This window comes from Mycobacterium simiae (assembly GCF_010727605.1).
GTDB lineage: Bacteria > Actinomycetota > Actinomycetes > Mycobacteriales > Mycobacteriaceae > Mycobacterium > Mycobacterium simiae.
In genome coordinates this window covers 5,628,821-5,741,166 of record NZ_AP022568.1, presented here as the reverse complement: position 1 = coordinate 5,741,166, position 112,346 = coordinate 5,628,821, and the positions used below count along the sequence as shown (strand labels likewise).

General features: G+C 64.0%; 114 protein-coding genes and 4 pseudogenes (2 of these 118 running past the window's edge). 57 read left to right on the top strand and 61 right to left on the bottom strand.

All coding sequences use genetic code 11. The features are described from left to right. From G6N33_RS26775 to G6N33_RS26740, 9 genes are all read right to left on the bottom strand, one after another. A protein-coding gene (locus tag G6N33_RS26775; protein ID WP_044505651.1) for a hypothetical protein crosses the window boundary here: on the bottom strand, nt 1–511 show its 5' portion. It extends 71 nt beyond the left edge of the window; 511 of the gene's 582 nt are visible here — the first part of the coding sequence; its start codon is at nt 509–511; its stop codon lies beyond the left edge, outside the window. Then, a complete protein-coding gene (locus tag G6N33_RS26770; RefSeq protein ID WP_044505652.1) occupies nt 508–810 on the bottom strand; it encodes a hypothetical protein in 303 nt (100 codons plus the stop codon). The genes G6N33_RS26775 and G6N33_RS26770 overlap by 4 nt, the downstream gene beginning before the upstream one ends. Nucleotides 811–816: 6 nt before the next feature. Continuing rightward, nucleotides 817–1,155 (bottom strand): WXG100 family type VII secretion target, encoded by a 339-nt coding sequence (locus G6N33_RS26765; RefSeq protein WP_081661931.1) that lies wholly within the window; start codon nt 1,153–1,155, stop codon nt 817–819. Between the two features lie 589 nt (nt 1,156–1,744). Further along, a complete protein-coding gene (locus tag G6N33_RS26760) occupies nt 1,745–2,224 on the bottom strand; it encodes a helix-turn-helix transcriptional regulator (protein ID WP_044505654.1) in 480 nt (159 codons plus the stop codon). A gap of 218 nt (nt 2,225–2,442) precedes the next feature. After that, nucleotides 2,443–2,655, bottom strand: coding sequence for a helix-turn-helix domain-containing protein (locus G6N33_RS26755; protein ID WP_044511703.1), 213 nt, complete (start codon nt 2,653–2,655; stop codon nt 2,443–2,445). Further along, complete coding sequence (locus tag G6N33_RS27665) at nt 2,652–2,867, bottom strand: helix-turn-helix domain-containing protein (protein ID WP_231382382.1); 216 nt, start codon at nt 2,865–2,867, stop codon at nt 2,652–2,654. The genes G6N33_RS26755 and G6N33_RS27665 overlap by 4 nt, the downstream gene beginning before the upstream one ends. A 39-nt stretch (nt 2,868–2,906) precedes the next feature. After that, complete coding sequence (locus G6N33_RS27660; RefSeq protein ID WP_231382383.1) at nt 2,907–3,044, bottom strand: helix-turn-helix domain-containing protein; 138 nt, start codon at nt 3,042–3,044, stop codon at nt 2,907–2,909. Nucleotides 3,045–3,561: 517 nt separating this feature from the next. Further along, a complete protein-coding gene (locus tag G6N33_RS26745) occupies nt 3,562–4,791 on the bottom strand; it encodes a HEPN domain-containing protein (RefSeq protein WP_044505655.1) in 1,230 nt (409 codons plus the stop codon). A 364-nt stretch (nt 4,792–5,155) separates the two neighbouring features. Next, complete coding sequence (locus tag G6N33_RS26740) at nt 5,156–6,493, bottom strand: hypothetical protein (RefSeq protein ID WP_155945843.1); 1,338 nt, start codon at nt 6,491–6,493, stop codon at nt 5,156–5,158. A gap of 402 nt (nt 6,494–6,895) precedes the next feature. On the opposite strand from G6N33_RS26740, the gene G6N33_RS26735 reads away from it, so the two are divergent. The 3 genes from G6N33_RS26735 (at nt 6,896) to G6N33_RS26725 (ending at nt 9,425) form a co-directional block, all read left to right on the top strand. Next, nucleotides 6,896–7,186 (top strand): hypothetical protein, encoded by a 291-nt coding sequence (locus G6N33_RS26735; RefSeq protein WP_044505657.1) that lies wholly within the window; start codon nt 6,896–6,898, stop codon nt 7,184–7,186. A 206-nt stretch (nt 7,187–7,392) separates the two neighbouring features. Continuing rightward, complete coding sequence (locus G6N33_RS26730; RefSeq protein WP_081661933.1) at nt 7,393–7,989, top strand: recombinase family protein; 597 nt, start codon at nt 7,393–7,395, stop codon at nt 7,987–7,989. A gap of 569 nt (nt 7,990–8,558) precedes the next feature. Next, a complete protein-coding gene (locus G6N33_RS26725; RefSeq protein WP_155945844.1) occupies nt 8,559–9,425 on the top strand; it encodes a DUF6602 domain-containing protein in 867 nt (288 codons plus the stop codon). On the opposite strand, the gene G6N33_RS26720 is transcribed toward G6N33_RS26725, so the two are convergent. After that, nucleotides 9,422–9,931, bottom strand: a complete 510-nt coding sequence (locus G6N33_RS26720; RefSeq protein ID WP_155945845.1) for a hypothetical protein — start codon at nt 9,929–9,931, stop codon at nt 9,422–9,424. The two genes, G6N33_RS26725 and G6N33_RS26720, sit on opposite strands and share 4 nt — an antisense overlap. After that, entirely contained in the window at nt 9,928–11,082 is a 1,155-nt protein-coding gene (locus G6N33_RS26715) for an ImmA/IrrE family metallo-endopeptidase (RefSeq protein ID WP_044505660.1), read from the bottom strand. Before G6N33_RS26715 ends, G6N33_RS26720 begins: the two co-directional genes overlap by 4 nt. A 312-nt stretch (nt 11,083–11,394) precedes the next feature. Here G6N33_RS26715 and G6N33_RS26710 point away from each other — a divergent pair, with 312 nt between their 5' ends. Then, on the top strand, nt 11,395–12,216 hold the full coding sequence (locus G6N33_RS26710; protein ID WP_163771741.1) for a hypothetical protein: 822 nt from the start codon (nt 11,395–11,397) through the stop codon (nt 12,214–12,216). A 22-nt stretch (nt 12,217–12,238) separates the two neighbouring features. On the opposite strand, the gene G6N33_RS26705 is transcribed toward G6N33_RS26710, so the two are convergent. Further along, nucleotides 12,239–13,516 carry a hypothetical protein gene (locus G6N33_RS26705; protein WP_044505663.1) on the bottom strand — a complete coding sequence of 426 codons (1,278 nt, stop codon included), beginning with the start codon at nt 13,514–13,516 and terminating at the stop codon, nt 12,239–12,241. Between the two features lie 391 nt (nt 13,517–13,907). Between G6N33_RS26705 and G6N33_RS26700 the strand changes: the two genes are divergently transcribed. Then, entirely contained in the window at nt 13,908–14,198 is a 291-nt protein-coding gene (locus tag G6N33_RS26700) for a hypothetical protein (protein ID WP_044505664.1), read from the top strand. A 276-nt stretch (nt 14,199–14,474) separates the two neighbouring features. Further along, nucleotides 14,475–14,600: a hypothetical protein gene (locus G6N33_RS27805; protein WP_269210855.1), complete on the top strand. Its 126-nt coding sequence runs from the start codon at nt 14,475–14,477 to the stop codon at nt 14,598–14,600. A gap of 3 nt (nt 14,601–14,603) precedes the next feature. Here G6N33_RS27805 and G6N33_RS26695 read toward each other — a convergent pair whose 3' ends face one another. Beyond that, a complete protein-coding gene (locus tag G6N33_RS26695) occupies nt 14,604–15,722 on the bottom strand; it encodes a DUF4238 domain-containing protein (protein WP_155945846.1) in 1,119 nt (372 codons plus the stop codon). 104 nt (nt 15,723–15,826) lie between these two features. On the opposite strand from G6N33_RS26695, the gene G6N33_RS26690 reads away from it, so the two are divergent. Further along, nucleotides 15,827–16,654 carry a DUF2971 domain-containing protein gene (locus tag G6N33_RS26690; protein WP_163771739.1) on the top strand — a complete coding sequence of 276 codons (828 nt, stop codon included), beginning with the start codon at nt 15,827–15,829 and terminating at the stop codon, nt 16,652–16,654. Between the two features lie 211 nt (nt 16,655–16,865). On the opposite strand, the gene G6N33_RS27655 is transcribed toward G6N33_RS26690, so the two are convergent. Beyond that, on the bottom strand, nt 16,866–17,693 hold the full coding sequence (locus G6N33_RS27655) for a hypothetical protein (RefSeq protein WP_231382384.1): 828 nt from the start codon (nt 17,691–17,693) through the stop codon (nt 16,866–16,868). A gap of 520 nt (nt 17,694–18,213) precedes the next feature. Continuing rightward, nucleotides 18,214–18,471: a hypothetical protein gene (locus G6N33_RS26675; protein WP_155945847.1), complete on the bottom strand. Its 258-nt coding sequence runs from the start codon at nt 18,469–18,471 to the stop codon at nt 18,214–18,216. 326 nt (nt 18,472–18,797) lie between these two features. Between G6N33_RS26675 and G6N33_RS26670 the strand changes: the two are divergent. Continuing rightward, nucleotides 18,798–19,939 (top strand): annotated as a pseudogene (locus G6N33_RS26670) (IS3 family transposase). 195 nt (nt 19,940–20,134) lie between these two features. Here the strand turns inward: G6N33_RS26670 and G6N33_RS26665 are convergent. Further along, nucleotides 20,135–20,533, bottom strand: coding sequence for a DUF3291 domain-containing protein (locus G6N33_RS26665; RefSeq protein ID WP_044505669.1), 399 nt, complete (start codon nt 20,531–20,533; stop codon nt 20,135–20,137). Nucleotides 20,534–20,673: 140 nt separating this feature from the next. Next, a complete protein-coding gene (locus G6N33_RS26660) occupies nt 20,674–22,221 on the bottom strand; it encodes an MFS transporter (protein ID WP_101528599.1) in 1,548 nt (515 codons plus the stop codon). 118 nt (nt 22,222–22,339) lie between these two features. Here G6N33_RS26660 and G6N33_RS26655 point away from each other — a divergent pair, with 118 nt between their 5' ends. Beyond that, nucleotides 22,340–22,945 (top strand): TetR/AcrR family transcriptional regulator, encoded by a 606-nt coding sequence (locus G6N33_RS26655; protein ID WP_044505672.1) that lies wholly within the window; start codon nt 22,340–22,342, stop codon nt 22,943–22,945. 382 nt (nt 22,946–23,327) lie between these two features. Beyond that, nucleotides 23,328–23,507, top strand: a complete 180-nt coding sequence (locus G6N33_RS26650; RefSeq protein ID WP_044505674.1) for a hypothetical protein — start codon at nt 23,328–23,330, stop codon at nt 23,505–23,507. A 169-nt stretch (nt 23,508–23,676) separates the two neighbouring features. Here the strand turns inward: G6N33_RS26650 and G6N33_RS26645 are convergent, their stop codons facing one another. Both G6N33_RS26645 and G6N33_RS26640 read right to left on the bottom strand, forming a co-directional pair. Further along, the gene (locus G6N33_RS26645; RefSeq protein WP_163771738.1) at nt 23,677–23,913 is read right to left on the bottom strand and encodes a hypothetical protein; all 237 of its coding nucleotides are present in this window, start codon (nt 23,911–23,913) and stop codon (nt 23,677–23,679) included. Nucleotides 23,914–24,007: 94 nt separating this feature from the next. After that, a complete protein-coding gene (locus tag G6N33_RS26640) occupies nt 24,008–24,319 on the bottom strand; it encodes a DUF732 domain-containing protein (protein ID WP_163771735.1) in 312 nt (103 codons plus the stop codon). 155 nt (nt 24,320–24,474) lie between these two features. Between G6N33_RS26640 and G6N33_RS26635 the strand changes: the two genes are divergently transcribed. Next, nucleotides 24,475–24,771, top strand: a complete 297-nt coding sequence (locus G6N33_RS26635) for a hypothetical protein (RefSeq protein WP_044505678.1) — start codon at nt 24,475–24,477, stop codon at nt 24,769–24,771. A gap of 187 nt (nt 24,772–24,958) precedes the next feature. Here the strand turns inward: G6N33_RS26635 and G6N33_RS28060 are convergent, their stop codons facing one another. Then, complete coding sequence (locus G6N33_RS28060) at nt 24,959–25,312, bottom strand: hypothetical protein (RefSeq protein ID WP_044505680.1); 354 nt, start codon at nt 25,310–25,312, stop codon at nt 24,959–24,961. Between the two features lie 555 nt (nt 25,313–25,867). Here G6N33_RS28060 and G6N33_RS26625 point away from each other — a divergent pair. Beyond that, the gene (locus tag G6N33_RS26625) at nt 25,868–26,059 is read left to right on the top strand and encodes a hypothetical protein (protein ID WP_044505681.1); all 192 of its coding nucleotides are present in this window, start codon (nt 25,868–25,870) and stop codon (nt 26,057–26,059) included. Nucleotides 26,060–26,333: 274 nt separating this feature from the next. Here G6N33_RS26625 and G6N33_RS26620 read toward each other — a convergent pair whose 3' ends face one another. From G6N33_RS26620 to G6N33_RS27135, 3 genes are all read right to left on the bottom strand, one after another. Next, entirely contained in the window at nt 26,334–27,167 is an 834-nt protein-coding gene (locus G6N33_RS26620; RefSeq protein WP_155945848.1) for a cytochrome P450 family protein, read from the bottom strand. A 494-nt stretch (nt 27,168–27,661) separates the two neighbouring features. Beyond that, a complete protein-coding gene (locus G6N33_RS26615; protein ID WP_044505684.1) occupies nt 27,662–28,003 on the bottom strand; it encodes an RNA polymerase-binding protein RbpA in 342 nt (113 codons plus the stop codon). Further along, entirely contained in the window at nt 27,996–28,172 is a 177-nt protein-coding gene (locus tag G6N33_RS27135; RefSeq protein ID WP_170310414.1) for a hypothetical protein, read from the bottom strand. The genes G6N33_RS26615 and G6N33_RS27135 overlap by 8 nt, the downstream gene beginning before the upstream one ends. A 452-nt stretch (nt 28,173–28,624) precedes the next feature. Between G6N33_RS27135 and G6N33_RS27645 the strand changes: the two are divergent. The 3 genes and pseudogenes from G6N33_RS27645 to G6N33_RS26605 all read left to right on the top strand — a co-directional run. Then, a pseudogene (locus tag G6N33_RS27645) lies at nt 28,625–28,901 on the top strand (acyl-CoA desaturase); the annotation flags it as partial. A gap of 535 nt (nt 28,902–29,436) precedes the next feature. After that, on the top strand, nt 29,437–30,144 hold the full coding sequence (locus tag G6N33_RS26610) for a GAF and ANTAR domain-containing protein (RefSeq protein ID WP_044505686.1): 708 nt from the start codon (nt 29,437–29,439) through the stop codon (nt 30,142–30,144). A 42-nt stretch (nt 30,145–30,186) separates the two neighbouring features. Then, nucleotides 30,187–30,945 (top strand): GAF and ANTAR domain-containing protein, encoded by a 759-nt coding sequence (locus G6N33_RS26605; RefSeq protein WP_044505687.1) that lies wholly within the window; start codon nt 30,187–30,189, stop codon nt 30,943–30,945. Between the two features lie 4 nt (nt 30,946–30,949). On the opposite strand, the gene G6N33_RS26600 is transcribed toward G6N33_RS26605, so the two are convergent. From G6N33_RS26600 to G6N33_RS26585, 4 genes are all read right to left on the bottom strand, one after another. Then, nucleotides 30,950–31,753: a GAF and ANTAR domain-containing protein gene (locus G6N33_RS26600; protein WP_101528600.1), complete on the bottom strand. Its 804-nt coding sequence runs from the start codon at nt 31,751–31,753 to the stop codon at nt 30,950–30,952. Between the two features lie 53 nt (nt 31,754–31,806). After that, on the bottom strand, nt 31,807–33,441 hold the full coding sequence (locus G6N33_RS26595) for a fatty acyl-AMP ligase (protein ID WP_044511712.1): 1,635 nt from the start codon (nt 33,439–33,441) through the stop codon (nt 31,807–31,809). Nucleotides 33,442–34,200: 759 nt separating this feature from the next. Next, entirely contained in the window at nt 34,201–34,404 is a 204-nt protein-coding gene (locus G6N33_RS26590; protein ID WP_044511713.1) for a cold-shock protein, read from the bottom strand. A gap of 191 nt (nt 34,405–34,595) precedes the next feature. Then, on the bottom strand, nt 34,596–34,796 hold the full coding sequence (locus G6N33_RS26585; RefSeq protein WP_044505688.1) for a hypothetical protein: 201 nt from the start codon (nt 34,794–34,796) through the stop codon (nt 34,596–34,598). 375 nt (nt 34,797–35,171) lie between these two features. Here G6N33_RS26585 and G6N33_RS26575 point away from each other — a divergent pair, with 375 nt between their 5' ends. Further along, entirely contained in the window at nt 35,172–36,188 is a 1,017-nt protein-coding gene (locus tag G6N33_RS26575) for an acyl-ACP desaturase (protein WP_044505689.1), read from the top strand. A 163-nt stretch (nt 36,189–36,351) separates the two neighbouring features. Here the strand turns inward: G6N33_RS26575 and hypB are convergent, their stop codons facing one another. Continuing rightward, nucleotides 36,352–37,140: a hydrogenase nickel incorporation protein HypB gene (gene hypB / locus G6N33_RS26570; RefSeq protein ID WP_044505691.1), complete on the bottom strand. Its 789-nt coding sequence runs from the start codon at nt 37,138–37,140 to the stop codon at nt 36,352–36,354. Nucleotides 37,141–37,975: 835 nt separating this feature from the next. On the opposite strand from hypB, the gene G6N33_RS26565 reads away from it, so the two are divergent. Beyond that, entirely contained in the window at nt 37,976–39,052 is a 1,077-nt protein-coding gene (locus G6N33_RS26565; RefSeq protein ID WP_044505694.1) for a cytochrome P450, read from the top strand. A 32-nt stretch (nt 39,053–39,084) separates the two neighbouring features. Here G6N33_RS26565 and G6N33_RS26560 read toward each other — a convergent pair whose 3' ends face one another. From G6N33_RS26560 to G6N33_RS28055, 3 genes are all read right to left on the bottom strand, one after another. Further along, the gene (locus G6N33_RS26560; RefSeq protein WP_155945849.1) at nt 39,085–39,411 is read right to left on the bottom strand and encodes a DUF732 domain-containing protein; all 327 of its coding nucleotides are present in this window, start codon (nt 39,409–39,411) and stop codon (nt 39,085–39,087) included. A 710-nt stretch (nt 39,412–40,121) separates the two neighbouring features. After that, nucleotides 40,122–40,667, bottom strand: a complete 546-nt coding sequence (locus tag G6N33_RS26555) for a GNAT family N-acetyltransferase (protein WP_044505696.1) — start codon at nt 40,665–40,667, stop codon at nt 40,122–40,124. Between the two features lie 98 nt (nt 40,668–40,765). Continuing rightward, the gene (locus G6N33_RS28055; RefSeq protein ID WP_044505698.1) at nt 40,766–41,035 is read right to left on the bottom strand and encodes a hypothetical protein; all 270 of its coding nucleotides are present in this window, start codon (nt 41,033–41,035) and stop codon (nt 40,766–40,768) included. 129 nt (nt 41,036–41,164) lie between these two features. Between G6N33_RS28055 and G6N33_RS26545 the strand changes: the two genes are divergently transcribed. After that, nucleotides 41,165–41,854, top strand: coding sequence for a GAF and ANTAR domain-containing protein (locus tag G6N33_RS26545; protein ID WP_044505699.1), 690 nt, complete (start codon nt 41,165–41,167; stop codon nt 41,852–41,854). Between the two features lie 22 nt (nt 41,855–41,876). On the opposite strand, the gene G6N33_RS26540 is transcribed toward G6N33_RS26545, so the two are convergent. Together G6N33_RS26540 and G6N33_RS26535 are read right to left on the bottom strand one after the other, a co-directional pair. After that, nucleotides 41,877–42,446, bottom strand: a complete 570-nt coding sequence (locus G6N33_RS26540; RefSeq protein ID WP_163771733.1) for a CGNR zinc finger domain-containing protein — start codon at nt 42,444–42,446, stop codon at nt 41,877–41,879. 28 nt (nt 42,447–42,474) lie between these two features. After that, nucleotides 42,475–44,028 carry a GMC family oxidoreductase gene (locus G6N33_RS26535; RefSeq protein ID WP_044505700.1) on the bottom strand — a complete coding sequence of 518 codons (1,554 nt, stop codon included), beginning with the start codon at nt 44,026–44,028 and terminating at the stop codon, nt 42,475–42,477. A 122-nt stretch (nt 44,029–44,150) separates the two neighbouring features. On the opposite strand from G6N33_RS26535, the gene G6N33_RS26530 reads away from it, so the two are divergent. The 6 genes from G6N33_RS26530 to G6N33_RS26505 all read left to right on the top strand — a co-directional run bounded on the left by G6N33_RS26530 (nt 44,151) and on the right by G6N33_RS26505 (nt 50,535). Continuing rightward, entirely contained in the window at nt 44,151–44,744 is a 594-nt protein-coding gene (locus G6N33_RS26530; protein ID WP_044505702.1) for a TetR/AcrR family transcriptional regulator, read from the top strand. 354 nt (nt 44,745–45,098) lie between these two features. After that, on the top strand, nt 45,099–46,409 hold the full coding sequence (locus G6N33_RS26525; RefSeq protein WP_044505703.1) for a PPE family protein, SVP subgroup: 1,311 nt from the start codon (nt 45,099–45,101) through the stop codon (nt 46,407–46,409). Nucleotides 46,410–46,565: 156 nt separating this feature from the next. Further along, nucleotides 46,566–49,043 (top strand): SpoIIE family protein phosphatase, encoded by a 2,478-nt coding sequence (locus G6N33_RS26520; RefSeq protein WP_232069488.1) that lies wholly within the window; start codon nt 46,566–46,568, stop codon nt 49,041–49,043. Continuing rightward, nucleotides 49,043–49,369, top strand: coding sequence for an STAS domain-containing protein (locus G6N33_RS26515; RefSeq protein WP_044505706.1), 327 nt, complete (start codon nt 49,043–49,045; stop codon nt 49,367–49,369). Before G6N33_RS26520 ends, G6N33_RS26515 begins: the two co-directional genes overlap by 1 nt. A 123-nt stretch (nt 49,370–49,492) precedes the next feature. Then, nucleotides 49,493–49,774 carry a hypothetical protein gene (locus G6N33_RS26510; protein ID WP_044511718.1) on the top strand — a complete coding sequence of 94 codons (282 nt, stop codon included), beginning with the start codon at nt 49,493–49,495 and terminating at the stop codon, nt 49,772–49,774. A 20-nt stretch (nt 49,775–49,794) separates the two neighbouring features. After that, on the top strand, nt 49,795–50,535 hold the full coding sequence (locus G6N33_RS26505) for an SDR family NAD(P)-dependent oxidoreductase (protein WP_044505708.1): 741 nt from the start codon (nt 49,795–49,797) through the stop codon (nt 50,533–50,535). A 37-nt stretch (nt 50,536–50,572) separates the two neighbouring features. On the opposite strand, the gene G6N33_RS26500 is transcribed toward G6N33_RS26505, so the two are convergent. Continuing rightward, nucleotides 50,573–50,962 carry a nucleotidyl cyclase domain-containing protein gene (locus G6N33_RS26500; RefSeq protein ID WP_049918905.1) on the bottom strand — a complete coding sequence of 130 codons (390 nt, stop codon included), beginning with the start codon at nt 50,960–50,962 and terminating at the stop codon, nt 50,573–50,575. Between the two features lie 141 nt (nt 50,963–51,103). On the opposite strand from G6N33_RS26500, the gene G6N33_RS26495 reads away from it, so the two are divergent. From G6N33_RS26495 to G6N33_RS26485, 3 genes are read left to right on the top strand one after another with little or no spacing between them, the layout of a single operon-like run. After that, the gene (locus G6N33_RS26495) at nt 51,104–52,567 is read left to right on the top strand and encodes an MFS transporter (RefSeq protein ID WP_044505710.1); all 1,464 of its coding nucleotides are present in this window, start codon (nt 51,104–51,106) and stop codon (nt 52,565–52,567) included. A 24-nt stretch (nt 52,568–52,591) separates the two neighbouring features. Further along, complete coding sequence (locus tag G6N33_RS26490) at nt 52,592–54,265, top strand: tetratricopeptide repeat protein (protein ID WP_044505711.1); 1,674 nt, start codon at nt 52,592–52,594, stop codon at nt 54,263–54,265. A 21-nt stretch (nt 54,266–54,286) separates the two neighbouring features. Beyond that, entirely contained in the window at nt 54,287–55,330 is a 1,044-nt protein-coding gene (locus G6N33_RS26485; protein ID WP_044505712.1) for an epoxyqueuosine reductase, read from the top strand. Here the strand turns inward: G6N33_RS26485 and G6N33_RS26480 are convergent. Further along, a complete protein-coding gene (locus G6N33_RS26480; RefSeq protein WP_044505713.1) occupies nt 55,309–56,004 on the bottom strand; it encodes a DUF899 domain-containing protein in 696 nt (231 codons plus the stop codon). The two genes, G6N33_RS26485 and G6N33_RS26480, sit on opposite strands and share 22 nt — an antisense overlap. 184 nt (nt 56,005–56,188) lie before the next feature. Here G6N33_RS26480 and G6N33_RS26475 point away from each other — a divergent pair, with 184 nt between their 5' ends. Then, nucleotides 56,189–56,947 (top strand): class I SAM-dependent methyltransferase, encoded by a 759-nt coding sequence (locus G6N33_RS26475; RefSeq protein WP_044505714.1) that lies wholly within the window; start codon nt 56,189–56,191, stop codon nt 56,945–56,947. 374 nt (nt 56,948–57,321) lie between these two features. Here the strand turns inward: G6N33_RS26475 and G6N33_RS26470 are convergent, their stop codons facing one another. After that, the gene (locus tag G6N33_RS26470) at nt 57,322–57,987 is read right to left on the bottom strand and encodes a cysteine peptidase family C39 domain-containing protein (protein WP_049918906.1); all 666 of its coding nucleotides are present in this window, start codon (nt 57,985–57,987) and stop codon (nt 57,322–57,324) included. A gap of 295 nt (nt 57,988–58,282) precedes the next feature. On the opposite strand from G6N33_RS26470, the gene G6N33_RS26465 reads away from it, so the two are divergent. From G6N33_RS26465 to G6N33_RS26455, 3 genes are all read left to right on the top strand, one after another. After that, entirely contained in the window at nt 58,283–58,978 is a 696-nt protein-coding gene (locus G6N33_RS26465; protein WP_044511721.1) for a rhomboid-like protein, read from the top strand. Between the two features lie 154 nt (nt 58,979–59,132). Beyond that, on the top strand, nt 59,133–61,310 hold the full coding sequence (locus tag G6N33_RS26460) for a glutamine synthetase III family protein (RefSeq protein ID WP_044505715.1): 2,178 nt from the start codon (nt 59,133–59,135) through the stop codon (nt 61,308–61,310). 96 nt (nt 61,311–61,406) lie between these two features. Then, nucleotides 61,407–62,555 (top strand): hypothetical protein, encoded by a 1,149-nt coding sequence (locus G6N33_RS26455; protein ID WP_044505717.1) that lies wholly within the window; start codon nt 61,407–61,409, stop codon nt 62,553–62,555. A gap of 10 nt (nt 62,556–62,565) precedes the next feature. Here the strand turns inward: G6N33_RS26455 and G6N33_RS26450 are convergent, their stop codons facing one another. The 4 genes from G6N33_RS26450 to G6N33_RS26435 form a co-directional block, all read right to left on the bottom strand. Continuing rightward, complete coding sequence (locus G6N33_RS26450; protein WP_044505718.1) at nt 62,566–64,371, bottom strand: serine/threonine protein kinase PknE; 1,806 nt, start codon at nt 64,369–64,371, stop codon at nt 62,566–62,568. A 137-nt stretch (nt 64,372–64,508) separates the two neighbouring features. Beyond that, nucleotides 64,509–64,850, bottom strand: a complete 342-nt coding sequence (locus G6N33_RS26445; protein WP_044505720.1) for a hypothetical protein — start codon at nt 64,848–64,850, stop codon at nt 64,509–64,511. A gap of 282 nt (nt 64,851–65,132) precedes the next feature. Continuing rightward, nucleotides 65,133–65,879, bottom strand: coding sequence for a pyrimidine reductase family protein (locus G6N33_RS26440; RefSeq protein ID WP_044505722.1), 747 nt, complete (start codon nt 65,877–65,879; stop codon nt 65,133–65,135). A gap of 3 nt (nt 65,880–65,882) precedes the next feature. After that, on the bottom strand, nt 65,883–66,323 hold the full coding sequence (locus G6N33_RS26435) for a flavin reductase family protein (protein ID WP_408632811.1): 441 nt from the start codon (nt 66,321–66,323) through the stop codon (nt 65,883–65,885). Between the two features lie 202 nt (nt 66,324–66,525). Here G6N33_RS26435 and G6N33_RS26430 point away from each other — a divergent pair, with 202 nt between their 5' ends. Continuing rightward, nucleotides 66,526–67,224: a GAF and ANTAR domain-containing protein gene (locus G6N33_RS26430; protein ID WP_044511723.1), complete on the top strand. Its 699-nt coding sequence runs from the start codon at nt 66,526–66,528 to the stop codon at nt 67,222–67,224. A 53-nt stretch (nt 67,225–67,277) separates the two neighbouring features. Here the strand turns inward: G6N33_RS26430 and G6N33_RS26425 are convergent, their stop codons facing one another. Next, on the bottom strand, nt 67,278–68,405 hold the full coding sequence (locus G6N33_RS26425) for an FAD-dependent oxidoreductase (RefSeq protein WP_044505724.1): 1,128 nt from the start codon (nt 68,403–68,405) through the stop codon (nt 67,278–67,280). A gap of 226 nt (nt 68,406–68,631) precedes the next feature. Here G6N33_RS26425 and G6N33_RS26420 point away from each other — a divergent pair, with 226 nt between their 5' ends. Both G6N33_RS26420 and G6N33_RS26415 read left to right on the top strand, forming a co-directional pair. Beyond that, the gene (locus G6N33_RS26420) at nt 68,632–69,090 is read left to right on the top strand and encodes a DUF1003 domain-containing protein (protein WP_081661935.1); all 459 of its coding nucleotides are present in this window, start codon (nt 68,632–68,634) and stop codon (nt 69,088–69,090) included. Between the two features lie 20 nt (nt 69,091–69,110). Next, nucleotides 69,111–69,953: a hypothetical protein gene (locus G6N33_RS26415; protein WP_408632749.1), complete on the top strand. Its 843-nt coding sequence runs from the start codon at nt 69,111–69,113 to the stop codon at nt 69,951–69,953. A 3-nt stretch (nt 69,954–69,956) separates the two neighbouring features. On the opposite strand, the gene G6N33_RS26410 is transcribed toward G6N33_RS26415, so the two are convergent. From G6N33_RS26410 to G6N33_RS26400, 3 genes are all read right to left on the bottom strand, one after another. Beyond that, nucleotides 69,957–70,877: a TIGR03564 family F420-dependent LLM class oxidoreductase gene (locus tag G6N33_RS26410; protein WP_044505725.1), complete on the bottom strand. Its 921-nt coding sequence runs from the start codon at nt 70,875–70,877 to the stop codon at nt 69,957–69,959. 26 nt (nt 70,878–70,903) lie between these two features. Continuing rightward, the gene (gene car / locus G6N33_RS26405) at nt 70,904–74,419 is read right to left on the bottom strand and encodes a carboxylic acid reductase (RefSeq protein ID WP_456299203.1); all 3,516 of its coding nucleotides are present in this window, start codon (nt 74,417–74,419) and stop codon (nt 70,904–70,906) included. 121 nt (nt 74,420–74,540) lie between these two features. After that, a complete protein-coding gene (locus tag G6N33_RS26400) occupies nt 74,541–75,647 on the bottom strand; it encodes an alkene reductase (RefSeq protein WP_101528362.1) in 1,107 nt (368 codons plus the stop codon). Nucleotides 75,648–75,918: 271 nt separating this feature from the next. On the opposite strand from G6N33_RS26400, the gene G6N33_RS26395 reads away from it, so the two are divergent. Together G6N33_RS26395 and G6N33_RS26390 are read left to right on the top strand one after the other, a co-directional pair. After that, a complete protein-coding gene (locus G6N33_RS26395) occupies nt 75,919–77,031 on the top strand; it encodes a Rieske 2Fe-2S domain-containing protein (protein WP_044505727.1) in 1,113 nt (370 codons plus the stop codon). Next, nucleotides 77,028–77,297, top strand: a complete 270-nt coding sequence (locus G6N33_RS26390) for a hypothetical protein (protein WP_044505728.1) — start codon at nt 77,028–77,030, stop codon at nt 77,295–77,297. Before G6N33_RS26395 ends, G6N33_RS26390 begins: the two co-directional genes overlap by 4 nt. 23 nt (nt 77,298–77,320) lie before the next feature. On the opposite strand, the gene G6N33_RS26385 is transcribed toward G6N33_RS26390, so the two are convergent. The 6 genes from G6N33_RS26385 to G6N33_RS26360 form a co-directional block, all read right to left on the bottom strand. Continuing rightward, nucleotides 77,321–78,799 carry an FAD-dependent oxidoreductase gene (locus G6N33_RS26385; protein WP_044505730.1) on the bottom strand — a complete coding sequence of 493 codons (1,479 nt, stop codon included), beginning with the start codon at nt 78,797–78,799 and terminating at the stop codon, nt 77,321–77,323. Beyond that, a complete protein-coding gene (bphC, locus tag G6N33_RS26380) occupies nt 78,796–79,704 on the bottom strand; it encodes a biphenyl-2,3-diol 1,2-dioxygenase (RefSeq protein WP_044505731.1) in 909 nt (302 codons plus the stop codon). Before bphC ends, G6N33_RS26385 begins: the two co-directional genes overlap by 4 nt. A 9-nt stretch (nt 79,705–79,713) precedes the next feature. Continuing rightward, entirely contained in the window at nt 79,714–80,898 is a 1,185-nt protein-coding gene (locus G6N33_RS26375; protein WP_044505732.1) for an acyl-CoA dehydrogenase family protein, read from the bottom strand. Between the two features lie 172 nt (nt 80,899–81,070). Beyond that, complete coding sequence (locus G6N33_RS26370) at nt 81,071–81,952, bottom strand: alpha/beta fold hydrolase (RefSeq protein ID WP_408632748.1); 882 nt, start codon at nt 81,950–81,952, stop codon at nt 81,071–81,073. A 73-nt stretch (nt 81,953–82,025) separates the two neighbouring features. Then, entirely contained in the window at nt 82,026–82,148 is a 123-nt protein-coding gene (locus G6N33_RS27800; protein WP_269473926.1) for a hypothetical protein, read from the bottom strand. A 138-nt stretch (nt 82,149–82,286) separates the two neighbouring features. After that, entirely contained in the window at nt 82,287–82,469 is a 183-nt protein-coding gene (locus G6N33_RS26360; RefSeq protein WP_044505734.1) for a hypothetical protein, read from the bottom strand. Between the two features lie 171 nt (nt 82,470–82,640). On the opposite strand from G6N33_RS26360, the gene G6N33_RS26355 reads away from it, so the two are divergent. Together G6N33_RS26355 and G6N33_RS26350 are read left to right on the top strand one after the other, a co-directional pair. Next, complete coding sequence (locus G6N33_RS26355) at nt 82,641–83,063, top strand: TIGR03618 family F420-dependent PPOX class oxidoreductase (RefSeq protein ID WP_044505735.1); 423 nt, start codon at nt 82,641–82,643, stop codon at nt 83,061–83,063. A 106-nt stretch (nt 83,064–83,169) separates the two neighbouring features. Beyond that, the gene (locus G6N33_RS26350; RefSeq protein WP_456299202.1) at nt 83,170–85,383 is read left to right on the top strand and encodes a molybdopterin-dependent oxidoreductase; all 2,214 of its coding nucleotides are present in this window, start codon (nt 83,170–83,172) and stop codon (nt 85,381–85,383) included. A gap of 31 nt (nt 85,384–85,414) precedes the next feature. Here the strand turns inward: G6N33_RS26350 and G6N33_RS26345 are convergent, their stop codons facing one another. Next, complete coding sequence (locus tag G6N33_RS26345) at nt 85,415–86,260, bottom strand: SDR family NAD(P)-dependent oxidoreductase (protein WP_044505737.1); 846 nt, start codon at nt 86,258–86,260, stop codon at nt 85,415–85,417. Nucleotides 86,261–86,446: 186 nt separating this feature from the next. Between G6N33_RS26345 and G6N33_RS26340 the strand changes: the two genes are divergently transcribed. Further along, nucleotides 86,447–87,448 (top strand): alpha/beta hydrolase, encoded by a 1,002-nt coding sequence (locus tag G6N33_RS26340; protein WP_044511734.1) that lies wholly within the window; start codon nt 86,447–86,449, stop codon nt 87,446–87,448. A gap of 59 nt (nt 87,449–87,507) precedes the next feature. Here the strand turns inward: G6N33_RS26340 and G6N33_RS26335 are convergent, their stop codons facing one another. Further along, nucleotides 87,508–87,723, bottom strand: coding sequence for a hypothetical protein (locus tag G6N33_RS26335; protein WP_044511735.1), 216 nt, complete (start codon nt 87,721–87,723; stop codon nt 87,508–87,510). Between the two features lie 102 nt (nt 87,724–87,825). Between G6N33_RS26335 and G6N33_RS26330 the strand changes: the two genes are divergently transcribed. Continuing rightward, nucleotides 87,826–90,507 (top strand): FHA domain-containing protein, encoded by a 2,682-nt coding sequence (locus tag G6N33_RS26330; RefSeq protein WP_163771730.1) that lies wholly within the window; start codon nt 87,826–87,828, stop codon nt 90,505–90,507. Nucleotides 90,508–90,536: 29 nt separating this feature from the next. Here G6N33_RS26330 and G6N33_RS27120 read toward each other — a convergent pair whose 3' ends face one another. From G6N33_RS27120 to G6N33_RS26310, 5 genes are all read right to left on the bottom strand, one after another. Beyond that, the gene (locus G6N33_RS27120) at nt 90,537–90,701 is read right to left on the bottom strand and encodes a hypothetical protein (protein ID WP_170310413.1); all 165 of its coding nucleotides are present in this window, start codon (nt 90,699–90,701) and stop codon (nt 90,537–90,539) included. 130 nt (nt 90,702–90,831) lie between these two features. Next, nucleotides 90,832–91,656 (bottom strand): hypothetical protein, encoded by an 825-nt coding sequence (locus G6N33_RS26325; protein ID WP_044505740.1) that lies wholly within the window; start codon nt 91,654–91,656, stop codon nt 90,832–90,834. Next, complete coding sequence (locus G6N33_RS26320) at nt 91,653–92,249, bottom strand: TetR/AcrR family transcriptional regulator (protein ID WP_101528363.1); 597 nt, start codon at nt 92,247–92,249, stop codon at nt 91,653–91,655. Before G6N33_RS26320 ends, G6N33_RS26325 begins: the two co-directional genes overlap by 4 nt. A 277-nt stretch (nt 92,250–92,526) precedes the next feature. Beyond that, nucleotides 92,527–93,390, bottom strand: coding sequence for a DMT family transporter (locus G6N33_RS26315; RefSeq protein ID WP_081661937.1), 864 nt, complete (start codon nt 93,388–93,390; stop codon nt 92,527–92,529). A 37-nt stretch (nt 93,391–93,427) separates the two neighbouring features. After that, nucleotides 93,428–94,309 carry an alpha/beta fold hydrolase gene (locus G6N33_RS26310; RefSeq protein ID WP_044511736.1) on the bottom strand — a complete coding sequence of 294 codons (882 nt, stop codon included), beginning with the start codon at nt 94,307–94,309 and terminating at the stop codon, nt 93,428–93,430. Between the two features lie 201 nt (nt 94,310–94,510). Here G6N33_RS26310 and G6N33_RS26305 point away from each other — a divergent pair, with 201 nt between their 5' ends. From G6N33_RS26305 to G6N33_RS26275, 7 genes are all read left to right on the top strand, one after another. Continuing rightward, nucleotides 94,511–94,813, top strand: coding sequence for a hypothetical protein (locus tag G6N33_RS26305; protein ID WP_155945851.1), 303 nt, complete (start codon nt 94,511–94,513; stop codon nt 94,811–94,813). Between the two features lie 49 nt (nt 94,814–94,862). Beyond that, complete coding sequence (locus G6N33_RS26300; RefSeq protein ID WP_155945852.1) at nt 94,863–95,186, top strand: hypothetical protein; 324 nt, start codon at nt 94,863–94,865, stop codon at nt 95,184–95,186. A gap of 41 nt (nt 95,187–95,227) precedes the next feature. Next, on the top strand, nt 95,228–95,554 hold the full coding sequence (locus G6N33_RS26295; protein ID WP_163771728.1) for a hypothetical protein: 327 nt from the start codon (nt 95,228–95,230) through the stop codon (nt 95,552–95,554). Between the two features lie 133 nt (nt 95,555–95,687). Next, entirely contained in the window at nt 95,688–95,999 is a 312-nt protein-coding gene (locus tag G6N33_RS26290) for a hypothetical protein (RefSeq protein ID WP_155945853.1), read from the top strand. Between the two features lie 62 nt (nt 96,000–96,061). Then, nucleotides 96,062–97,684 carry a class I adenylate-forming enzyme family protein gene (locus tag G6N33_RS26285; RefSeq protein ID WP_044505747.1) on the top strand — a complete coding sequence of 541 codons (1,623 nt, stop codon included), beginning with the start codon at nt 96,062–96,064 and terminating at the stop codon, nt 97,682–97,684. After that, nucleotides 97,671–98,444: a class II aldolase/adducin family protein gene (locus tag G6N33_RS26280; protein ID WP_044505749.1), complete on the top strand. Its 774-nt coding sequence runs from the start codon at nt 97,671–97,673 to the stop codon at nt 98,442–98,444. Before G6N33_RS26285 ends, G6N33_RS26280 begins: the two co-directional genes overlap by 14 nt. Before the next feature lie 50 nt (nt 98,445–98,494). After that, nucleotides 98,495–99,763 (top strand): amidohydrolase family protein, encoded by a 1,269-nt coding sequence (locus tag G6N33_RS26275; protein ID WP_044505751.1) that lies wholly within the window; start codon nt 98,495–98,497, stop codon nt 99,761–99,763. Between the two features lie 26 nt (nt 99,764–99,789). On the opposite strand, the gene G6N33_RS26270 is transcribed toward G6N33_RS26275, so the two are convergent. After that, nucleotides 99,790–100,155 carry a hypothetical protein gene (locus G6N33_RS26270; RefSeq protein ID WP_044505752.1) on the bottom strand — a complete coding sequence of 122 codons (366 nt, stop codon included), beginning with the start codon at nt 100,153–100,155 and terminating at the stop codon, nt 99,790–99,792. A gap of 211 nt (nt 100,156–100,366) precedes the next feature. On the opposite strand from G6N33_RS26270, the gene G6N33_RS26265 reads away from it, so the two are divergent. Next, on the top strand, nt 100,367–101,182 hold the full coding sequence (locus G6N33_RS26265) for a class I SAM-dependent methyltransferase (RefSeq protein WP_044505754.1): 816 nt from the start codon (nt 100,367–100,369) through the stop codon (nt 101,180–101,182). A 16-nt stretch (nt 101,183–101,198) separates the two neighbouring features. On the opposite strand, the gene G6N33_RS26260 is transcribed toward G6N33_RS26265, so the two are convergent. Then, entirely contained in the window at nt 101,199–102,218 is a 1,020-nt protein-coding gene (locus tag G6N33_RS26260; RefSeq protein ID WP_081661938.1) for a nitronate monooxygenase, read from the bottom strand. A gap of 90 nt (nt 102,219–102,308) precedes the next feature. Here G6N33_RS26260 and G6N33_RS26255 point away from each other — a divergent pair, with 90 nt between their 5' ends. The 3 genes from G6N33_RS26255 to G6N33_RS26245 are packed head-to-tail and all read left to right on the top strand — an operon-like array spanning nt 102,309 to nt 106,164. Then, on the top strand, nt 102,309–103,952 hold the full coding sequence (locus G6N33_RS26255) for an arylsulfatase (RefSeq protein WP_101528365.1): 1,644 nt from the start codon (nt 102,309–102,311) through the stop codon (nt 103,950–103,952). 2 nt (nt 103,953–103,954) lie between these two features. Next, nucleotides 103,955–105,166, top strand: a complete 1,212-nt coding sequence (locus tag G6N33_RS26250; RefSeq protein WP_101528366.1) for an FAD-dependent oxidoreductase — start codon at nt 103,955–103,957, stop codon at nt 105,164–105,166. Then, nucleotides 105,163–106,164 carry a Gfo/Idh/MocA family protein gene (locus G6N33_RS26245; RefSeq protein WP_044505766.1) on the top strand — a complete coding sequence of 334 codons (1,002 nt, stop codon included), beginning with the start codon at nt 105,163–105,165 and terminating at the stop codon, nt 106,162–106,164. The genes G6N33_RS26250 and G6N33_RS26245 overlap by 4 nt, the downstream gene beginning before the upstream one ends. Before the next feature lie 19 nt (nt 106,165–106,183). Here G6N33_RS26245 and G6N33_RS26240 read toward each other — a convergent pair whose 3' ends face one another. Next, nucleotides 106,184–107,002, bottom strand: coding sequence for a sugar phosphate isomerase/epimerase family protein (locus G6N33_RS26240; protein ID WP_101528367.1), 819 nt, complete (start codon nt 107,000–107,002; stop codon nt 106,184–106,186). After that, the gene (locus tag G6N33_RS26235; RefSeq protein WP_044511738.1) at nt 106,999–107,571 is read right to left on the bottom strand and encodes a SecDF P1 head subdomain-containing protein; all 573 of its coding nucleotides are present in this window, start codon (nt 107,569–107,571) and stop codon (nt 106,999–107,001) included. Before G6N33_RS26235 ends, G6N33_RS26240 begins: the two co-directional genes overlap by 4 nt. Nucleotides 107,572–107,725: 154 nt before the next feature. Between G6N33_RS26235 and G6N33_RS26230 the strand changes: the two genes are divergently transcribed. From G6N33_RS26230 to G6N33_RS27920, 6 genes and pseudogenes are all read left to right on the top strand, one after another. Then, nucleotides 107,726–108,433 carry a TetR/AcrR family transcriptional regulator gene (locus tag G6N33_RS26230; protein ID WP_044505768.1) on the top strand — a complete coding sequence of 236 codons (708 nt, stop codon included), beginning with the start codon at nt 107,726–107,728 and terminating at the stop codon, nt 108,431–108,433. A 280-nt stretch (nt 108,434–108,713) separates the two neighbouring features. Beyond that, nucleotides 108,714–109,916, top strand: a complete 1,203-nt coding sequence (locus G6N33_RS26225; RefSeq protein ID WP_044505770.1) for a cytochrome P450 — start codon at nt 108,714–108,716, stop codon at nt 109,914–109,916. Beyond that, on the top strand, nt 109,916–110,752 hold the full coding sequence (locus G6N33_RS26220) for a mycofactocin-coupled SDR family oxidoreductase (protein WP_044511739.1): 837 nt from the start codon (nt 109,916–109,918) through the stop codon (nt 110,750–110,752). The genes G6N33_RS26225 and G6N33_RS26220 overlap by 1 nt, the downstream gene beginning before the upstream one ends. 40 nt (nt 110,753–110,792) lie before the next feature. Then, entirely contained in the window at nt 110,793–111,761 is a 969-nt protein-coding gene (locus tag G6N33_RS26215) for an enoyl-CoA hydratase/isomerase family protein (protein ID WP_044505772.1), read from the top strand. An 18-nt stretch (nt 111,762–111,779) separates the two neighbouring features. Continuing rightward, nucleotides 111,780–112,324: pseudogene (locus G6N33_RS26210) on the top strand (CoA transferase); the annotation flags it as partial. Next, nucleotides 112,325–112,346 (top strand): annotated as a pseudogene (locus G6N33_RS27920) (oxidoreductase); its annotated part runs 62 nt beyond the window's last position; the annotation flags it as partial. It lies immediately after the preceding pseudogene.

Here is a 112,346-nt window from a genome sequence, read left to right as displayed (position 1 = left end):
ACCACTTCCCGTCGGCGCCCTGGACCATCTTGGTGATCCCCGTGGCCTGACCGCCAGTGAGTCGGAGCTTGTAACCCTGCTGGACGTCAAAACCGTTGGCGGTGTTGCTAAGTCCGGTCTTATCTGTTGTGAGCAGGCCGGTGGATGGGCCGGTCGCAAGTTTCTCTGGAATGGTGGTCGGCTGCCACGGGACGTATGGCCCTTGAGGTTGCGAGAAGGGATCGTCGTAGGAGCGCGAGGTGTCGAGCTGCCACTGGCCGGTCGTGGTGTTCTGGCCCGCAGGTGGGGTATCCAGCTGCCCTCCCGGTATACGCACGCCGCCGGGGCCGGGTGAAATCGGGATGTCGCCGTCGGCCATGTTGATCGCGGTCGCCAGCTCCTGGTCGACTGCGTTGGCTTCGATCAGAATCGCGTCCAGGCGGGGCTGTAGTTGTTCTTCGGCGATGAAGGCTTGCATGGGCAGAGCGGTCGACGTCGGGACGACCTTGTTGGTCAGCGGATCGATCGTCATGTGCATTTCGGCTGCATCGTGACGCAGCGTGCGCAGCCATGCTCGATGTCTTCAGCAGCTTTTCCGGCCGCCGCGCCGACCGCCAGGGATTCGTTGCCATGAGCATCAAGGTCTTGGCGGATTGAGGCGTTGGTGTGTTTCCGAGCTTCGGCTGTCACACCTTCCCAGCTATCGAACACCGCCAACGAACTCAGTTGCTGCGATGCCTCCAAAGTGGATTGTCCACGGGCGTTGGCCGCGTGAAAGACCGCGCGCACCGCATCGGCGCTCCATCGATCAATATCGGCCACGGTCAACATCGCGGATCACACCCCGGCCGAACCAACTATCCCGTCAACGCCCGGCACCACCGCGCGGACCTTCCCGACGTTCTCCTGCTCCATGGTGGCGAAGGTGACCCCGTCGGTGTTCAGATCGACCGCATGGCCGCCAACCCGGCCCACGAGCCTGCGCGACGTCTCCAACCAGGTCTCTGTCTTCATGCTGAGAGCCGCCGCAGAGCTGCCCACCCAGCCCGCCTGAGCGGACACAATCTGGTTGTCCGAAGACAAATGGGCGGTCGCCAGATCTTCAGCCTGTCCGCCAACGTGGGCCGCCGACGACGCCAACGTGTCCAGATTGACTTGAAGCCTGCCCTCAGCCATTGTCACCACCCCTGAGCATTCCTGACCATTGTTTCATAGCAAGGCGCTGTAACCAGGCGCAATTCACTGCTATTAGAGCCCCGGTGCCTTGCTGCCCGACCCGTTCAGTTGACATCGAAGAACCGTCCGATTAACTGGAACTCAGGAGCCGTGAGACAACTCGACTCATGCACGGAGGCAGTCCCATGCAGATCCTTGCCATCGCAGGCATTGTCGCGGCGTTTGCAATCGTGTGCCTTGGGATCTACCTGTTCGGCCGATCCCTACAACACAGAGGTCACGACCTCGCCTACGTTGACCCGCGCTATCCCGACTCCATGCAAGCAGTCCAGCCGAACGCGGATTTCCTCCCGCCAGGACGGCCGTACCCGCATGACGACACAAGCCTCACCAGGGACGAGGACGATCAAAGCCCACCAACACAAGCGCGATAAGGAACGGTCGACTGCCCTGACGCGCTCCGACGGCCAGTCGCCAGACCGGGGCCGCGTCCCCTGAACGCGGCCACACCTAACCCCAAGTTTCACCGGCACCCCGACGGGAGTTTGTATCGTCGCCGGTGCTCCGCCTAGCCTCACTATTCACTGACTCACGCTTCCTTCAGCCAGGTCTCTACGTCAGCGCGGCGGTAAAGGACTCTCCGGCCGAGCTTGACCGATGGCGGACCACCTGAGCCGATGTGCCGCCAGTACCGCAGTGTGCCGACGGAAAGCCTGGTCATGGCTGCAACTTCAGCCATGGTGAGCAACTCGTGGTCCTTCTCGACGACGTGGCTCCGGATTGGTGGGCGCGTCGCTTCGCCGGGATGGGGCAAGAGTGCCTCAGCGATGGCGAGCAGCGCGTAGGTGGTGGCCAGCTTCCACGGTGCGGTGTGAACGGGATCGATCCGCTCTGCTGCCTCGACAGCCTTCGTAAACCAGCTCGCCGCACCCTCGCGAGACGGGAGAGCACGTCCATCGATGGCGGCTAGCCACTGTTCCACGTCTGCGCGGCGGTATAGCGTGCGGTTGCCAGCCTTGACCGTCCTTGGCCCCTGACCGCTCTGCCTCCAGTAGTTCAATGTGTGCACCGACAATCCAGTGAGCTGTGAGACCTCAGCGGTGGTCAGGTTGCCGATTCCTAATGGCACTCGGGCCTCGGAGGGTTCGAGAAACTTTGCGCACTCGCAATCTGTTGTCGCACAGGATGATCCGCCGGGGCGGCCCCCACCGCCGCCGTGGTGCACACTAGCGAAGTGCCCGCAAGCGCCGCAGCGGGCCATTGCCTCGATTGAGCCGGGGTTTCCGGTCATGACGATCGCCGCTTCCTGAATTGCGGCGGGGCGCTAAGGGGCCGCATCAGCTGGTCGTCGATCTCATTAAGGTCCACCCGGATCGTGCGGCGGGAGCTTCCCATCCGGTAGCCGGTCAATTCGCCGTCAGCGATCAAGCGCCGCACCGTATTTGGGCTGACCTGCAGGTACGCGGCGGTCTCGGCGATGGTGATGTAGCGCCGCGTCACGGTGCCCTCCACAGACGGATGCGGCCTAACTGCCTCAGTGACTCCCGGTCGATGCGGATGGTCCTGCCAGAGCCAATGCGTCGGGCATCGAGTTGCTCCTGCGCGATCAGCTGGCGGACTAGATGAGGACTGACCTGGTAGTACGCGGCGGCCTGCTTGAGTGTCACCCAGCGCGGCAGTGCTTCTGGTGGAACGGCCGGTTCTCCACACATCTGAAGTACCGATCCACGTTCGACGCGGATCAGTCGACCTCACGGCGCAGCGCCGCCCGGTACTCCGATACGGCGGATTTCCATCTTCTGCAGTAGCTGGTAGTACATCTCGGACCGGTCAACACCGCAGTACTCCGCCACCTGTGCGGTCGTCAGCCAAGGGGGAGGAGTACTCACCGTTCACGAATCTCGTTGGCACACTTGGAGCACAGAGTCGCTGCAGGATCTTTAGGTTGACCGGACGATTGGCAGATGTGCTTGCGCCGCCGCGCTGCCACCGACTTCAACGCCAACCGCTGCATATATAGGCCCTGCGTGCCCACTCAGCCCGTTTGGCGCGTTCCTGAGGCCTAAGCAGGCCGTCGGGATCAACCTCACGCTCGAACCGGTCCAAAGCGGCTTTCCTGGCAGGCCAAGTCCGCGCTGCACGATCAGGTGTCCTGGCCCAGGATTCATATGCGCCGATCCGCCCACGCATGCTGCGCAGCTTCGCGGTCTCTTCGGCTGCCCCCATTCGCGAGAGATTCAGGGCTGCAGGAAAATTGCACTTGAACATAGTGCTTACAGGTGAGGGAGATCGTCGCCCTGCAGATCGTGGGGCAGGTTTCGTGGTCCGTTGCCGGAACGGTCAGGTCATCAGCAATACACACTTGTTGGTTGTTGCCGAACACGCTCCTCTGCGCGTCAGGGCGCGTTAGACTTGGGGCTCGCCGGACAGGTCGTTTACTTGAGAGGACCGGTCAGCTATCGCGCTCAGGCGAGGATGGTTGAGGAGAGCCTCACGCACCTTGGCCACAGGCACTCCGAGTTCCTGTAGCGCAGCCAGGCAGATAACCAAGTGAACTGATTCCGCGATGATGTGGAGTTGCAGGCTATCGCGAAGTGGACGCCAACTTTTGGTTCCGCCGTGTGCAACGTGGTTTCGTGCCCATACCGCCCAGCTGGCCCACTGCTCGGTGTCGAGTCCGAGTGCATCCTGTACTTCCGGCGCGAGCCTGTCGTGCAGTGCTTTGAGTCGAGTGTTCAAGTGCACACCGTCTCCACCCTTTAGACACCAGCAATGGAAGCCTTCGGCCGCAGCCAAGGCCTGACTGACGTATTCCTGGACGATTCGTGACGAGTAGCCGCACAGGCCCACAGCTACGCTCCACGCGTAACTTGCTTGATTTCCGTCGGTCAGGCGCTGCCGCATATTGAGATATGCCTCCAATGGAACGTCGGCGAGGGTGAAAACCACGGAAGCGGGCTTGTGAACGTCATCGGGACGAGCCACTTTGCCGACATGCATGAGCAGCGAGATATCTGTGTCGTCGCCTGCCTCCAAGGTGATCTGCTCGATGCCGCAGTCCTCAAATGTGGCCAATTGGACGAGGTCGTCAAGGGCAGCTATCCGCTCAACGAAATCGGCAGCTGACCCGGAGGCGTTGTCTACTAGTCGAATTGAGGCGTGAGCACCGACTCTTAACGTCACAACCCGGCCACGGCGGAGATTGGACGTCATCAACTGAAGCTTTAGGTCGGGCATGGCTTCGGTCGCCGGGCTAACCCATGGGTGAGTGGCCGTGGTGTCTATTGAATAGTGGGTGTCCCCGGTGGTACCGCGTGCGTAGTCGGCTCGGTACCCGCCAATTACAGGAAAGATATAGGGCATTAGGCGCGTCCCGTCTGCCTGTCTCACGCCTGGATTCTCTACATCCTCGACACCTTCGATTTTGATCGTTGCCCACTGCGGCGGACAGAGGCGTTGATCGTCGGTGAGGTAATAAAGCTCATCGAAAATGACTGTGGCCCGGGTCAAGACTGGCTCCTGCGAGCTAGGGATGTGCGCTCCGAAGCATATCCACGACGAATGCCAGAATTCCTCGTGTAGTTGGCCGACGAGTCCAGCGGTGTAGCCGCCGCGCTGCGCATCCCAAATGCTCACTGCCTGACCAGAATCGGATTCCCCGTAGATCGTCCCGGGGCGCACATCTCCGATCAGCTCGGTTGCGTATGTCCCGCCCGTTGGAGTCTGTTGGAATTCGGGCCCTGGGGAGAGGCCGCCTATCAGTTCGAGCGTTGCGCCATCCTCGGCTGCCAGGTCAATATGCCTGGGACGCGTTGCTCGGGAGATTCTGGTAGGTAGAACCACCCCTTGATTCGGTGAGAGTCTGACTGTCTCACGACGGAACCGAGTCGAGTCTATTGAAGTCGGCTGTCGGTGTCGGTGTCGGTGTGTCCACGCTGGTGACGGTACTCGACGGCCTATCGCGGTGGCCTCGGTCAAGCGGGTCCGGGGTGATTGAAACCTACGGACGCCAGCGCGAGACCTTCGTGAAGAGACTCTGGACGAACCCCGTACACGTTGTCTGAGTAGACCTAGATTGTTCGGGCTCGCTAGACGTAGGTTGTTCGGGCTCTGCGTCGGAGGCGGTGGCCGGATGGCCGATCAAGCTGGTCCTGGGCGATTGAAGGTAGCTGAGGATCGCCGATTCCGCGAACCACGATGCAAACATCCGCCGCTGACCGGCCAAGCCCGAAAATGCGAAACCCTCGTACGCCATCGCAAGACCTTCGTGAACAGGCTCCGACCGAAACCCGTACAAGCTGTCAAGTAGCATGCCCCGCAGCCGTCTTGGCGACTTGGATCCTCGCGCTATGTCGAAAGCCTGCTCGAAGTTGCCATGCTGGACCATCGAATCGAGGTGATCCGGCATTAACCCGTCAAAGAATTTGATGAATCTCGTCGTCAGGCGTTCTGTTTTCCACGGTTGAAATGGGTTGGTCAGACACTCGGCGGCGACGACGTAGATAATCAGGGCGACCTGCTCACGTTGCTGCCGGATGGCGGCGTCGTAGCTCAACAGCGCACCCCGGAGCCGCCGCCAGCTGTCTTCGTCGCCCAGCGCAAGCAGGCCGAATAGCAAGTCGAGCCCAATGCCTTTCCGCGCCAACGTCAGAATGGTCGTATCAGCGCGACGGGTCTCTAGTTCCGCGAGTATCTCGTCTTGGACAGGCCCAACGTGGGGTGGCAAGTTGACCGGGCGACCGAGCGCGAAGGTGCAGATCGCTGCTACCACCTCCATATAGCCGTAGGCGATGGGGCGGGTGAAAGGTCCGTCGATCGGCCCCGGAACAGCGACGTAGACGTCGACCAAGGGCCTCGGCGGAAACAGCAAGTTGTTCGCCTGGACCCCGCCTTGGGGTATTTCTTCGCGGAAGTGGAGCAATATATATTCGCCGAGACGAAGCCACTGCATGATCCGGACTTGCGTGTTGAGCATCTCTTGCATGCGCGAGAAGAACATCGGGTCTGCCGGGTTCGGTTGTTCGCCTGCGAGCGTGCAGGTGTACCAGACGACGCCGCCGAAATCATCGTTGGATATCAAATCCCCGGAGGCCAACTCGCCACTACGCTCAACCAGTTTGTCGATCTCTTCTTGGCGTGTCTGGTCACTCGCGACCGCAGTGATCCACGGAGTGGAGTCTTGCGGTGCCACCGTGATATTGAAGTCGTCCGGTGGACCGATAATGAATGGTGCCGTCGACAGGCTGGTTTGAGGAACGGCATATCCCGCTTCGCGGACAAGGCGTAGCAGCCACGAGGCGGTCAACGATTGGCGCTGGCTAAGGCGAAGTTCTGTCACCGATCTCCACATCAGCCACGTTAAGGCACAGTGGAGCGCCGCACCTCGGCATCGGACATACCAATGCCTCAATACTTGGTATCGCGAAGTTGCTTAGGCCCGTCGCGCCTGGATAGACGCAGTCACACTTAATCGGCACCCACGTGATCTTTGCTCGACAAGATCTACGCACGTGTCTCGCGTCCGTCTTAGACTTGTCGGTGTGGCCGATGGTCTTCGGGTCAGTAATGAGGGACTGCAGGTACTCGCGGCGCACTGCGAGGCGTATGCGACAACTGCGCGTAGCCACGCCCTTGTCGCGCAACCACATTCGTACCCGGGGATAAAGCCCGCCCCGGGTGGAGATCAAAAAAGTTGGAAGACTAAGAATTAAGTAACCGGTGCCTGCGAGGTGATGATCAAGTGACGGATGCTGAGAGTTTCGAGGCCGATCTGTGGGACGGGATTGCAGAATCCAAGCGGCTTGGCTACAACCCAACCCGCTTCATTCAGATGGTGAAGCAATTCGGCGCCGTGGAGGCCACCAGAATGGTGGTCGACACCCGCTACCCTGCCGAGGGGTTCGTCAAGCTGGCGTGGGATATGGTGCCTCGCCGCCCGGACCTGACCAGCGAGCAGCTTGTGCTGAACCACGCAAACCTGTTTAGCGACGATCTAGTGAGGAAGGCGCGAGAAAGGCTCGGACACACGTGACGCGGGACGTGTAGTGCCGCCACGAGGAGGCGTAGCTGGAATCAGGAAACCGCTTGGGCGGCACACGCGCTACGCAGCTCGTCTCGTAATAGACCGGATATGAGACGCCGTTTGAACGGATTCCTGGCGTCTGCGTTTGTCGATGTCAGACCGTCTCAAATGTTCGTCTCAGAAATAGATGTCGCATATTTAGCGTTGAACTAGTTGTGAGGCAAGAAGATTCGAAGCAAGCCAATTTTTCAGGCGTCGGGTCGCGCGTCGGGTACACCCGCGTCAGCACTGTGGCCCAGACTCTCGAACAGCAGAATGCCGCACTCGGAGCGGCAGGCGTAGCCAAGACATTCTCCGATGTGATGTCAGGTGCCCGCGATGACAGGCCAGGGCTCGCTGCGCTCATGGACTACATTCGTGCGGGCGACACCGTGGTCGTGTGGAAGCTAGACCGGCTCGGGCGCAACACAATACATATCTTGGAGACGGTCAAAGCGCTGACCGACCGTGGCGTGACGTTGGTATCGACCACAGAGGGCATCGACTCGTCCACGCCCGCTGGCCGGATGATGATCGGGGTTTTGGGGTCCCTCGCTGAGTATGAGCGAGAGCTAATACAAGAACGAACCGCGTTGAAGCGGGCGACCTCTCGCGCCAACGGCACCAAATTCGGGCGTCCCCGAAAAGTTGATGACGCCGAGCACATCGCGACCGCCACGCGAATGAAGGCCGACGGTCATACGGCGAGGGCCGTTGCCAAGTATCTGGGTGTGAGCCGCGCAACGCTTTACCGCTACCTCGCAGCCGCCTGACCCGCCGACTTAAGCCAGCGCGGTATCGACCTAGCTTCCTGCCCTCCGCAGGCGAACTTCATCCCCAAGCGTGCACGGCGACGCAACATCGAGGGGAATTGTTTTAAAATTCCTCCGCCGGTCCGGAACTCGGGGAGAAGGCCCAGGTGCCTGGGCCCGGTGTTGGAGACATTTACCTAGGCGGTGATGACCCCGCAGGTATCAACCACCCGGGTAATTAGGTTCGCGTCACGAGACATCAGGCCAAGCTGCCAACGTTTGGTCAGCCGCTACTGGTATGGCCGTTGCCCACCCAATTGAGCCGGAGTGACTCCTAACCTCCTCCTCGTTGGGGTGCGCCGTGGTGTCAGCGGCCGGGTCGAGCGGAGCCAACGAGGCCGCAATCTTCACGGAGGCATGCCTGTTACCTGTTTTGGGTCGACCTTCGCCTCTGCTAGGAGAGCAGCTTGCTCTTTCGCCGAGAATGTCCGCCGAGTCGAAGCCCCCGGCGAGGGGTGACGGCCTTCCACGCTGTAGGTTGCCTTCCGGGTGCCCGTGGGCAGTTTGAGTGCAAGCGCTTGGAGCGGTTCGTGCAACTGATTTCACAGTATTGGAATGGTGTCCTCCGTCGCCTTCAGGCAGAGGTAGAGGGCTTTAACAGTTTGATCAGTCACCAGGGGGAGAAGGGTCGCGAGAACGAACTCTCGCTTGCGCGGGTACTTTCGAATCTCATCCCTGGAAGATATGGCGTTGGCTCAGGGTTGATCTTCGACACCGAAGGCAACGAATCGTCACAGACCGATATCGTCCTGTTCGACGCAATCGATGAGCCTGCAATCCTCGCGCAGACAAATCAGATTCTGTTCCCGATCGAGAACGTGCGGGGTGCGATCGAAGTGAAGACTTCTGTGGGTAAGGACGAGATCGAAGATATCGGAGAAAAGGTAGCGAGTGTTCGGGCGCTTGTAAGTCGCGTAGGACCGGCACCTTTGTATACGGCCGTTGGTTACCGTGTTACTCAGTCAATCGCCACTATCGTCAAGCACCTGAAGAGTCTCAAGACCGATGACGGCGATAATCGACCAGATATATTCCTGGTTCTCGATCCGGGAATCATTGGTATTCGTGCATCCATCGCTTCTAAGCTCGGTTGGGAGGTGGCCGAGTCGGACTATTTGATAGGTGTAGCGCCACTACAACGCCGGGATGGAGGTGTACCGCTGGTTGGAGAGTACGAACCCGCACCTGCAGGTGACGCGCCGACCGTAGTGCATGGCGGGAACCTCTTCAGCATTCATTCGGCGTCGGATATCGAATTTCTGGCTGATTCTGCCCGTGCGCTGTTGCTATTCTCTGAGGCGCTTGTCACGACTCTCGCCACTACAGATGGGCATCGACCGCCGGGATTCCACTACTACATCACGCCCGAGATGCGAGACCTGCTGATTGTCTCCTAGGTGAGCAGCGCCCCAAGGTCCAAATGGTCGAGCGCAGCCCTTGCATCCAAGAGAGCCCAACCTGCGAGAGTAGCAATCTGCTCCATGGTCGGCCTTAATGGAAGCTCGCCGGTATCTTCAGTAGCCAGAACGAATTCGGTCGTTTCGCTCGCCAGCGTTAGGCATAGTCGGCCCACCGTCGCCAAGCAGCCTTCAGGTCCTTCTAGGCTCTCGATTCCGTATTCGAAACCCAAGTTGCGCACGTAGGTCATGAACGGGCGCGCGAATGCGTAGTTAGGCGCGTACGCGCTGAGTCTGCTTGTCATCCCCGTCGCCCAGGCCCAGATCGGCTCTTCGCGAGCGATGACTTGTAGCTCGTCGCACACCTCTCGCGGAAAACCCAAAAGTCCGTTGTCGACGCACTTGGTAAGTCCTGCAAGCAGATTGGGATGGTTTGTGGCCCCTACTGCGCGGGACATCTCGCGCAATGCGCTTGCATCTGCGATGCAGAGGCACTTGGCCGTCACCCCTCGCCCTCACTGAAGGCGAGACTGCGAGCGGTGTCGAATTCTTTGTCAGACAAACGAAGTAGGTCTAGGACTTGCGGGCGCTTGAGATAACCCGCCTGCTCCGCGTCTGCCAGAGAGTTCACAAATCCCGAGCCGTACTGGTCGACGCGAACTCTTGGCCTGGTTCGTTCGTTACCGGGCACGTAAGTGCCCCCTTGACTCTTGCTCTCAACCTCCTCGGCGATGATGTCGTACAGATACCTCGGCGCAAGGCCTAATGTCCCGGCACGGATGGCCGCCGCTTGAAGACTCACTTTGAAGTAGTTACGAATGCTGACGACGTTTTCGCGAGTTTCCACGCGACCACCCGTCCGGCGGTCGACAAAATCTCGGAACGATTGCCGTGGCATGAGCAGCGCTGCTGCCACGCGATTACAGAATTGCTCCGTCTCGCTGCTGTCGTTCCGAGTCAGACAAACAGAATCGTCACGCAGAGCTAAGTGTGCTAATTCGTGTGCATAAGAGAAGAATCGCGCACGGACATGGTCTCGCGTATTGATGGCGACAAGCGAGGTGACACCCTCGTGCAGGCTGAAGCCTCGCGTTACCCCCTCGTCCATCGTGAGATGAAGCACGAAGATTCGACGTCGTTGTATAGCGGCGCGCATTGCCTTGGCCGCACTGGTGTCGGTCGCCTTGGGTCCCGTCTGCTTGGCTTCGGACCAATCGAGCCACGTGCGAAGACGATCAGCAACGACGTCGGGAGCTTCACCTCGGCTAGCTCGCGGAACCAACGCGTCGTCGAGTTCGTGCGGCTGATCTCGTTCAGAGAGCCACTTTGCAATGCGGAGCACCGTTTGTGCTGTCCGCATTGCTTTCTCGGTTTCCGACGGGATGCGCTCGGGAGCGTCGGCGTGCCTTCGGAAATTAACTCGGGCTTCTCGATTGGATTCGGGCGGTTGTGGAAGGAAGAGAAATGATGGTGTGCAACCGAGCAGCTTTACCAATGAATCGAACTGACTTTTGTTTGGATTGACGTCTTCGTCGAGCCAGCTTTGAATCAGCTCTTCGTCGACACTCAATTTGTCGGCCACGGCCGAACGCGTTAATTCGCGGTCCCGAAATGCCCAGGCAAGTACGCGGCCGTTGATCGGCATGAGCTTCGCCATTGCACCTATCCAATCAAATCGAGCATCCCCGACGCGTGAGGAGGCTCGGCGTTTCGCTATCTAGTCCTGCAAGTCAGACACTATGAGTACCCAGGGACGGGAATCTAGCCTCATCCGTCGATGTTGGCCGTTGGCACCGAGGTACGGGTTCGGCACCGAACCATCAACCGTGATCGTCTGCGAATCTTGTTGGCCGTTCAGGTTGGTGACGAGCATATCTATCGTCTACGGAACAACCTCGCTGAGACATACGAGGGCGAGCATGTGAAAACCGATGAATCCCGAAGGCCGTTGCTGGTAACTCTATTCGCTGTGAACCAGGAGTATGACCGTGACATCCACCGGGAGTTGGAGCAGGTACTTCAGATCGGCTCGCTTGTGCACAAGAAGCCCGACCATCACGCAGACAACAACAGTGACCTTGCCAATGACGAAGCACGGTTCCCCGACATATGGGCTGCGACCGTCGCGCGCCGAGGGTTGGTGTACGCGGTCGAGAACGTCGAAGCCGCGTGCACGCTGGTGCTCAACGCTCCGTGGACGACTCCGCAGTTCGCACTCCTTCGGGCCGCCTACGAGTCGGCCGGTGCCGCAGTCTGGCTGCTCGATTCCGACGACGTCGATACCCGGCTCGCCCGGCTAATCTGGCACCACCGCGACTCGTGGCGGTACTCGGCGAAGGCGTACAGCGGAACACCTATCGACGACGGCGGTGAGCATCAGGAACGGCAGCAGTGGGCCACGGACGCAGCACAGAGGCTGGGCATCGACATCGCGAACGGCAAGTCCGGCGGGTTCGAGAAGCTGATTGAGTCGATCGACGATCTTCCTGGGCATCCGGAGTCTCTGCTTACTGCGTGGCGGATCTGCTCCGGCGTCAGCCACGCGAAGACATGGGCATTGACCACTGTGACCACCGAGGTCGCGAGCAAGGCGCTGTATGAGCATGGGCGCATGAGCGCGCGGGCGCCGGACACCGGCCTGTTCCTCCACACTCTCTGCGTGGCGCGGCGGGTGGTGCAGCAGGCGTGGTGGCTATACAGAATCCGGACGACGGCGCGGCCGCATGGGCTGACACAGAAACTGGTGCTGCTCGACCGCGACGGGAACGAGGTGCCGGAGACGCCACGCTAGCTTGCAGCCGGAGGTCGACCGGCTACAGCAGGGTACGTTCCTCCAGCCACTCGTCGCGCCAGCGATGAAACTCAACGGCGAATGTTGAGCATCGTTCTAGTTCAGCAAGAACGTTCGCCCGCTGCTTCTTCGAGGCGTGCGTCTCGACCGACGACCGCCCGCACAACACTGCCAGGGTCTTCGGGTAAGTCTTCCACTTCAGCACCAGGCGTTTGCTCACGAAGGTGAGCAACTCGGACGCCGCCGCTGCCGACTTCTCCGACTCCGGCTCCGACGGGGTCCGCCCGGAATGGATGACGCTATTGCGGATATCGACGATGTGCTCCCGCCAATGCCCCACCGGGCCAACGCCATCGATGTGCCAACTCCCGCCGAGACGGCCGGAGTACATCGATTTGACCCGCTGCGTAATCGAGCTAGCGTCGGCCCACACCTGCGCGGCCTGGGCGGGCGTCTCACCTTCCTCCCAAAGCATCGCGGCAAGGGTGCTGTCGAGCATCAGTTCGCACGTGATAGCGAGACTCAGGACCGACGCTCGACGGTCACCAGCGGAGTGCTCGGAGTGTGCGCGAGCAAAGTGATCGCGGATCAGCACGCTGATGCTGCCGCGAGTGAGCTGCCCGAAGATATTGCCGATTACGGCCGGGTCGACCGGTGACACGGATGCCATTCGTGCAGGCAGGTGATCCAGCACGATGACGGTCTGTCCTGTAGCGAAGCTGACCTGGCCGCCTTCACACACCGTTCCGAATGCAGCCGGGACGATCGGGTTTAGCGACCGGTAATGCAACTCCGGAATCGGGGCCTTGGAAGCTATCCGCGAAGATCGCACAGTGTCCGCGATAAGCCAGTGCGCGAGCGTCAACGGATCCACCTTGCCGTCGTGCGGCGGCGTGAGGGCGGCGGTGCGGCTCTTGACTGGGATCACGACGACTACAGCCGAGCGTTTGCGGCTGTAGTCGTCGCTCGGCGGTGGAGCGGGCCGTGGCTCCCCACCGGTGATATGGGCCAGCGCAGCGGATGCCACCGTCGTGTCCTTAATGACAGGGTCAGTTCCGTCGGCTGCCACCGACCACATCGTTAAACAGCTGAGCGGCATCTGCATCCAGGCGTCATCGAACTCTGCCGGTGCCACTCCGCGAATTCGCAGGTAATCATCATCGACACGGATCGGCACCGACTGTGGTTCTAGCGGAAGCAGGAACGGCAACACGAAAGAGAACGCGACCACCCCTTCGAACCGGACCGAATCGTCCCAATTCGGGTTGGCCGGTCGTTCTGGCGGCCGCGATTCGGTCACAGCCCTAAGCCTGCCTGCTACGGGCGGTTGACGGGGGATTACTCATTTATCCGCCAGACGAGTTGCCGGGGCAGAACGCAGCTATCGGTGCTCTGCGGCCTGAGGCAGGGCGACAGTGAGGGGGGCGAGTGAGCCGTCCCGGAGCTACGAATACCTTTGAGCACCTTGCTCGTTGATGATTCCCATCGGCATCGGCGGGTATGGCACTGGATCGCAACGCGGCTCAATCCGGCGGTGTCCGCGACTTTCCGCACATGACCCCTATCAGCGATGACGTAGGAGAAACGGGACACTGGCGGACGCCAACGAACCGCTTCGACGACACTGGGTCAGTGGTCGCAGGTTCGAATCGAATCCTGTCCACTAGCCCGCGAGTCAGATTGGGAGCGGCATGACAGCAATTGAAGCGTGGTGGCCCCTCCTGCACGAGCAGATCCGGCGGGTGTTGGTGAACGGTATCTGGATGCCGGTGTCGGAGTTCGCGCGCAGCGAGATCGAGCGCCTCGGGGGTCCTGGTGCTAACGATGGTTTCTGGGATGTGCGCGATGGCGACCGCTACCTGCCACAGTCGGCAGTTCAATGGATCATCCGAACTGCCGACTTTGAAGGATTCCTCAAGCCACAGAAGCCTGACCCGCGCGCCGCGTACTTTCAGCGTGGGTGGCCGCACCGTCAACCGTGACTGTCTGCGAATCTTGTTGGCGTGCAGGTTGGCGACGAGCAGATCTAGCGCCCACGCCCGACAGCCCGTCTGAGCGGCGGCTTGGCAGCGACGGTCTCGACGATGTAGAACAGAACGCCGTCCTGATGGTTCTGATCGCGCTCATCCCCGTAGAGGTTGCCATCTATGACTATTTCCCGGCGCGGCACGGATTTACGGTGACCGATGTGGCGGCGTTGGAGCTGCTTATGCGTAGGCCGATGGACGCGGTTCTCGAAGAGGTTGAGTGGTTCGAGGATGACGGTGCACTCGAATTGTCCGCCGCTGGCACGTCTCAACAACCTGGCGATCGACGGGCGGGATCTACTGGAATTCGAACTCCCGGACGACTTCGCCGCCACGCCAGCCGGGATGTCCGGCTGAACGTCACGGCCACCACCTCTGAACCGGCCTGCGAGGCGCTTGGGGTTGCCCGCGCCATCGTCGCCGTCCGGGGGTCAGCTTGTGAACTTCTTCGCCATTTGGTCTACGCGCCACCACGATTCGTTCGCCGGGCTGTGCAAGCGGAGGGACGTAGAGTTGCGTGGTCAAGTGTCGGGAGGGCAACTCGAAACCGTGCAGATACGTATTACCCAAGATTGACTGATTCAGTGCCAGCAATTCGCTGTGGGTAAGAGGCTCATAATGGCTCAGCACTATCGGGAAGTCGCGGCGGAAGAGAGCAAGCACAACATCCGGTGCAAGTGGATAGACGATGATCGGCGCATTGCCGATCCCGAACTCACCGTCCCTCGATCCCATATCCTCGTCGATTGCGATCACCGGTTCGTCGCAGGTGACCAATTGCCTAGGAGTGTGGTAGATGACGGGGAGTCGGCTAGCCAGGTGGGGATAAACGTTCGCTGCAGAATCTGCGGAGTGCTTCACCTTCAGCGCGGTGAGCATCGGCAACCGAGTCGGATTCGTGCGCATCTCCGCGAGCTGCTGCCGCATGCGGGTGACATTCTCCTCGGTCGTCTCGTACCCGCCCTCCGAGAGAACCCTCTTCAGTGAGTCATCACCGCTCGACTCGTAGTGCACAACGTGCTGCTGAACGAGCATCCACAACAGACTTCTGCGGAAGTTCATCCCTCGGGTGAACTGGAGCGCCAGGAACCACATTAGTTCCTGCAATTCCTCCGTCGAGAGATCTCGAAGTCCAGCAGAGCGCGTAACGAGGGCCTCCGTCGTGGTTGACACGCGGCCTTCGATCACGCTGAGAAAGGCCTCCCATGCGACTGGTGAACCCCATTGGTACGTGCCTTCTTCGAGTCGATAGAAATCAGTTCGACGCGCCGCATTCTGAGGCGACGGCGTGAATGTGCGTTTTGAATCGAGCTCTGTCGCGCGAACCTTGTCGTTCTCAGCCCACCTTTGGAGGTAGAACCGTGGCACGAGATGGTGCTTACGAGGCTCCTGCCCGCGAGCCGTCATCTCATTAGCCATTTGCTCGATATGGCGCAGCATCGGGTGGAACTTGCCCTGCCACCGCTTCTTTCGTGGCACGGTGTGAATCTAGCTGTGCGGGCCCCACCCCGCACGGTGTTCTGCGTGGCCGCCACCCGCCGCTTGGTCCCACGGCTGTACACGGTTGTGCGATGCTCCCACGCATGGAAGAACTGCCAAGAGGACTGTGCCACTACACGAGCGGAAAAGGATTTCTAGGCATTGTCGACTCGAAAGCGCTGTGGGCGACGCATGTCTTGTACCTGAATGATCACAGCGAGTATCAGCTGGCTTTCCGATCGGCGAGGTCGCTCCTGGACCAAATGTCAATCCTGCGCGAGTTGTCTGCGCAGGCACCGCGTCTGCGTAAGGCTTTTCTGGATGTAAAACCCATCATTCGGGGAAGGGCACCTGCGATATTCGTAACTTCGTTCAGCGAGGAATGGGACGATCTAAGCCAGTGGCGCGGCTATACACCGCCGGGAGATGGGTACGCGCTGGTCTTCGACCCGGAACCGTTGAAGATCCGTGCGTTGCGGGAAGGGTGGCGATTGGAAAAGTGTCTCTACGGACGTGACGGTCAGCGGGCACTGATTAAGATCTTGCAAACCTTCTTCGAATACTACTTGTCAACGGGCCACGACTCTGAGGAGCGCGCGCAACGAGAGATAGATGATTTAGCAAGAGACTTATTCGCCATCGCGCCAGTTGTCAAAGATGAGTCGTTTCGATCAGAAGCCGAGTGGCGTTTAATCAGCCCGCCCATTAACGATATGGCCGAAGATACCATCAAGTTCCGAGGTGGAAGCAGCTTTCTTGTGCCCTATGTCGACTTTGCTTATCAGATTCCAGATCACCGATCGATCATGCACGTGAACGTTGGGCCCGGGCCCAATGCAGACTTAGCGCTACAAGCCGTGTCTACATTGATTGTCCAGAAAGGCCTCCGGTGTGGTTGCGGCCCTGCGCGATCCCCCTACCGACCGTGGTAGTGGAACCGACCTGCAGGACCGTATCCACAATGGGCCATGCCGTGATACTCGATTTGACGCCAAAGACGGTGCACCGAGGGAACGCCTTGCCAGGATGGCTGCCGCCGTCGCCAGCGGGCGTGGGGCCAGGCTTCCCGAAGGTCGACGACTCCTGTGCCACTAGGGTCCATCGGCGACCGGAGAAGGGCCGTCACGGCCACCAAGTCTGGCGCTATTCCTCATCGTCGTAGAGATCTTCGTATCCATCGTCTCTCTCTGCCGATGCCTGCGCCATCGCTTCGTTGTCCCACGGCACTTCGATCATGCTCGGTTCGGGGCCAGCGGACTGAGACGATAGCGGCTCGGAGAACGCAATCAAGTCCGCAACGAAATCTGTAGCGCTCGCAACAAGTTTGAGATCGTCACAGAGGAACCCCGTCTCCAGATGCATGCTCGAGAGTTCTGTCCAGTTTGCTGACCCCCACCAAACCTTCGATGGTATGAAGCGAAACTCTTCCTGGTCGCCGTACGGCGTTTCGTAAGTGACCCACCCGACCTGGCCCAGAACCAGTACCTTCGCGTGCGGCAGAGGCTTGTATTTTCCCGCTCGCCAGCCCACGACGCGCACCGCTTCGATCTCGTGCCAGGTGGCTTCCCTTGGTGTGTATGGACCTATGACGAGCGGCGCCGCGCCATCGACTGCGGGCATCACGTCCTCTAAGCGGGTGATCGCAGCGTTAGGGAACCCGGACCCGCTCAGTTTTCGTAGGACTGGCGGTGGTGCGTTCTCTGACTTGTCGATGACGACGCAGCAGGATCCCAACGCGGCCAGACGGTCCACAACGGCAGCGCTCGTCAGCCAGGGCACACAACCGATGGCAGCGATAGACATGTCGCGGCCGGGCCGCGTCGCCAGGTGCTCATCGAGCACGTCACACAAGCCATCGACGACACCACCGCCGAACCACGATCGCCAGCCGGAACCATCCGGTCCCCACTCGCGCGGCTGCTTCGGCCACGTCCGGAAGGCGGCGTGATCCGCAAGGGGCTTCCTGCTCATCCCATATTTTCCCAGATACCGCCTACCCGTGCGCCGGTTTGATCCTGCATCCGGCCACTGGTGGGTCGGTTGTCGGTACTGAGTAAGTCAATGCCAACCTGCGGCTCGCACAGACTGCCTGCTCAACTTCCGGCTTACGGCGCCTAATGACTTACGGATCGTAACGAACGGCCTCCCGAAGCCCCAGCAAACACAGGCGCGACGCAGATTTGACCCCAATTCTGACCCCAATTAGATCCGGTCCACAGCAGTCCGCCGATGTGCACACACGACTGTGAGCTCTGAAGATGCGCAGTGGTGTACGCCCAGACACGCCGAAATTATGACTGGGGGTCAAGTGGTCGCAGGTTCAAATCCTGTCAGCCCGACCAGAGTTCTTGCAGGTCAGAGCAGGTTTTTGACCGGACATGGGAAGCGTATGCAATCCGTGTGCGATGCGGCTAGCAAACACTCGTTGCCCGATGCCGACTCGCATCTCCCGGTCGGCGGACAACGTCCGCGCGGCCTCGTTGCCCTTGTTTCACGCGTGGCGCTGGCCACCGTCGCTGCCCTCGCGCAACCGCTGCGCCCAAATAGCTGCTGCGACCAGGTGCGGCGGCAAAGATTGTTTAGATAGACCGTTGTTGCACTCGTCGCACATGACGGCCAGGTTGTGGTCGCTCGTCAGGTCGTGGTCCGACAGGCCGACCAGGCGGGCGTCGTGGACGGAGACCAGGTGACCGATCTCTAGGGCAACGTCACTGCGGTGGCACATGATGCAGACGAAGTTGTCGCGCAACAAGATCCGGCTGCGCTGTCCTGGCCGGATATCCGGCCGCGTGCTCAGTGTTCGGCGTTCGCGGCCCGTTTCGGATCGTGGCGCGTTATAGCAATAGCGTTGGCACTCAGCGCATCTCACCGCGTCTTGACCACCGCGTGTGGTGATTGTGCCGTCTGGGCAGCCACATGCGGGACATGGCTCGCGCATGGGGTGCACGCGCTGGTCCGCATCGGTGGTCATGTCCGAAAAGGTACGTCCGTGGTTGGCCTGACCCCGATCGGCTGATCCACGGCTTATGAGAGTCTTGCGGCCCACGTTGTGGGCAGGAAGGCTCGACAAAGATCATGGCGACGAGGAAACGGCACAGTCCCGATCAGATAGTGCGCAAGCTGATGGCCGCCGACCGGCTGTTGGCCGAGGGCAAGGACACCGCGACGGTCTGCCGCGAGATGGGTGTCTCCGAGGCCACCTATCACCGGTGGCGCAACCAGTTCGGCGGCCTGAAGGCCGAAGACGCTAAGAAGCTCAAGCACCTCGAACGCGAGAACGCCACCCTCAAGCGGCTGCTGGCCGACGCTGAGTTGGAGAAAGACGCGTTGCGGGAGGTCGCGAAGGGAAACTTCTAGGCCCGGAACGCCGGCGGGCAGCCGTTCGCCACCTCCAGCGGGTGCTGGGGGTCAGCGAGCGGTTCGCCTGCCGCGTCACCGGGCAACACCGCGCTACCCAACGCCACGAATCCGCAGCGGCGACACCAGCCGACCCCGACGCCGCGTTGCGCGACTGGCTGCGTACCTACGCCAAGGAGCATCCTCGGCGTGGGTTCCGGCCGGCTTATCATGACGCCCGCGCTGAGGGTTGGACAGTGAATCACAAGAAGATCCAACGGCTTTGGCGTGAGGAGGGCCTTCGGGTACCGCAGCGTCGAAAGCGTAAACGCCACGGCACCTCCACGGCCCCACCGCCCGTGGTATCCGACGCGCCCGACCGGGTATGGGCGGTGGACTTCCAATTCGACGTCACGACCGACGGGCGGCCCATCAAGATTGTGTCAATCATCGACGAGCACACCCGTGAATGCCTCGGCGGCATGGTCGAGCGCAGCATCACCGGCGATCACCTCATTGACGAACTGGACCAGTTGGCCGCCCAACGCGGCACCTAACCAACGGTTCTGCGCTGCGACAACGGGCCCGAATTAGCATGCGGCGCAATGGCCGACTGGGCCAGCGGCCAGGTCGGGTTGTACTTCATCCCGCCGGGCGAGCCCTGGCGCAACGGCTACATCGAATCGTTCAACTCCCGCATCCGCGACGAATGCCTCAATATCAACAGTTTCTGGTCGCTGGCCCAGGCCCGCGTCGTCATCGGCGACTGGAAGCACGAATAAAACCATCACCGGCGACATTCCGCCCTGGGATACCGATCCCCAGTCCGCTACGCCGTCAGCTGCACCCACCGCTCAACGATCCGTCACAGTACCGGGTGAACGCATAGATTCGAGAAATCCCCGCGAGACAAGATATGAGACACGGCGACCTGCGCCGACGCGAGTAAACAGGACACGTGGTGAGTGTCACGTATCTAGATATGAGACGGGTGCCTGTACTTGCCGACGCAGATCCTTCAGGGGCGGCTTGCGTGGGCCGCTCCCTGGCTTGATGATGAGCACGAGCGGCCGACTTCATTCTGTGGAGTCCAGCCGCCTGAGAGCATCCCGCCATTTAATCGGCAGTTCGGAGCGGGGTACCGTCCAAAACACGAACCGGGATCCGGCCATTCCGCTGTGGAAGTGCTCCATCGTGCGGGCATGTGGCTGCCGTGGTACCGCGGCATCGAGTGCTTCCCGGTCTTGCCACGCCGAGAGTGTGAAAAATGACTTGTTTAGGGGCTTGGCGATCAGCGAAAGACCCAGCACGCCAGGTGACTTGAGCATCTGGCGGCGAATTCGCATGGCGGCCAGTAAAAATCGTGGGACGTCGCGGAGCGAGCGCAGCTCGAACCGGGAGGCCATAACGACTACATCGCTGGTGGCGCGTCGATTCGCCGCCAGCTTGGGTGTGGTCCAGGGAATGGTAGGCATTGGTTTACTCCTAACAGTGTGTTGAGGCGCGGGGTTGAGCGGATCGGCTAGCGTCCGCTGGGTGACGCACGCTAGGCGCTATGCATCCCCTCTTCGCTGTCGGGGCGTGTCAATCAGTAGTGCCCCTATGGCATTGAGCATCAGAGCTTTTGGACAGCCTCAAAGGCTTGGGCATGTTCTCTCCCTGGCAAGAAGGCGAGGGCGCCGACCGCGGTCACGGCGGTGACGGCGGCGGCAGCGAAGGATCCAGCGTGCATGCCTCCCATGAAAGCGTCACTGGCGATGTGCTGGGCGGCGGAGGCGTTCGGAAGTGTCGTCGCGATCGAAAGGCCTGCCATGACAGACTGCTTGGCCTCGGTGATGACTGGCGCTGGAAGGCCGAGATGCGACCAGTCGCTGCCGAGGTGAGCGCGATAGACCGAGTTCATGATCGAGCCGATCACCGCGACGCCCAAGGCGCCGCCGACTTCGCGGGTGGTGTCGTTGACTGCCGAGCCGGCGCCCGCTTTGTCGGTTGACAATGCACCCATGATGGCATCGGTGGCAGGACTGGTAGTGAGGGCCAAACCGGCTGCGATCGCGACCATCGAACCGACGATCGGTCCCCAATATGCGGCAGCCGCGGTCGTCAGCGCGGCCACGATAAACCCGACGCCCATCAGCAGCAAGCCCACCACCACAACGATTTTGGTGCCCAACGATTTCATGAGGCCGATCGCAACCGGCGACATCGACGCGACGACGAGGGCAAACGGCAAGGTAGCGATACCGGCGCGGAGGGTGTCGTAGCCGCGGACCGTTTGGAAGAACTGAGTGATAAGGAAAATGAAACCAAACAGACCAAAGAATGCCATGGCGATGGCAGCACTTGCTGCCGAGAACCGCCGGTTGCCGAACAAGGCGATGTCCAGCAGCGGGTTGGGTTGCTGCGCTTCCCACCAGATGAATGCGCCCAGCAACACGGTGGTTCCAAGGAAGCCGAGCACCGTCACCGCCGTACCCCAGCCGCGAGTTGGTGCTTCGATAATCGTCCAGACGAGTAGCCCTATTGCCGCTACTGACATGACCGCCCCGCTAGCGTCGAAACGACCGGGAGAGGGATCCCGAGTCTCGGGCACCAGGCGTAGGCCGGCAATAAGCGCTAGAGCGGCGACAGGAATGTTGACCAAAAAGATGGAACTCCACGAATAGTGCCGCAGCAAGACGCCGCCGGCGACCGGCCCTAACGCGACAGCGAGCCCGGAGACGCCCGACCAGATTCCGACGGCGGTGGCTTTTTCGTGACGATCGGTAAACACAGCCGTCAAGAGCGCGAGCGTCGCCGGATAGATCAGCGCCGCAGCGAGCCCCATTGCAGCCCGCGTCGCAATCAACTGGTCGGTCGTGGCTGAGGCTGCAGCACCAAGACACGCCAAGATGAATAGCACCAGTCCCCACTGCAACACCTTCTTGCGCCCCAGGCGGTCGCCGAGCCCCCCGCCCGCCAGCAGCAAACCGGAAAACAACAAGGTGTAAGCGTCGACCACCCATTGCAGCCCGGTTGTCGACGTTCCTAGGGCACGACTCAACGTCGGCAGGGCGACATTGACGATCGTGTTATCGATCGTGACCAATAACGCGCTCAGGCACAGTACGGCCAGGATCCACCACCGTTGCGGTCCGTGCCGAATCTGAAGATCTGCGGCCATGTTTCCCCGTATGTAACGCTGTTCTATAACTGTAGATCAATGTGTCGTACCCTGGTTTGGATGTCAATAAACCGACGATTCAGGAACCTCCGAAGCGCAGCGAAAGGATGGTGTAGCGGTGACCGCTCACCCAGCACGCACCCGCACACCGAGCGTGAAGGTGGAAAAAGTGCTGCTCGACGCCGCCGAGGAAGTCTTGAGACGAGACGGTCCAAAGGCCGTGACCATCCGGGCCGTGGCTGCCGAGGCCAAGGTGGCGCCAATGGGCGTCTACAGCAGGTTCGGCGGCAAAGAAGGACTGGCCCAAGCGCTGCGGACCCGGGGGTTTGAGCGGCTCAGGCAGGCAGTTGCCGATGTGGACGGAAATGATGCAGTTGCACGATTGGGCGCGGCGGGTATCGGCTATCGGGAGTTCACGCTTACCAACCCCCACCTCTATCTAGCGATGTTTGAAGACTCGATGGGGATCGGACCGAATGCTTTGCGGTCCAACGAATCCGGTGACGCGGCATTTGGTGAGCTGGTTGGGCACGTACGTAATGTATTGCTGCAGAGCTCGGGGCCAGCGAAGGATCCCGTAGAGATTGCACAGCAAATCTGGGCAGCAGTACATGGCGCGGTCCTGTTGGAGATTAAAGGCTTGGTCGTCACGCCCGACCCCAACGCCACCTACCTCAGCCTGCTCCAACTGCTCATCGGAGGGCTCATCACGCCTACGCCCTAGAGCTCAATTTCGGCGGTACTGACCCGCGGTTGGCCGCGCAGATGGAGCACTCGATGCGTTGGGACAGGATCTGACCGCTATCTTTTCTGTAGAAATGAGACGCCCCAAGTTCCCGCGGGAACGGATCGGGACCGGTTGTCTGGCCGGCTCTTAGACTAGCGCCGTACTCATTTCAAGGACTCTCATCCGCCGTGGACCAATTCGCGGGGTCCGGTCACATCGCTTGGTGATACTCAAGCCACTCAGAGTCATTTTTGCGTAGGAAGTCACTCACGGTATCTGCGAAACTGTCGCCTCGGGCATCTGGCGTGCCCGTGTCGATGCCTCTTGCAACCCATAAACCACGCACTTCTGCCCAGGTACCGGCGTAAACGATAAATTGATGATCGTCACCCGTGTAGTCGATGCCGTCCACAGCGTGGCTGGTGTATCCGTTATCGGGATGGATGTATATCGCTTTGACCGGCCGCTCGCGCTGGTGCGCCGCGACGGCATGACCCGCCTCATGGAAGTACGTAAGGTATCACCGCAAGGGCTCATCCTCGTTGACAATTGCGTTTGAATGCATGTACGTCACCTAGGCTCCTTTCACTCGCGCCCGTGTCATGCTCACATCTTCTGACTTTCACGACAGCAAGCACCTCATTGTTGCGAGTGTTGGTGGATCACAGCACGGGGACCCTCTAAGCGCATACGCTCAGCAAAGACGAATTGGCAGCTTTATCAATACGTCAGAAAGGAAAACGCGGAAGCATGTTGTTGCGTCCAGGTCTCATCGCGGCATCCACCGTCGTAACGACCACCATCGGTTTGGCATCGCCGATGGCGCAGGCCGAGGTCTCGATACCGGGCAACTCGCCGCTACGCGGAGCGCTGTCGCTGTTCAGCGACGACGAGTGCTCCGCGATCAAGTACTGCTTGAAGACTGACGACCCCGCATGCCAACAGGCCGGAAGGCAGCCCAGCACGCCGCCGCCGCTTAGCGGCGGTTATTCCCCCAGTGGCACGCTGCTAACTAGGGTTTTCCGGTGCGCATGCGGCCACATCAGTTGGGGTGGCGTCTTATGGCAACAGATACTCCCACTGGGGGCAGAGGAAATGGACCGAGCCGAAGTCCCAGACCGCAGCCTCTTGGACGCTGTGCTTTTGAAGCAACGTCTGGCTTACCTGAGTATGGGTTGCACCGGCGTTGTACATCCCGCAGATGGCATTACCGAGGTCGATTGAGGCGTATCGGATATCAGGGGTGCTCACATCCATTCCCTTCCGATTTAGGTAGTCGATAAACGATGCGCTGTCGGCGGACGCCACTGCAGGCGGATTAAGCAGCCCAAGGCCGACGACGGCGATGATGATCACCACTAGATGCTTCATCGTGCTCCTCATCGAAAGATGGAAATTCGTGACCGAGTTTTCAAAGCTATTTAGCACACGACTGGGAGGGTGCGAGGCGGTTTCGCTTGCCGGGTTAGGGCCTGTGGTGGTTGGGGTGACTACCGCCCTCGGCGCAGTCGCCCTAACATCGGCGCATGGGGACGAACGAACTGAAAGTGCCCTCCGACCTGCTCCTACAGGCCGCTAGTCAATGGCAGGGCTTGAGCGCCGGGCTCGCCAACACGGCACCTTCACCGAGGCAACCGTTTCAACCGACCACGGCCACGATCAGCGCCATCGACGCGGCAATCGGGGTGGGTACGGCCGCGTGCATGGCCCGCATTCAAGACACAGCAGCCAAAGTCACCTCGGCTGCCACTGGTTACGCCACCCAAGACACCACTGGACAGGGACGACTTGCCAGCGTCGCACCGCCGGTAGTGATGGCGTAACCCGATGGTGCCAACACTTTCGCAGCTGCGGTCATGGGATACCGACCATTTGATCAACGCGGCTACCTACTGGACGAACACTGCCAACCGGTGGGAAGACGCCTTCACTACGGTACGCAACCAGGCCAACACGATGGGCTGGGAAGGTCAGGGCGGCGACGCCCTACGCGCGCGAACGGGCGACGACCTAGCTGCGGTAAGCGCTAAGGCCGATCTCCTGCGGAACGCGGCCAAGGTTGCACGCACTGGGGCAAGCAACATCAGCGCGGCGCAGCGACGAGCCTTGTACGCCGTCGAAGACGCCGAGAACGAAGGCTTTCAGGTTAGTGAGGACTTGTCCGTCATTGACACTCACACCAGTCGAACCGTCGCAGAGCAGGCCGCTCGTCAAGCGCAGGCGCAAGCATTCGCCGGTGACATCAACCAACGCGCCGCGCAGCTGCTGGCCGTGGAAACTGACACGTCGGGACAACTCACCGCTGCCGCTGGTGATGTCGGCGGCATGAACTTCCCGAGAGCACCCGGCGGCGCGGCTGGTCAAGCCGCATCGGGGTCACCGGATGACCAGATCGTCAACGGCCCCAACCCGAATGGCCCTCACATCCGATTAGTGGATGAGGCAACGGGGCCGGGTGACCCACCAAACCCCACGCCGGGTGACACCCAGCACCACAAATCGGCCCATTTCCGGTACCACCTCAGGTCGCTGCGTCCGCGCCCCCGGAACCGCCACGTCCCGTTGATCCGACCGGCGGGCTACTCACACCGCAGAACCTGCCACCGGCTTCGCCGCCACCTAACATTCCGGCGTGAAGCCAGCGGTGCCGCCAACCGCCGTGGCCGCTGGTCCGGGAAGCGCTACCCGGGCCGTGAAACCCCCATGCAGTCCATACGACCTGACAAAAGCAATTCTGGAGCCGCCGGGTGGCATGATTGCAATCCTGACCGCAGCCCCAGAAAGTGCGACCGGCGTCGGGGTCCCCGCCGCAATCGGTCAAATCGCACTGGGTGCGGCGGCGGTCGCTGACGGCTTGGACAACGCCGAGAAATGCTTCGGCAACTGACGCCGATTACAAGACAGGATGGGGACCCACGCGTGAAGACCAGCTCGCTGTACGGCCGATGGTTCTACACGGGGATGGCCGCGCTGTTCCTGGCCTTGTTCGTCCTGAACGCTTGCACTCACGGCTCAATGCTCGGTCTGGTCAGTACCGGAGGCCTGGCCGTGTTGATGAGCTACCTCGCCTACAGAGCCTGGTCCCAAAAGCGCCGAATAAACGAGCAATAGATCCGGGGTCGTACCACCAAACAATTAGGAATCAGCCTCCAGATCGAAAGCTGTTATCCGCGAGACCCATTCGGACACCAGGACAGCGATTTCTAGTCGCGCAAGGTGCTGGCCGATACACGGATGGATGCCACCGCCAAAAACCAACCCGGCCGCGCCGATGCGTAGATCGATCTCCTCGCCAACGTCCAACGAGACGCCGTTCGGTAGGACGACATGTCGAGTGGCAACGCGGTAGATCGTCCCGGCGGCGTGACTGGCGCGAAGTGCCTCGTCAACAAACGGCTGGATGCGGCTCGGTGTTTCGCGCAGAACTGCGGCATGTCTGTGGGCTGTGAGCGAGCGCGTGCAGTACATAGCGGATTGAGCGGGCTGTTGGTTTGACACCCACTAGCAACATTCCGGACAGGCCGACCACTTCCGCTTCGGTGAGCGGGGCGTCGCCTGCCAGCAACTCGGCCGTCATCCCTTGCCGTGCAGCGCGATTGAGTTTGACCGCCTCGCGCAGGTACGAGAAAAACGACTCCGACTCGTCTGAATAGATGAGCTGGTCGGCCAGCGGCAATCCGAGCACAAGCAGCAACCCGCCGCACGCGTAACACATAGCCTCGGATTCACCTTGCGCGACAACGGAATTGATAAGTGTCGCTGCCTGCGTCCGAAGCCCCGGTTCGAATCGGGCCACCGCTCGGGGGTTGAAGTACGACTGCAAACTTTCGGCGGACCCGATATTTTCACTTTCGTCCCCTTCGTCAACCCGCCCATTCCGCAGGAAGCCCGCGAAGGTTTGATGGTCCCGCAGAGCGGCGAGAACCGTGCTGTGATCGGCGAGGTAACGCACTACGACCCCACCCCTCTCGGCAAGCTTGGAACTGAGACACACCTGGACCGATACCAAGTAAGGGAAGTCCCGGCCCCGGTGTGCGACCCTCGCGCGTCGCAAACTACGTGTCTCGGCAGCGCCAACCAACTCTCTACGGCGGTTCTCGGCGCGCATCTCTTTTAGTTCGTATAAGTCACGTCGCCTGCGGTTCTGCTCAAGTAACTGGTTAAGTTTCAATCGACCCTCACGATCGACATCAAACTGGTCGTGACGGTTCTTACTCATCCGCTGCTTCAAGTCGCCCGTAATCGATTGGTCTGCACCGTGATTCCGAGACTCGACAAGTGCCGGCGAACCCGGCTCAACGCCTAGTCGGCGAGCTCTTGTTTAGGGGTGCACAGATGAGACACCAACTGCGCGACGGCGAACAGCTGCCAACTGTCCGTCGACAGCCACGACGCGCACACGAGCGCGGTCTCTATCCCTTGCTCAGCCGTACAGCTCTGCGTTGTTCTTTAGCGAGAGCCCTAGCATTGTCGGGGCAGCCAGTTCGGAAGCAGCGTGGGCCGCTTTGGCCGTGGGGAACTTCCTCGCCGTCCACCAGCTCGTAGTTGTATTCGATTTGCTGGGGATGGTTGCCGCCACAGTATGTGCCCGTCGGAACCTGTCGCTGGTTGAGCTGCATGCCCCGATGGTATGCCCCGCATGAACCTTCCAGTTCGGTTTGGCCATGTGGTGCTGCCTCATCAATCCCAGAATCAGACATGCCCAACGTGAGGCTAGCTACCGCGGCGCCCAGACCTGATGATCGCGAGGCGCTCCATGAGCAATTCCTCAAGGTCCTCGATCGAGCGGCGCTCTCGCAGCATCTCCCAGGGTGTGCGCGGCACCTTGACCTTTTTGGGTGCGGCCGGGCCGCCGCCACTGATCAGGGTGCCCTCCAAGCCGTTGCGGCACAGCCACGTGCCGGGCGTCTCGGCGTCGTGGGCGAATGGGATCTCGAACTCGGCGCCGTTCTCGGTCCGATACAGCGCGATCTGACGTGGCGCTAGGTTGCTGTCGCGATCATTCTCGTAGCTCACGGATCCGAGGCGAGTGCCTCTCATGGCGCGATTATGCATTGGCAACGCCGTACTGATGCGCCACTTGATTGGCGGTAGCGTGCATCCGGCCAGACAATCGGAGCAAACCGTGCTCGCCCACTCCGTTGGGCAGCGTATACGCAAGTTTCCGTAACTCGGCGGCGTAGTCGCGCAGATCCTGGCGCAGTTGCGCCTCAAAGGTGGGCATGACTTCTTCCTCTGGCGGGGATTTACTGAGACGCTCGGACTTTGCGTAGGACCAGTCTTAAGATCTGACGCGTCTAGTTGTGTGTCCGCGATGCACCGGGGGTGCTTTTAGCGTCTCCCCACCGTGATCGCCACCCTACTCCGCTAGCGGCTCAACTACTACGCGCCGCGCTCTGGATGCGGGCGCGGCGGTTGGTTCCTATAGACCGCAATCCGGTTACCAGACTTTGCGCCGATCCTCGCCTCTGACGCATAGAACCACCCAAACGGCCGGACGTGTCACGTCGTTGCGCTTCATCGGCCTTCCGCGTCCGCTTGCCGTCATGCGGATGCGGCCCTCCGCCACGCCCGAATCTCATTGAGACCCAATGGCCATCACTGAGGTGCCTGCATACCCCACCTGAGTGATGCGGACCTCGAAGAGCTCGTCGAATACCCACCTCTTCCCATGATCGTTACGCCGAGATCGCCGAGCGGGTTCGTGCGTTGTACGGCACCTATACCTGCCGTACGCGACCGCCGGTTGCTTCGCCAGGTTCTGCTGACCATGCGCACGATCTGCAAGTTGGCGCTACCGGACCGGTTTCTTTCAGCTAGCTCCGACGACGCACCAGAGACAGCGTCTGAGCAGAGATACCGAAAGGTCGCGAAACGACGGGCCTTTATCATCCGGTATCGAGGACGGTGCCGGGCTAAGCGGATTGGCGTCAGCAATACCTGCACGGGGTAATGAAAGCCTGCTCACAGATCGGTCGGCCCAGCCGGAAGCCACGGGTATTTCAGCGTGCAAGCCCGCCAAGGGCTTTCGAATGCGTCAAGAGCATCCACGGCCGGTCTGCATCGCGCATTGTTAACGCCTCCCATGTCAACAACGTCGTCGGACAAGGATGAAAGTTCACGGGTTCATTTGGTTTGGTCAGTCACTATCGTCTCTTTCAACGAGTCCCCACATTGAAGAGTTCGAATTATGTTGCGGCACAGCGCAGCTTATCTGGCGGGCGTGTCAGTCGGGTCAGTCGGCGTTCGCTGTCACATCGTGCACCGATTAGTCTCATGCCTAGCGTTTCACGGGTGCCGGTCAATCGCGACTTACCACGTTGTCGAATCGAGGCGCGCTGACCGCCGCTCTTGGTGGCCGGGGCGGCGGCCGCGACCGCGACGTCACGCTCGAAAAACGCTGCAATTAGTGCAAGGGTGGGGGTTATGACGCCACTGCCGAGAACCCACGGCAGTTTTGCAGCCACCCGAACCCCGTTCGGCTAAAGGTGGCGATCCTCGAGCAACTCCTCGCCGCCGTCCACGGTCGGCGCGGGGTAGAGGCCGCCGACCAGTTGTGCGAAGCCTGCGTGGTCCTGCTCGACGTTGACGCAGCGGCTATCTCGCTCGTGTTCGACGGGGCGAGCAGCGCAACGCTGGGATCCAGTGGCGCGTCGGCCCGTATGTACGACGAACTGCAGTTCACCCTTGGTGAGGGACCGTGCCTGGACTCTGTCACGGGGCGGATCCCGGTTCTGGTCGTAGACCTCGCCGATCCCGAGGAGATGCGCTGGCCGGCATACGGGCCCGCCATGCTGAGCCACCGGATCAGGGGCGTTACCGCGATACCCATCGTCGTGGCCGGCGAATTCGTCGGCGCCTTCGATCTTTTCCGCGCCCGGCCCGGCCCGCTGTTGGACGACGACTTGGCCGCCGCGGCCGCGGCAGCGGAGATTGCCGGCGTCCCGGTTCTAGACCTAATGGAGGGTGACCTGCAGGCCGCCGTCGCCGACCCCAGCAGCAATGCCTGGGCCGAACTCAACACGCTGAGTCGCGCGGAGGTCAGTCAGGCCACTGGCATGCTCGTCGCCCAGCTCGAGGTCGAGCCGGCCGAGGCCCTGGTCCGGCTGCGCGCGCACGCATACGCCACCGGCCGTAGCGCCAGCGATGTCGCCCGCGACATCCTCGACCGCCGACTGAAGCTTGAGGGCAACTGATGCCCCCTTGCCGGGCGGAAACTGACCAGGAAAGAGGGTGACGTGACTGATACCCCTCGAGAAACCGGCGTCTTGGGTGCCGTCGTCTCGCTTGTCGATAGCCTGCTCGATGACTTCGACGTGGTCGACCTGCTGACGGGGCTCACGGAGCGGTGTGCTGATCTGCTCGACGTCGCAGCCGCGGGATTTCTGCTCGCCGATCCGCTGCGGCAGCTCCGCCTGCTGGCCGCGACCTCGGAGCAGGCCCGCGAACTTGAACTTTTCCAGCTACAAGCCGACGAAGGCCCCTGCGTGGACTGCTACGTCAGCGGCCAACCCGTCTCGGTCGCCGACATCCAAGGGGCAATCGAGCGGTGGCCGAGGTTCGTTCCCGCCGCGGTCGAGGCCGGGTTCGCCTCCGTGCACGCCATCCCGATGCGCGGTGCCGGCATTGTGTTGGGCGCGCTCGGCTTGTTCGGCGCCCGCCCCGGCCAACTCAGCGAACCCGATCTGCTCGTCGGCCAGACCCTGACACACATCGCATGCGTCGCGATCCTGCAGGAACACCCACCCACTCCCACCACCGTCGTGCCCCAGCTGCGCTCCGCGCTGACTAATCGCGTCATTGTGGAGCAGGCAAAAGGACTACTCCGCCAAATGCTGGATGTCTCCCTGGAGGAGGCATTCCACCTGCTGCGGACGTACGCGCGGGACAGCGGCGAACACCTGAGTGACGTCGCTCGCAACTTGATGACCGATCGGTATACGCGGCTGCTAATCGTGGCGGAATTGGCCGAACTGCTGGCCGGGCCACCGGAGTAACGGCTCAGCCGCGCCGAGCGCAGGCGCGCCGCACGGCCTCCTCGACGAGCCGCTCGGCGACGGCGTGCAGCTTGATGTTCTCGGTTTGGCTGATCTGGGTGAGTCGTTGGAAGGCCTCCTCGGCGGTGCCGCCTGACCTGCTGCGGACGATGCCGATCGCCTGATCGATCACTGCACGGCTGTCCAACGCACGCTGCAATCGCACTGTCCGTTCATGCGCGGTGGCCAGCAACTGCGCGTTGTACACGGAAATCGCGGCGGGCCTAGCGAATTGGGACCCTAGCTGCACGGCATGCTCGGCGAACGCGTCGCGGTTTTTGGCATAAGCATTGATTGAGCCGATCACCTGGTCACCAACAATCAGCGGCAGCGCCAGCGCGGAGTGCATGCGCATCCGCGCTACCCGGCCACCGAAGTGCGGCCAACGACTGTCGCTCCCCAGCGATCCGCTCACCGTGGGTCGTCGCGTCTGCATACAGGTAATGCACGGGCCCTCGTTCAGTTCGCGGTACTGAACCGCGTCGATCTCCTGGACAAGTACCGCTGTGGCCGCCCAGGTTTGGATGCTGGACATGTCGTTCTGCGGATCGATCAGTGCGATGCTCGCGCCATCGGCCCCGGGAATGGCCTGGGCGGCGAATTCCGCAACGTCCCGAAGGAGATCGATCACCGCTCGGGCGCCGGCCACAATTCCTGCGACTCCGCGCAGCCCCGCATGCAGTTCCGCCTCGTCCGCTTCCCGTTGGGTAGGGGAGAGGTCGGGTGATGGCGGCACTTTGCGGCCAGGCTGGGCGTCGAAGTCGGCCAACATCTCTCCTCGCGGTTACCGTAGAACGTACTCGCCGTAGCGCTGCGAGAAATTCAGACCACTAGCGCCAACGCATGAGTGCGCCGCAGCTTGCCGGACGGCGTCTTGGGGATGATTCCGGGCTCGAGCACAACCACATTGCGGGGCCGGACATCAACCTCGGCAACAACCTCGTGGGCCACCTGATGCTCGATGCGGCGGACCTCGGCGGAGTTCTGCCAGTTGTTGGACTCCACAGCGACAGCGAACGTTTCGCGCGCATGCCCCGCGTCCATGCGCACCGCCACGGCGCAGCCTGGCCGCACCCCGGACACGCGCGCGGCAGCACGTTCGATGTCGGTCGGATAAATATTGCGGCCGCCCATGATGATCACGTCCTTGACCCGGCCACAGACCACCACGCGTCCAGCCTCGGTGAGGTAGCCCAGGTCGCCCGTGTCATACCAACCTTGATCGTCTTGCGCAGAGACGAAACCCGCTTTCGTTTCGTAGCCCAGCGTCACCGGTTCCCCACGCAGCTGCAGAACGCCGACACCGCGGGCCGCCAAGATGTTTCCATCCTCGTCGACCACACGCGCCTCCAGCCCGGCCAGCAGACGGCCAAGCGTGGCAAGTCTGCGGGTCTTGCCCTTGGTCGCCGGGACAGCGCGATGCAGTGCGGCGAGCAGGTTGGCGTCTACCTCGTCGACCACCAATCCTGCGCCGCACTCGGAGAACGACACCGCCACGGTTGTCTCCGCCATGCCGTAAGCCGGCAGGATCGCCTCCGCACGTAACCCGAACGGCCTACCTGCTTCGCAGAGGTCTTCGACATCGGCGGGTTCGACCTGTTCTGCTCCCGACAGTGCCCATCGCAGGCTGGACAGGTCGAACTGGCCGGGCTGCGCCAGCCGGCGTAGGCGCCGTGCCAACAACGTGTAGGCGAAGTTTGGTGCCGCGGTCATCGTGCCCTTGTACTTGTCGATCAGCCTGGCCCACAGCAGGACGTCGCGCAGGAAATCCATGGGAGTGATCTTGACCAGCTCGGCGCCGAAATACATTGGCACGGTTAAGAATCCAGTCATACCCATGTCATGGAACAGGGGTAACCAGCTCACGATCACGTCGGTATTGACATCGACCTTTGCGCCGACGAACATCGCCTCGGCGTTTGAAACGACGTTGCGGTGGGTGATCCGTACGGCCTTGGGCGACCCAGTGGATCCCGATGTCAACTGCAACAATGCGACGTCGTCGTCATCGGTACTGACGGGATCGATTGGGTGGCCGCCGGCTAGCTGATCGATTGTCAGCACGTGTATACCAAGCTGTGACAGCAATGGGGCCGCGGCCATGAACGGGTCCGAGATGACAAGCGCATTGGCACCGATCATCTCGATGACCGCGGTGGTTTCCTTCGCCCAGCGCTGAAGGTCGGTGCGGGGAGTGGGCTGGTGGAGCATGGTCAGGGTACCGCCGCGCATCCAGATGCCTTGCGCCGTCGGTGCGATCTCGGCTGGGGCGCCGGCCAGCACGGGAACGGCATCACCAGGCCCGACACCCGCCGTGGCGAAGCCACCAGCGATGCGACGGGCCCGCTCATGCACCTCGCGCCAGGTATGCCGGACCGGGCAGTTGGGTTCCCCCGTGACCAAACCCTTCGAGCTGGACTCAGCGTTGCGATACATCGTGTCGGTGAATTTACTCATGGCCATTCCTTTGGCTACGGCGCACGGTTGGCCTTTGACTCCCAGTCGGGATGTTGAACGCCGAGCGCACATGCATTGCTGAGGCGGTCAACGTCTCGGTCTTGAGCCGGAAAAGTAGAAGCGAGATTGCGAGCGCGCCAATATGGTTGGCGCGCCGCGGGAGAGCTTGCCTGCGTCAAGCACGCCCCGGATGGCGCCTCACTCAGATCGAAGCGAGGTCTCGTGCGCTTCGGACGCGCCGTCAATACATACTCAGCAACAAGCAAGCATCGAGGCGCGCTGGCGTCGTCGACATGGGCGACGTACACCAGTGAAGCGATAGGCACGCGACTCCGCCAACGTCAGGCCAACAGCACAACCGTGTCGGCTCTATCCGGAATGCAGATTCGTTACGAGCGGGGACCTCTTACCGATCGCCGCTGGACGTTTCCTGGAGGCTGGGACGTCAACCGCGATCAACCATACCGCAGGGGATGCACGCATTTGGGAGTCTGCTGCACGCCGTCGCGGCGGGGAATGCTGCGGCGCCCGGGGTGGGCGCTTCACGGTAAGCGGGTTATGACCGCGATACGGATCGCACAGATTCGCTGGCAATGACGAATTTTCGCCGCCCCACCGCCAACGAGGCGATCTGCGCGTCGTGCTCGCTCTGCGCGGCAGATCCCTGCTGTTGAAGGATTGCCAATATCCTGCGGTCGACGAGCAAACCTCGCTCATCACCAACTGGCGCGTTACCCGATATCCCGGGGGATCTGAATGCTAGACGGCGGTTACTCCCACCGCCTGAGGACCTTTAGTACCCTGGGTGATCTCGAACTGGACTCGTTGATTCTCCTCAAGGGAGCGAAACCCGTCGCCTTTAATTTCAGAATGGTGGACAAAGACGTCCTTTGCGCCGCCATCGGGCGTGATAAACCCGAAACCCTTCGACGCGTTGAACCATTTCACAGTTCCCTCTGGCATAACTAACTTCTCTCTATTTTTAAAATCGATGTAATCTAGCCGCATCCGGGACTAGCGTCGAGTTTGGCGATTCGCTCCGGGCGGGCTGGCCACCGTCAACCACTGTGTTTGCCAGATATGTTGGTAGACAAAGAATTTGGCGGCCGCGCTGGTGGCGGGGATCGACCCGGATTTCAAAGAGCGCTGGCGCCTCAACGTTTCTTGGCGTGTAGCAAAGCTTCGGCTTGCGAGATCGATGCGGCCTTGTCGCGCTTCGCGGCACGTTTTTCTTTGAGGGACTTACCCGACTTCTTGGTCATAGTTTGTCGGGGAGATTTATCAGACATCGCGGCGCCTTGATAATGGGGGCCTGCTTTGGTCCCGGTTCCCAGAGTGTACGCCTCTTCGGTCACCCTGGTGTTCTTCCGCGTTGACCGTTAGGAGGCTGTTGACGCAGGTCGTATTCCGGTCACCGGGGCCCGATCCGGCTGACCCACGATCGTCGCGGCGCAGTCGACTCTCAGTGTGCCCACCTCTGCGTCGAACTTATGGATCCGGTTGCCGTGCACACGACGACTTCCAAAGGTTCGATGGCCCGTCCGTTCGAGACGAACCGCAGCGATTAAGACCGATGCAAGCGATGTTGCATGCCAGTGTGCTGGTTAACCCGGCGGGCGTGAGGACTTTGGACCCTATTTCCTCCGTGCACGCTCATGTCATCTTAATGTAACCGCGTGACACATATACGGGGTGAAACGGCGACCGCCACAGGTAACTGGGAGGGTTACGTGTCCAAGGATCTGACTAACGTTCAGCTACTCACCGAACTGGAACCGGAAGTCGAACGCCTACTCAACCGACACCTCGCGATGTTCAAGGAATGGAACCCCCACGACTACGTGCCATGGTCGGACGGTAGGAACTTTTTTGCGCTGGACGGCCAAGATTGGGAGCCCGGGCAGACCCAGCTTCCGGATGTCGCCCAGGTGGCGATGGTCCAAAATCTCCTGACTGAGGACAACTTACCGTCCTATCACCGCGAGATTGCAATGAACTTCGGCATGGACGGACCGTGGGGCCAATGGGTGAATCGGTGGACCGCGGAAGAGACCCGGCACAGCATCGCGCTGCGCGACTATCTGGTGGTCACCCGCTCTGTCGATCCGGTACAGCTGGAAAAGCTCCGCCTCGAGCAAATGACACGCGGCTTCAGCCCCGGCCAGAACCGCCAAGGCGACATGTTTGCTGAAAGTCTGTTCGACTCGGTCATGTATGTGTCGTTTCAAGAACTGGCTACCCGCGTTTCGCACCGCAACACCGGCAAAGCCAGCAACGACACGATCGCGGAGCAGTTGATGGCGCGGGTGTCGCACGACGAGAACCTGCACATGATCTTTTATCGCGACATCAGCGCCGCAGGCCTGGACATCGCGCCCAATCAAGCGATGAAGTCGGTGCATCGGATCCTGCGCAACTTCAAGATGCCCGGGTTCACGGTGCCGGAGTTTCGCCGCAAGGCGGTAATCATCGCCGTCGGCGGCATCTACGACCCGCGAATCCATCTCGACGAGGTGGTCATGCCGGTGCTCAAGAGGTGGCGCATCTTCGAACGCGAAGACTTCACCGGCGAGGCGGCAAGAATGCGCGACGACCTCGCTCTGCTGGTCAAGGAACTCGAGGAAGCCTCCGACAAATTCGACGAATCCAAGCAGCGCTACCTGGAGCGCGAGGCTCGTCGGACGGAGAAGATCACCGCCAGTAGGGTCCTTGAAACGAAGGGCACGCTGACGCTGAGCGGGCACTGAGGGCGCGACGGCGACCCCGGCCAGGTTGGCGCTGACGCTGGCTGCCATCGGATTGCCGGCGATCGTTGCTGGTTTTCGTCTGGCTTGCGCTCGAGGATCGGCGGGTGATGAAGATTGAAAGGCATTGGGGCTCAATCTATTCCACGCGCCGTCCTGGCGCGCTCTAGGGTAGCGGCAGCCCCCGTCCGGCAGCGGCGAACTGGCGCAGCCAATCAAACCACTGCGACATGCCGGCGCCAGTGCGCGCGCTCAGCGGGAAAATGGTGGCCGTCGAATTCACCTGTCGGACATGGTCGATGTAGGTGCCGATGTCGGCGTCGAGGTGCGGGACCAGGTCGATCTTGTTGAGCAATACGACGTCGACCGAGCGGAACATGACGGGATATTTCAGCGGCTTGTCTTCGCCCTCGGTGACCGAGTAGACCATCGCCTTGGCGTGCTCGCCGACGTCGAATTCGGCCGGACAGACCAGGTTGCCAACGTTCTCGATGATGACCAGGTCCAGGTCTGGCAGGTGGAGCCCCTGCAGCGCGCGGTTGACCATCGGGGCGTCCAGGTGGCACTCGCCGCCGAACCCGTTGCTGGTATTCAGCAGGGACACCTGGGCGCCGCGCCCGGCGAGTTTGGCGGCGTCGAGGTCGGTCGCGATGTCGCCCTCGATCACGCCGACGGCCAGTTCGTCGGCCAGCGCGTCCAACGTTGCTCCCAGGATCGTGGTCTTTCCGGATCCCGGCGAGCTCATCAGGTTGAGAGCGCGCACACTGTGTTCCTCGAACGCGCGCCGGTTGATGTCCGCACGCGAGTCGTTCTCGGCGAAGATCGACTCCAGCACGTCGATGCGCTGTGAGCCGGTGGCATAGCCGCTGTGGTCGCCGTGCTCGTGATGCTCGTGGTCATGGTCATGGTCATGGCTGTGTACCGTGCCGTCGTCGTGGCGGTGAAATCGTCCCATTCACTTGACCTTTCGCAAATCGACTTAGTAATCAACGCCTTCGGACACCTCGACCGACGTGACCAGAAATTCGTTGCCGCGCAAAGTCAACGTCGGCGCTTTCCAGATGCTGACACACCAACGACCGGCAGAACTCCAGCGATTCCGGGACCACCTGGCGCAGCGCGCCGATCTGGACCGGGACCGCGTCGACATGGCGCTCCGGCGCGGGGGGCTTCACCGCAGCGGCGACGGCATGGCACGGCGACAGCTTGTGCACTACACCATGCTGCCTCGCGGGAACCACCGGTGTCGCGAAAACAACGTGCGGAAATACGCAGCTTTGGGTGCGAAATTGTGATTGTCGGCATATGGGGTGCGGTCTAGCCTGAGCTTGACCGCCGGCGCGCATCCCACCGGGCACCGCCCGACGATCACTGCCAGCAGCCGGAAGGAGTCGGCATCCAGGCCGCCCTATACCTAACGACGTTGGCGGCTTCGTGCGCCACACGCATGTGGGGAGCCGAGCGGCTCCGGGGGAGCAGTTATGACCATCTCCAGGCGCGGCGACGCGCAGCGTTTGGCGAACCTAGTAGTGATTGTCCGAGCCAGGGGAAGAATTCCGTTTACCGAAACTCGCGCTGACCCGGGGACAGGCAAGATTCCAACGGAAGACCAGCCGGCCGAAGCCAGCGGCCGTGGGTGACTCTTGCCGGACATGGTTCCCGTCGAGCGCGTTCGTTTCGATGGGAAAGTCCCGCTCGGGTGTCAGCCGGCCTACCTTGCGGCGGCGCGCGGCAAATCTTGACGCTACAGTTGCGGCATTGATTGCAGGCGGCGTGCTCGACCGTGCGCGATGACCTGGTCCGGAGGCGAGGGCGTGCAAGAAGTCATGCGGTCCGACGAGAAGGCGGCCGCGGCCTTTCGCGAGTGGCACGCGGCCGCCGAGCGGGCGGGCCAGCGGGTGCTGCGAGGACCCCAGGGCTCGTACTTGGTCTGGCAGCGTGACGATGTGCTCACCGCCATGCGCGACGGCGAAGTTTTCGGCAGCCGCCAGGGCGAACTGATGCCCGGCGATCGGCCGTTCGATCCTTACCACGCGATCTTGGTCGACCTGTTCAATCCGGGCAGTTCGCGGGAAATGCTCAAGCCGATACGCGGGCTCATCGAAGAAGGCGTCGGCACCGTAGCGAAACTTCGCCGCTGCGATGCCGCGCAAGTCGCCGACATCGTGTGCTTTACGGCATCCGGGTTGGTTTGCGGCCTGCCGCCTTACGTTGCGATCGATAGCGTAACGGCCGCGCTCGTCGGCCAGCTTCGCCTCGAGCCCATGGGTGGTCCCGATGTGATCACCCGCCTGGCCGACGAGGCGCTCACCAACGAAGAGGTCATGGGACTGATGGCCACGGTGATCCGCGGTTTCATGTTCGCCTCGTTCCCCATCAAGGCCGGACTGGCGTTGCTTGCACGCAAGCCCGAACTCCAGCAAGAATTGCGCGAAAACCCCGACCGGCAAGGAGGTTTCATCGAAGAGCTGTTGCGGCTGGACGGCGGGGCGAAAACGGTTTCGCGCGTCGCCACTCGTGACGTGACCATCGGTGAAACCACGATCCCGGCCGGATCGCCGGTCGAGTTGTGCGTCGGTTTGGTGCATCGCGACGAGTCCGACATCATGTCGGGACAGGACATGAAGCTCGATGGCGCGCACCGGCATTGGAGTTTCGGGGGTGGCCCGCACCGGTGCCCGGCCTCGCACCTGGCTCGCGATCTGCTCACCGCGTTCTACCAGGTGTGGCTCGCCGGGGTCCCGTCTTTCGAATTCGATTGGCAAGCCGGCAACATCCCCAAAGCCTGGCATCCCAAACCCTACGGCGTGTTCTCGGACGGCATTTTCGACGGCTGGGTGCCGGAATGTGTGCCGCTGCGATGGTGATCAGACGGGTTGCGTCCCAGAGCTATTGACCGTTACGGGAGTAATCCTTGATGGCGCGGACAGTAGACGGTCACCGACGCGGTGACGAACTTGACGGCCGTGCGCGTGACGCGATCCGGAACCAGGTGTAACGACGGACTACCCGCATACGTCGTGTTCGTCTCCTCGTCCACCACGGACTGAAAAGGCGCGCCGTTGTCGAGTTCGCCGCAGATCTCGCGGGCTCGATAGACCAGCCCGGGCACGTTGTCGATCACCGGTATCTGTAATTGCGCGAGCAATGCGACGAACTGGTCCTCCTGCGCGTCGGCGCTGGCCGCGCCGGCACCACCGATGGCGACGCCCAGTATCACCGCCATGCTGGCAAAGTCACGGATGCGGATGCGCACGGCGGGGTTCCGGTCTCTTCGGTGTCACCCGCTCGACGTCTCACCAATCGACATCAAGTGGTAACAATGGAGGCGATTAGCACTGCAATCATCGACATCGTAACTGGTTGGAACCGTGAATCACCACTGGACTTTCGCGTGGACCTGCAGCTGAAGGCGGCCGCCCGACGGCTATGCGGGCGCATGACCGCGCGGGCTCCTGGGGGAGCCGGGCAGTCGAATCCCGGCACCAAACGTCGCCGACGGATACGGGCGCAGTGCGCGGCGGTTGCCGCTGTGCTCTGTTGCGGCTCGAGCCTCGTCGCCGTTGCATCGGCGCCGTGGCAAAGGCCAGCGGGTCAGCCCACTGTGATGGCACCCCTGTTCGGGCCCGTTCCGCGCGGCGAGATCACGCCCGATCCGCCGGCCATTCCGGCGCCGACGGCGAACCCTCTCGAACCGCCGGCGCCGCCGCCGCGCGCGCAGCAACCGCGTCCGCAACAGCCGCAGGGGCCCGCGCCGCAACCGCCGGCGGGCCCCGCACCCCAACAGCAAGGCCCCCCGCCCTCAGCGCCGACGCCGCCGCCACCGCCGCCGCGTCCGCCCGGAGGCCACGTACAACTGTCACCGTGAGTCTCAATGACATTGTCACGTGACCGTTCTCGGTGATTTGGGGCGCGGCGATCACCCCCGCTGTCGGTTTACGTGATGGGGTCTGGTGGGTCGTTGTCGTCGGCGCGACCGCGTAGGTCGAGCTGGGTCCAGGCAACGTCATGCCAGCGGCCGTGCTTCCATCCCACGCGTCGGTAGAGGCCGACTTGCTCGAAACCGAACGATCGATGGAAGGCGTTGCTTGCCGAGTTGGGCTGGGTAATGCCGGCGAAGGCCCGCCGGTAGCCGCGATCGGTTAAGTGTTGCAGCAGTTGGGTGTAAAGCTGGCGACCGCCTCCAGCATGACGACGGTCGACTGCGATATAGATGCTGGTCTCGGTCGACCATTGGTACGCGGCCCGGGGATTGAATGTGTGTGCGTAGGCGTAACCGATCACTTCGCTGTGGTGTTCTAGGACGAGCCACTCGTGGTGCTGGCGCGCCGCGGCTATGCGTTCGGCCATCTCCGCAGGCGTGGGAACCTCGGTCTCGAACGTGATTGCGGTGTCCTCAACGTAAGGCTGATAGATCGCGATACAGGCTTTCGCATCGTCGCGGGATGCGGGACGAACAAGGCCGCTTGTATCGCGTGTCACGACATCACCTCGGACTCAATCTGGATCGAATTCTCACAATAGCTGGGGCAACGCAGTTCAGCTCACCCGAAATGCCTCATACTCAAGGAAAGCGACCGTCAAGCGATTTTGAGAGCCACTGGCTCGCAGGTGCTTTGATCGTGCACCGGCACCCAGCTGACGTTGACCCGACGTCTGGCCAGCACCAGCAGCACCTGATTGTGGCGTTTGCCGGTGGCTCGTTTCCAGTCGGTGCGCGACGATCTTAGCCACCATCTGCTGTCCGGCATCGACGGTGCGCTGGCACGCTTGGGCGGCGAGTCACAGTGAGCCAGCATCGGCTGGCGCAGTGAAGCCATAAATTCGTCCGGACGCAATGCGAGTGACATGGCTCAGTGATCTAGAGACGCAGGGTAATCCACGGTGCGCGGTCGACCGGCCCCTTCGGCCGCCCAGCCGACGCAACCTCAGCTGCGGACAGCCTCACAACATGCACGCACCGGGCTATCCTCAAAACCATGGTCCGGAAGTCCAGCGGCGGCCTTGCACAGGTCCTGGGCGCACTCGCCATCGAGATGCAGAACCAAACGGATACCGAGGCGACGCTTCAGTCAATAGTCGACGGTGCCGTCGCGATTGTTCCCGGTGCGCGTTGGGCCGGCATCTCGCTGATCGACGCGCACGCCGTAGAGGCGCGAGTGCCCAGCCATCCGCTGGTGGCCAAACTCGACTCGCTGCAATCCGAACTCAATGAGGGCCCCTGTCTGAGCGCGCTGCGGGAGCACCGCACCGTCGTGATCAACGACATGGCAACCGAAGCACGCTGGCCGACCTATTGTCGGGCGGCCGCGGACCTGGGCGCACGAGCACTGCTGTCGTTCCAACTGTTCGTTCGTCAACAGAATTTGGGCGCGCTCAACCTATATGGCGAACGCAGCAGCGCATTCTCCGAAGAATCCATCCTCACCGGCGAATTGCTGGCCCAGCATGCGTCGGTGGCGCTCATCGGCGCGGCTGCGGAAGCCCAATTCAACGACGCCCTGAGCACTCGCGACATCATCGGTCAGGCCAAGGGCATCATCATGGAACGCTTCGATACCGATGCGATCGGCGCCTTCCGCCTGCTCTGCAGACTGTCGCAAGAAACCAACCTGAAGCTCGTCGAGGTTGCCCGCAAGCTCGTCGCAAGCCGAGGCGCCTCCGCCTGACCGCGCTGCCCGGGGCGATTGGTTACTCCGCGCAGCGCCCCGCATGTAATGCGGCGCTGTTGTTCCAGGACCGGTCGTAGAAGACCAACCGGCAGGAGTCGCCGCGGCATTGTTTCAGGCGCTTCCACGTGCCCATGTGCTGGCTCAGCAACACCTCGCCGCAGATGACGGATGACCACCAGAGCCACCCGTGACCAGTTGGCTGCCAACATAATTCGCCGTCAACAGATATCGCGAATGCGGCCACTCCGAGATCGAAGCAATCTGCTGCCGCGATGCCTTGTCCAGAGATCAAGGCGCCGACACGGGCCCGCAAATCCCTGAGTCTGGCTTCGTCGCCCTCCGCCAGCTCGGGCCGCTGCACCTGCACGCCGCGTTCCCGTGCCCAGGCTTGCGCGGCCCGCGTTGACCATTCTTGGGCCCGCTCTGCATCGGCGAGCGGATCGTGAGTCGGCTCGGCTCGGGTGTTGAGGAACTCTTCGACCACGGCCAGCGTGCGGGGAGCCGGGCGCAGCCCGAAGCGCGTGGTTGCGGGCCACTGTGCTCTAGGTGAGGAGGAATCAGCCGAGACGATACCGAAATTCACTGGCATGATCGCGCACTTTCGGTCGAGTAACCGACTACATCCCATGCGCCGCTTTGATGAATTGCGCTGCCCGCTCACCGATCACAACGCAAGGCGCCATGGTATTGGCGGTGGTGATGCGGGGCATGATCGAGGCATCGGCAACGCGCAGATTTTCGATGCCGTAAACCCTGAGGTGTCCGTCCACCACCGACATCGGGTCGCGGCCCATCTTCGCCGTACCGCATTCGTGCCAGTAAGTGCAGACTGCGTCGCGTAGGTACGCTTGCAGCTCGTCACCTGTCATGTCGCCCGGCATCACCTCGCGCGCGACAAACGGGTGCAGCTCGATGGAATTGCCGATGTGGCGCAAGGTTTCGATGCATGACAATGCGGATTTGACATCATCCGGATGGGTTAACGCGTTGGCCTCAATTCTGAGTGGGTCGGTGGGATCCGGGCCCGACAGCCGCAGCTGCCCGCGGCTCTTCGGATGGGTCGGTGCGCCAAACAACGTCCAACCGTTCTGCGGTAATCCGTATTTGGCGACGCACTCCGGTGTGCCCTTGGCGAAGGTGCCCAAGCACGCAAACAGGTCGGGCTCGTCGGGGTCGCCCAGCCCCGAATCCCAAAACAATGCGGCCTCGGCCCGGGCGTCGGAATGCATTCCTTGCGGGAATTCCCACACGCAGTCAAAGCCGTAGTGATCTTGGAAGTTCTGTCCGACACCGGGCAGGTGCTGGCGGACCTGGACCGCGACCCGGCGCAGGTCATCTTGATTTCCGATGCCGGACTGCATCAGCACCTTGGGCGTGTGAAAGGCACCGAGGCAGAGCACGACCTCGGCTGCGGCCGCCACCCGGTGTACCGCACCGCCGTGTACGACCTCGACGCCGGTGGCTCGGTTGCCCCGGAATGTCACGGCGGTCACCAGCGCCTGGGGCACCACCGTCAGATTCGGTTTGTCCAAGTATGGGGCGACGTAGCTACGAAATATGGACTGGCGCTTTCCGTCACGACAACGCAAATCGATGATGGCGGCGCCCCGAACCTCCTCCATCAGGCGACCATTGGGACTTTGATACGTCGGGATTCCTAATTGCTTGGCCGCGCTCACTGTCGCGTGAGTCACCGCGTGCGGCTCGGGCGCCGGTTGTACGAACAGGAACCCGTCGGCGCCTCGATAGTCGGGTTCACCCGTACCGTCCCAATCCTCGATCTGGCGGTACAGATCGAGGACCGGCTCGTAGCCCCAGGCCGGTTCACCGGATTCGGCGGCGAAGTGGTCCCAGTCGCTACGGTGTCCGCGGGCCCAGATCATCAGATTGATGCTCGAACCACCACCCAGGACTTTGCCCATCGAAAAGGCGATCGAGCGGCCGTTCAGTCGTGGGTCGGGTTCCGAGGCAAACCCCCAGTCGCGTTCGCTGCCCAGGTTGAGCGGCCACTGATTGGCCTCGGTGACGGTTGTGACGTCGTCGTTGCCGCCGGCCTCCAACAGCAGGACCGTCACGGCGGGGTTTTCCGCCAATCGACGAGCGATCACCGAGCCGGATGATCCGGCTCCGCACACGACGAAGTCGTACCCGGCATCCAGCGTTGCAGCCATGATGGCTCTCCAATCCAATCGGGGGTCTACCTCAGCTTAATATGTCAAGCGACATACTTATTCCGCTATCTGCGTGTAAAAGACTTAGAGCTGATAGGCATCAGCTATGTACGATGTAAGACATGGGTAGGCGCAGTGACAGCAGAGAGCGCATGATCACCGCAGCTCGCCGATTGTTCCGCGAACACGGATTTGTCGGGACGGCACTGTCTGACATCGTCAGCGAGAGCGGCGGTCCGCGCGGCTCGCTGTACTTTCACTTCCCCGGAGGCAAGGAAGAACTTGCGACCGAAGTAGTGCTGCAACATGCTGCCGATGTCATCTCGCACGCCAACCGCGCTGCCGGCGTCACCGATACGGCACCGGAATTCGTCGCCCAGTTCCTGCGGCATTTCCGCGATGAGCTTGTCGCCAGCGGTTACCGCCAGGGTTGTGCCGTCGCGCCGATCGTTCTGGAATCCATACCCGCGTCAGAGCCGCTGAGTGCGGTAACCCGACGCGGCTTCGGTGATCTCATTGTCACCGTGGCTACGCGCCTGGAAGAAAAAGGAATCGACCGTGAGCGCGCCCGCGAGTTGGCCAGCGTGATCTTCACGACCATGGAAGGGGCACTCATCGTCAGTCGGGCATTGCGAAGCCGCGAACCGTTCGATTCGGCCATCGCTCTGCTGACCGCGGCCGCACAAGAATCGGTCAACTCGAGCCATCGATCGTGACCGCGCGCTCGGGCCCACGGCATCCGACGCCTGCGGAAGCCCGCCTTTGCCGGCGGGCCCGATAGCGATCGAAAAGGCTTGAGACGCATCGAAAGCCGGAACATGGCCAGTGCGGCCCGGGGCGAAGCTGTGGTCGAGAATTGTGGCGATGATCTCCCGCCTAGCAACGCTCGGCGATACGCTCGCGGTACGCACCGGCGTCGGACTGCATATCAGCCGATTTCTTCTGTAGATGTTCCACAAATTCGCCCAAAAGGGCGCTGCGCCAATGTCATTGACGATTTGCAATATTACGTGCTAACAAGGGGTACCTGAAGCCGAGGCAACCGACCGACGATTTCAGGGGATTAACAATTGCATTTCGCCGTATTGCCACCGGAGGTCAACTCCGAGCGCATGTACGCCGGACCGGGGGCGGGCACGATGCTGGCCGCCGCCGCGGCATGGGAAGAATTGGCCAACCAGCTGCACGCAACCGCTGCCGATCTCGAGTCCGTGGTCTCCGGGCTCACCGGTGAACCATGGCAGGGGCCGGCCTCGGCGGCGATGGCTGTGGCCGCCCAAGGGCACGTAGCGTGGTTGAACACTACCGCGGCGCAGGCCACGCAGACCGGTGAGCAGGTGAAAGCCGCCGCCGCGGCTTATGAGTCCGCGTACGCGATGACGGTGCCGCCGCCGGTGATCACCGCGAATCGTTCCGAATTGATAGCCCTCGTGGCGACGAATCTCGTCGGCCAGAACACTGCAGCGATTGCGGCCAATGAGGTCGCCTACGCGGAGATGTGGGCCCAGGACGTGGCCGCCATGTACACCTATGCCGGCATGTCGCGCGCGGCCGCAGAAGTGCGCCCGTTCGCGCCACCCGAACCGCCGGTGCAGCAGGACGGGCTCAGCGCCCAGGGCGCCGCGATCGCCCAGGCGACCGGCACGGCGGCCGGGCAGGCCCAGACGTCGAGCCGCGATGCAATGGCCGCGGTGCCGACTGCGCTGCACCTGCTGGCCTCGTCGCCGGGATTGGCCGACTTCTCGGACTTCACCAACCCCTACGACCTCGCGTCGCTCGGGTCGGGGCTGTTGGGCAACGGGGTTGGGCTGATCGGGTTGTCGGGGGCCGCCGGGTTCATCTCCGATGCCGAGCAGAAGGCTGTTGGGCCGCAGACGGTGTCGGCACCGGCATCGGAGGCCTCGAGCGGGCAGGCGCGTCGAATGCCCGACCGGGTGACCACGGTGTCGGCGGACATGGGCAGGGCGTCCGCTGTGGGCCGGGTATCGGTTCCGGATGGATGGGGCGCCGCGGCCCCCCAGGTGCGACTGGCGGCGCACCCCGCCGCGGGCGGCGGCGCCCTCCCGCCCAGTACGTCCAGCTCGGGTGTTTCTGGCGGAATGCCCATGTTCGGTAACGGCCCGCTGATGGCATTGCCGGGACGTGGCGCCGCGCAGTCCCGCCGCGAGCCGGGGGATGCGCGCCAGCGCCCGGCTGCGCTCGTGCCCGGTGGCAGGCATCATGACCAGCGCGAAAGGCCGGCCGGACCGTCACGGCCGGGCGTCGCCGACTTCCACGAAATCACCGACCTGCTGGGCAAACTTGGGCGTCTGCGCGACAGTGGGGTGTTGACCGATAAGGAATTCGTTGAACAGAAGCAACGCCTGCTCGGCTGCCAGTGACCGCAGCGGCGCGGCGCGCACGCGCAACGTCGGGGTTCGCCCTGAACCCGACCGACTACATTTATGTCTGTGGTCAACGATCCCGGCAGCGGGCAGCGCGAGCCGGTGAGCCAAGCGGACGAACGACTCGACGAGCTGGTGGCCGCTCGCGATCAGATGGCTCACCTGGTGCGCGTCATCGTCGAGATCGGTTCCGACCTGGACCTCGATGTGACCTTGCATCGTGTCGTTAGCGCGGCGATGGAGCTGACCGACGCTCGGTACGGGGCGTTGGGCATCCGTGCGGCCGACGGTCACCTGGCCTCGTTCGTCCACACCGGCATCGACGCCGACGCGGCACGCCGGTTGGGCGAATTGCCGGTGGGCGAGGGCATCCGCATCGACGATGTGAGTGCCCATCCGCAGGCCACCGAACTGCATGCGCACGGACCCTCCGTCCGGGCGTTGCTCGGAATTCCGATCACCGTGCGGGCGGCCGATTTCGGCAGCCTGTACCTCGCGGACGACCGGCCGGACCGGGTGTTCACCGACTATCAGGAGAACGCTGTGCGGGCGCTGGCGACGGCGGCCGCGGCCGCTATCGACAACGCGCGGTTGTTTGAACGTGAACGCGAGTCGGCGCGCTGGACGAAGGCCAGCCGGGAGATCACGACCGCGTTGCTGTCGGGTGACCCGCAGACCGGTCCACTGCAGCTGATCGTGAATCTGGCGCTCGAACTGGCCGGTGCCGAGCAGGCCATTCTATTGGTTCCCAGCGAGCCCGATCTGCCGACCGACAAGGTGGCCTCCCTCATCGTGGCGGCGACCGCGGGGCGCTACGCGTCGCAAGTGATCGGTCGCCAGGTACCGATGGACGGTTCGACCACCGGCGGGGTGGCACGGCGCGGTGAACCGCTGATCACCGATTCCTTCCAGTACCCCATCGAGGGCTTCACCGATGTGGGTGAGCGCCCGGCCATCGTCATGCCGCTGGTAGCCGACGGCGCAGTGCTCGGAGTGATCGCGGTGGCACGAGACCCGCAACAGCCGAGGTTCAGCAGTGACTACCTCGAGCTGGTCAGTGATTTCGCCCGACACGCCGCGATCGCCCTGGCGCTGGCGGCGGGCCGAGAACACGCGCTCAACCAGGAGCTCGCGCAGGCGGACACCGTCGAGGACGCGGTATCGGCCGCGGCCGAGGAGCTGCGTCGGCTGTGGCGGGCCCGCCGCGTGCTGGCGCTGACGTTCCCTACCCGCAGGGCCGGCCTTGGTGCGCCAGCCCAAACCGATTCTGGCGCACCAGGACTCGTGGCCGTGGGTGAGCCCACCCGGTGGACCGACCTGCCGGACGAAACGCGGCGCATGCTCGCCGCATTGCGCGACGGGGACCTGCTGACCCCGAACATCAGCACGCCCGGGACGGCGGCCATTGCGCTGCAGCACCCCGAGGGCGTCCTGGTCGTCTGGATCGAACTGGCCGACAAGCGGCCGTTCACCCTCGAAGACCAGACCTTGCTCACCGTGCTGGCCGGCCGCCTCGGACAAGGTTTGCAACGCGTCTATCAGGTCGACCAGCAGCGCGAGACCGCCCTGGCATTGCAACACGCGATCCTCGGTCCGGCCGAGCTGCCCCACGGCTTCGCGGTGCGCTACCAGGCCGCGACCCGCCCGCTGCAAGTCGGCGGTGACTGGTACGACGTCGTCGACCTCGATGACGGACGCATTGCGATGATCGTCGGCGACTGCGTCGGCCACGGCCTGGCCGCCGCTACCGTGATGGGCCAGGTGCGCAGCGCCTGCCGCGCACTGCTGTTCGACAACCCCAGCCCGGCGGCCGCCCTCGAGGGCCTCGATCGCTTCGCCGCTCGGCTACCCGGCGCCCAATGCACCACCGCGGTGTGCGCCGTGCTCAATCCCGACACCGGTGAGCTGGTGTATTCCAGTGCCGGGCACCCACCGCCCATCCTGGTCGATGCCGACGGCAGCACCCGCATGCTCGAGGACGGCCACTCCGTCGCGTTGGGGATACGCCCCCATCGCGCCCGTTCCGAGGCCCGGCTGATCGTGCCGGCCCGCTCGACACTGCTGCTTTACACCGACGGTCTAGTCGAACGTCGCCGCAAGTCACTCGACGAAGGCATCGATCGGGCCGCGGCGCTGGTGCAGGACGGTAGGGTGTCGCCGCTGAACGAACTGGCCGACCAGATCATGTCCCGGCTGGCGCCCAGCAGCGGCTACCAGGACGACGTCGCGCTGCTGCTTTATCGACATCCCGCTCCGCTGGAGCTCACCTTCCCGGCCGACGTCAGCCATCTCGCCCCGGTTCGTCGTGCGCTGCGCAGTTGGCTGAGCCGCGCCCGACTGGATCCCGATCAGACCATGAACGTGCTCATCGCCGCCGGCGAAGCCGTTGCTAACGCCATCGAGCACGGCCACCGGCACACACCCGGGGGCACCATCGCCCTGGACGCCACCGCTTTGGTCGACGAGGTGCAGCTGACCATCACCGACACGGGTTCGTGGAAAACTCCGCAACCCGCCGCCAATCCCCACCGCGGCCGCGGCATCGCTCTGATGCGCGGCCTCATGCATGACGTCACCATCAACCCGGACCCTGAGGGCACCAAGGTTCAGCTATCGGTGAGGATCGCATGATGGCGACATCGCTCACCCTGAACACTGTGCGCTCCGACGATGGAAATCTCACGCTGGTGGCGGCGGGAGAAATCGACCTGAGCAACATCGACGCTTTCGACCAGGCGCTCGGTGCCGCCACGGCTCAGGCCGCGAGTAGCGGGGAGACGCTCGTCGTCGACCTCAGCGGGGTGGAGTACCTGGACAGCGCGGCAATCAACGCCCTGTTCAACCGTGCGGACCACATTCGGGTCATCGCTCACCGCCTGTTGATGACCAGCCTCACCGTCAGCGGCCTAGCCGAATTGGTCACCGTCGAACCCGCGCCGGCGCCGACACAGGACTGACACCAAACATTCGGGGTTCAGATGTTCGGGGGACATTCCCCCCCGAGACATTCCCGGCCGAGTTAGCTGAGGTGTATCTGGTTCGTGACCTGCCCGCGACAGTGGGACAGGACGCTCATCACCATGGCAGTACTTGTGGTGATCTGCGCACTGGCCGCCACGGCGTGCCTGGGCTACTACGCCGGCCGACGGGCCAGCTCGCCGCCGCTGAGCTGGCAGCAGCGCACGAGTCGTGTCGCACTGGGCCGGCTTGTGTTTAGCTTGCTCGTGCTGATCACCGCACGGCGCGTTCGGCAGCGCCTCCGGGCAGAGCGCATGCTGCGCTACGTGGTAACCAGCATGGGGCCGAGATCCGTTGTGCCGCTTAAGTTTTTGCGAGTGGGTGTCGCACGGATGCGGTCGTGACGAGATGGGTGAGGACGGTTATGACTGCACTACAGGGCAAGGTCGCGTTGGTGACGGGTGCATCTTCGGGCCTTGGCGCCGAAACAGCTAGGCTGTTTTCTCGCCACGGCGCAACCGTTTTCGGGATTGCCCGCGATACCGCACGGTTGACCGAGGTGTTCGCCGATGTGCGGTCGGGTGCGCACGCGTCGGTGGACATAGCCTCGCCACGGGAATGTCAGGACGCGGTGCACCGGTGCGTCGAGGAATTCGGCGGCCTGGACGTCTTGGTCAACATCGCCGGGAAACATCAGATGCGTCGCACCGAATCGATGACGGACGACGACTGGACACAAGATCTCGCGGTCAACCTGAGCGGCCCGTTTTATCTGTGCCGGGCCGCATTGCCACACCTACTCGAGCGCGGGGGCAACATCATCAACGTCAGCTCCATCGCCGGTGTGGAAGGCCAGGCGTACTCGGCCGGATACTGCGCCGCCAAGCACGGGCTCATCGGGCTGACCCGCGCGCTGGCAGTGGAGTACACCGCGGATCGGTTGCGCGTCAACGCCGTATGCCCCGGCGGCATGCTGACGCCGCAACTCGCAGAATTCCGCCCACCCGAAGATCCCAATTACGACCTGATCATGCGGACAGCCGCGCCGCGCGGCATGATGCAGCCCCGCGAAGTCGCCGACGTGGTCGCGTTCCTTGCCAGCGATGCGGCGTCTGCCATCCACGGCGCCGTCTACCGAGTCGACAACGGCAAGGGCGCCGGCTGAAACTATTGTCCTGCAGAAGAATTGGCGTAACGCCGGTTCATGCGCGGGTATTGCCGCTGGTCTTCTTTTCGTCGTACATCAACTCGTCGGCCCGGATCAGCAATTCGTCCACGGTTGCGCCCGCTCCGTGCGCTGGCGCCCGCACCGCGCCGATGCTGGCGGCAAGCCGATAGGGCCGTTGTGATGTGCTCCCGGTAGCTTTTGCTCGGCCAGCAGATAGAAGCCGCGCCGGTTCGTCAGCCCGGTCATCTCGTCGGTCACGGCGAGCTGACGAATCTCCTCGGTTTGCCTGCTGCCGCGCCGCGGTGCGGTCGCGCACCCGTTGTTCCAGTTCGGCGCACACGCGGACGTTCTCCATGGCGATCGACGTCGAATCCGCCAGCGCTTGCAGTAAGCGGGCCCTCTTGCTCGGATGGCTGGCGCTCATCTGCCCAGTAATTTCCGATCGCGCCGATCGGGTGCTGTCTGCGGCTGGTGGGGTAGGGTCCGCCTGCTCGCCGCCGAATATTTTCGAGGCTTGCTGAAACCGGGCGGCGGGTAACTCTGTACCCACCGAGAAGGAGACGGCATGAGCTCACGCGCACACACGAAGACCATCACGACGCACGTACCGGCGCGGCTGGACCGGCTGCCCTGGTCGCGGTTCCACTGGCGCGTCGTCGTGGGTCTCGGCGGTGTGTGGGTTCTCGACGGACTCGAGGTCACGATGGTCGGCAACGTCTCGGCACGCCTCACCGAGCAGGGCAGCGGCATCGAACTCGATCCTGCACAGATCGGTTATGCCGCGGCGATCTACATCACCGGCGCCTGCCTAGGTGCGTTGGTTTTCGGTCACCTCACGGATCGGTTCGGGCGGCGCAACTTGTTCATCCTGACCCTGGCGGTCTACCTAGTCGCTACCGTGGCGACCGCATTCGCCTTCGCGCCCTGGTATTTCTTCGTCGCCCGGTTTTTCACCGGTGCCGGCATCGGGGGCGAATACGCCGCCATCAATTCCGCGATCGACGAGTTGATTCCGGCGCGGGTGCGCGGACGCGTCGACCTGATCATCAACGGCACCTACTGGCTCGGCTCGGCCGCGGGAGCGGCTGGCGCGTTGGTGCTGCTGGACACCTCGAATTTCCCCCCGAACATCGGTTGGCGCCTAGCGTTCGGCATCGGTGCCATCTTCGGCATCTTCCTGTTGCTGGTCCGGCGTAACGTCCCGGAAAGCCCACGGTGGCTGTTCATTCACGGTCGTGACCAGGAAGCCGAGCAGATCGTCGCGGACATCGAGGGCGACGTCGAGCGGGAAACCGGTCAGTCGCTGCCTGAGCCGCACGGACAGCCGCTGAAAATTCGTCAGCGCGAAACGATTTCGTTCGTAGAGATTGCTCAGGTGGCATTCAAGCTTTATCCCAAGCGCGCAATTCTCGGGCTCGCTTTGTTCATCGGCCAGGCGTTCCTCTACAACGGCGTGACGTTCAATCTGGGCACCCTGTTGAGCAGGTTTTACGGCGTCGCTTCGGGAACGGTACCGGTCTTTTTCATTCTGTGGGCGTTGAGCAATTTCTTCGGCCCGCTGGTCCTCGGGCGGCTCTTCGACACCGTCGGTCGCAAACCGATGATCACGATGACCTACATCGGCTCGGCGGCCATTGCGGTCGTGCTCGGTGTGTTGTTCGTGAACCAGACCGGCGGTGTGTGGACGTTCATCGTCGTGTTGGCGGCGGCGTTCTTTCTGGCGTCGGCGGGTGCGAGCGCGGCCTACCTGACCGTCAGCGAGATCTTTCCGATGGAGACCCGGGCGCTGGCGATCGCGTTCTTCTACGCGGTGGGCACGGCGATCGGCGGTATCACCGGGCCCGTCCTGTTCGGCGAGCTGATCAATTCCGGCGAACGTGGCCAGGTGTTGTGGTCGTTTTTGATCGGGGCGATCGTGATGGCGGTCGCGGGCCTCGTCGAACTGTGGCTCGGCATCGCCGCCGAGCAACGCGCCCTGGAGGATCTGGCACTGCCGTTGACGGTGGCCGACGCCGACAACGACGACTAGCTGGTTGGGACTATCGTCGGCGGCGTGACGCTACCGCTGGGCGACGTCGACTCGTATTACAACCTTGGGGCTTACCATCGGGCCGTTGACACGCCTTCGGCGCACGCCCAAATATGGTTCGACCGAGGCATGGTGTGGGCGTACGCGTTCAATCATGAAGAGGCGGTGCGCTGCTTCGACAAGGCGCTCGAGCTGGATCCCGATCTGGCCATCGCACGCTGGGGCATCGCGTATTCGGTCGGGCCGAACTACAACAAGGCCTGGGATGCCTTTGATCCCGCCGACCTTGCCGCATCGCTGACCCGCGCTCGCGCGGAACTTCGGCTCGCCCGCCGAGGCCGCGCCACGGCCCTCGAACGGGGTCTGATCGACGCGCTTGCCGCCCGGTTTCCCACCGCGGACGCCGGGGACACCGCGGCGCTGGCGGCGGGTCAAGCCGCGTACGCCGACTCGATGTCAACGTTGGCCTCGACGTACCCGCACGACGTGGACGTCGCGGCCTTGACTGCGGATGCGCTGGTCAACGTGACTGCCTGGGCCCTTTGGGATACCGACACCGGCGAGCCGGCTCCCGGCTCTCGTGTCCTCGAGGCCAAGCAGCTCCTCGAGACCGCGCTAGCGACTCCCGCCGGGCAAGCTCACCCCGGCATCCTGCATCTCTATCTGCACACGATGGAGTTATCGACACATCCCGAGGTTGCGCTGCCCGCGGCCGATCTGCTGCGCGGGCTGGTGCCGGACGCCGGTCACCTCGAACACATGCCGACCCATATCGACGTACTGTGCGGCGATTACCGCAGTGCGGTGGTCTCGAACCTGGCGGCAGTGCGCGCGGATCGCAAGTTCCTGGAACGCGAAGGGGCACTGAACTTTTACTCCGCCTACCGAGCACACGACTTGCACTTCGTGGTCTACGCGGCAATGTTTTCCGGACAGTCTCGAGTCGCGCTCGCGGCCGCCGATGAGCTGGCCGCGCAACTCACGCCGGCAGTGCTGTTGATCGATTCGCCCCCGATGGCCGACTGGCTGGAAGCATTCGTGCCGCTGCGGGTGCATGTTCTCATCCGCTTCGGGCGGTGGGCTGATTTGATCGCCGCGCCGCTGCCCGCCGACCCGGATCTGTACTGCACCACGGCGACCACGGTGCACTATGGCCGCGCCGTTGCCTATGCGGCCTTGGGTCAACTGTCGCGCGCAGATGCCGAGCGGCAAGCCTTCGCCGAGGCTTATGCCCGCATCCCGGCCTCGCGGTATTTGTTCAACAACACCAGTCGTGACATCCTCGCGGTCGCCGCAGCGATGATCGACGGTGAAATCGCTTACCGCCGAGGAGATTTCGACACCGCATTCGACCATTTGGCCCGCGCGGTGGAACTCGACGACGCCCTGCCGTACGACGAGCCGTGGGGCTGGATGCAGCCGACCCGCCACGCCTACGGCGCGCTGCTGCTCGAGCAGGGGCGGGTGAGCGAAGCGGCCGAGGTCTATGCGGCCGATCTGGGTCTTGATCCAGCTGTCCGGCGAAGCTGTCAACATCCCGGCAACGTCTGGAGCCTGCACGGCTACCACGAGTGTCTGCGCCGCCTTGGCCGCACCGCTGAAGCCGCGATCATCGAGCAGCAACTGGTGCTGGCGCAAGGACGCGCCGACGTCCCCATCACCGCGTCCTGTGCCTGCAGATTCGGCCCCATGCTCTAAGTATTGTGTAGTATACCCAGCATGGGCGACAAACTTCCCGGCCGATTAGCGCAGCATCCAACGGTGCGTACGGTGCGCGGACGGCAACCGCGCCGGCCCGGCATTCTCGACGCCGACTGGCTGCGCGAGATCTGCCTGGACGCGGGCGCCGACGACGTGGCGTTCGCCCGGGTGGACGACCCCGAACTCGCCTCGGAGGTCGAGCATGTCGAGGCGGCGTTGCCCCGAACCAAGAGCTACATCTCGCTGGTGGTCAAGATGAACCGCGACAACATCCGATCTACCGCCCGCAGCGTCGCCAACCAGGAGTTCCACCGCAGCGGTGAGCTGCTCAATGAGACGGCCCACCGCGTCGTTCGCCGATTGCAGGACGCCGGTTACCGAGCCCTGAACCCGTCTGCCACCTTCCCGATGGAGATGGACAACTACCCGGGCCGTATCTGGGTGGTCGCGCACAAGCCGGTGGCCGTGGCGGCCGGCCTCGGCGTAATGGGAATCCACCGCAACGTCATTCACCCTAAGTTCGGCAATTTCATCCTGCTCGGCACCATCCTGGTCGACGCCCCGATCAGCCGCTACGGCCAGCCATTGGATTACAGCCCGTGTCTGGAGTGCAAGCTGTGCGTCGCGGCGTGCCCGGTCGGGGCGATCGGCAAGGACGGCAGCTTCGACTGGCTGGCCTGTTCGACACACAACTACCGGGAGTTCATGGGCGGCTTTACCGACTGGGTGCAGACCGTGGCCGACAGTACCGACGCAGCCGAGTTCCGTTCGCGGGTAACCGATTCCGAGAATGCATCGATGTGGCAGAGCCTGTCGTTCAAGCCGAACTACAAGGCCGCCTACTGTCTGGCCGTCTGCCCCGCCGGCGAGGATGTCATCGAGCCCTATTTGGACAACCGGAAAAGCTTCTTGGACTTGGTGCTCAAACCGTTGCAGGACAAGAAGGAAACGCTCTACGTGTTGCCGAACTCCAAAGCCAAGGAGTACGCCGAGCGTCGCTATCCGCACAAGCCGGTCAGGGTAGTCGACGGTGGACGGCCTCAGCCCTCCGCGACTCCGTAGGCGCGGGCGATGGCGGGGGAATCCAGCCACCCCGAGTAGGTGGGCCGCGACGGCCAGCCCTCCGGCGAGTCCAACCACTGCTCTTGTCGACCCCACGGCAACACGTCGATGAGCCCGAATGAGTGACTGAGTTGCTCGGTGCCCCGCCCGTTGGTGTGCCAGGTCCGATACACCGTGTCACCGTCGCGCAGGAACACGTTGACCGCAAAGCCGCCGCCCGGAGGTGCGTCCATGTCCGTCCCGAACGGGCTCTGCGCCGACGAATACCACTGCATCCGATTGCCCACCTTGCGCCGGTAGGCGAGCGCGTCCTCAATCGGCCCGTTGGTCACGATGACGAAGCGGGCGTCGTAGTTCTCGAGGAACTCCAGCCGGGTGAACTGCGACGTGAAGCCGGTGCACCCGGCGCACTGCCACTCGGCGCCGTCCGACCACATGTGGTGGTAGGTGATGAGCTGGGATCGCCCGCCGAACACCTCCACCAGGCGGATGGGTCCGTCGGGCCCGACGAGCGTGTAATCGGGCAACTCGACCATCGGCAGGCGGCGCCGCTGCGCGGCGATCGCATCGAGTTCGCGCGTCGCCGCCTTCTCTCGCGTGCGCAACTTGTCGAGTTGGGTGCGCCAGGTGTGGTGATCGACGATCGGCGGCAGGGCCGCAGGACTCCGTGACATGAGATCCGCTCCTCAATGTTGACTTGGTGGTCTGACTCGCGGGCGGTCGGAAATTCATCGCCGGGACGCTAGCCCAATGCTGAGAACTTCCTTCGAATCGGGTTTGCCGCATGCGGGCCCGGGCAACTATGTGCAGACTTGAGAAGTCATGCGGGGGGCCCTGGGTCCAGAAAGGCAAGAATTCATGACTCAGGAGATGATTCCGAGGGTTGACGACGCGCAAGTTCGTTACGACCTGTCCGACGATTTCTTCCGGTTGTTCCTCGATCGGACTCAAATTTACAGTTGCGCATATTTCGAGCGCGACGACATGACGCTGGAAGAAGCCCAACTCGCCAAGATCGATTTGGCGCTGGCGTCGCTGGATCTACAGCCGGGCATGACGCTGCTCGACGTCGACTGCGGCTGGGGGACCACGATGCGGCGCGCGATCGAGAAATACGACGTCAACGTGGTGGGGCTGACATCGTCCAGCGACCAGGCCGCTTACGTACAGCAGTCATTCGACGAGATGGACACCCAGCGCAGCAAGTGGGTGATGCTGCAGGGCTGGGAAGAGTTCGCCGAGCCCGTCGACCGAATCGTCTCGATCGGGGCGTTCGAGCACGGGCGTTACGACGACCTCTTCGAAATGGCCTACGCCGTGCTACCCGACGACGGCGTCATGTTTCTGCACACCATCACCGAAGTGCCGACCCCGGCTCCGGTCGAACAGCGCGCGGAGCAAGCGGGCTTCACGCTGACCCTGCGCGAGACGCTGCAGCCGCATTACGCCAAGACGCTCGACCTGTGGACTGAGGCGTTGGAGGCGCACAAGGACGAGGCCATCGCCAGGCATTCCGAAGAGGTCTACCAGCGATACCTGCACTTCCTGACCGGTCGGGCCAACGCGTTCCGCACCGGCCAGATTGATGTCACCCAGGTGACCCTGGAAAAGGACTGACCACCCGCGAACCCGCGGACAACGACACGGTCAACGAGTCCATAACGATTCGCCCATCACCCTGGTCGGCTCCGGCAGCCAATGGGAGGGTGGTGCTCGTGAGTGTTCATGTCGACGCGCCGGCGTGCCGCCCGCGCACGCAATGGATGGACAGACCACCACAACGGTGTGCACGTGGTCATTGGCTGCTGCCGGGACATATGATCGTGGCAACAATTCCCTGTTCGTGCGGCCGGCACATCTGCTGGGAATGTGAGTGCGGCGCCGCTACCTACGGCCCGCCGCTGGCCCAGTCCTGCAGTCTTGCCACCGGTCGCGGATCGGCTCCCGTGGAGCTGGCGGCGACGAAAACCTTGACCTGAACCGACTTTCGGTCACCTCGTCACCACGGCGGACCGGTAGTTCGGTGCCCAGGCCCGCTCGAACACGGCTTGGGGAACCTGCTCGTCGCGGCCGGCCGAGATGCCGCTGTCGTTGAGATGCACCACCCCGGCCCTGGTGTCGACGCCGGTGACAACCACAAAGTGGTTTCCGATGTTGCGGTTGCCCGGCCGATTCCAGATGGTCTCGGCGTTCACCAGGGCGATTACCTTGCGTCGCTGTGCCAGATCCCTTTGCACCGCAGCGATTTCCGTTTGGATGTTGTCGGCCCTGATCCAGTAGTGCCACAGCAGCAGCGGTAGGTCCCTGATGTCGGTATTGCCCGGCGGGTGCCAAATCGGTCCGGAACCCGTTACATTTGGCAGTTTTCCGGCCAAAAGGGTGATCTGCTGCTCAGTCGGCTGGTGCCCGGTGATTTCGCCGACGACATCGGCCACGGCCATCTCTCCGCAGTCCGACGCATGTTGTTGGCGCCAGAAGGGCGCGGCGGCCGCGGGGTCCCCGTACATGCCCGCCTCGTGGTCGGCGTCCGGGACCGGCGGGCCGGGGGCCGCGTGGACCACGGTGGCCAGGATAAGCGAGGCGGACGCGGCGGCCGCGAGAGTGACGGCGACGCCGCGCACCACCACCGCAACGATGGCAGTCGGGGTGCGCTTCATGGGCATCCTTTTCTCGAGCCGCGGCGGCGGCGCGCTGCTGTATTGAGAAAAGGGTCGGGAGTCGCCCTCTTGGGAGCATTAAACGCCGAACTTTGCGCGAAGCACGACGTAACACGCACAGATGTTGCCGTCTTGAGACGGACCCGCTCGCCGCGGGGGCGCGGCCGTTTGGGCAATCGTTGTCCCTTGTCTGCCGGTCCGCCACATGTGGCAGCGGCGATTCAACGTGCCGAATCCCATTGCGAAAAGCCCAATTGTCTTTGGCTGCAACCGAAATGCTGCCATGATCGAGCTCATGGCTGAATCATCGGCACAGGCGAAACTATCTTCAACAGCCCTGGTGATATGGCGATTCATCAGGACGGCGCCGCTCACCTACGGCTGGCTGTCCGTGCTGCTCATCACGACGATCATCCAGGACGGACTCACGGGACGGCAGCGGCATTGGCTACTTCTGCGGCACTCCACCGACATCTACCACTTGAGTACGGACCCGATCAGCGTCCTGGTATCGAGCCTGTTGTGGATCGACGGCAAGAACCTGTTGCCCTACCTTGTGTTCTTTACGTTGATCCTCGCACCCGCAGAACACTGGCTTGGCCGGGTGCGTTGGCTGGCAGTTGGATTGACCGCCCATGTGCTGGCGACCTACCTCAGCGAAGGCATCCTCTACCTGGCGATCGAGGAGAATCAGGCGCCGGAGCGTCTGGTGCATGCGCGTGACATCGGCGTCAGTTACTTCCTTGCCGGGGTGGCGGCGGTGCTGGCGTACCACATCGCTACGCCGTGGCGTTGGGGCTATCTTGGTGCGCTGCTGATCGTCTTCGGATCCCCGCTGTTGACGATGAACTTTACCGTTCTGAACTTTACGGCGATCGGTCACTTCACCGCGATCCTCGTCGGGCTCTGCTTCTACCCGGCGATCCGACGGCGCACCGGTCGCCCGTTGAGCCCGGCCCTGCTGGGGGCCGTGCTGCGACGACATAGCTGACAAGCCGGTCTTTGCACGCTCGCAACGCGAAAAGCGCACCGTTGATGCGCATGTAACAAGTTTGCCATCGAAAGTTCCTAAGGTGGGGCGGTCCCGCCTTCCGCCCGCGAAGGCCCCTGATGTCCGCAACGTGTGCCCAGCGAGAGGAACTCCATTGAGCGGTAACGCAGTCCGCCTGCAGGCGATCAACAACGTCGAATCATACGTCCCCCCGGCCGTCAGTTTCGTGGCCGGAGAGACACCCGGCGAGGTCTTCGGCTCGAACGTCTTCACCAAAGCCGAAATGCAACGGCGGCTGCCGAAATCCGTGTACAAGTCCGTCATTGCCACGATTGAGAAGGGCGCCAAACTCGACCCCGCGGTCGCCGATACGGTCGCGGTCGCTATGAAGGACTGGGCGCTGGAGAAGGGCGCCACCCACTACGCCCACGTGTTCTACCCGATGACCGGTTTGACCGCCGAAAAGCACGACAGCTTTCTCGAGCCCATCTCCGACGGACAGACACTGGCCGAGTTCGCTGGCAAGACCCTGATACAGGGGGAGCCCGACGCGTCGAGCTTTCCGTCCGGCGGGTTGCGGAGCACCTTTGAGGCACGCGGATACACCGGCTGGGATGTCACTAGCCCGGCCTACGTTTTGGAAAACCCGAACGGCAACACGCTCTGCATCCCAACGGTTTTCGTGTCGATGACCGGGGAAGCGCTGGATTACAAGACCCCCTTGCTGCGCAGCCAGCAGGCCATGGGGATCCACGCCGAGCGAATCCTGACGCTGTTCGGCCACAAAGACCTCAACAAGGTGGTGTCGTTCTGTGGGCCGGAGCAGGAATACTTCCTGGTAGACCGGCACTTTTTTCTGGCTCGGCCGGACCTGATCAACGCCGGCCGCACGGTGTTCGGCGCCAAGCCGCCGAAAGGCCAGGAATTCGACGATCACTACTTCGGCGCGGTGCCTGAACGTGTCCTGGGCTTCATGATGGACACCGAGCGGGAGCTATTCAAACTCGGCATCCCGGCCAAGACCCGGCACAACGAGGTCGCACCCGGCCAGTTCGAGGTCGCGCCGATGTTCGAGCGGGCCAACATCGCCTCGGACCACCAGCAACTGCTGATGACAATCTTCAAAACGGTGGCCAAAAAGCACGGCATGGAATGCCTGTTCCACGAGAAGCCGTTTGCGGGCGTGAACGGATCGGGCAAGCACGTCAACTTCTCGGTAGGCAACGCGGAGCTGGGTTCGCTGCTGGTCCCGGGCGACACCCCGCATGAGAACGCACAATTCTTGGTGTTCTGCGCGGCCGTCATCCGGGCGGTACACAAGTTCGCCGGGCTGCTTCGAGTGTCGGTCGCGTCGGCGACCAACGACCACCGGCTGGGCGCCAACGAAGCGCCGCCCGCGATCATTTCGATCTTCCTCGGCGAACAACTCGCCGACGTGTTCGAGCAAATCGCGAAGGGGCAAGCCACCTCGTCAAAGGGCAAGGGCACCATGATCATCGGGGTAGACACGCTGCCCCCGCTTCCGACCGACGCGGGAGACCGCAACCGGACCAGCCCATTCGCCTTCACCGGTAACCGGTTCGAGTTCCGTGCACCGGGCTCGGGCCAGACGGTAGCGGTCCCGATGATCGTGCTCAACACGATCATGGCCGACTCCTTCGACTACATGGCCACGGCTCTCGAGCAAGCCGTCGCCGATGGCGAAGACTTCGACAAGGCGGTGCAGAAGCTGCTCACCGAGGTCATCACCGAACACGGCGCGGTGGTGTTCAACGGGGACGGATACTCGGAGAACTGGCAGATCGAGGCGGCCGAGCGCGGCCTGCCGAACCTGAAGACGACGCTGGACGCCATTCCGGAGCTGATCAAGCCGGAGGCGGTCGAGCTGTTCACCAAGTACGACGTGTTCAACGAACGTGAGCTGCACAGCCGCTATGAAGTCCGGTTGGAGCAGTATGCGCTGACCATCGGGGTTGAGGCGAAGTTGGCGTTGGAAATCGGGACGACGGTCGTCCTGCCCGCCGCGATCCGCTATCAAACCGAGCTCGCACAGAATGTTGCCACCATGAAAGCGGCGGGTATCGAGCCCAGTACAGCTGCCCTGGAAGCCGTTTCGGGGCCGCTGAACGATCTCTCCGCGGCGCTAACGACCTTGTCGGCGGCCCTGTCCAAGCACTCGGCGCAGTCAGCACTGGATGAGGCCACCCATGCCCAGAAGTCCCTGCTGCCAGCGATGGACGCCGTCCGCGCGGCCGTGGACACGCTCGAAACCGTTGTCGCCGACGATTTGTGGCCGCTACCGACCTACCAGGAGATGCTTTACATTCTCTGAAGCCGGTGCGGATATTCCTGTGGGAACGGCCATGCTGCATGCCTCGCCCCGACCGGTTAGGTTTCAATTACGGAGGTAGTCCGGTCAGGGGAGAGCATGGCGTCATTCGACGACCGCGAGCGACGGGCCGCGGAGCTGGCGGCCTACCAAGCGCTCTGGAATCTGTGGCGGTGTCCGTCGCGCTCGGCACCGACCACTGAGAACTGGAAAACGGCCTGCCGGATGCTGCAGACCTACTACACCGTCACCAAGGCGCGCCAGGACCGTGCCGCCTGTGAAATGCGCATCCACTACCTGCAGGTCGTCGAGCCGTTGCCGCAACTCGCGGACTTCGTGCCGCCGCCGCACTACTACGGGGTGGCCGACGCCCAGCACCAGCTGGCTCAGGTGCGTCATCAGTACCAGCTCGCCCGGCTCCGGCATCCGGTCCGTGACGCACAGCGCCTGAAAGAGCTCGAGACCACCAAAGCGCTGTATACGGCGATGCAGGTCGCCGACGCCAGAGAACGCGCCGCAGAGACCACACGCCGACGTGAGTGGCAGCGCAGCCGATGGCCCAAAGACGTTGTGCTGGACCGGGAGATCTATGACCTCGATGGCATCGCCGCTCAAGTTGAGCGGCAGAACGCGAACATCGAATCCCGGGTGGCCGCACTACGAGAGCTGCTTCGGACGGGATTACGGCGGCTGACGGGTGAAGTCGATGCGCCGCCGCCGGACCCGGGGGACGGCGGCGACATCGCGGCCCGGGTCGAAGCGGCGCTGTCGGCAATTCCGCTGCCGCCCAATATCGCTTCGGCCGTAACCGTTACGTACTCGCAGTCCCGGCGCCAACTGGCGATCGAATATCGGCTGCCCGGGGTCGAGGTCGTCCCGAAGGTCAAGGCCTACCGGCACGTCAAGGCGCGCGACACCGTGGTCGCCACCGCACGGCCGGCCGGCCAAGTAAAAGCGTTGTACGCCAGCATCATTGCCCAACTCACGCTGCTGGCGTTGGCAGCCGCGTTCGCGGTCGACGCTACGCACCGCCTCGATGCAGTGATCTTCGATGGCGTTATTGACCGGGTGGATCCCAGCACCGGCCAAGCGGGGCGGCCATGTCTGATCAGCGTGCGCGCCGACGCGGACACCTTCGCCGCGCTCGACCTCTCCAGCAGCGATCCCTTTGTGCTCCTGCAACGGCTTTCGGCCAAGATGTCGCCGAACCCCACGGACTGCGTCCCGGTCCGGCCGTTGCCGCAGTGACCGCTCTGGGTTAGCCGAGGAGCTTGGTCAGCCAGGTCGCGTCCTGATAGTTCACCGATTTGCTGCCGTCCCAGACGAAAGGCGTGCCGGTTGCATTCAGCCCCGCCAGCGACGCGTCGCCGGCCTCGGCTTTCGCCCTGGCCGTGGCGACGTCTTCGCCCGCTTTGATGCAGTTGATCACGGTGGCGTCGCCGCCGGTGGTCTTGGCCAGTTGGGCCAGCTCACCATCGGTTCGGTCCTCGGCCGCGCCCTCCTGCGGCTGGAAGTTACTGGCAAACAGGCCGGAGTAGAAGGCGAGATAGAGCTTCGGGTCGTTCTGCGCCGCAACGCAGTAGGTCGCGGCGACGGCGCGGGTCGAATAGTTTTTGCTGTGCGACTTGTCATCGAGGAAGTTCAGCAGGTGATACCGCACCGCGAGCTTCTTGTTGTTGATTGCGGTTTCGATGTCACCCGCGTTGGAGCGGATAAAGCTGCCACACGGGGGACAGATGGGTTCGTTGAAAATATCGACCGTGACGGGGGCGGTCGAGCTACCCACCAGCACACCGTCGTCGAGGACGCGCAGCTCGACCCCGTCCGCGGCCGGTGGTGACGTCGTCGACTCGGATCGCCCCGACGAGCGCCACGGTTGGGCGACGAGGAGAACCGCGCTGACCAGTGCTACGACCACGAATGCTGCCAAGCCGACGAACAACCAGGCATTGCGGACCCGACGGGGTGCCGGCTGGCCCCACGGGGGCGTCACCGTGCTTGCCGCGTCGCCGGTGCCCCAGCCATGGGTGCCGGGCCATCCCGTCGGCTGCGGCATGGCTCCGCTCGGCGGTGCCGGTGACCCGGTAAGCGATGCGGGCCAGCCCGGGCCCGGCGACTGACCAGCCATGGCGGGCGGTGCGGACGCGAAATTGGCGGGGGACTGGCCGGCGTAGGCCGCCGGAACCTCGGCCTGGCTGCGCTGCAGGATGTCGGTGGCCCGGTCCTGGTCAGGCGTGGCCAGTGCGGCGTACGCCGCTGCCGAGAGATCGCCGCAGGTCGGATAGCGATCCAACGGATCCTTGGCCATGCCGCGCGCGATCACCCGGTCGAACGCGGCCGGGATGCCGGGACGCGTGACGCTGGGCCGTGGAATCGGCTGGTGCAGATGTGCGCTCATCACGCTCACCTGGTCGCCCTTATACGGCGGCGCTCCGGTCAGGCATTCGTACAACACGCAGGCCAGCGCATAGATGTCGGCCCGGTAAGTCACGTCGCCGTCGCTGAACCGTTCGGGAGCCATGTATTTGAAGGTTCCCACCGTGGTGCCGAACTGCGTCAGCTTCTCGTCGGAGGTGGCGCTGGCGATGCCAAAGTCGACCAGATACGCGAAGTCGTCCTTGCTGATCAGGATGTTCTCCGGTTTGACGTCGCGATGCGTCACGCCGGCGGCGTGCGCGGCGTCCAGCGCGGAACCGATCTGGCGCACGATGGCTACCGCTCGTGGCGGCGACAGGGGCCCATAGCGACTCAAGATGGTGGCCGCATCCAGGCCGTCGATCAGCCGCATATCGACGTAGAGTTGGCCATCGATCTCGCCGTAGTCGTGAATCGGCACGACGTGGGGCTCCTGCAGCCGTCCCGCGGTGCGCGCCTCCCGCTGCATGCGGATGCGAAAAACCGGGTCGCTGGACAGCGTCTGCGACATCAGCTTCAACGCGACGATGCGCTCGCGTACGGTGTCCTCGGCTTCGTAGACGTCGCCCATCCCGCCGCGGCCTACCAGCCGCCGCAAAAGGTAGGGCCCGAACTGCGAGCCCTCCCGCGAACCCGCGGTGTCACCCATCGCCGACTCCTCCGTACCAGGCATAAGGCTAATAGTTTGGGCCAGCCAAGGGCATGGTGAATAGAAAGAATGCCAAATGATTCAGTTCCCGGGGCTAAAAAATGCCAGTGGCGATGGCAAATGCCCGCCGCGCGGGGCTAGCGGCGTTCCTCGTCGCCGGTTCTGGGCTCGGTCAGGCCCTCTCTGGACAATGCTCGCAGGAAACCGTAGGCGTGCAGGCCTGTCTTGCCGGGGTTTTGGCCGATCCACGCGCTGATGTTGCCTAGCGCCGTAGCTAAGTCCGTGCGTTTGATTCGCACCAGATAAGTCAGGCGGTCGTCGTCGGGATCATCGCTCGCATCGGCGACTGCGACGGGATTTTTGAAAGCGTAGGCAATCCCGTGCACCGAATCATGGTTGAGCGCCCAGCGAAGTTCGTTGGGCCGCAGTCCGTTCACCGCGATATTGCGGTAGCGCTCATCGTCACGTGAATAGCTCACCGGACCGATGGTCCTCCTCCACACCTATACCGAAAGCGGCTGCTGGCGGCCCGAAGGTAATGGCGCGCAGCAAGTTCGACAGCTGTTCGACCCACTCTCATCGTGTCGCCACCCGCACCGCGCCCGGAAACTGCCGCATCACTCCACCGTGGCACAGCACGGTGTGGGGCGCCATTTGAACTTGCCCGCAGTTGGGCTCCGCCGCGGTAAGGCAACCGTTGGGGGCCTTCCGGTTTCGGACATCCGAAGCGCTCAACGACTCCCGGCGACTGGTCAGGCTGGTCAGCGGCAGTACTTCAGAAACAGGTAGTCGTCGTGGACCAACGCGTGTTCGAGTCGCAGCGTCGCAGGTAAAGCCAACGGCGACGGCGACTGCCGGTGACCGAGCGGCTGACTGGCGGCGAGCTTGGGCGCCAGCGTCACGCAGACTTCCTGGACCGCGTCGGCGCTGACCAATTCGTCGAGCAACGTCGGCCCGCCCTCACAGAGCACGCGCGACAGCCCATGGTGGCGTAGCAGCGCGACGGCCGTGACGACATCGACGAAACGCTCACCGGCCACCAGTACGCCGCAGCGTTGGTCGCCGGTGCGGTCGTGGCGAGCTGCGGTCTCGGCGCTGGTGATCAGCAGTGGCGGTTGGCTCGGGTCGCTGACAAGTCTGGGAGGGAGTTCACCGGTCCGGCTTATTACCGCGACCGGCGGTGGCCTGAACCTTCCGCAGCGCCGCCGTGTGGCGTGTTGGGCGTCGTTGAGCTGCACCGGCCCGTAATTCTCCGTACGTGCGGTCGCAGCGCCCACTAGAACCACATCGGCGAAGCCGCGCAGGATGCGCAGTAACTCGCGATCGGTCTCAGATGACAGCGGCCCGGTGCGACCGCCGAAGGCAGCGGCACCGTCGGCACTGTAGATCATGTTGGCGCGCACGCCGTCCGGCGGCTCGGCATAGAACGACGCGAGCTCATCGATGCTGGTGATGCTGCGCAGGCGCGTGGTGTCGGACTGTTGGCGGCAGCGATCGGACGTGGTCATCGGTCAAGCCTCGTGGCCTGGTTCGAGCATGCGGACGTCGCTGAAGGACACCCATTGCTCCAGCTCGGCCGGTGGGTCGCCGTCCAGGGGTTGCAGCAGGTGGCCGACGTGATCGCCAAGGGCGAAGCGGTGCAAGATCTTGCCGACGAACCAGGCCGCGGCATCGTCGAGGATGGGCAACTGGGCGGGACCGACGTGCCAGCGGCATCGGGCGAACTTGTCGGTCTGGTCACCGGTATAACTGCCGAAGAGTTCGGCGACGTCGATGTGCTCGATGTCGAACACGTGCACGGCCAGGTGAGTGGCTTCGGCGGCCACCCGGTAGGTGTGATTCTGCGTCGACAGGCCGACCAGGAAGCGCGGTGGATGGATGCTCGCCTGACAGGCGAAACCCACCAGACACCCGGCCGTAATGCCGTTGGCCTGCGTGGTGACGACGAACATCGGATAGTTGAGCAGCGCCACCAACTTCTCAAAGGCGTTAACCCCCGGTTCGCTCACCCGCTCACTATTCCCATTTGTGCCGGATTGGAACCACGCTGAGCGCTATGGCCGCGGCACGTTGCCGCGGCTGTCCAGGGCCGGCGTGTTCGAGATCCCGTATTTGGGAACCCTGCCTGAAGCCAAGTACCCGGGAGCGACGGAAATGCAAACTGACGAGCCTGTGTTGGACCGACACCTGTTGGCGCAACGCATGGCCGAATTATCCCGCAGCATCGCGGCGCCGCGGCGCACCGAGGACGTCTTAGCCGAGGTCACTACCGCCGTTGTCGAGCTGATTCCGGGGGCTGACACCGCCGGTGTGCTGCTGATCGGTCCGGGCGGGAAGTTCGACTCCATGGCCGGCACCACAGGCATCCCGCACGAGCTGGACGAGCTGCAGAAAAGCCTCGGCGAAGGGCCGTGCATGCAAGCCGCGCTCAAGGAAACCGTCGTTCGCACCGACGACTTCAGGGCAGAGCCGCGCTGGCCGAAATACAGTGCCGCAGTATTGGAGGTCGGCGTGTTCAGCGGACTGTCGTTCAAGCTCTACACCGCGGATCGCACCGCCGGCGCGCTCAACGTCTTCGGATTCCAGCCCCACGCGTGGGATGCGGACGCCGAGACGATTGGCATGGTGTTGGCCGCGCACGCCGCCGCGGCGTTGGCGGCCAGCCGCGAGGGAGAGAACCTGAACTCCGCGTTGCTGACCAGGGACCGCATCGGCCAGGCCAAAGGCATCATCATGGAGCGCTACGGCGTCGACGACGTGCGCGCCTTCGGCATGCTGCGCAGCTTGTCGCAGGAGTCCAACATGCGCCTCGTCGACGTCGCACAGCGGGTCATCGACACCCGTAACACCTGAGCGGCCGTGCGGACCGCCGCCGGCTGCCGACGGAAAGGCAATCGACGCAACGCTTATCGAAGCGGATCGTTTGGCCGGACCCCGCGGTACATGCCGCACCGGACGAAGCCGGGCATCACGATACGCTGAACCGGCCAGGCCGGGATCCGCAACGCGTGACCGCTGGGCAGAAACACCTCCAGCCCATCAGCCTGAATGCCCAGCAACGAGCCCCACCGCCGGCCGGGGGTCCGGTAGCAGCGTAGGCGGCGGCCGGTGAATTCGGCGCGGATGTTGTGGGCGACCAGCGAATCTCCGCGATTGCGTGCCGAGCTGCGATGCGGATCGCTGGCCGCGACATCACCCACGGCGAACACACCGCGAAGGCCCGGCACTTCCAGCTCCGGCGTCACACGAACGAAGCCCCGCGCGTCGAGAATGTCGGGTGGTAGCCAGTCGGTGTTCGGCCGCACCCGGCCCACCGCCCACAGCACGGCCTCCGCGGCGGCCGGTGGTTGTCCGGTGCTCCATCGAACAGGTTCGCTCGTGATGCGTGTGTCCCCGGACCCGTTCGAGATGACCGCGCGGTGCCCCGGGTGTACCCCTACGCTCAGCTCGCCGAGCCGGCCGCGGATTCGTTTCCAAATCCGCGGGTGATATCCGGCCAACGCGTCCGGTCCCGGAAAATAGAGGTCAATTCGCTTGTTCGGCCAGGTGGTGGCCAGGTTGACGGCGCTGCTGACCGCGGCCGCACCGCCGCCGATGACGATGATCGACTCGGCGGCGGCCAGGCGCTGGTGTGTGGCGTGCAAGTCCGCAGCGATCTCGGCGCCCGACTGCATGATGGGTTGACGCCAGAAGCCGTTTGTTACACCGGTCGAGATCACCAGCGCGTCGAATTCTTCGGTGATCGCGGCGCCGTCGCTGCCTCGAGCGAACACGGTGCGGTCGGCCAAGTCCACGCCAGTCAGCTCGGCCTGCACCGTGCGCACCCGGTCCAGACCGCGGAATCGGTCAAACGGAATCCAGTAGTCACGGGCCCAGTCGCCGGGGCGGGACAGCCGGACACCGAGCTCCTGGCCGCTGACCAACGCGTCCTTGACGGAGATTCCCACGACGTCGGCATGCTTTGCCAACCGGATCGCGGTCAGCAGGCCAACATCGCCCAGACCGGCGACCACAACGCGCTTGCGCCCCGCCATTAGCGTGAATTCCCCTGCGTCACAGGAAATTTCGTGAAAGGAGGCCACCAGTGCGCCGCGGCGGAAACCATGCGGGCCTCCTTACCTGCAATGCCCGGGCGACCGGTGCCTTGGCCGCGGATCGGCAGAACTGTAACACGTTCTATTCGCAGCGGGGAGGAAGCAGTCGACCACTAATATTGGCCAGCGGCGCGCAGCCCAGCAGGGCAGAAAGGAACCGCTCGCGATGACCACACCGGCCGACGGCCACCGACATGTCCCACAATTGGTTCCGCGCCGGCTACTGCGCTCCGGACAGATCCATCACCCCGCCGTGCTGGAGGAGGCCAAGCGGCGCAGCGACGACTTCCAGCTGCGGTTGGCCGACCGGATCACCGCGTTCGCGGGATCAATGAACTTTGTCTGGATACACGCGGCCCTGTTCGGCGTCTGGATGCTGGTCGTGGAACGCAACCCCTGGCCGACGCTCACGCTAGTGGTATCCCTGGAAGCCATCTTTTTGTCGACCTTCGTCATGATCGGGCAGAACCGTCAGGCGGCCTTCCAACAGGCCCGGGCCGACCATGACTTCCAGACCCAGGAGCTGGAGCTGAAGACCAACACCGAGCTCACCCGCCAGATTCACGTGCTCACCGAGGAGTTGCACCGGCGGCTCCTGCCGCCGGCCGGCGAACATCGCGAATAACCCGAGAAAGCCGAGACGCTGTGGTCAAGCAGGAGCAGTCGCGTTTGCGGGCCGCGGTGCGCACGGTGGCGCGTGCATCGGCGCCGCGTCCCGACGCGGCCAGGAGGGCCGCCAAGGATCTGCAGCGTGACGTGTGGCCGGCCATTGGCGCCGAGATCCGCTGGGCGTTCACGCCGCCACGCACCTGGCTGATGGGTGTGGTAGCCAACCTGATTTTCGCCGTCGGCTGGCTGGTGGTGCAGCCGCTGACGGCGGGCCGCCACCAGGACTGGGTGATCCTGGTCGGGACGTACTTCTCGTCGTGGATCTTGGCCGACGTCACCACCACCAACCTGCTCGGCGCCGATCACTACCGCGTCCGACAGGCCGTGTCCGACGGTGTCCCATTCTGGCGGGTGCTGTTGATCAAGAATGTTGCGCTGCTCGTCATCGTGGGGCTGCCCACTCTGCTGGCCGCGATGGTGTTGACGTTATGGATGGAGAGCCCGCAGCGCCTGGCCGTCACGATCCCGACGGTCGCGGTCCCTATTGTGTCCTGGCTGGGGGTGGGCAACCTGTTCTCGGTGTTACACCCGATCGGTGTCGAGCCGCTGTTGCGTCGGTGGCGACAGCGTGACGACCGTCGCCTTATTCGCGGCTGGATCATCGCGCTGCTCTTGCCGTATGCGCTCTACTACATCGCGGATCCGATGAACGGGGTCGAGCACCGGGTGTTGTGGACGCAGCTCCCAGCGATGATCTGGCCGATCTTCGGTCGTGACACGAAAAGCTTTGTACACCTTGTTATTGCGCTAGCAGTGTGGGCGGCCGGAACTGGCGCGGCAGTGCTATGGGTGCATCGGCGCGGTTTGCATATCCGGTGAGGATCAGTGACCGGCGACCGTTTTCAGCAGAGCCACTGACCGCGCGATGGATTCTGCGTTGTCCCCGAACGGAGAGACGATCAGCTCGTCGACGCCGGCACTGCGGATTTCCGCGATCCGGTCGGATACGGCGGCTTCGTCGCCGATGACGACGGCGTCTTCGGGGCCGGCGTAGCCTTCCCGCTCCAGCATGGCCTGGTAGGACGGCAGTGTGCCGTACAGCTGGAACTCTTCGGCGGCGCGGGCTCGGGCGCCGGCCTCGTCGTCGGTGACACAGAGCGCTACCGCGGCGGCCACCCGGACCGGTTCGGGGCGGCCCGCAGCGGCATCGCGCAGCGTCGGACCGATGTGGTTGGCCAAGGTCTTGGGGCCGGTCATCCAGGTGATCGTTCCGGCGCACCGCCGACCCGCCAGGCGCAACATCTGTGGGCCCAGGGCGGCGAGGTAGACCTCGGGCGCCGGGGCGCCCGGAATGTCAAGCTCACCACGGGTGGTGACCAACTCGCCGACGGCGTCAGCTTTCTCACCGGCAAGCAAGGGCAGCAGTCCGTCCAAGTACTCGCTCATCCGGCGTACCGGCTTGTACCAGGGGATCCCCCACAGCTCCGTGCTCATGCCCGGATGGTTGACGCCGATGCCGAGCTTGAACCGCCCCTCACCAATCGCGTTGAGGGTCAGTGCCCGCTGCGCGGTCAGCATCGGGTGCGCGACCTGGATGGGCAGCACCGCCGCACCCAGCTCGATCCCGGGAACCTCGCGAAGCGCGACGGCCTGCGCGGTGAACAGATCGGGTTCCCAAGGTAATTGCGCGGACCACACCCGCGTGAAACCGGCGTCGGCAAATTCGGCGATGCTTTCGACGTAGGCGTCGATGTTCCATTGCCCCTGCTGCGCTCCGAGATAGGCGAATACCGATAACTGCACCGCGTGCTCCTTCGTGTGATGTGAACTCAGCCGAGCAAGGACAGCCGGCGCAAGTCATCCGCGTACTTTCCGATCAGATCCGGCGAAATATGCGGGATGTCGTGGTCGGGCCCGATCCTGCCCGCGCGTACCGCCGCCTGGAATGCGGTGGTCGGGGCGGCGGCGCCCCGGATAGGCTGCTCCGGCTGGCGGAATGCGTGCAGCAGCGGCAGGACCGAGTGTTGGCGTTGGTGTTCGGGTAGACCCGTGAGCGCGGTCTGGAATCGCTCTCGCCAATCGTCGTAGTCGGGAATGCGTTCAATGCTGTAGCCAGCACGAATCAGCCAGTCCACGAACACATCCAGGGAGACACCATCGTCGTAGGGGTTCATCACGTCAAACGACCGGTAGCCCGCGGTGACCCCGATGCCGATGGCTGTGATGGCCTCGGCAGCGAAGTCGACCGGCAGACCGTCGTAGTGGGCGCGGGCTCGGCTGCCGAGTCCGTCATCTTCGTAGAACGAATGCGGGGCGATACCCGTCACGAGCAGGCTGAAGATCAGTCGGGTGAAGATGTCCGGGACGTTGAGCTGGCCGCGGTATTGGGTGTGGGCGAGCAGCATGTCGGAGCGGAACACCGCGACAGGCAGGCCACACAAGTCGTTGGCCTCGCGAAGCAGCACCTCGCCGGCCCACTTGCTGTTGGCGTAGCCGTTGGCGTAGTTGTCGTTGAGCGCCCGGGTAGGGCTGATCCGGCGGATATCGCCGTCCTCCTCAAACTCGCCGGGCGGCACCGTCATCGCCACCGCAATCGTGGACAGGTAACTGACTGGTTTGATCTGGCTGGTGAGCGCGAGGCGGATAACCTCTGCCGTGCCAACCACATTGGGGCCGAACAATTGGTCGTAGGGCAGCACATGGTTAACCAGGGCCGCCGGATGCACGATCAGGTCGACGGTGTCGGCCAACCGTTGCCAGGTGGCGCCGTCCAGGCCCAGATGCTGGTCGGAGACATCACCCGCCAGCACCTCGAGGTGCGCAGCCAGCTCGTGGAATCGATTCAGTAGTGCCGGATCGCCACTGTCGAACGCGTCCTCCAACCGGGCTCTGGCCTCGTCGGCGTCGCGGCCACGCACGATCGTGATCACTTTGCCGCCCCCGGCGGAGAGCCGTTGCAGCCACTCCAGGGTGAGGAACCGGCCCAGCCAACCATTGGCACCGGTCAACAAGACGGTGTGCGGCGTACTGCCGGCGCGCGGTAATGACGTTGCCCCGTCCAGGGTTTGGGCGTCGAGGAACTTGTCCAACGTCAAGTCCGCGGCGGCGATGCTGGTCGCGCCGTGGCCGTGCACGGTGGCGGCGGTTGGCCGTTGGCTGACCGCGCCGCGCCGCGCCTCGATGTAATCGGCGATCTTGCCGATGTTGTTGGCGGGGCTGGTGATCACCGACACCGGAACCTCGACGCCGAAGATCCCCTCGAGCAGATGCGAAAAGCTCAACGCGGACAACGAATCTCCGCCGAGGTCGGTGAAATGGATCTCGGCAGTGGCGCCGGACGTGCCGAGCAGGGCGCGGCAGGCGCCGGAGAGTGTCTCCACCACCGGACGGTGCTCGGCGTTTTCGCGCAGCGTGCGGATCTCGTCGACCTGCGCGGCCGCGATGTCGGTGTAAAGCCGCTCGAGTTCCTCGCCGTAGCGTTCCTTGAGCCGCGGGCGCAGCTGCTTGCCCAAGCCGGACAGCAATCCGTTGCTCTCGGTGAAGGGCTCGGTTTCCAGGATGAAGTCGACGGGCACCTCGTAGGACTGCAGCTGCGCGGCAGAGGCACTCTGCTGAAGTGACCGGTACAGAGCGGTTTTCAGGGCCTGGCTGTTGCCATACTCGGCCAGCGCCTCGGACGTCGGCACAATCACGGCCAGCAGGCTCGGCCGTTCGCTGTTGCCGTAGAGGAAAATCTGCCGCACTAGCGGGGCGGTGGCGTACACCGACTCCAGGGTCGCCACCGCGACGAATTCACCCTGAGCCAGCTTGAGGACGTTGTTGCGGCGGTCGACGTAGGCCACCCGATCCGGCTCGATTTCCGCGACGACGTCACCGGTCCGGTAAAAACCGGCTTCGTCGAAAACCTGCGCGGTGAGTTCCGGGCGCTTGAAATAGCCGGGCGTCATCGTGTCGGTCTTGACCAGCAATTCGCCCCGCGGGAAGGGCCGATCGGTACCGAAATAACCGAGTTCAGGCACGTCGACGAGCTTGTAGTCGATCACCCGTCTGCGGTTGATCACGCCATCACGGGCGACGATGCCGGTCTCCGTCAGTCCGTACCCGTCGGCGATGTGCGTCTGAAGTACTCGATCCAAGAACGACTTCATTTCGCCGGCCAGCGGCGCGCTGCCGACGAAGCCGCCCAGCACCCGGCCGCCCAACACCCGCTCGCGCAGCTCGCCCGCGGCGTCCCGCTCTGCGGTGCCGGGATCGGCTCCGTCCGCGATCCCCCGGTCGATGGCGTTGCGGTAATGCTGGTACAGCATTTCCACCACCCGAGGCACCATCCCCAGTTCGGTCGGCCGCACCAATGCCCAATCGTCGAACAGGCTGGACAGATCGGATTCAGGGACGAAGTAACTGGTGCCACCCATGAGGAACGCAGATGCGAGCGGGAGCCGACCGCCGATGTGGTTGAGCGGCATGAAATTGGCGTTGATCACTGGCAAGTCGCCCGGCAGGAAGGACCCGGATGTCCAGATCTTGGCGAGCATCCGCTCGGTGTATATGGCGCCCTTGGGAGTGCCCGTGCTTCCGGAGGTGTACATGATCATCGCCAGGCGCTCGTCGTTGTCGTCGGTGAATGCGGGCCCGGCCGGCAGGCGCCTGCCCCGCTCAACGGCTTCATCCAGCGTGCCGACAACCACACGAGTCCCGTTGCGCTGCAAGCGTATGCGGGAGTTTTCGAAGTTTTCCCGTTGCTCGTCGATCTCAGGTTGATAGTTGAACACCACCAGCTGCCGCAACGACGAACTGGTCAATGCGGATTCGACTGCTAGATCGAGGTATTCGGCGCTCACCGCGACAATTTTCGGCTCGCATTCCGTCATGATCGATCGCAGCCTCGACACCGGGGCGTTGTGTTGTAGCGGCACGGTGACGAGGCCGAGATAGGCGCATACCATGTCGACGATCAGGTAGTCGGCGCTGGAGAACCCAACGGTCGCAACGACATCGCCTGGCGCGACCGGGTTTTCGGTGTCGTGCCGCCAGGCGGCAGCTATCGCGCACACCCGGTCCCACAGCTGTCGGTAGCTGATCGTGTCAAACCGTGGTCGCAGCCGCACAGTCGTCCGACCGGTTGCGTCGGTGACCACCTCGCGGGCACGTTCTCCCAGCGCGGGCCGGTCGGCGTAGCCGTCGACGATCGTTTGCAGAATCTCGGTGAGCCGCAAATTCGGCGCACACGCCGCGTCGATCACTGCGGGTAGGGGGGTGGCCGCGCGGAACTGCGGGTCGATGTCGAACAGTTCGCTCACTCGGCGGGCCAGTCGCTCGCCCTGGTCCTCGTCGATGTCGGACATCGGCATGGGGTGAAGTGGGCCGGTCGTCATGGGGTGTCCTTCCGTCTTTATCTGTTCTTCGAAGCAGAACTCCGGCCGGACGAGAGGGGTGCACGCTCCTAGGTGTGACCTTGGTGACTTGTCAGGACATGGACGGGTAATCCGTGTAGCCGGTGGCGCCACCGGCGTACAGGAATTCCATGCGCGGCACGTTGAGTTCGGCCCCATCCGTCCAGCGGCGGACTAGATCGGGATTGGCGACATACGCACGGCCGATGGTCACCGCATCGGCGGTCCCGTCCGTGACGACGTCGACCGCTTGCTCGCGGGTCGTTGTCGTCTGGAACGCCCGGTTGAGCAGGAGACGGTCCGGCCAGCGGCGGCGCAGCCAGGAAAAGATCGGGCTTTCGGGCGCAACCCGCACATGTAGGTACGCCAGGCCCAGTTCGCGGGCATTTTTAGCCAGGATCAGGTGCGCTTCGAGGTCTGGTTCGTGGATGTCGTTCTCCGGGTTGCCGGGGGATATGCGCAAACCCACCCGGCCGGGTCCGATCGCGTTCGCGACTTCGCGAATGACCTCGCTGGGTAGTCGTGCACGATCCTGTGCGGAGCCCCCGTAGGCGTCGCGGCGATAGTTCGCGTCATAGCTCAGGAATTGGCTGAGCAGGTAGCCGTTTGCGGCATCGATCTCCACGCCGTCGGCACCGGCGGCCCGGGCACGGCGGGCGGCCGCGACGAAGTCGGCAATCACATCGTGTATTTCGTCGAACGTGAGTTCATGGGGAACAACGAACGGCCGATTGCCGGTTGCGGTGTGCACGCCGCCGGGCGGTTTGATGGCCGAGGGTGCCACGGGCCGCTCGCCGCCCAAAATCGCCGGATGCGAGATGCGCCCAGAGTGGGTGAGCTGCATGACAATTCGTCCGCCGGCTGCATGAACGGCCTCGGCAACCCGTTCCCATCCCGCTTGGTGTGCGGCGGTTTCCAACCCGGGCTGGTTGGGATACGCTTGCCCGCGCGCCGAGGGAAACGCGCCCTCGGTGATGATCAGGCCGGCACTGGCGCGCTGGGCGTAGTACTCGGCCATCAGCCGGGTGGGTACGCCGTCGTCAGTTGCACGCGTCCGCGATATGGGGGCCATCAGAATTCGGTTGGGTGCGTACAAGGCGCCGAGCTGCAGGGGAGCCAGTAATGGATGGCCCGGATGCAGTAACCGCCGCTTCGTCGCGTCATCGGCTGCGAGCGCCATGAAGAATGGTTGTCTGAGACCGGCAACAGCGAATATTCGAGCCACGCTTGTCCGCACCTTTCGTCGGGTCTTGCCCTGCCACGAGATACGGACGCCCGACTGCCCCGTTAACGTGCGGACGACTTCCATGGTGTGGTCGCCAGACCCGGCACGGCTAGGACACATGTCCTACCGCCTAGGAGACACGCCCTAGCACGCCTGACACAAATGGCCGGCCTGAAGAGTGGAATAGCGCTCGCGCCGGGTGCGCCGGGGGAGTTGAATCGGTGGAATGCAAGACAGCGACGAAATCCGGCTCATCGAAGCCCAGGCCGTACCGACCCGGTTCGCCCGGGGCTGGCATTGCCTGGGCCTGATCAGAGATTTCGGTGATGGCAAGCCACACGCCGTCAACGCGTTCGGCCAGAAGCTCGTCGTGTTCCGCGGCGGCGACGGCAAGCTCAACGTACTGGACAGCTACTGCCGGCACATGGGCGGCGACCTCTCGCAGGGCGAGGTCAAGGGCGACGAGATCGCCTGTCCGTTTCACGACTGGCGCTGGGGCGGCGACGGCCGCTGCAAGCGGGTGCCCTACGCGCGACGGACACCCCGATTAGCTCGCACGGCAACCTGGACCACCCTAGAGCAGGACGGCATGCTCTTCGTCTGGAATGACCCGGAACATAATCCGCCGCCTCGGGAGGTCACCATCCCGCGCATCGAAGGGGCCACCAGCGACGAGTGGACCGATTGGCATTGGTACACCACCGTGGTCAACAGCAACTGTCGCGAAATCATCGACAATGTCGTCGATATGGCGCACTTCTATTACATCCACGGCGCGCTGCCGACCTACTTCAAGAACATCTTCGAGGGACATGTCGCGACGCAGTACATGAACGGTCAAGGCCGCCCCGACATGGCCGGTACGGAGGGCTCGCGGATGCTGGGCAACACCTCGGTCGCGTCGTACTACGGGCCGTCCTTCATGATCGACGACCTGACCTATCACTACGAGCACGGCGATGCTCAATCAATTCTCATCAACTGCCACTATCCGATCGACTCGAATTCTTTTGTGCTGCAATACGGCATCATCGTCAAGAAGTCCGAGGCGCTGCCCGGCGATCAGGCCATGCGGACGGCGATCACATTGGGCGACTACATCAAGTTGGGCTTCGAGCAGGACGTCGAGATCTGGCGGCACAAGACGCGCATCGACAACCCACTGCTGGTCGAGGAGGACGGCCCGGTGTACCAGTTGCGGCGCTGGTATCAGCAGTTCTACGTCGATGTCGCGGACGTGGAGCCGGATATGGTGGACCGGTTCGAGTTCGAGCTCGACACCACCCGGCCCTACCAGGCGTGGATGAAAGAAGTCGAAGCCAACCTGGCGGCCAGATGAGAACGGACAATCGGCTCGACGAGATGCCGATGGCGCCGGTGACGTGCGGTAGCTGTGCCGCTCGGGTGCTGGTCCGCAAGAGCACCTGGAATCAAACCAGCGTGCAGTGGACCGCCGACGCGACCACGCGGTGCGCCGAACGCGTGGCCGACCGCCAGGTCGCTCCGCACGCGAATCGCGGTGTGTTCCTACTGTGTTCGGCGCTGCGCGAATCGATCCTCGAGGCGGTGCGGCGTGGGGAGCTGGCCATCGTCGACGAGCGATAGGCGCATCCGGTGTTCGGTGTACGTCAACCCTTGGTGGCCGACCGCCCGGCGCGGCGACCGTAAAAGCTGCCGTCACCGAGCGAGACCCCGCTGGCGTACCCCCAGGCCGCCAGCCCGGCCGTCGAGCGGCCCGCGGCGAACAGTCCCGGAATCGGGTCACCGCTGACATGGAGCACCTCGGCGTCGAGCGTGGTGGCCAATCCACCCAGGGTGAACCCGCCGGTGTTGTCGCGCAGGTCGATCGCGCCGACCGGGGTACCGATCGGCCTGATCCACTCCGGCTTCTTATGCAACAGGGGATCCTCACCGTGGGCGGCGCCCTCGTTGAAGGCCGCCACGGTCGCCTGCAGCGAACCCGGCGCCAGCCCCATGTCGGCTTCCAGATCGGCCACGGTGTCGGCCACCCAGGTCGGCTGCCGCAGCATGAGCTTCGGCGACCACGATGCCATCGCCTCTTCCTGGGCGTCGCTGTCGATGATTAGGTAAGCGACGTTGTCCTGGTGGTACAGGGTGAGCTGCCCGATGCGCCCGGGGTAGGTGTCTTCGGCGACGTAGCGTTGACCGCGGCCGTTGACGAGAATGCCGCGCACCAGCTGCTGGGGATCGATGAAGATCGCGACTTCGGTGGCGTCCATGTGGGCCAGATCGGCGCCCAGGGCTTGGGCCATCCGGATCGCCTGGCCGTCGTGTTGCTCGATGGAGGCGGCCGGCCGCCCGGCGATGCGCGGGGCGTAACGTGCCACCATCGAGTCGTTGTAGGCGAAGCTCCCGGTGGCCAGCACCACGCCGGTGCGCGCCCGAATCGCGAGTTCGGAGCCGTACCGGCGGGCGCAGATGCCGGCGACCCGGCCGTCGGATTCGATGATCAGGCGCTGCACCCGGACGTCATAGATCGCGCGGGCGCCTGCGGCGGTGGCGGTGTCGACCAAGGGCTTCATCAGCATGTACCCAGCGCTGGCTTCGCCCTGCTTCTTGTTCTGCATCTGTGGCACATGGCCGCGCGGGGCGGGGGTGGCGATGGTGTTGAACGGATAGGAGTTCTCCCCGCCGCTGTACATCAAGCCCTGGTCGCCCATCGGCTCCCAACCGGGTTCGGGAAAGAACTCGGCCTTGAACGGCACGCCGCATCCGACGAGCCACTCGAAGTGTGCGACGCTGCCGGCGCAGTAATCGGCGATCCGGTTCTCGTCGGCGCCCGGCCCCATCGCGACATTGAGAAACGCGGCCATGTTGTCGACGGAATCGGTGAAGCCGCAAGCCTTTTGCAGGGGAGTGCCGCCGCCGAGGTAGATGAACCCGCCGGCCATCGAAGCCGCGCCACCCCATGAGCCGGTGCGTTCGACCACCAAAACGTCCGCGCCGCTACGCGCCGCCTCAACCGCGGCCGCGGCGCCCGCGACGCCGTAACCGGCGATCACCACGTCGGCCTCGTAGTCCCAGGTGCTGATCGATGAGGCCAGCGCCGGCGTTACGCCGGAAAAAGGGCGGCTGTCGGGACTCATAACCGCATCGCCGCCGGCATCTCGCCGACCCACTGGTGGCCCCAGTAGCTGTCGGCGGTGATTTCTTCTGCGGTGTAATAGTTTTCGTCGACCCGCATGCCGTCGGTGCCGAACTCGATGTCCCAATCACCGGGCGCTCGGACGTAAAAGGAGATCATCTTGTCGTTGGTGTGGCGTCCCAACGTGGACGACAGCTGGAAGCCCTCGGCATTGACCCGGTCCAGTGCCTGGCCCACGGCATCGAGGGTGTCGACCTCGACCATGATGTGTACCAGCCGCGGGTCGCGCATGTGCCCGGCCGGCACAATCGCCAGGCTGTGATGGCGTTCGTTGATGCCTAAGAACCGAACCCGCACGGGGCCAAACTCTTTCGGGAGCGGCACCCGGAACGCCCCGCGGGAGCGAAAGCCGAGGAGCTCGGTGTAGAACTCGAACACCCCGTTGGGATCCATGGCCGGGACCACGACGTGGCCCATGCCTTGGTCGCCGGTGACGAATCTCGCGCCGAACGGGGTGACGACCGGGCTGTGGTCGAGCACCGCGCCGTGGAACACCTCGAGCGTGGTGCCGGTCGGATCCTCGAAGCTGATCACCTCTTCGACGCGGCGGCTCTCGGCGTCGTCGACGGAGAGCTGCTTGAACGGCACCCCGGCGCTATCGAGAGCCGCCTTGACCCGTTGCAGCGCCGGATGGTCACGCACCTCCCAGCCGATGGTGAGCACCCGGTCGGTTTGACCCGGCAGTACGATCAACCGCGCTGCCCGCTCATCCATCCGCAAATACAGCGCGGACGCGTCCGGGCCCTTCCCTTCGGCGAATCCTAGGACCCCGAATGCGAACTGCCGCCAGCGTTCGATGTTGTTGGTCGAGATGGTGATGTAGCCCAGGCTTTTCAGATCTGCCAACGTGCTCTCCTAGATCAAAGCCCGCAGGGGGCCCTCGGGCGGATCGATACCCAACGAACTCAGCGCCGACGCGTGATAAGTGGTGCCCGGCATATGGATGGCGTGCAGCTGGCCCACGTGCACGTCGCGCCAATATCGCTGCAGTGGCTTGTCCATCCGGGCCGCATTACCGCCCGAGCGGGCGAAGATCTCGTCGACTGCGGACACGGCGCGCCACACCGCGCGAATCTGTGTCCGGCGCCCGGCCGCCCGGTCGGCGAACGACACCTCTTTCCCGGCCGCGACCATGTCGTAGATCCGGTCGGCGTTGGCCAGTAACTCCTGGCGGGCGGCGTTGATGTCGGCGGCCGCCTCACCGATGGCGTGCATGACGTACGGGTCGTCCTTGATCGCGGTTCCGGTCGCGCCGACGCGCTCGCGTTGATAGTCCAGGTGCGCCGCCAACGCCCCCTCGGCGATGCCGATGGTGGCCGCGGAGATGCCCAGCGGGAACATCGTCGACCACGGCATCAAGTACAGCGGCTCGGTCATGCCGGCCTCCCGCTGCGCGGTGCCGTCCATCACCTTGGTCGCGTCCATCGTGCGGTAGGTCGGGACGAACGCATCTTTCACGATGACGTCTTTGGAGCCGGTTCCGCGTAGCCCTACCACGTTCCACGAGTCCTCGACGATCTCGTAGTCCTTGCGCGGCAGAATCATGTGCAGCATCTGTGGCGGCATCAGCGGAATGCCCTTTTCGTCGGTCTTCATCGCGCCCAGGATGATCCAGTCGCAATGGTCGGTACCCGAACTGAATTGCCAGCGTCCATTGAAGAGGTAAGCCCCATCGACCGGCTTGGCCACCCCTTGCGGCGCGTACGGGGAGGCCATCCAGGTGTCGACGTCGTCGGCCCAGATTTCGGCGGCCACCTTCGGGTCCGCGTACGCCAGCTGATACGGGTGCACCCCGACCACACCGACGATCCAGCCCGCCGCCGGGTCCAGCGCGGCCGTCGCCATCGTCGTCTCCGCGAATTCGCGCGGGTGCACCTCGAAGCCTTGGTATTGCTTGGTCTGCAGCAATCGGATTAGGCCGGCCCCTTTCATCAGTTTGACGGTGTCGTCGGTGAGCCGGCCAATGCGTTCGGCTTCCGCCGCTTGGTCGCGCAACTGGTCCGCCATAGCCATCACCCGGTCGAGTACGCGATCGCTCATGTCGTTGTCCTTACTGTGGGGGCCTGGGTAATGGTCTACCGCAGTCCCCGGCCCGCCCGGAAGGAATCCCGATGAGCGGACGCAAATCACCGGGCCCCTGCGCACTCTGCTTGACCCGCCGTGGACGCCGGCACCGCGCACGCCATGCCGACGAAAGGCCGTGCGCCCGAGCTCAATCGCGGGACAAAAAGCCCAGCACCGTGCTTTCGAACGCCGCCTTGGCTTCGATCATGGCCCAGTGGCCCGAGTTCGGAAAGATGTGCAGTTCCGCGTTCGGGATGGTGCGCATCGGGATCAATGCCATGTCGGGCGGGCTCACCCGATCGTCGCGGCCCCAGGTCAGCAGCGTGGGTGCGGCCAGCTTGTGCATCATCGCCCACGGGAACGGCCGGTCAGACGCGCTCATCGCGGAGTTCATCGCGGCGAACGCCGCCTTGCCGTACATGCGGCGGGCGGCGTCCAGGGCGACGGGGTCGGTGGCCAGCTGCCAACGTTCGTCGATGAGTTCGTCGGTCACCAACGCCTGGTCGTACACCATCGACTTGAGCCAGTCGACGAGACGCTGGCGGGTCGGCTCCTCGACGAACTCCTGCAGCAGGCGGATTCCCTCGCTGGGGCTGGGGCTGAAGATGTTGGTGCCGATGCCGCCGATGGTCACCAGCCGCCCGATGCGGTCCGGATTACCGATCGCGAAGTTGATACCGACGCCGCCACCCATCGAGTTGCCGACGACGTGTGCCTGGTCGACACCGAGTGCGTCTAGAAAAGGCAGCACCACGCCGAACGCGGTGACCATCGGGTGGCCGCCGAAGTCGTCGGTGACCCCGAAGCCGGGAAACTCCAAGATCAGGCAGCGGAAGTGCTGGGCGAAGGTGGGCAGGATCCCACGGAAGTTGCGCCACCCGGTCACCCCGGGGCCCGAGCCGTGCAGAAACAGCAGCGTCGGAGCGGAACCCGGTCCGCAGTCGTAGTAGCGCAGTGCGCCTTTCGGGGTGTCGACCTCACGCAGGTCTTGCTCGACGGTCGCCGGAGAAGTATTTGCCACGGCTCTCACCCTGCCATGTTGCCGCGTGCACCGGGACCGGTGTTCCGGCGTTCGGCCAGCGAGTCGCCGTCTACAGTCGGTGTCACCCGCTCGAGCCCGGTGACAGCGCGCTGACCACCACCGCGGACGACATGATCGCGTGCACCAGCTGTGCACCGACCACGTCGAAATGCGCGATCGAGGGCGCGGCGAGGACGAGGATCAATACCCGCCCGGGCCGCGCCGCGCCATGACCGAGTCGGCGGCGCGCCAGTCGGTCGACACCGTTCGATGCTTGAGCAACCAGGTGCCTTCGGCGGGCACCAGGATGTCCCGGTAGCGGCTGTGGCGATCCTGGTGCGGTTTACTTGACGACGCGCGGCGTAAAGCGGTGGACGGGCACAGGCATGACCCCATTCAGGTCGAACAGGGCGATCACGGCCCGCAGCATCGCGGGGGACCAGTCATCAAGCGGGTGTGCGTCGATCCGGGCGAGCACCTCGCGGCGGAGGTATTCGATGTTCGTCGGAAGCTCGTGATCAGTCATAACTGCGCCTGTGGCGGTTAGCTCCTGGTGCCGGAGTATAGGTCGTATTTGACGCTAGGGTGCCTGCCCCGCCGGTGCCTAGCTGCCCGGTCGGATTCACATCTGTTTCACGTAATAGGACCCGGGGGACCGCACGGGAATGAATCGCGCCACGTTGCGGTAGAACAGCGCATGGAACTCAACGAAGCCGCACGCAATTTCATCGGCCAGGGTGCCGACGCGACGCTGGTCACGATCAATCCCGACGGCAGCCCCCAGGTGAGCCTGGTATGGGTGGCACTGCGGTCCACACCGGACGGCGACGAACTCGTCAGCGCACACCTGGCGGACTACAAGAAGCTGCGCAACATTCGCAACGATCCCCGGGTCGCCGTCACGATCGTGTCGACGGGCGGTGCCGAGCAGGGAATGCGGCCCTACTTGTCCATTACGGGGACCGCGCGGATCGTCGAGGGGGGCGCCCCTGAGCTGTTGCAGGAACTGAACCCGGTGCTGGGAAACCCCGACCTGAAGTTTCCTCCGGACGACGCGCCGCCGGGATACCTCAATCACATTCACATCGACAAGGTGGGCGGCATCGGCCCCTGGGCTTGAGGTCGGCCAATTGGCACTTCCGCTACCCGCGGTAGCGCAATACAGTGGGTGGATGACACCCGGCATCAGCGATAAGCACCTGCGGACGTGTCCACTGTGTGAAGCCATGTGCGGCTTGGAGATTCACGTCGAAGGGGGCCGCCAGGGCGGTCGGGTCACCAGCATCCGCGGAAATCCCGACGATGTCTGGAGCCGGGGACATCTGTGTCCAAAGGGCGTATCGCTCGGCGCAGTGCACCACGACCCGGATCGCGTCCGCCGACCGCTGATCAAGGTCGACGGCGCGTGGCAGGAAGTCAGCTGGGACAGGGCATTTCGCCGGTGCACCGAACTATTGACCCCCGTGATCGAGAAGTACGGCATCGGTGCGGTCACGGCCTACACCGGCAACCCGTTGGCGCACTCCTTTTCGCTGGCCCGCTACGCCGGGGTCTTGATGGGTATGTCCGGCATGCCGGTCACGTATTCGCCAGGCACGGTGGACCAGTGGCCCAAAAACCTGTCGTCGCATCTGATGTATGGCCTGTGGTGGAACTTCCCGGTACCCGACATCGAGCGCACCGATCTGTTGGTCATCATGGGCGCCAACCCCGCCGCCTCCCAGGGCTCGCTGCTGGCAGCCCCGAACGTGATGGGGCTGATCGACGGCATTCGCCGGCGCGGAAAAGTGATCGTGATCGATCCGGTGCGCACGCAGACCGCCGCCCACGCCGATGAATGGCTTCCGATCGTCCCGGGCACGGACGCTGCGCTGCTATTGGCGGTGGCACACACTCTCTTCGCCGAGGACCTGATCAAACCCGGGCCGCACGTCGACGGGGTCGACACCATGCGGCGGGTCGCCGCGGATTGGCCGCCGGACCGGGTTGGCGCCGTCACAGGCATCGACAGCGACACCATCCGCCGCTTGGCACGCGAACTGGCAGGCACCGATCGGTCGGTGGTGTACGGCCGAATCGGGTTGTGCAATCAGGAGTTTGGCAGTTTAGCCAGCTGGCTCGTCGACGTTGTCAACATCTTGACCGGTCACTTCGACACGCCGGGCGGGGCGATGTTTCCAAGGCCAGCCGCCTGGTCGATCACTACCCAGCCGCTGCCCGGGCTCGAGGGTGGCCGGCCCGAATTCGGCCGGTGGCAGACCAGGGTGCGCGGCGCCAAAGAGGTCTTGGGCCAAGCGCCCGTGTCCTGCATGGCCGAGGAGATCGCCACCCCCGGCGCGGGACAGCTCAAAGCACTGATCACCGTCGCCGGCAATCCCGTGTTGTCCACGCCCGGCGGTGACAAGCTCGACGAGGTGCTGCCGATGCTGGACGCGATGATCTCTATTGACCTGTGGCTCAACGAAACGACCCGGCACGCCGACGTGATCCTGCCCGGGCTGTCACCGCTCGAGCAGCCGCACCACGATGATCTGATCCTGCTGTTCGCCATCCATAGCATCGCGAACTACTCCGCGCCGGTGTTCGACCCGGGCGATCGGCCGCACGAGTGGGAGATCCTGATCCGGTTGACGGGTCTGTGCACCGGCACACCGGCCGAAGACGTCGACGTCGCCGCGATTGACGACGGCTTCTTCGACTACCTCGCGTTCACCCGTGGCCTGGACGGGGCCGAACTCCGCAAGCACTACGCCGCTTCCGGTTTGGGCGGCGGGCCCGAGCGGATACTTGACCTGACGCTACGGACCGGGCCCTTTGGCGACCAGTACGGCGCGAACCCCGGCGGGCTCACGCTTGATCTGCTCAAAGCCAACCCGAATGGTATTGACTTCGGGCCGATGGTGTCGCAGGTGCCCGAGATCCTTGGCACGCCTGAGAAAAAGATTAGGCTCGCCCCGCAGTATCTGCTCGACGACCTGCCGCGACTGGCGGCGCGGCTGGAGCGGCCCGCCGAGTCGTTGGTGCTGGTGAGCCGTCGGCACCTGCGCTCCAACAACAGTTGGCTGCACAACGTGCCCGCGCTGATGAAGGGAAAAGACCGGTGTACTTTGCTGATTCATCCCGGCGACGCGGCACGCTGTGGTGTCACGGACGATGACATCGTCACCGTGAAGTCGGCGGCCGGAGAGATCAAGGTGCCCGTCGAGATCACCGATGCGATCATGCCCGGTGTGGTGTCGCTACCGCATGGCTGGGGACACGGTAAACCGGGCACGCGCATGTCGGTGGCCAACAGTTCCCCGGGTGCCAACACCAACGCGCTATCCCTGCCCACGTTCGTCGACGAACCCTCGGGAAACGGTGCCCTCAACGGGATTCCGGTGACCGTCGTGTCCGACCAAGCGAGATTCGAAGCCGCACAACCCGTGCCGGTGAGCTGACCGTCGCGTCGATTACGCAACGGCCGAGCAATCAGGGCGCGATCGGCCGATTCGTCCACTCCCGGTCGGACCGTCGGGACGAACGGAACCAGCCGCCCGCGGCGCTGGTGCCACCATCGGTCGAAATCGTATGGCCGGTTACGAATGCCGCCAACTCCGAGGCTAAGAACAGGATCACCTGGGCCTGGTCTTCGGGCTGACCCATCCGTCCGACGGGGACCCACTGTGGCCAGTGTGCATGTTCTTCGGCCGAAAGCCACTGCGAATAGGGGACTTGCAGCGATTCGGTGACGTCGGGGCTAATTGCGTTGACGCGCACGCCGTTTTGGCCCACTTGCACCGCGAGGCTGCGGGTGAAATGCAGGACGGCCGCTTTGAACGCGGCGTAGACCGGGTCTTCGGGGTAGCCGCGTAGTCCCTCGACGGAGGAGACGTTGACGATTGAGCCGCGGCGCTGAGCGATCATCGCCGGCAGAAACGCGTGCGTGACGAGCAAGACGTGGTGAAGGTTGATGCGGTAGAGCTCATCCCAGAACTGCGGCTCGGTGTCGACGAAATTTCCGGGGTGGCGCAGCCAATGGCCAACGTTGTTGACCAATACGTCTGTCCGCCCGAACCGGTCCAGCACCGCGTGTGCCAGAGCGGCGACCTGTCTGGGATCACGGACATCGGTGACCAGAGCCAGGGCCGACCCGCCGGAGGCGGTGATGCGGTCCGAGGTACGTTGTGCAAGTTCGGCATTGATGTCGGCGATGACGACCTGTGCGCCATGTGCAGCGAAAAGTTGCGCGGTTGCTGCGCCGATCCCGCCCCCGGCTCCGGTGACCACCGCGACCCGATCGGCCAACAGGCGATCGAACTGAATTGACTGCTCCATGCACCCATCTTTGAACACATGCGCAATTGGGTGGGCAACCAGGCCCGGGCGCAGGCGCAATCTACCAGCACCGGTACCCCCAATTCGGGATCGATAAACAGCGAACGTGGACCCGTTAAACGCCGGCCTACCGCCGGTTTTGGCGCCGCGGTGCTGGGTACCCGCGAGATCTGGGGGTTGATGACAATGCAAACCAAGACGCTCAAGCAGCGAATTCACCATCGCCGCAGTCCGCAATCCGTCGCGGTGTCCTTAGCCAGTCGGTTGATTGTGAAGAACGTCGTGCGTGCCTGGGCGATGCAACCGAATCTGCGCTGGCCGCTGGGATACGTCGACGATTTCGCGGGTTTGTTCCCGCGGCTACCCTCCCAAGCCCAAATAGATGTCGTCCGCCTCGATCAATGCAACGCCGAATGGGTCTGTGCGCCCGGCGTATCCCCGACGCGGGCCATCCTGTATCTGCACGGCGGCGCGTTTCTGACCTGCGGCCTCAATACCCACCGCGCTCTGGTGAGTCGCCTGTCCAAGGCCGCGGATGCCGGCGTGCTGATCGTTGGGTACCGAAAGTTGCCGGCGCACCAGATCGCCGATGCCATTGACGACAGTCTTTGCGGTCTGCGCTGGTTGAAGCGACGCGGCTTCGACGAGGAACGCATCGTGGTGGCCGGCGACTCGGCCGGCGGCTATCTCGCGTTCATGGCGACATTGGCCGCAATCCGCACCGGCGTCGCCAACCCCGCCGGGATCGCGACCATTTCGCCGTTCACCGATGCGGACCCGGCCCGCAAACTCAACCACCGTAACGCGCGCAAGTGCTCCATGTTCACCGCCGCGGCGCTGTCGATATTCACCCGCTACCTCGGCGAGGTCGAAATCCCGGACGGGCCTGGGTCTTCGGGGAGCCACGTGGTATCGCCCGTCGACGCCGAATTGTCGAGCTTGCCGCCCGTCGCCATTCACGTGAGCTCTGACGAGCTTCTCCTCCCGGACGCCGAGCTGATGGCAGAACGGTTGGCAGCCAATGGGATTCCGTGCGATCTGCATGTCTGGGAGGGGCAGATTCACGACTTTCCGATAGCGGCCGAGGTATTACCGGAGGGCAGACGGGCCATCCGGCTACTCGGCGATTTCGTCAAAGAAGTCACGGTCGAGCCCGCGCTCAGGCATGTCGTCGCCAACGCGGGCTGACTCAAAGCAATTGGGGCGGCACCGCTTCCGGACGTTACAGGCGTAACCGCGCCGAACGTTTACTGTCCAGGCGCGTCGAGTTCCGGATCGATGACAACGGTCTCTTGCTGCTCTTGCCAATCGGATTCCGTTGCCTCTAAGGGCAATTCACCACTGATCTGCAGGTCCGCGTCGTCGTCATCGTCGGGCACAGGAAAGTCTCCGGTCGCGCGCTGCTGCTCGACGGCGTCGGCGATGGGGACGTCGTCCGGGAACCCGCTATCGCTGCCAGGCATGAATGTCAGCTTACCCGCGGCGCCCTCGGCAAAAACCCGCCAATCCGAGGCGGGTATCGGTGACAGGTCCCCGTTTGCCGTCAACGTCGATACAGTGGGCTCGTGAGCCGACCAGCCCCACCTGTGCTGACCGTGCGGTACGAGGGATCCGAACGGACTTTCGCACCCGGCAACGACGTGGTCATCGGGCGTGACCTGCGGGCCGACGTCCGCGTCGCGCATCCATTGATTTCCCGGATACATCTGCTGGTGCGCTTCGATCAGGGCCGCTGGATCGCCATCGACAACGGCAGCCTCAACGGTCTGTACGTCAACAACCGCCGGGTACCGGCCGTCGAGATCCAAGACGGCCAGCGAATCAACATCGGCAATCCCGACGGGCCGGCCGTGACCTTCGAGGTCGGCCGGCATCAGGGGTCCGCGGGGACACCGCCCCCGACAACGTCGATCCCGCTGATCAACCACACCAGCGACTCGCGGCCGGGGCAGGGACGGCCCCCGGCAGGACCGGCCTGGCCGGGCGCGGCGCAGCCCCCGCCGCCTGCCCGGCCGTCGCCGGCGTACCCGCCCGCCGGCCCCCAATCCGGCACCTCTTCGGGCCCCGTGCCGACGCACACGACCGGTGCACACCCCAGCCATCCGTCCGGGCCGCTGTCACATTCCCCGACCGGCACCCATCCGGCCGGTTCAGCTACCGGATCGACACCGCACATCTACCGGGCACAACCCGCACAGGTGCCGCCGGCTCCGCCGGCCGATACGCCGACCACGATGACGGGCCGGGTTGGCGGTGACGCCTCCAACCTGGCGACATCAATGATGAAAATCCTGCGGCCCGGCAGGTCGGGAGCCGACGCCCCGGGGGCGATCAGGATCGGCCGCGCTAACGACAACGACATCGTCATTCCGGAGGTGCTGGCCTCCCGGCACCACGCGACCCTGATACCGACGCCCGCTGGCACCGAGATTCAGGACAACCGCAGCATCAACGGCACCTTCGTCAACGGCGCCCGAGTGGATTCCGCGCTGCTGAAGGACGGCGACGTCGTCACGATCGGCAATATCGACCTGGTCTTCGCCGACGGCAAACTGGCCCGGCGCGACGCCGACACTGCCGCCCAGACCCGCCTCGGCGGCCTCGACGTGCGCGGGGTCACCTGGACGATCGAAAACAACAAGACCCTGCTGGACGAGATCTCCCTGGCCGCTAGCCCCGGGACACTCACGGCGGTCATCGGGCCGTCGGGCGCGGGGAAATCGACCTTCGCCCGGCTGGTCGCCGGCTACACCCATCCCACCAAGGGAACGGTGACCTTCGAAGGCCACAACGTGCACGCCGAATACGCCTCCCTGCGCAGCAGGATCGGCATGGTCCCGCAGGACGACGTCGTGCACGGCCAGCTGACTGTCGAGCAGGCGCTGGGGTATGCCGCCGAGCTGAGGCTGCCGCCGGACACCACCAAGGCCGACCGCGAGCAAGTGGTAGCCCGGGTGCTCGAGGAGCTGGAGATGACCCAGCATCTGCACACCCGGGTCGACAAGCTCTCCGGCGGTCAGCGCAAGCGCGCGTCGGTGGCGCTGGAGCTACTGACCGGCCCATCGCTGCTGATTCTCGACGAGCCGACGTCCGGGCTGGACCCAGCCCTGGATCGGCAGGTCATGACCATGCTGCGGCAATTGGCCGACGCCGGCCGCGTGGTTCTCGTGGTCACGCACTCGCTGACCTACCTGGACGTCTGCGATCAGGTGCTGTTGCTGGCACCCGGCGGCAAGACCGCGTTCTGCGGACCGCCCGCCCAGATCGGCCCGGCGATGGGCACGACCAACTGGGCCGACATCTTCAGCTCGGTTGCGGGCGATCCCGACGGCGCCAAGGCCAAGTATTTGGCGCGCACCGGCCCGCCGCCGCCACCGCCGCCGGCGGAGAAGCCGGCCGAGATCGGCGACCCGTCGCACACCAGCCTGCTGCGGCAGTTCTCCACGATCGCGCGCCGCCAGGTCCGGTTGATCGTCTCCGACCGCGGCTACTTCGTCTTCCTGGCGCTGCTGCCGTTCATCATGGGTTCGCTGTCGATGTCGGTGCCCGGTGACGTCGGCTTCGGGACACCGAATCCGATGGGCTCCGCGCCCAACGAGCCGGGCCAGATCCTGGTGTTGCTCAACGTCGGGGCGGTGTTCATGGGAACCGCGCTGACCATCCGCGACCTCATCGGTGAACGCGCGATCTTCCTCCGCGAGCAGGCGGTCGGACTGTCCACCACCGCCTATCTAATGGCCAAGGTCTGCGTCTACACCGTGTTCGCGGTCGCGCAGTCCGCGATCGTGACCATCATCGCCCTGATCGGCAAGGGGGCACCGACCCATGGTGCGGTGGTGTTGGGCAGACCCGGGCTGGAGCTCTTCGTGGACGTCGCGCTGACCACCGTCGCGTCGGCGATGCTCGGGCTGCTGTTGTCATCCGTCGCGAAATCCAACGACCAAATCATGCCGCTGCTAGTGGTGGCGGTCATGTCGCAGCTCGTATTTTCCGGCGGGATGATTCCGGTTACCGGACGCATCGGCCTCGACCAGATGTCCTGGGCCACGCCCGCGCGCTGGGGCTTCGCAGCGTCGGCGTCTACCGCCGATCTCAATCAGCTGGTACCGGGTCCGGTATCGCCGAAGGACTCGCACTGGCGGCATACGGCCAGCGCGTGGTGGTTGGACACGAGCATGCTGATCGTGCTCTGCATCGCCTACTTGACCTTTGTGCGCTGGAAGATTCGCCTCAAAGGCGGACGCTGAGCATCGTCGATGATGCCCGGCGGAGGGGGTCAGGCTCCTTTGCGGACCGCCTGTTCGGCGGCCGCGTGCATCCGGTCGGACAGCTGGAGCAATCCATGCTCGCCGACCCCGTTCGGCAGGGTGTACGCCAGCTGGCGCAATTCGACGGCATAGTTGTGTAACTCCTGGCGGAGCCGCGTCTCGATAGTTGGCATGACATCTCCCGATTTCGTCGCGCCGATGCGAAAAGCATTCCAGCCTGAACGCTTTTCTGCGCCGCGGAGCAGGGGTTTTAACGGGAGTTTGACAGTCTATTTACAGAAGATGCGGCTGCGGGAGCCCAATTCACGGGTACGCGGCGACGAACGTCTCGTTTGCAACACCAGCGGCGAGTTCCGCGGCGTCGAAGGGCGCCTCGAGACGTGCGCGCAACTTCTCGCGATCAATCAGCAGGCTGATCTCGGCGGTCTGACGGGCCAGAAGCCGCCCGAAAAGCGGGTAGAGCCAACGCATTACCCTGCGCTCCGCAGCGCTGCAACGGGCCGCGCAATAGCCGACATGGCCGAGTTCGTCGGTGAGAATTTCGGTGTAAAGGCGCTCGATGCGCGCGGCGACCGCTGGCTCGTTGGCGAACAATTCGACACCGACGCGGCGCAATTCGTCGAACATGATGCAGCCCGCCATCTCGGCGGCGCCGACGAACGGGAAGCCCATGCGTTCGGGAAGGAATACCTGCATCTTGACGAACTGGCGCAGCACCAGGGGCGGCACTACCACCTGGAAGGGCAGCTCAAAAATGTCCAGCACGTAAGCCAACAAGCGGGTGTGGTAATGCTCCTCTAGCGCCAGATAGATGCGTTCCGGTGGTTGATCCGCGCCGCCGATGCGTCCGTAGGTGTCGCCCAGGTCCACCCCGAACCGCTCCGCCTGGTTGAGCTTCGCGGTGGCCAATGCGAACAACGTCTCGCGGGGCAATCCCGGTTCGGGCCGGCGGCGGCGCAGGTTTCGTAGAAACACCTCCCGGTCGATCGGATGCACCGAGCGCACCGGGTCGTCCTCCAACGACGTGAAGAACTCCTCTCGGTTGGCGAGCCGGCGATGCAGCAGATCGGCGTCGCCGTCGCGATGCGCGAGATAGGCTCGGTAGCCCTCGATGCCGGTGGTGGTCATGGTGTCTCCATTCCGTGAACAATGGTTGTGACGTAGCGGTCCAAGAGGGCGGCACGTGTTTTGGTGCTTGCGGTGGTGACGAGCAAGGCGAACAGGCCGGTCAAGAAGATCACGCCGAGTTCGGCGGCGTCCGCGTCGCGGCGCAGGCATCCCGCGGCCCGCGCGTCTTCGATGGTGGCGATGACGAACCCGGCGAGCGGGTGCTCGGCGGTTTCGTCTTCGATCGGGCGCGTCGCCGAAAAGTGCAGCGCCAGCATGTCCCTGAAAACCACCGGTCCGAGCCGCTCCTCGGCGGCCAATACCTGACGAATCAGCATCGTCAGCATCGACCGCAAGCCGCCGGCTTTGCGGCTCGTGGCGAGCTTGGCGACGATTTTGGCCTCTTCGGCTCGCTCCAGCTCGAGCAGCACATGCTCTTTGGTCGGGAAGTGGAAGTAGAAGGTGCCGCGGGACACCCCGGTGGCCGCGGCGATAGCGGCGACGTCTGCGCCCGCCAATCCGCACTGCGCGATCTCGGCCACGGCGGCGTCGAACAGGCGGGCGCGGGTCTGGAGTCGCTGTGCCTCCCTGGTGTTCGTCACCGGCGATGGCATGCCAGCAACGTACCCGACGTCACTGACACCCGTCAATGACGACTGTCAGCGATCTCGGACGCTGGCGCGGCTGGCGGAAATGGACCCGGGTGGGCAAGTGCACCTCGAAACTCGACGCCGGACTAGGCGCGTGGCTCGACGAGGTTCACGCGTTCCGCCACACCGTTTCGCCGCAAGACCGGTGCGAAGCTGGTTCGGCGGGAACTGGCGCACACCATCGACGTATCGGCTGCTTCGGCTGCGGCGCAACCGGTTTCGGGGGCCGTAACGCAGTGGTTCAGCCGGCTTCCGCGGGGTTAGGGGCTTCACCGAAGCGGGCCAGCAGCAACGTCGCGGCCACCGCGACGACGAACCCCACGATGACCAGCCAGCTCCAGCCCGGCCGGGCGGTGTCGCCCAGCCACACCACCCCGACCAGTGCGGGCGCGATGGTTTCCCCGACGACCATCGCGGCCACGGTGGTGGTGACGGATCCCCGTTGCAACGCCGAGGTGAACAACAGAAACCCCGCGAGGCCGCCGCCGGCCGCCGCGTACAGCGCCGGGTTGGCGTAGAAGGCGGCCTTGGTGGGATCGATCTCGTCGACCAGGCGCACCCCGATTTCCACCACACCGAACCCGGTTCCGGCGGCGAGCCCCAGGGCCAGGGCGCGTTCCCGGTCGCGCAGCCAACCGGCGGCGGCACCGCCGAGGAAGAGAGCGGCGACCACGCCGATCAAGGCCCAACCGAGCCCGGCGGGGCCGTGGCGGAAGTGTCCGGGCCCAGCGGCAGCAGCCAGCGCGGCCAGGCTGACACAAACCACCCCGACGGCCACCCACTCGGCTCGCGATAACCGAGCGGACAGCACCCACACCGACACCAGCGCGGTCACCGCGATCGAGGCGGCCAGCGCCGCGGCGACGACATAGATCGGCACCAGGCGCAGCGCCAGCACCTGCAGCACGAAGCCCAGCCCGTCCAGGGCGATGCCCGCGACATATCGCCACTGCCGGATGGCGCGCCACAGCAATGCCGCGTCCACACCGGACGTGCCGCCGGCTTCCACCGAGCGGGCCGCTACGGCCTGCAGCACCGAGGCCGCGCCGTAACACACCGAACAACCCAGTGCGAGGAGAAACCCGATCAGCACAGCGCTGACAATACGAGGGTGACCGAGCTCGAGGGTAAGGCCGTGGCCGCTAACCTTTCCGCTGGGTCAGCCGGTACACCGCCTCGGCGATCTCACGCGGGTAATCTTCTTGCAGAAAATGCTTGGCAGGCAGCGTGATTGGATCTTGCAGGCCAGCGGCGCGCTGAGCCTGGACGCCGTAGCGGTGCCACGGCAGCATCTTGTCGCGGGCTCCCCAGACCACCTGCACCGGGTAGCGGCTGTCGCGCAGCACGTCCAGATACAGCTGTTGTTTGGCGGCGGTCAGCTCGAAGCCGCGCATGATGTTCAGAAACGCCCGCCCGCCGTCGTCGCCGAACAGCAACGGCTTCCAGCACATGATCTCCGCGGCCGGGACATGACGACTCACGCCGACCAGTCGCATGATCGACAGGAATGTTCCCGGGATGCGCAGCGACGCGAGCCACGCCTCGCCGAGCAACGGGTGGGCGAAGGGTTCCATCGGCCATGGCCGATGGAACGACTCCACCTCGATAATGGTGTTCAACAGCGTCATCGACAGCACCCGGTCGGGTACCGCGTTGGCCACCTCGAACCCGATGGGACCGCCGATGTCGTGCAGCACCAGGTGGAAGTGTTCGAGTTCCAACTCGTCGATCGCTGCCAGCAACCAGCGGCCCAGCCCCGTCCAGGTGTAGTCGGCATCGTCGGGACGGTCGGCCAGGCCGAGCCCGGGCAGGTCGATGGCGATTCCGCGCAAACCTCGGGACGCCAATTCGGGTAGCACTTTGCGGTACAGGAAGGCTGAAGCCGGAACTCCGTGTACGCACACCACCGGCGCTGCGTCGGCGGGGCCATCGTCCAGGACGAACGACGAGATCGCGGCGGCGGTGAAGCGACGGCCAGCTGCCATGTGCTTTGCGAGCAGCCGGGCTACCTCAACGTGGCTCATGAAATCGTCCTCCTTTGCCGGCGCCCCCGTGTGCACCGGGCGGCGCGCCATCACCATGTTTGCGACCAAACACCGCAGTGGCCGGGATGCTTCCAACCAGCAAGGCTGCGGGCCTACCCATGGGCGCGCCGGGCCATTACAATTCGATGCGTGCGTAATTGCACAGTGAAGTCGATTGGGGCGGCGTCCGGATGTGCGGCGGTGCTGACGCTCGGCCTCGGCGGTGCCATCGGCGTGACGATTCCACAAAGCTACGCCACCGCCCCTTCGCCGACTATCGTTCCTGCGGCGCCCTCGCCGGATGATTGTTGCGGCTGGCTGAACGACCCGATGGGCGCACCGCTATCGCTGCGCGCCGAGGGCGGCAACAACTGCATCGTGGGCCTGAACTGCGGCCCGATCAGGCCGTCCCGGCCGCCGGCGGTGACCAATCCGCCGCGTCTTGCCCCCCGGCCACAGGCCGCGCCGTCGACCGATAAGCGGGTCCCGGCAAACGCGCTGTAGTCGGCTGCGACACGTGGCCCGCGCGCCGCGGTTAAGTACAATTGGGCTCGTGAGAAACCGCATCAGCAAATCAGCATCAGTGTTGGGTGGCGGCATGGCCGTGCTGGCCCTGGCCGCCGGAGTCGTTGGCCCTACCGCTGCGTTGCCGATCCACGTTGCCGCCGCTGGGTCCACGATGGTCTCGGCGCCCGCGAGCGGCGACAGTGCGTTGACGGTCGAACCCGCGGGGTCGAGCCGCTGCATCATCGGCCTGAACTGCGGGCGCATCAACCCGCCGCGACCACCGGCCCCCCAGAACCCACCGCGTCTTGCACCTCAGCAGCAGGAGGGCGCGCGGGTGCCCAACAGACCGATCCCGGCGCACGAGATGTAGTCAGCGCCGCCGCGCCGCGCGGGCGGACTACAATCGGCGCAGTGGGAATTCGTGCTAGCAAATCCGCATCCGCATTGTCCAGCGGCCTCGCCGTGCTCGTCATGGTCGGCGTCGCCGCCGGAGGCGTAGGGGGTGCCCAGCGGCCGTCGTTGAGCGCGGCGGCGGCTATTCCGACCGGTGCGATTTCGTCGCCCTCGGTCCCTGGCGACGGCGGTGCACTGCCAGTTCACCCCGTCGGCGGCGGCCCGGGTTGCATCATCGGCTTGAACTGCGGGCCGATCAACCCCCCGAAGCCGCCACCGCCGCACCGTCCGCCGACACTTGGACACGGCCCGCAGAACGCCGCGCCCACTCCGCACAGTCCCTAGTCGCCCGGTGGGTAGCTCACACGTCGGCACCGGCGCGCGTGAGCACACCACCAAGCGTCATCACAGCTGACCCACAGACGATTCACGTTGCCGCTGAGTACATTCCGTGTACCAAGTACGTAAACTCGCGCACATGAAGAAAAGAGCGGGCGCTACGCTCGCAGCGCTGGGTGGCGGGGTGGCCGTACTGGCCCTGGCAATCAGCGGTGCCGGCGAATCGCCGATCAGCGCCACGGCGCCAACAAGCAATGTGGCCTCAGCGGCTACGCCCTCGGTCAACACCAACGGCGGGGCCGCCCTACTGGTGGAACCCGCCGGCGGCGGCGGCGGCTGCATCATCGGTCTGAACTGCGGTCCGATCAACCCGCCCCGGCCCATGCAGCACCACCACCCGGTCACGGCGACCACGTCGCAGCATCCGGCGGCCAGACCGCAGAATCCCTAACCGGGTCGGGCAGCCGCAGCGTCGGTCACCGTAATTCCGCGCCGTTTTCCTATCATTTGGTAATGAGCGCTGGTGAGCTGAACACCATGGGCTCGCCGGCATTCACCGACGAGGACCCGGCCCGATTCCGCGCGGCCGGCTGGTGGTCCGAATCGACGCTCTCGGATGCGGTGCGTCGCAACGCCGAACGATCACCAGAGTGTCGCGCCTATTCCGACGAGCCCGGCTCCTGCCTGACATGGCGCGAATTCGACGCGGTAGCAACCTCTTTGGCCGAACAGCTGTCGGCTGCCGGTATAGGTCGCGGTGGGCGCGTCGCGGTGTGGCACGGCGACTGCGCGGCCATCCATGTCCTATTCGTCGCAATCGAGCGCTGTGGCGCCGTCGTGGTGGGCATCGGAGCGCGGGCCGGCGTCCGGGAAGTGGGCGCGCTGCTGGGCAATACCGAGCCGAAGGTTCTGATCAGCGATGAGACGCATCGGGCGGCCGCGGCCCGGGCCGCGGCCGACTCCGCGGTGCCCGTGCTGGTTTTGCACCGGCACGCGGGACCGCTGCGCCTGGACGTCGAAGCGGCGGCCACACCGATCGGAATCGACGTTCAACTCGGCGCCGACGACGTATTTCTGATCAACTCCACGTCTGGGACCACGGGTCTGCCGAAATGCGTCGTGCACACCCAGAACCGTTGGTACTACTTTCACCAGAAGGCCGTCGCGAACGGACTGTTGACCTCAGCCGATGTGTTCTTGCCCGTCATTCCCATGCCTTTCGGATTTGGAATTTGGACCAGCCACACCACCCCGATTTACCTCGGTGCCGCTACGGTAATCCTGCAGCGCTTCTCCGCCAAGGCGGCGTGCGCGGCGATAGCCCGACACCACGTGACCGTATTGTGTTGCGTCAGTTCCCAGTTGACCATGTTGCTGGCTGAGCCGGCGTTCCGGGAGACGAACCTGAGTTCGTTGCGGGTGGTGTTCACCGGGGGCGAAGCCATACCGTACCGGCCAGCCGCGGAGTTCGAAGAACGCACCGGGGCGAAGATCCTGCAGTTCTACGGCTCAAATGAGACCGGCTTGCTCAGCGCGACCACGGTCGACGACTCGCGGGACCGCAGACTGCGCACCGCCGGCCGGATCGTTCCCGAGATGTCGGTCCGGCTCTTCGACGGCGACCGCGATGTCACCGCGACGGGCCGTGGCCAGCCTGCCTGCCGGGGACCGGCGACGAGCCTCGGCTATCTTGGCGGTACCGACCACGACAAGCTCTTCACCCCCGACGGATGGATGTTGATGGGCGATGTCTGCGAGCTCGACGCCGACGGATACCTCACGGTCACCGGCCGGACGTCCGACTTCATCCTGCGTGGGGGCAAGAACATCAGTGCCGCGCAGGTGGAGGACGCCGCGCTGACCCACCCCGCGATCGCGCTGGCCGCGGCGGTGGCAATGCCCGACCCGGTGTTCGGTGAACGAGTTTGCCTGTATGCCGAACTCGTCGACTCGGCGAGCGTCGACTTGCGCGAACTCGTCGACCACCTGCTGATGCTGGGCGTCTCCAAGGAACTGCTGCCCGAACGTCTCATCGTGGTGGACGAACTACCCCGGTCATCCGGCGGCAAGATCGCCAAAGGCGAACTGCGCCAAGATATTCGAGCAAGGATGGAGGCCGACCATGAACACGCCTAGTCCCCGTCGGGGTGGTCTGCAAGTGTGGGCGCCGTCCGTGGTGCCGCCGATCGGTGTCGAGCTGACTCATGAACAGGCGCTGGCGATCGCCTTTCGCCATCTGGCCGGCACCGGGTTCGCCGAGAACATGGCCGGACACATCACCTGGCAGCTCGACGGACAAACCGACATGTTGGTCAACCCGTGGGGCCTGTGGTGGCAGGAGCTCACGGCGTCCGACATCTGCGTGGTGGATGGCGACGCGCGGCTTGTCCGCGGCCGGTGGGACGTCACTCCGGCGATTCACATCCACACCGAGCTACACCGGGTGCGTGAGGATGCGCGGGTGGTCATCCACAACCACCCCTATTGGGTCTGCGTGCTGTCCGCGTTGGGCAGGCTGCCCGAACTGGTGCATCAGACCGGTTCGCTGTTCCTCGACGATTTGTGTCTGGTCGACACCTACGACGGCGAGGTCGATAGCCCGTCGCGCGCGGCGGATCTCGCGGCACGGATCGGCAATGCCAATTTGACCGTTTTGGCCAACCACGGCGTCATCGCTACCGGCCGGAATCTGGCGGAGGCGGTATACCGAGCGGCGTCGATAGAACGGGTGTGCAAGCTGGCCTACGACGTCATGCTCACCGGCCAGGAACCCCTGCAGATGAACTGGTCCGACATGGTGGGCATGCAGCGATCGCTGATCGAACGGGCCGCGGGCGTGTATTGGGCCGGCGCGGCGCGGATGACCATCAAAGCGGATCCTGATGTGCTTACCTGAATCCGGTTGGAAGCGCAGCAGCGGCACCCCGCCCGGCGAGGAGGTTGATCGTGAAGTCGATTGACGAGCTGGCGACCGATCTCAACTTCACCACCGCCAAGACCGGAGACGAGCGGTCGGTCACGTTTCTGCCGGATCCGCCCCGGGCGGCGCGCCGGTACACCGTGATCTCGGTTGACGACCACATCGTGGAACCGCCGGACACGTTCACGGGCCGGCTGCCACGAAAATTCTCGGATCGGGCGCCGCGGGTCGTCGAGACCGACGGCGGCGGTCAGACGTGGGTGTACGACGGCCGGGAACTGCCCAATGTCGGGTTCAACGCGGTGGTCGGGCGTCCGGTATCGGAGTACGGCTTCGAACCGGTCCGATTCGACGAGATGCGCAGGGGCGCGTGGGATATCCATGCGCGCGTCAAAGACATGGATCTCAATGGCATTTACGCGTCGCTCAACTTTCCGTCCTTCCTGCCCGGCTTCGCAGGTCAGCGGCTGCAGCAGGTCACCACGGACCGGGACCTGGCGCTGGCCTCGGTCCGCGCGTGGAACGACTGGCACCTCGAGGTGTGGGCGGGGTCGTATCCCCAACGCATCATCCCGTGCCAGTTGCCGTGGCTGCTGGACCCCGAGCTGGGCGCCAAGATGATTTATGAGAATGCCGATCGCGGTTTTCACGCCGTCACGTTCAGCGAGAATCCCGCGATGCTGGGACTGCCGACGATCCACTCCGGTCACTGGGATCCGATGATGGCGGCGTGCGCCGAAACCGGAACGGTGGTGAATCTGCATATCGGCTCGTCTGGTTCGTCGCCGTCGACCACCGCGGACGCCCCGCCCGACGTGCCGGGCGTGCTGTTCTTCGCCTACGCGATCTCGGCGGCGGTCGACTGGCTGTACTCCGGATTGCCCAGCAGATTCCCGGATCTCAAGATCTGTTTGTCCGAAGGCGGAATCGGTTGGGTCGCAGGGTTGCTCGACCGCCTTGACCACATGCTCAGCTATCACGAAATGTATGGGACATGGCGGGCGTTGGGGGAGAGGCTCACGCCCGCAGAGGTTTTCACTCGGAACTTCTGGTTCTGTGCGGTCGAGGACAAGTCGTCGTTTGTGCAGCGGGACCGTATTGGCATCGACAACATCATGCTGGAAGCCGACTATCCACATTGCGACTCGACCTGGCCGCATACCCAACAAACGATTCACGAAGAAATCGGCGATCTGCCGCCGGACGCGATCCGAAAGTTCACCTGGGAGAACGCGTCTCGCCTTTATCGGCATCCGGTGCCGGTAGCCGTGCAACAAGATCCCGACGCATACTGACAGCGTCTTTTGCGCCCCAGCCGGTTTTACGGACACGGGCAGCCGCCCGCCTCGGCCATCGCCGTCGTTCGCGCGGTGTTGCGGTATGACGCCGGGCGTTGGATCCAAGTCCGAAAGGAGCCACCGGCCTGACCGGTGCCGTCGCGGATTTCGGTGGCCTTAATGGTCTGCGCCGTGGTCTGCCCGGCCAGCGACGCCGCCGACGGCTGTGGGCCGGCTTCCGCGCAGGAGGGTGCGACGACCCAATCCATGAACTGCCACACGGCGACGACCAAAGTGAGCAGCAGCAGCACCGTCGCGACCGCGTGGGCGACCAGGTAGTAGCAGTAGCCGGTTGAGGTCGGCGGCGAACCGTCGCCGGCGGCAACCATTTTGAACGTCGCCTGTCGCATCCAGAGGCCCCCTTCTTGACCTGACACTGTCGGTTGTTGATAGGTCTTCGGAGCACTCGGCCGCCCGGATGGGGGCGAGTTCCTGCTGACCGCCTACACCCGCGCGCACCAGCGCTTTTGTTCGTTCGGCACGCAGGGGGCTGGTCAGGTGCCGGCGGATGCGCTTGGGTGGCTGTGGGCACATACTGCGCTCGATGGTGAGGGGACGGCGATGACGGACAAGGTGGATTTCAGTTCGGTCCGGTGGGGCTCGGTGGAGTGGACGAACCTGGTGACGTTGTATTTGCGTGCCCATGAAAGCCGTTCCCGGCATCCCATTCTGGGCGACCACGCCGCGGCCGAGGCCGTCGACCGGATTGACTACGACTTCGACCGCATCCGGCGAAGCTCGTTACCGGCCGCCAATCAGTACCTCGTGGCGTTGCGGGCAAAGCAGCTCGACGATTGGTCTGCCGGCTTCCTCGAGCGCAACCCCGAGGCGGTGGTGTTGCACCTGGGCTGTGGCTTGGACGGCCGCGTCTTTCGGCTCGCGGTACCGCCCTCGGCGCGGTGGTTCGACCTCGACCAGCCCGGCGTCATCGATCTTCGCCGCCGGTTGTATGCAGAGACCGAGCGTTACCGGATGATCGGTTCGTCGGTGACCGATCCGCAGTGGGTCGAACAGATCCCCACTGGCCACCCGACGCTTGTCGTCGCCGAGGGACTGCTCATGTATGTCTCCGAAAGCGAGGTTCGCTCGTTGTTGACCCGGCTGCTGGATCGGTTCGATCGCGGTGAACTGCAATTTGACACACTCTCGGCGGTCGCGCCGCTGCTGTCAAAAGTGTTCACCCGGGGGATTATCAAGTGGGGCATTGGCAACCCACGCGACATCGAAACCTGGCACCCCAAGCTGCGGTTGGTCGAACAGTCGCCGGCCCTGGCCGGATACCAGAAGATCGACACGACGCTGGTGCGCTGGATCTACCGGTTCTTCAGCGCTTCGCCGTTCGGCCCTTACGACCTACTGAACCGTTTCACGTTCTAGAACGCCCGGCCGGCGATCACACCCGGGAGGCCAGCCGCTGCAGAATGTCCGCGGCGGGTTCGGCTGTGGCATGCCGGTATCCCGTTCCAGCCCAGAGATGAACGTAATCCGGTTTGCCCGCGGCGGCAGCAGCTTTGCGCAGTGGACTGGTCAGGTGGTGAATTGCGGGATATCCGAACGGCGCCTGGTCCTCATGGTCTTCGATGAACGTGTTACGCAGTCCGCGGGCCGGACGGCCGGTGAAGGCACGAGTCAACAGGGTTTCGGTGCGAGCGGGATCGGTCAGCGCGGCTTGATGAGTCGCCGACGCACCGCTTTCGGCGGCGCGCAACAACACGGTACCGACCACCGCCGCAGCGGCACCCGCACGGATCACGTCAGCGACCGCGTCGGCTGTGGCGAGCCCGCCGGCCGCCAACACCGGTAGCGGCACCGCGGACTTGACTTGCTTGACCAGGTCCACGAGGGGTACCGGGGTAATTGGCTGCCGCGGTGCGAGCGTTCCGGAATGCCCGCCGGCGACCGCTGCCTGCACGGCCAGCATGTCGACACCGGCGGCGTGGGCCTGGGCGGCTTCCGCGGCGGTAGTGACCGTTTGCACGACGACGGTCTTGGCGTGTTGCAGCGCGGCGATCACGCCGCGCGGCGGGATACCGAAAGTGAACGACACCATCGGCACCGGATCGTCGAGCAGCAGTGCGATCTTCTCGTCGAATTGATCGGTGTCCTCGACGGGCTCGGCCGGCAGGGTGAGGCCGAACTGGTCGGCCTCTTTCTGAATGATCGCGGCATACGCCCGGTATCGCTGTGGGTCGACCGGCACCGGATTGGGCGCGAACAGGTTGATGCCGAACGGGATTCCGTTGGCACGCACGGCTTTGAGCTCGTCTTCGACCGCCGTCGCGGTCTTGTACCCTGCCGCGAGCATTCCCAGGCCGCCCGCCCCGGTCGCTGCGGACACCATCGCCGGCGTCGTCGGGCCGCCCGACATCGGCGCCGCGACCAGCGGAATGGACATCTCGAACTGTGCCAGCATGGATTGCACCTCCGATGCGCCGTGCCGCGTCGAGCTTACTGCGCTGCCGGTCGTTCCATTCGGGCGGCGGAACTGACAGGATGCTTCAGCGTGACCCGTCCCAATTTCCTGGTGATCCTGGCCGACGACCTCGGTTTTTCCGACATCGGCGCCTTCGGTAGCGAGATCGAAACCCCTAACCTCGACCGGATCGCGCAGGCAGGTATCCGGCTCACCGATTTCCACTCGGCTCCGGCCTGCTCACCCACCCGGGCGATGCTGATGACCGGAACCGACCACCATGTCGCCGGTATCGGCACCATGCTCGAGGTCGCCATCCCCGGATTCCAGGGTGCACCGGGGTACGAGGGGTATCTGAACGATCGCGTCGTCGCGCTGCCCGAGCTGTTGCGCGACGCCGGGTACCTGACGCTCATGTCGGGCAAATGGCATCTGGGTCACAGCATCGACAGGTCGCCGTGGGCGCGCGGCTTCGAGCGTTCGTTCGCGTTGCTGCCCGCCGGCGCCAGCCACTACGGCGGGGCGGCGGGTCGCGGATTCTCGCCGGTGCCAACGCTTTACACCGAGGATGATCAATTCGTGACGGTGGGCGAGGACTTCTACTCCTCGGATTCTTACACCGACACTTTGCTGCGCTACTTTCGCGACCGCGCCGCCGACGATGACCGGCCCTTTTTCGCCTACTTGCCGTTCCAGGCGCCGCACTGGCCCCTGCAGGCACCCGACGAATCGGTCGCCAAATACCGCGGCCGCTACGACGCCGGTCCCGACGCGCTGCGCGAGGAGCGGTTGACGGCGCTCAAACGGCTCGGGCTGTGCCCGCCGGATGTCGAGGCACACCCGGTCGTGGCCGACGGCGCCCCGGAATGGGCGGACATGACGGCCGAGGAGCGGGCGATTTCGGCGCGTGCCATGGAGGTGTACGCCGGCATGGTGGATCGGATGGACTGGAACATCGGCCGGGTGCTCGATTACTTGGCCGAGACCGGCGAGCTGGACAACACGGTCGTGATCTTCATGTCGGACAACGGCGCCGAGGGTGCGATCGTCGAGGCGATGCCGCTGCGCGGCCCCGAGATCGTCGCACGGATCGACAAGAACTGCGACAACAGCCTGGAGAACCTGGGCCGGCCCACTTCGTTCATCTGGTACGGCCCTCGCTGGGCTCAAGCGGCCACGGCGCCGTCACGCTTGCACAAGGCATTCACGACCGAGGGCGGCATCCGGGTGGTCGGCTTCCTCACCTGGCCGGGATTCACCCGCCAGCAGGAGATCGGCACGGCATTCTCGACCGTGATGGACATCGCCCCCACCATCCTGGAACTCGCCGGCGTGGAACATCCGGGCACCCACTACCGCGGCCGCGACATTGAACCCATGCTCGGTCGCTCGCTGGTTCCGTACTTATCGGGCCGGGCAGAGGCAGTCCACCCGGGCGAAACGGGCACCGGCTGGGAATTGTTCGGCCGCCGGGCGATTCGCCAAGGCGACTGGAAAGCCCTCTATCTGCCACCGCCGTACGGCCCGGGCGGCTGGCAACTGTACGACCTTTCCCGCGACCGCGGCGAAATCCACGATCTGGCCGACACCCATCCCGCCAAACTGGCCGAGCTGCTCGGGTTGTGGGACCGCTACGTCGAAGAGAACGGGGTGCTCACCGAGGCCGTCTCGGTCTACGACGTCGACCCGCAGCTGTTGAGTGATGTCGTTAGCCGGCAACGGAATGCGCAGTGACCATGGCCGAGGAGACAACCTGCGCGGTGATCGGCGGCGGTCCGGCCGGAATGGTCCTCGGACTGTTGCTGGCGCGGGCGGGCGTCGAGGTCACGCTGCTGGAGAAGCACGGCGATTTTCTGCGCGACTTCCGCGGTGACACTGTGCATCCGACCACCCTGCGATTGCTCGACGAGCTGGGTCTGTGGGACCGCTTCGACGCCTTGCCGCACAGTGAGGTTCGCAGCGCGAAGTTCCAGTCGGACGGTCGCTGGGTGACCTATGTCGACTTTGGCCGGCTGCGCCAGCCGCATCCGTTCGTCGCAATGGTGCCGCAGTGGGACCTGCTGAACCTGCTCGCCGACGTCGCCCAACAGGAGCCGACCTTCACCTTGCGGATGAATACCGAAGCCACCGGGTTGCTGTGGGACGGCACGCGGGTCAGCGGAGTGCGCTACCAGGGCCCCGACGGGCCAGGGGAATTGCGAGCTGAGCTCACGGTCGCCTGTGACGGGCGATGGTCGATGGCACGGGGCGCGGCCGGATTGCGGAGTCGCGAATACCCGGTGAATTTCGACATGTGGTGGTTCAGATTGCCCCGTGAGGGCGACCAGGAGTTTTCGTTCTTGCCCCGGGTAGGGTCCGGCAAAGCCCTGGGTGTGATCCCGCGCGAGGGATACAACCAGATCGCTTACCTTGGCGCTAAGGGGACCGACGCCGCGCTGCGAGCCCGAGGCATCGAGGCGTTCCGTCGCGACGTCAGCGCCTTGCTGCCGGAATCGGCCGCGGCTGTCGCGACGTTGACGTCGATGGACGACATCAAGCACCTCGACGTCCGGGTGGATCGACTGCGGCGCTGGCACACCGATGGGTTGCTGTGCATCGGAGACGCGGCTCATGCCATGTCGCCGCTGGGCGGTGTCGGCATCAACTTGGCCGTCCAGGACGCCGTCGCGGCCGCCACTATCTTGGCCGGGCCGCTGCGGCAGCATCGGGTCACCACCCGGGATTTGGCGGCGGTGCGACGTCGGCGGCTGTTTCCCACCGCGGTGACCCAAGGCGTGCAACGGTTCTTGCAGCGTGGGCTGCAGCCGCTTCTTCGCGGTGGCAGTCCCACGCCGCCGGCGGCGCTGTTGCGGCTCATCGATCGATTACCGTGGCTGGCGGTGCTGCCCGCATATTTCATCGGCGTTGGAGTCCGGCCCGAGCACGCCCCGGACTGGGCTCGCCGATGACCGGCCCAACGGCGGCGCCGCTGCGGATCGGCATTCTGGGTGCCGCGCGGATCGCGCCGCTGGCGCTGATCAATCCGGCCAAGGACAACCCCGAAGTGGTGGTCGCCGCGGTGGCCGCGCGCGACGGCTCGCGGGCCCGTGACTTCGCCGCCGAACAGCACATCGCCAAGGTCCACCACGACTACGACGAACTGATCGGCGATCCCGAAATCGACGCGATCTACAACCCGCTGCCAAACGGTTTGCACGGCAAGTGGACTCGCGCGGCACTGACCGCAGGCAAGCACGTGTTGTGCGAAAAGCCGTTCAGCGCCAACGCTGCCGAAGCCCGCGAGATCGCCGCCCTGGCCGCCGAATCCGACCGGGTGGTGATGGAGGCCTTCCACTACCGCTACCACCCGTTGGCGCTGCGAGTCGAGGAGATCATCGCCTCCGGCGAGCTGGGCATGCTCACCCGGGTGGAAGCCGCGCTGTGTTTTCCGTTGCCGAAGTTCTCCGACATCCGGTACAACTACGCACTGGCCGGCGGCGCGACCATGGATGCCGGCTGCTACGCGGTTCACATGGTCCGCACATTCGGCCGCTCGACCCCGAAAGTTGTTTCCGCACAAGCGAAATTGCATGACTTCAGGGTGGACCGGGCCATGACGGCGGAACTGCAGTTCACCGAAGGGCACACCGCGCGCATCCGCTGCTCGATGTGGTCGACCCGCCTGATCGACATCAGTGCCACGGTGGTGGGTGAGCGCGGACGACTCAAGGTGATCAATCCTGTATTGCCGCAACTGTTTCATCGGTTGTCGGTGCGCACGGTCGACGACCATCGCGTGGAAACCTTTCCGCGTCGCGCCTCCTACGCCTATCAGCTGGATGCGTTCGCGGCGGCCGTGCTGCGCGGGGCGCCGGTGAAAACGACCGCGCAGGACGCGATCGAGAATATGGCGGTCATCGACGGGATCTACCGTGCGGCCGGACTGCCGCTGCGCCAGCCCAGCTGAGTGCCCCACGTGGCGCCGGTCACCGTCCGATCTCGGTCAATAGGCGACGAGCGGCGTCGACGCATGGCCGCATCCGATCGATCGGGCTCACCCCCGCCAACGCCAACGAGCGTTGGGGCACTTCGATCTCGACGATGATGTCGCGCGGCAACGCGGTGAGGATGTCGAGCAGCGGGAGGTCACCATCGCCGGGAATCATGCGCTCGAACATCGCTTCTTCCATGTAGTTGTCCAGGCGGGGCCGCATCGTCGTGTCGTTGAGTTGGGCGTACCCGATGCAGTCGGGGTCGAGGGCCGCGATGTCGGCAGCGCTCGATCCGCCGCGCACCAGGTGCATGGTATCGATCAGCAGCCGAAAGTCGGTGCGCCCGACGTATTCTCGAGCGGCCAGCGCGGTAGATAAATCACCGACGGTGAGTCCGGGCACCGGTTCGACGACGGTCTGGATGCCCCGCTGGGCGGCCGCATCGGTCAGCACCGCGAACTGGTCGAACGTCCGTGGAACGTCGGGGTCGAGGCTGACGACGTTGATCCGCGGTACGCCGAGCTCGGCCAGCACATCGAGATCGGCATCGAATGCGCCCGCATCGGTGTCCGGCAGTACCAGCAACCCGTCGCCCAGCGAGGCCGCAACGCCACGGTGTTTCATTGCGGCGAGGACGTCGCGGCGCAGTGCGGCATCGTCTTTGAGGGAGAAGGGGGGATATCCGAGCGGCACCAGCGGCGCCCCCTGCACGACCGCCGAGACGTAGCGGCAGCCGAGGTCCGCGGCCAGTTCGACGAACTCGACTGGTGGAAGCCCGAATCCATTGAGGAAGCCGAGGGCGAGCTCGGTCACCCCGGGCGTCCGGCGAGTCGGGCCAATTGGTCGGCGGTCTGCGCCGTCTGGGTGGTCAGTGCGATCCGCCCGGATGTGACCGGTTCTTCGATCAACGGCGCTTCCAGGACGAGATCGTCGCGAAGGAAAGCGATGTGGCCGTGCAGGTGCGCGGTGGTGAATGCCGCCCAGGCGGTCGCCGACGCCGCATCCAGCGTCAGGTTCACTTCGTAGAAATCCGACGTCAGGGGCTTGGGCGCGGCTACGTGGAGCAGGTCGAGCCGCATGGTCTCCGGCCCCAACGTGTACTTCGTCGTCCGGTCCAGGTCGCAGGTGACCAGGGGGTTGCCGGGCGGAGTGGGGACGGCCGGATTGATGGCGGGGCACTTGTCCGGCGAGGTCGGCTGCGACTTCTCGACCGTCCGGACGGGCAACGGCGCAATCCTGGCTACCGGTGCCGAGGTGGTGGGCGGCGCCGCGATGCTCGTCGAGCTGGATGGCGCGGCCAAATGCGGAGCGGCATGGCAGCCGGCCAGCGCGGTAGCCAGCAGTGCGCCACTGACCAGCCGCGCGGCCGCCGCTGGGACCATCGAACCGCTTATTGCCTTCGCCGGGATCACCCTCCGATCGCGCACAATAGGTCGGCGCACACCGCGCTGCTTTACGACACTACAAACATAGAGTAAGGTCGGGCTGCACGTCAGCGAATATTCACTGTAGATCCTCGCCGCGAAAGCCTGTCTGATGGCTCAACACTCGTCCGCGTCGGTGAAACGGCGAAAGCCGAATCCCGGGGAGCGCCGCCGCGATCTCTGCGATGCTGCGATCGAACTGTTGGCGGCCGACGGGGCCAAGGGGCTGAGCCATCTGAAGGTGGACCGCAAGGCCGCCGTCCCCGACGGCACCACGTCCTTCTACTTTCGAACCCGATCCGCACTGCTGCGCGCCGTCGCAGAGCGTCTCGCCGAACTCGACCTGGAACGGCTGCAATCCATCGCCGACGACGCCGGCCGCCAGCGCGACAACCCGACGCCGTCGCTGCTGTCGCAGGTGGTGATCCAGGCCGGCACCGAACCGCAGCTGTCCTGGACCAAGGCCCGCTACGAGCTGACGATGCAAGCCGCGCGTGATCCCGCGATGGCCGCGATTCTGCAACGGGCCACGGACGCCTTCACCACGCTGCACCGCGAGATTCTGGTGCAGCTGATGCCGCACGGCGCCGAATTGGAGTCGGCCGTGGTCGAGGATCTGAGCAACGTCACCCTCACCTTCATCAACGGTCTGCTGCTGCGGGCCGCGCACGGCGACCGAGTGGTCGACAGCCCGGAGCAACTCGATGCGATCCTGTCGGCCATCGCGAGCGGCGTCTTAAAGAGCCCACAGCAGGGCCGGCTGACCCGGCCCGGCGACGGACGATCGACGGGTGGCCGCCGGGCCGCGGCATCGGGCTGACGGCAATCACCGCAATACTCGGCGGTGCGACGCGCCGTGTCGGGTCTTTTGGGGTCTTGCCAGACCACCCGCTGTATGGTTCTCTACGAGAATAGAGTAAGCCGACGTTAACGGGCCGTCGGCAACCCATCGACAGCCGAGCCCGTGCGTTTGTCAAATCAAACGTATTTAAGCGGAGTGTACAAATTGCCCCGACCCGGGTCCGATATTGAATCCCCGGTGGCTGCAGCGGCGGCTCAACCGTGCCGGATCCGAAATCGGCAGCGCTAGGAGGGATTTCGTGACGACGAGCACCGAGAGCAACGTCCGTTTCGACCCGTACGATGTCGAGCTGATCGCCGACCCTTATCCGATGTTCAAACGGTTGCGAGACGAGGCGCCGCTGTACTACAACGCGGAATACGACTTTTACGCGCTCAGCCGATACGCCGATGTAAACAAGGGCATCATCGACCACGGCACGTACAGCTCCGCCCGCGGCGTGATCATGGAACTAATCAAGGCCGATCTGGAGATTCCGTCGGGCCTGCTGATCTTCGAAGACCCACCGATCCACGATGTGCACCGCAAGCTGTTGTCGCGGATGTTCACCCCACGCAAGATCGCCGCTCTGGAGCCGATGATCCGCGAATTCTGCGCGCAGGCACTGGATCCACTGATCGGGTCCGGACGGTTCGACTTCGTGACAGATCTGGGCGCGATCATGCCGATGAAGGTCATCAGCGCGCTGCTCGGCATTCCTGAATCCGACCAGGAGTACATCCGCGATCAGGGCAACGCCCAACTGCGCACCGAGCCCGGCAAGCCGATGAGTGCGGCCGAGCACGGCTTGTCACTCGGTGAACAGTTCGAGGCCTACATCGACTGGCGTGCCGAGAACCCGTCCGACGACATCATGACCGAACTGCTCAACGTCGAGTTCGTCGACGAGACCGGGACCACGCGGCGGCTGCGGCGCGAGGAAATCTTGGTGTACCTGAACGTGGTGGCGGGAGCCGGCAACGAAACAACGACGCGGCTGATCGGTTGGGCGGGCAAGGTCCTCGCGGAGCACCCCGACCAGCGTCGTGAACTGGTCGAGAATCCCGCGTTGATCCCGCAGGCCATCGAGGAGCTACTGCGCTTCGAGCCGCCCGCACCGCACATGGCGCGCCATGTCACTCGTGATGTGTCCCTTTATGAGCAGACGGTGCCGAAGGGCAGCGTGATGCTGATGCTGATCGGGGCAGCGTGCCGCGACGAGCGGCAGTTTGGTCCGGACGCGGGCGAATTCGACATTCATCGTGCCGCGCGGCCGCATCTAACGTTCAGCGTCGGCGCCCACTTCTGCCTCGGCTCGGCGCTGGCGCGGTTGGAAGGCCGCGTCGCGCTGGAGGAAATTCTCAAACGCTTCCCGGAATGGGAGCTCGACCTGGCCAATGCCACGCTCAGCCCGACGTCGTCGGTGCGGGGCTGGGAAACGTTGCCGACCGTGGTGCCGTGATGACGGGCCGGGTGGCAGGCAAGGTCGCCTTCGTCAGCGGCGCCGCCCGCGGGCAAGGCCGCAGTCACGCGGTGCGCCTCGCGCAGGAAGGCGCCGACATCATCGCGCTCGACGTGTGCGGACCGATCGAGAACCTGGCCTACCCGCATTCCACTCCGGAGGATCTCGCCGAGACCGCCGAGCAGGTCAAGCAGCTCGACCGGCGCATCGTGACCGCGCAGGTGGACGTGCGCGACTACGACCGGCTCAAGACCGCGCTGGACAGCGGGGTAGCCGAACTGGGCCGCCTGGACATCATCGTCGCCAACGCCGGCGTGGGCACCGACGGCCGCAAGTTGCACAAGATCCGCGAGGACGTCTGGCAGGACATGATCGACATCAACCTGACCGGCGTCTGGCACACCGTCAAAGCGGGTGTGCCGCATATCCTTTCCGGTGGTCCTGGTGGGTCGATCGTGCTCACCAGCTCCGTCGGTGGGCGCAAGGCCTACCAGAACACCGGGCATTACGTGGCCGCGAAACACGGCGTCATCGGACTGATGCGGGCCTTCGCCGTCGAATTGGGGCAGCACATGATCCGCGTCAATGCCGTGCTGCCCACCCAGGTCAGCACCACGATGGTGATGAACGACAACACCTACCGGCTCTTTCGACCCGACCTGGCCGATCCGGGGCCCGACGACTTCGCGCCGATCTCGCAGATGATGCACACCCTGCCGATCCCGTGGGTGGACCCCATCGACATCAGCAACGCTGTCCTGTTCTTCGCCTCTGACGAATCGCGTTATGTCACTGGCGTTTCGCTTCCCGTTGACGCGGGCAGCTTGCTCAAATGAGCATTACGGCCAAGTAGGCACAACGAAGTGGAGAAAGCTCATGCCTGAATTCGATTACGAAAAGTTGAAGAAAGAAGCCGAGCAATTCATCAAGTTCGAGAAGGACAAGAAGAATCGGATTGCCTACATCACGTTCGATCGGCCCGACGCCCAGAACGCCACCAGCTTGGGTATGCGGCAGAACTATGCCGACCTAATCCACAAATGCAATGTCGACGACGACGTCAAGGTTGTCGTGATCCGTGGTGAGGGCCAAGACTTCGGGAGCGGTGGCGACCTGCCCGAGCAGCGCCCGATGCTCGAAAATCCCGGGCTCCCATTGCATCACGAGCTTGCAATCAATGACGATGACGTCAAGTACCCGCCGGGCGGGTCGTACCGGTATCTGTCCACCGTGACCGACTTTTATGCCAAGGCCCGCGCCGGGAACCGGCCGCTGCAAGAGCTACGGAAGATCAGCATCGTCGAGGCCAAGGGCTACTGCTACGGCTGGCACTTTTACCAGGCCGGCGACGCCGACCTGGTCATCTCCTCCGAGGACGCCCTGTTCGGTCATCCGGCTTTCCGCTATGTGGGCTGGGGGCCCAGACTCTGGTGGTGGGCCGAGACCATGGGTCTGCGGAAATTCTCCGAAATGCTGTTCACCGGGCGGCCGTTCAGCGCGAAGGAGATGTACGACTGCGGTTTCGTCAACAGTGTGGTGCCCCGTGATCAGCTGGAGAAGGAAACCGAGAAATACGCACTGGCCTGCTCGCGATCCCGTCCGACCGACACGGTCGCGGTGCAGAAGACCTTCCTGGAGCTCTACAAGCAGCACAAGGGCGAGTACTTCGGCAGCCTGCTCACCGGGATGGTCGAGGGCATGTTGCCGATGATCCAAAACGACGCCGAAGAAGTGGACCTCACCGAGGGCACCTTCAACACGGGCCTCAACAACGTGGTCAAGGACAACGACATGAACTTCCCACCGGAGTGGCGGCTGAGCCGCTCCGGCCGCGCGAAGCCCTGACCGGTTGGCAGAGCTGACATGTCGGCGCTGACGCCCTGCCGGGTTGTCGAGCTGGCTGGGTCGGTCGCCGGCGAGTACTGCGGAAAGCTGCTGGCCGACTTCGGCGCTGAGGTGATCAAGGTCGAGTCGCCCGGATGCGGCAGTCCCACCCGGGCGCTGGCTCCACGCTTGCGGGCGGGCCCGGACGGCGGCGTCGTGTTCGCCTACTTGAACACCAACAAGCTGTCGGTGGTGTTCGACGCGGCCCGCGATGGTCAGTGCTTGCACGGGCTCCTCGGCACCGCCGACGCGGTCATTCACGACGGCGCGCTATCCCTGGCCGATCGGTATCCGGACGCGGTGTTCTGTTCGATCACCCAGTTCGCCAGGATGCTGCCCCCGAATACGCGAATGCCAAGAGCATCAACGTGTTCCATGCCAGCAGTTAGGGTTATCACACGCCCAGCCATCCGGACCCCGGCAAGCCGCCGTTGCAGGGGCCCGGCCGGTTTCTGCCCGACTACGAGGCGGGCCTGGAAGCGGCGTTGTGCGTGACAGCCGCGCTGTTCGGACGTCTGCACACCGACGCGGTGCTGTTCATGGTGA

What these genes read in the sequence shown, in the direction of transcription:
- G6N33_RS26455 (WP_044505717.1), top strand. Translation starts at nt 61,407, where the DNA reads ATGGCGTCATTCGACGACCGCGAGCGACGGGCCGCGGAGCTGGCGGCC.
- G6N33_RS26270 (WP_044505752.1), bottom strand. Translation starts at nt 100,155, where the DNA reads ATGCGACAGGCGACGTTCAAAATGGTTGCCGCCGGCGACGGTTCGCCG.
- G6N33_RS26620 (WP_155945848.1), bottom strand. Translation starts at nt 27,167, where the DNA reads ATGAGTAAGAACCGTCACGACCAGTTTGATGTCGATCGTGAGGGTCGA.
- G6N33_RS26465 (WP_044511721.1), top strand. Translation starts at nt 58,283, where the DNA reads ATGGCTGAATCATCGGCACAGGCGAAACTATCTTCAACAGCCCTGGTG.
- G6N33_RS26590 (WP_044511713.1), bottom strand. Translation starts at nt 34,404, where the DNA reads ATGCCAGAGGGAACTGTGAAATGGTTCAACGCGTCGAAGGGTTTCGGG.
- G6N33_RS26350 (WP_456299202.1), top strand. Translation starts at nt 83,170, where the DNA reads ATGTGCGGCTTGGAGATTCACGTCGAAGGGGGCCGCCAGGGCGGTCGG.
- G6N33_RS26770 (WP_044505652.1), bottom strand. Translation starts at nt 810, where the DNA reads ATGTTGACCGTGGCCGATATTGATCGATGGAGCGCCGATGCGGTGCGC.
- G6N33_RS26540 (WP_163771733.1), bottom strand. Translation starts at nt 42,446, where the DNA reads ATGCCAGTGAATTTCGGTATCGTCTCGGCTGATTCCTCCTCACCTAGA.
- G6N33_RS26345 (WP_044505737.1), bottom strand. Translation starts at nt 86,260, where the DNA reads ATGGAGCAGTCAATTCAGTTCGATCGCCTGTTGGCCGATCGGGTCGCG.
- G6N33_RS26565 (WP_044505694.1), top strand. Translation starts at nt 37,976, where the DNA reads ATGACCTGGTCCGGAGGCGAGGGCGTGCAAGAAGTCATGCGGTCCGAC.
- G6N33_RS26395 (WP_044505727.1), top strand. Translation starts at nt 75,919, where the DNA reads ATGCAAGACAGCGACGAAATCCGGCTCATCGAAGCCCAGGCCGTACCG.
- G6N33_RS28055 (WP_044505698.1), bottom strand. Translation starts at nt 41,035, where the DNA reads ATGTCACTCGCATTGCGTCCGGACGAATTTATGGCTTCACTGCGCCAG.
- G6N33_RS26480 (WP_044505713.1), bottom strand. Translation starts at nt 56,004, where the DNA reads ATGTCACGGAGTCCTGCGGCCCTGCCGCCGATCGTCGATCACCACACC.
- G6N33_RS26450 (WP_044505718.1), bottom strand. Translation starts at nt 64,371, where the DNA reads ATGGGTGACACCGCGGGTTCGCGGGAGGGCTCGCAGTTCGGGCCCTAC.
- G6N33_RS26665 (WP_044505669.1), bottom strand. Translation starts at nt 20,533, where the DNA reads ATGCCTACCATTCCCTGGACCACACCCAAGCTGGCGGCGAATCGACGC.
- G6N33_RS26470 (WP_049918906.1), bottom strand. Translation starts at nt 57,987, where the DNA reads ATGAAGCGCACCCCGACTGCCATCGTTGCGGTGGTGGTGCGCGGCGTC.
- G6N33_RS26250 (WP_101528366.1), top strand. Translation starts at nt 103,955, where the DNA reads ATGGCCGAGGAGACAACCTGCGCGGTGATCGGCGGCGGTCCGGCCGGA.
- G6N33_RS26390 (WP_044505728.1), top strand. Translation starts at nt 77,028, where the DNA reads ATGAGAACGGACAATCGGCTCGACGAGATGCCGATGGCGCCGGTGACG.
- G6N33_RS26280 (WP_044505749.1), top strand. Translation starts at nt 97,671, where the DNA reads ATGAACACGCCTAGTCCCCGTCGGGGTGGTCTGCAAGTGTGGGCGCCG.
- G6N33_RS26520 (WP_232069488.1), top strand. Translation starts at nt 46,566, where the DNA reads ATGGCTCACCTGGTGCGCGTCATCGTCGAGATCGGTTCCGACCTGGAC.
- car (WP_456299203.1), bottom strand. Translation starts at nt 74,419, where the DNA reads ATGTCCGACATCGACGAGGACCAGGGCGAGCGACTGGCCCGCCGAGTG.
- G6N33_RS27655 (WP_231382384.1), bottom strand. Translation starts at nt 17,693, where the DNA reads ATGAGCAGGAAGCCCCTTGCGGATCACGCCGCCTTCCGGACGTGGCCG.
- G6N33_RS26430 (WP_044511723.1), top strand. Translation starts at nt 66,526, where the DNA reads ATGCAAACTGACGAGCCTGTGTTGGACCGACACCTGTTGGCGCAACGC.
- G6N33_RS26615 (WP_044505684.1), bottom strand. Translation starts at nt 28,003, where the DNA reads ATGCATAATCGCGCCATGAGAGGCACTCGCCTCGGATCCGTGAGCTAC.
- G6N33_RS26360 (WP_044505734.1), bottom strand. Translation starts at nt 82,469, where the DNA reads ATGACTGATCACGAGCTTCCGACGAACATCGAATACCTCCGCCGCGAG.
- G6N33_RS26690 (WP_163771739.1), top strand. Translation starts at nt 15,827, where the DNA reads ATGGAAGAACTGCCAAGAGGACTGTGCCACTACACGAGCGGAAAAGGA.
- G6N33_RS27135 (WP_170310414.1), bottom strand. Translation starts at nt 28,172, where the DNA reads ATGCCCACCTTTGAGGCGCAACTGCGCCAGGATCTGCGCGACTACGCC.
- G6N33_RS26335 (WP_044511735.1), bottom strand. Translation starts at nt 87,723, where the DNA reads ATGCCTGGCAGCGATAGCGGGTTCCCGGACGACGTCCCCATCGCCGAC.
- G6N33_RS26660 (WP_101528599.1), bottom strand. Translation starts at nt 22,221, where the DNA reads ATGGCCGCAGATCTTCAGATTCGGCACGGACCGCAACGGTGGTGGATC.
- G6N33_RS26475 (WP_044505714.1), top strand. Translation starts at nt 56,189, where the DNA reads ATGACTCAGGAGATGATTCCGAGGGTTGACGACGCGCAAGTTCGTTAC.
- hypB (WP_044505691.1), bottom strand. Translation starts at nt 37,140, where the DNA reads ATGGGACGATTTCACCGCCACGACGACGGCACGGTACACAGCCATGAC.
- G6N33_RS26485 (WP_044505712.1), top strand. Translation starts at nt 54,287, where the DNA reads ATGGGCGACAAACTTCCCGGCCGATTAGCGCAGCATCCAACGGTGCGT.
- G6N33_RS26515 (WP_044505706.1), top strand. Translation starts at nt 49,043, where the DNA reads ATGGCGACATCGCTCACCCTGAACACTGTGCGCTCCGACGATGGAAAT.
- G6N33_RS26510 (WP_044511718.1), top strand. Translation starts at nt 49,493, where the DNA reads ATGGCAGTACTTGTGGTGATCTGCGCACTGGCCGCCACGGCGTGCCTG.
- G6N33_RS26245 (WP_044505766.1), top strand. Translation starts at nt 105,163, where the DNA reads ATGACCGGCCCAACGGCGGCGCCGCTGCGGATCGGCATTCTGGGTGCC.
- G6N33_RS26375 (WP_044505732.1), bottom strand. Translation starts at nt 80,898, where the DNA reads ATGAGCGATCGCGTACTCGACCGGGTGATGGCTATGGCGGACCAGTTG.
- G6N33_RS26340 (WP_044511734.1), top strand. Translation starts at nt 86,447, where the DNA reads ATGCAAACCAAGACGCTCAAGCAGCGAATTCACCATCGCCGCAGTCCG.
- G6N33_RS26640 (WP_163771735.1), bottom strand. Translation starts at nt 24,319, where the DNA reads ATGAAGCATCTAGTGGTGATCATCATCGCCGTCGTCGGCCTTGGGCTG.
- G6N33_RS26230 (WP_044505768.1), top strand. Translation starts at nt 107,726, where the DNA reads ATGGCTCAACACTCGTCCGCGTCGGTGAAACGGCGAAAGCCGAATCCC.
- G6N33_RS26650 (WP_044505674.1), top strand. Translation starts at nt 23,328, where the DNA reads ATGATCGTCACCCGTGTAGTCGATGCCGTCCACAGCGTGGCTGGTGTA.
- G6N33_RS26290 (WP_155945853.1), top strand. Translation starts at nt 95,688, where the DNA reads ATGAAGAAAAGAGCGGGCGCTACGCTCGCAGCGCTGGGTGGCGGGGTG.
- G6N33_RS27120 (WP_170310413.1), bottom strand. Translation starts at nt 90,701, where the DNA reads ATGCCAACTATCGAGACGCGGCTCCGCCAGGAGTTACACAACTATGCC.
- G6N33_RS26530 (WP_044505702.1), top strand. Translation starts at nt 44,151, where the DNA reads ATGGGTAGGCGCAGTGACAGCAGAGAGCGCATGATCACCGCAGCTCGC.
- G6N33_RS26595 (WP_044511712.1), bottom strand. Translation starts at nt 33,441, where the DNA reads ATGAGTAAATTCACCGACACGATGTATCGCAACGCTGAGTCCAGCTCG.
- G6N33_RS26420 (WP_081661935.1), top strand. Translation starts at nt 68,632, where the DNA reads ATGACCACACCGGCCGACGGCCACCGACATGTCCCACAATTGGTTCCG.
- G6N33_RS26545 (WP_044505699.1), top strand. Translation starts at nt 41,165, where the DNA reads ATGGTCCGGAAGTCCAGCGGCGGCCTTGCACAGGTCCTGGGCGCACTC.
- G6N33_RS26560 (WP_155945849.1), bottom strand. Translation starts at nt 39,411, where the DNA reads ATGGCGGTGATACTGGGCGTCGCCATCGGTGGTGCCGGCGCGGCCAGC.
- G6N33_RS26500 (WP_049918905.1), bottom strand. Translation starts at nt 50,962, where the DNA reads ATGAGCGCCAGCCATCCGAGCAAGAGGGCCCGCTTACTGCAAGCGCTG.
- G6N33_RS26325 (WP_044505740.1), bottom strand. Translation starts at nt 91,656, where the DNA reads ATGACCACCACCGGCATCGAGGGCTACCGAGCCTATCTCGCGCATCGC.
- G6N33_RS26260 (WP_081661938.1), bottom strand. Translation starts at nt 102,218, where the DNA reads ATGCTGGCACAGTTCGAGATGTCCATTCCGCTGGTCGCGGCGCCGATG.
- G6N33_RS26235 (WP_044511738.1), bottom strand. Translation starts at nt 107,571, where the DNA reads ATGGTCCCAGCGGCGGCCGCGCGGCTGGTCAGTGGCGCACTGCTGGCT.
- G6N33_RS26535 (WP_044505700.1), bottom strand. Translation starts at nt 44,028, where the DNA reads ATGGCTGCAACGCTGGATGCCGGGTACGACTTCGTCGTGTGCGGAGCC.
- G6N33_RS26355 (WP_044505735.1), top strand. Translation starts at nt 82,641, where the DNA reads ATGGAACTCAACGAAGCCGCACGCAATTTCATCGGCCAGGGTGCCGAC.
- G6N33_RS27805 (WP_269210855.1), top strand. Translation starts at nt 14,475, where the DNA reads ATGACGGTGCACTCGAATTGTCCGCCGCTGGCACGTCTCAACAACCTG.
- G6N33_RS26385 (WP_044505730.1), bottom strand. Translation starts at nt 78,799, where the DNA reads ATGAGTCCCGACAGCCGCCCTTTTTCCGGCGTAACGCCGGCGCTGGCC.
- G6N33_RS26400 (WP_101528362.1), bottom strand. Translation starts at nt 75,647, where the DNA reads ATGGCGCTCGCAGCCGATGACGCGACGAAGCGGCGGTTACTGCATCCG.
- G6N33_RS26435 (WP_408632811.1), bottom strand. Translation starts at nt 66,323, where the DNA reads ATGTTCGTCGTCACCACGCAGGCCAACGGCATTACGGCCGGGTGTCTG.
- G6N33_RS26215 (WP_044505772.1), top strand. Translation starts at nt 110,793, where the DNA reads ATGCCTGAATTCGATTACGAAAAGTTGAAGAAAGAAGCCGAGCAATTC.
- G6N33_RS26700 (WP_044505664.1), top strand. Translation starts at nt 13,908, where the DNA reads ATGACAGCAATTGAAGCGTGGTGGCCCCTCCTGCACGAGCAGATCCGG.
- G6N33_RS26320 (WP_101528363.1), bottom strand. Translation starts at nt 92,249, where the DNA reads ATGCCATCGCCGGTGACGAACACCAGGGAGGCACAGCGACTCCAGACC.
- G6N33_RS26495 (WP_044505710.1), top strand. Translation starts at nt 51,104, where the DNA reads ATGAGCTCACGCGCACACACGAAGACCATCACGACGCACGTACCGGCG.
- G6N33_RS26440 (WP_044505722.1), bottom strand. Translation starts at nt 65,879, where the DNA reads ATGACCACGTCCGATCGCTGCCGCCAACAGTCCGACACCACGCGCCTG.
- G6N33_RS26425 (WP_044505724.1), bottom strand. Translation starts at nt 68,405, where the DNA reads ATGGCGGGGCGCAAGCGCGTTGTGGTCGCCGGTCTGGGCGATGTTGGC.
- G6N33_RS26635 (WP_044505678.1), top strand. Translation starts at nt 24,475, where the DNA reads ATGGGGACGAACGAACTGAAAGTGCCCTCCGACCTGCTCCTACAGGCC.
- G6N33_RS26220 (WP_044511739.1), top strand. Translation starts at nt 109,916, where the DNA reads ATGACGGGCCGGGTGGCAGGCAAGGTCGCCTTCGTCAGCGGCGCCGCC.
- G6N33_RS26505 (WP_044505708.1), top strand. Translation starts at nt 49,795, where the DNA reads ATGACTGCACTACAGGGCAAGGTCGCGTTGGTGACGGGTGCATCTTCG.
- G6N33_RS26310 (WP_044511736.1), bottom strand. Translation starts at nt 94,309, where the DNA reads ATGAGCCACGTTGAGGTAGCCCGGCTGCTCGCAAAGCACATGGCAGCT.
- G6N33_RS26285 (WP_044505747.1), top strand. Translation starts at nt 96,062, where the DNA reads ATGAGCGCTGGTGAGCTGAACACCATGGGCTCGCCGGCATTCACCGAC.
- G6N33_RS26265 (WP_044505754.1), top strand. Translation starts at nt 100,367, where the DNA reads ATGACGGACAAGGTGGATTTCAGTTCGGTCCGGTGGGGCTCGGTGGAG.
- G6N33_RS26765 (WP_081661931.1), bottom strand. Translation starts at nt 1,155, where the DNA reads ATGGCTGAGGGCAGGCTTCAAGTCAATCTGGACACGTTGGCGTCGTCG.
- G6N33_RS26715 (WP_044505660.1), bottom strand. Translation starts at nt 11,082, where the DNA reads ATGGCGAAGCTCATGCCGATCAACGGCCGCGTACTTGCCTGGGCATTT.
- G6N33_RS27665 (WP_231382382.1), bottom strand. Translation starts at nt 2,867, where the DNA reads ATGTGTGGAGAACCGGCCGTTCCACCAGAAGCACTGCCGCGCTGGGTG.